A 115,343-nucleotide genomic window follows, 5' to 3' on the forward strand; every position below is an offset into this window, starting at 1 on the left:
TGCTAAGTCCATTGGAGTGAGTCCTCAATAAACTCGGTGGATAATATCCTCAAAGGCTGGTTCCTCCATATGAATATCTTCGACCTCGCCCCATGTGCTCAGCTCACGAAGAATGTCCATAGCATTCAATTCTTCTCTGTTAATTTCGACGGTGACATCGTGATCATTGGTTTCAACGATATTTATGGGGTGCGTCGACGATACTGGAACATGAAATTCGCCAGTAAAGGCTACAGTGATTAAAGTAGGGAGACCAATCTTCTTTCTTAGATGTTGGATTGTTCCATCATAAGTTAATTCACCGTGATTAATGACCATGACCCGCTCACATAGTTGCTCAATATCGTCCATATCATGGGTAGTGAGTAGGACGGTCTTACCAAATTCTTTATTAAGCGTCTTCAGGAAACCTCTAATGTTTCGCTTTGCAGAGATATCTAGACCAATGGTAGGTTCATCCAGGAATAGGATGTCTGGGTCATGAATCATAGCTGCGGCAATATCAGCTCGCATGCGTTGACCCAGTGATAGCTTGCGAACGGGTGTCGCCCAGAACTCTTCTAGATCTAGCAATTCTGCTAATGTACCTAATCTCTTCATTTTGTCCTTGGGGTCTACTTTGTACATGTGTGCTAGGATGTCATAGGAGTCCTTTACTGGTAGATCCCACCAAAGCTGGCTACGTTGTCCGAAGACGACACCTAACCGTTGAACTACAGAGCGACGATCACGATGGGGATTCACACCATGAATACGAACTTCTCCAGATGTTGGATGGAGAATGCCAGTTAGCATCTTAATGGTTGTCGATTTACCAGCACCATTAGGACCGATATAACCTATGAAATCTCCTTGATCAATAGTGAAGTTAATGCTACGTACCGCTTCTCTTATATGATATTGTTTGGAGAACAGTGTCCTGAGCCCTGAGAAACGACCTTCTTGCACAACAGGGGTGTGGAAGCTTTTACTTATATTCTTAACTTGTATAATAGGTGATTTAGTAGACATGATATCCTCCTTCTCCGTTAACTTCCCGTACTTTGATATTTCGTCAATCCGAACGTCCAGAATCGTAAAGCGGCAATTAAGCAAATCATAGCAATGCCTGCCACTCCGAAGAGAATCCAGCCTCCTAGTTCACCTCGCAGAATAAATAGTGAAGGTACATAGTTAACGAAGCCCACAGGAATCACGACAAGTAGCATAGATTTCAGCCAACTCGGATAGATGGTAAGCGGATACCTCGCCGCGGTATGCGAAGCATCTTCTGTGAGTGTTTGTAGCTCAGAGATACGTGTAAGCCAGAAACCGATCGTTGCCGTAGCCAGACCAATTGAGAACAGAATGACAGCACCTGTACTAATAATGAAAAGCGTAAGTGGAATGGCTACCCAAGTAATCTGACCAGCATGAATAAGACCAATCATTGACCAGCATAGAATAGCTCCTCCTTGCAGAAGCTCACCAAGCATTAGTCGGAAGTTTTGCGACATGAGTGCTAGTAATATAGGGATGGGTCTAGTGAGAAGCTGGTCTAGATCACCACTAACTAAATAATTCTCAAGGTGATGTACATCGTTAGCGAAAGTGCGATAAATGGTTTTGGAAAGTGTCATGACGCCAAATAGGTAGCCAACTTCATACAATGACCAGCCTTTAACGGCACCAAATTTATTAAGCACGATGGCGATCATCAAAAATTCAGCGATTTGAATGAGAGCGGCTAGGAAGGACGATAGTAGAAAATTAAATTTATATTGCATCCGGCTTTTCAAGCTGGTCCAGATAAGAATCGTATACATTCTAAATAAGAAATGGTCATTCATCCGCCCTGTACCTCCACTTTGGTGCGCAAGATGCTAGTGACAATGAGACACAAAAAGGTTAGGAATATGCACCAGAATAACGAACCAAGCAGGAGAGATCCATCTTCGAAACCAAGATAAATACGAGTTGGAACATATAACAGGAAGGGATAAGGTGATAGCCAACTAATGGTTTGCAGCCAAGACGGCAACCATTCGAGTGGAATGAAAAAGCCAGCAAGCAACGTGATCATGGCATGATTTGTCCAATGTAGCCAATTGGATTCGGTCGTCCACAGTGCAGTTACACCGATGAGATAGTTCATACAGATAGCTAGATAGGCAGCACTAATCAAACCTAAGATACAATAAAGAATGGAAGACCAGTGATTGGGGACTCGAAGTGAGAATACGAGAAGGTAAATGGCGTAGATAGGGATAGATTTGTACAAAAATTGATAGGTAATTTGTCCCCATTCCTTGCTCATAAGATGTGGGAATAGATGAACGGGTCGCATAAGATCAAGTGAGATCTGACCGGTTCGTACAGATTGGGGGATGCCTAGTCCGTTAGTCATAAATCCCGAAATCCAGAGCGCAGCTTGTGTAAATGCAATGTAGCTGACCATACCTTGAATTCCGTATTCTCCGAGGGAGCGGCCCTCGCCGATGCCGATCCAGATGGAGGCATACATGTAGCCGAACAGTGCGCTCGCAATATTATGCAGCATATGAGCGCCACGATATTGCAAATTACGGTTGTAAGCTTTTGAAGCCAAAGTTAAATAAAGCATGAAGCACCTCCGATAAGTGTGTGGACGAGTAGATTCGTCGACTTCAGTCAAGGTGAAAATGAGAGAAGGGCAATATCATACCAATATATGTATCTTGTGGCAAGATAAATTTTTATGAATGATAGTCATACTTAATTGGATTCCATTTCCTGTGAACTTTCTTAAAGATATAATATAATCCACAAAGCATGCTAGGGTTATAGGAATATAGTGAATGGGAAGGGGTTATTCAATTGAAGAGAGTATTAGGTTTAATAGTCTTGATTTTGTTGTTTTGCAGTGTAGGTATTCCACACGCGAGTGCTGCTTCTCGTACATTCAAGCTAGATAAGAATACGGTAGCTTCGCTAAAAGCAGGGAAGATACCTGGCTTTGATATTCAGTTAGGGATGAAAAAGTCTCAAGTAGTGAAATTACTGGGTAGTCCGAAACGGTCGTACAATTGGACTGGGGGGCAATTCTGGATATTCAACAAGCTTCCGTATGCAGGACTTTGTTTCAATGTTCCGGGCTCTCCCGCTGGCCAACTATATGGAGTATCCATTGGTAGAGAAGGGTTCCCGAACAAGACATTTGCTAAAGTAAAAGCGCAGTTAGGAAAGCCCAGCTATATCGGCGAGGATGATGCTGAGGGTGGCTATGTTATGATGTATGAATATGGTGAGGTAACTATTTACTTCACCGCAGATACGTTATCAGGAACTATAACAGGAATCGATGTAATCAACAAATCGCTAATAGAATAACAACTACTTTACTTTGGAATTTATTTTGAAAAGAAGCTTGCTAAAGTCAGATTTAGACTTGAGCAAGCTTCTGCATTTGTAGTCAGAAAAACTCAACGAATTCATTGACTGGCTTACGGTAGCCGCGTGGTCTTATTTTTCGCTTGTTGTCTTTTCCAATCGTGATCATCATAACGGGAACCAGATGGTCTGGCAGATTCAAGGTGGTCTTGATCGCTTCTGGATCGAAGCCAATCATTGGACAAGTATCCCAGCCTTTATCTTGGGCAATCAGCATGAACTGCATCGCAGACAGGGACGCATTACGGATAGCTTCATCGCGTTGAAAAGCATCATTTCCTATGTAGGCACTGTTAATAGATTCGATTTGTTGATCGAATTGCTCCTGCGACATTGCACCTAGCATCTTAAGTCCTCCGTATATTTCTGGTGCTTGCAGATAAGCATGCTTATCCCCCAGTACTATAATGACTGCTGAGGCTGAGTGGATTTTATATTGGCCGTAGGCACCCTTACGAATCTCTTCTTTTAAATTCTCGTCGGCGATAACTTTATAGTGTGTATGTTGAAGATTATAAGCCGATGGTGCCAGGCGAGCGTAAGAGAACATTTCCTCCAGCTCATTCTGAGGGATCTTGATACCCTCCACAAAATTCATAGCTGATCTGCGAGATTGAACTAAATCTATAAAAGTAGTCATGATTTAAGCCTCCATATCTTATTGTAATAATTGTATTGCTAATATTAATAAATCAACTTACTAATTTATACTAGTTAACTTAAAGTAACATATATTGATACTGGTCGTCAATGATGAAATGTATTATAGGCAATAAAATTTCCTCAGTCAGAACACGATATGGGATACAGAGCGTGACGAAAGTTGTGAAATCATGTAAAATGGGCTACAAATATATCTAAGCTATTTACTTAAAGAATAGGGAGAGAAGTCGCTATGGAGCAACAACAATCACCGTTGGTTAAGCAATTAGGAATGGATAAGCATGTGGAAGGCGGATGGTACAAAGAAGTATGGAAAGCATCTTATAAAATTCCTAAAGAAGTATTAGGACCTGAATACTCCGGTGCTAGAGCTGCAGCAAGCTCAACGTACTTCTTATTACACCCAGGTGAAGTGTCAGAATGGCATGTCGTGTTGTCAGATGAACTATGGCTGTATCATTCTGGAGGTCCTGTGGAACTCACATTAGGTGGAAGTGAAAAGAATCCCGAAGAGGGCGAGAAAATTATTATTGGGATGGACATTGAGAATGGACAACAGCCACAAGCACTTGTACCCGCTAAAGTGTGGCAAACGGCAAAAGCCCTGACCGATGAACCTGCATTTGTAACTTGTATTGTAGCTCCAGCTTTTCATTTCGATGATTTCACACTTATTGAGAAATAGATCGGCTAAGAGATAAATAGTATAGATAAAGAGGAATCTTCCAAATTTATGGGAGGTTCTTTTTTTTTTTTGTATTTAATGTATTTAAGAGACTGGTATGGAGTATCTTCACTACAAGAAACGTGAAACCCTGCGAAACGAAGAAGGGTATGTCCTTTCCGTACGCCAAATGACAGGGCCAGAGAGTGTGTTTGGACAACTAAAGAACAACCGGGGATTTCGGCGTTTTCTATCTTTGAGATAGTTATTTATTTTTACATAAAGTGTCAACAGAATGCAAAATTAACATAATTATTACAAAAAATTTACATTAAATAATTGACTAAAAAATTAAATATGTTATGTTATGGATAATGATCTTTAATATGGATTTATTAATAATAATAATTAAATAACACTAATAATACCATTTTAGGAGGGCGTTATAGTGTGACTGATCATCTTCGCTTTACCACTAAATAACATCAATCGCTAACACTTCCAACTCTTTTATGTTCATTCAATTGGACAATTTCGTAGAAATTAATTAGAGAAATGAGGTCTGCAGATGACAAAAATATCCTTTTTGTTCCCAGGACAAGGTTCTCAATATGTAGGTATGGGGAAAAAATTGTGGGATCAATTCAATACGGCAAAACTATTATTTGAAGAAGCAAATGATACGTTAGGTTGTGATCTTACTAAACTATGCTTCGAGGGCAGTCATTTACAACTCATGCAGACTATGAACACACAACCAGCTATTTTGACTGTAAGTGTCATCTCTTTTGAAATTGGTAGACAAGAACTTGGATGGGAACCTTTTCTTATGGCAGGGCACAGCCTTGGTGAATACTCTGCTCTTGTATGTGGAGGTGTTATGTCGTTTCAGGACGGGCTCCGAATAGTAAGGAAAAGAGGAATGCTTATGCAGGATGCGGCTTCCTCGGGTCTAGGAGCTATGGCAGCAGTAATGAATGTTTCTAGAGAGCAGTTGGAGCAATGGTGCAGCGAGATTTCTACAGAAACCAAGCAGGTTGTGGTCGCATGCTGTAATTCATTGCGACAGCATGTTGTGGCAGGCCATCAAGAGGCCATCAGCGAAATTAGTGACAGGTTGAAAGTGATCCCTAGTGCTAGTGTTAAATATTTGAATGTCAGCGCCCCTTTCCACAGCCCAATGATGAGCTTAGCGGCAGACAAATTGGTAGATGAATTGAATCAATACGAGCTAAAAAACTGGCAGTGGCCCATTATTTCAAATGTGACTGCTCTTCCGTATGAGAGCCAAGAGCTGGTTAAACTTCTACATCGTCAAATGACACATCCGGTTCGTTGGTTAGAGACGATGGAATATATGTATCGGAATGGAGTCAGCCAGACGGTAGAAATCGGGCCCAGGCAGGTACTGAGTCAACTGATGAAAGAAAGCTTTCCCACAATACGGACCCATCATTTTGAGAGCCCGGATGAGTTAGAGAATTTACGCGCAACGTTCGATACAGTGCAATATGGTCGTACAGCGATCAGCGCCCGTATTCAGGAAGCTTTAACCGCAACTTTAATTGCCCGGAACCGCAATAAGGATACTGAACAATATATGAAGGGTGTTATAGAGCCTATCAATCATGTCAAAAAGATCATTGACCAAATTAATAATGATAGAGATATCAACATGACCAAAACGATGGATCAAGTAAGGGAACTTCTACAATTTATATGTATTAGCAAGCAACTATCTACGGATGAACAGTTAAAAATCGTAAAAAAACTACCATAAGTGCTTTAAGGGTAATGTGTGAATGAATCGATAATACATTGTTTGGGGAGGAAGAACATGTTTACGAAGCAATTTACAACACTAATCGACGTTATTGAAGAAAGAGGGAAATCGGAAAATAGAGGAATCACCTTTATTGAAAGTGATGATCATGAAGACCGTCTCACATATAAAGAACTGTATGAACAAGCGTTAGCCTTTCTCGGTAATCTTCAAGCATCAGGAGTAAGTCAGGGGCAGGAAGTTGTGTTTCAAATAGAGAATAACCGTTACTTTATCATTGCTTTTTGGGGTTGTATCTTAGGTGGAATAATACCCGTTCCGGTCAGCATTGGAAATAATGATGAACACAAGAGCAAGGTATTTAAAATTTGGGATGTGTTAGCTCGTCCCTATATGGTGACAGAATCTAAAATACTGGATGATTTACATAAATATACAATAAAGAGTGGTCAGAACGATCTATACGACTTGATTCGAGACAAGGTTACGCTAATTGACGATAGTGATCTATTTTTACAACAGCATCCGGCACAAGTGTACACCGCCAAATCGGAAGAAATTGCATTTATCCAATTTTCTTCAGGTTCAACGGGTGATCCGAAGGGGGTCATGCTTACACATAAGAATCTTATTTATAACACTAGTGGGATACTTAATATCTCGAAAGTTACCGCAGAGGATTCATATTTACAATGGATGCCCCTAACTCATGATATGGGGTTAATTTGCAACCATATTTCACCTGTCGTAGCTGAGTTGGAACAGTATATTATGTCGACTTCTCTATTTATTCGACAGCCATTACTGTGGATTAAGAAAGCAAGTGAACATCAAGTCACTGTTATATCATCCCCAAATTTTGGGTATAAATACTTCTTACAATTTTTCAAACCAGAAAAGGTAGTAGATTGGGATTTATCGCGAATTCGTGTCATATATAACGGGGCCGAGCCAATATCAACAGAGTTATGCAATACTTTTTTAGACACACTCGATGCCTATAAATTGAAACGCACTTCTATGTGTACTGTATATGGTTTAGCTGAGGCTTCTGTCGGAGTTTCTTTTCCTAACGTTGAAGATGAGTTTGTGACGATTTACGTGGATCGTGAACAATTGGGCATCGGGAAACAGGTTGTCGAGGTAGACGCGCATTCTGCTAAGAGCTTGTCCTTTGTAGAGGTTGGTTATCCAATTGATTACTGTCAGTTTCGGATTTGTGATGAGAAGAATAACGAAGTGGAAGATAATATCGTTGGTCATATACATATTAAAGGGAATAACGTGACTCAAGGGTATTATAGAAATCCCGAAGCGACTCGAAATCTATTAACTTCTGACGGTTGGGTGAGGACGGGAGATTTAGGATTTCTTCGTAACGCTCAGTTGGTAATAACCGGTCGTGAGAAGGATGTTATTTTTGTTAATGGACAGAACATATACCCCCATGACATAGAGCGGATCGCAGAGGAAGTCGATGGAGTAGAACTCGGAAGAACAGCCGCATGTGGGGTTTATAATTCGAAACTGAAGAAAGAAGAAATTGTTTTATTTATCGTTTCAAAGAAGAAGCTGGAGAAACTGATCCCAACTGTTGCGGAGTTAAAGAAACTTCTAAATCAAAGGGGCGGATGGGAAATTGCTGACGTAATTCCGATTAAGCGTATGCCCAAAACGACTAGCGGAAAAGTACAGCGGTATAAGCTCGGCCAGCAGTATGAAGACGGGGAGTTTGCAGATATTTCACAGCAATTAAGAAACTTTGCACTTGCTACTGAAGTGGAGAAGGACGATCTGAGTAAAATAGAGCTCACCCATAGTGAACTTGAGCGGGAAATACAAGTTATTTTTCGTGAAGTGCTGGAAAGAAATTCGGTCAGCATTCAGGGCAGTTATTTTGATATGGGGGCAAACTCTCTACAACTGGTTCAAATAGCAGATCGGATAGAACAGAAATTTTGTGTAAAATTAAAAGTTACTGATTTGTTTGCCTATCCATCAATTATCGAATTATCCAAGTACCTCAAATCTGAATCAGGCGAGAGGATCAAGAGTGATTCTAACCAGAATGAAGATACAAGAAGGCAAAGAGATATCGCCATTATCGGAATTTCACTTAATTTACCGGGTGCTTCAGATCTCCAAACATATTGGAGCAATCTAGCAGAAGGCCGCGATCATATTGAAGCTTATAGTGCTAGCAGACGAGAAGATGCTAAAGATTATTTATCAGTTATAGGTTGGGATAAACAGGAATCAGAATTCAGAGTAGGTGGTTATTTAGAAGAAATCGATACGTTTGATTATGCTTTCTTCAAATTAACACCTAATGAAGCAAAATTCATGGATCCGAATCAACGATTATTTACGCAGCAAGCTTGGCATACGCTTGAAGATGCGGGATACGCAGGGGACAAATTGCGCGGTCGAAGTGTAGGTGTCTATGCTGGATTTTCAAAAGTTGGGTATGATTATGAACGACTTATTTCCAAATATGATCCTGAACGGATCTCTAATTATATCGTAGGTAATTTACCGTCAGTTTTAGCTAGTAGAATTGCTTATTTTCTTGATTTAAAAGGTCCAGCAGTGACCATAGATACGGCCTGTTCTTCCTCATTAGTTGCAGTTCATATGGCATGCCAAGGAATTCGGAACGGTGAATGTGAAATGGCTATTGCCGGTGGAGTTAGGGCATCACTATTGCCCATTTCATTAGGATTAGATATGGAATCTCAAGATGGGCGGACTCGAGCGTTTGATGCTGATTCTGATGGGACAGGGGTAAGTGAAGGGGTAGCATCTGTGCTATTAAAGCCGTTAAGCCAAGCGCTGCAGGACGGGGACCATGTGTACGCAGTCATTAAAGGGAGTGCAATAAACCAGGATGGTACGACGATCGGGATTACAGCTCCGAATCCAACGGCGCAGACGGAAGTAATCCAAGCGGCATGGAAAGATGCGGGCATTCATCCGGACACACTTACTTTTATAGAAGCCCATGGTACTGGAACGAAGTTGGGTGATCCTGTCGAATTCTCTGCTTTGGAAAAAGCTTTTATCAGCTATACAGATAAAAAACAGTACTGCGCGCTTGGTTCCGTAAAGGCGAACATTGGACACACATTTGAGGCGTCTGGGATCGCCGGTCTGATCAAATCGGTTCTCATGCTTAAACATCGACAGAATCCGCCGTTAGTTCACTTTCGCCAACCCAATAAAAATATAAATATTGAACAGTCACCTTTTTATATCAATACAGAACTAGCAACTTTTGATGTGTCACAGCAACCGTTACGCTGCGGAGTCAGTTCTTTCGGTTTTAGCGGGACGAACTGTCATATCGTCATGGAAGAATATGTAGATAAAAAAGTGGATGAACAGGCAAAAGACATTGTCCAACCCTATATATTTACTCTATCAGCAAAAAACGAAAGCTCGCTTAATGAGCTAATCTATCGGTATAAGAGCTATGTATCCGCATCTTCGGGAGACTCTATTGCGGACATTTGTTACACGGTTTCTACAGGCCGTGCTCATTTAGAACATCGACTTGCTTTCGTGTGCACGACGCGAGAAGAATTGATCCATAAACTTGACGCCCTGATTTCAGATGGAGACCAACCCGGAATATACAAGGGAGTTTATAGAGTTGTTACAGAATCTGAGTATTTACGAAAGCAGGGCGAAATAACAGAAAATGAAATAAATGAAATTAGCGAAGAAATGACAGAGGAACTGGTCGCGATTTCATCGGCTTCTATAGCAGATTGGGATCGATTAAACCGAATATGTGAAAGGTATGTTCAAGGGGCCAGAGTGAATTGGGAACATTTATACTCCACTCATCCTGCTAGGAAAATCCCATTGCCTTTATATCCCTTTGATCGTAAACGTTGCTGGATAGAGATTGAACGCATCGATAAACAAGAGGTGGAGCCGAGATTCATGCAATCAAATACGGCTGAGTTGCTGATGACGACAACTGAAGTATCTGACCACTCGTCTGAGGTACAAGAAACCATTAAACAAATGGTAAGCCAAGCTTCAGGATTAAATGTAGAAGAGATTGATGAATATGCTCATTTCTTGGAAATGGGTCTTGACTCCATTATGCTCGTCCAAATCCGTAAGGAAATAAATCAAATCTTTCATGTAGATATAGCTATTGAACGTTTTTTCGATTCTATAACCAATGTGGACAGTTTGACACAATTTGTAACCCAAAATGCCAATTTACACCCAATCAGATCCAAGAGACAAGACGATCCAATACAAAAAGATACTGTGTTGAATGGTTTGGAAGAGCAACGGTTACAATCGGCAGCGACTGCTTCAGCAGAAATTGAAGATCGGATACAAGCGACGGTGGGCGATTCTGCGATTGAGCGTATTTTCGCACGACAGCTTGAATTAATGAATGTCCAACAGCAGAATGTATCAGATATTGTTGGACGACAACTGGAACTATTAAGCGGTCGTTCAATGAACGAAGGTATTTCTCAAATGAAGGTACAAGAGGTTCGTCCTCTAAAAGTAGTCAAAGGCGGACAGGATGAAGTGAAACCCTTTATTCCTTATCAGCCTATGATCATCGGAGAGAATGGGGACTTTACCGAACAACAGAGGAAATACTTGAACCAATTTCTTGATCAGTATATGAGCCTTACGCAGGGCTCCAAATCATATATTCAACAGACTCGTTATGTGCATGCCAATAACCGTAATGTTCCGGGGTTCCGCTCTTATTGGAAGGAGATTGTCTATCCAATCGTAGCGAAGCGTTCTTCTGGAGCAAAGATGTGGGATGTAGACGGTAACGAATATATCGATTTAACAATGGGATTCGGTGTCAACTTATTAGGTCATAATCCTGATTTTATCGTTTCGGAAATGGAGGCTCAAGCCTTCTCTTCGTTGCCGCCATTAGGTCCGATGTCTGATCTGGCCGGGGAAGTAGCAGACAGGATTAGTCGAATTACAGGTGTGGATAGGGTAGCCTTTTACAATTCAGGCACTGAGGCTGTGATGGTTGCATTACGTACAGCAAGGGCCGCTACAGGACGATCGAAAATAGTCGTATTCTCCGGTTCTTATCACGGTACTTTTGATGGGGTACTAGGAGTTGCTCATCCAGAGTCAGATGAGGGGTCAGCGCTCCCTATGGCACCGGGAATACATGCGAATTACGTCCATGATGTGTTGATGTTAAATTACAATAAGCCAGAATCATTGGATATTATTCGCAAGCATGCACATGAATTGGCTGCAGTCATAGTGGAACCGGTACAGAGTCGTAGACCGGATCTGCAACCACATCAATTTTTGAAGCAGCTCCGGGAAATAACTTTACAATCTGGTACAGCTCTTATTTTTGATGAAGTGATTACTGGTTTTCGGATTGGTCTGGGTGGGGCACAAGCTTGGTTCGGAGTTCAAGCGGATCTTGTTATTTATGGGAAGGTGGTCGGTGGCGGTTTACCTATTGGTATTGTTGCTGGCAAAGAGCAATTTATGGACCCTATTGACGGTGGAACATGGACCTTTGGAGATGCTTCTTATCCATTGAAGGCAGCTCAAAAAACGTTTGTGGGGGGGACCTTCTGTACCCATCCGCTCACAATGCGTATGGCATTAAAGACAATTGATTACCTTGAATCACAAGGCTCCAAGCTATATGAAGAGCTGAATCATAATACGAACTACCTCGTGTCGGAATTGAACTCTTTTTTCAAAGAAAGAGGCGTTCCAATCCATATGGTTAATTACGGCTCACTGTTCCGGTTCGTATCCTTTGGTGACATCGAATTGTTCTTCTATCATTTAATTCATAAAGGTCTTTATGTATGGGAAGGGCGTAATTGCTTCTTGTCCACAGCACATACACAAGATGATATTGATACCATTATTCATATCGTGAAGCAGAGTGTCAGTGATTTACAACGAGGTGGATTCCTACCAGGTACTCCGCATCCGCCAGATGGTGACGATGGGAATAAAGTCGTTCGTGAGCAGGCAGTGGTATCACAGAAAGAGGATGAATCCGTTACTGCAAGCTTGTCGAATGAACAAAAACAACTGTGGATTGCTTCTGTAACAGGTGGCCCGGCTTCTGCTTCATTAAATGAGTCCGTATTGCTTAAGATGAACGGAGTACTGAATATACAAGCATTGAAGCAAGCTGTAAACACGTTGACGAGGCGGCATGAAGCACTACGAACAGTCATTGATCCTAGCGGCGAGTTCCAGGTCATTATGCCGGAAGTCGAAGTTCCGGTCATCGTGGAAGATTTCCGAGGAGAATCAGCGGATGGTAGCAAATCCAAGATAGAAAGTTGGTTGGCAATAGATGCTGCTAGAGCATTTGACCTGCATGCTGAACAACCGTTATTTCGGATAACAGTGCTACAAGTGGCTGACGCGGAGTATCTTATGGTGCTTACCTTCCACCATATTGTCGTAGACGGTTGGTCCATTGCCGTGTTCGTAGGGGAACTGGAGGTAGCTTATTCTGCTATATGCCACAATTATATACCTGAGTTGTCTGAAGCTGTACCGTTTCGTTACTACTTACAGTGGCAGGAAAAGCTACAGCATAGCGAGGAGGCCGATAAAGCAGCGACATACTGGGCAACTAAATTTAATAAATCTATTCCAGTGCTGCAGTTGCCTTCCCCTAATGGACATTTGTCTAAAAAGACATTTAATGCAAATAGGTATACCTTAAAATTAGATCGCGTTATAACGAAAGAGCTAAGAACATTAAGTATAAAAAGTAAAAATAGCTTGTTCATCACGATGCTCACAGCGTATAACCTGTTTTTGCATCGGTTGGCAGGGCAGCGGCACATTATTGTCGGCATTCCGACGGCGGGACAGTCCCAGATGGGTGAAACCCATCTGATAGGTAACTGTGTGAATTTGTTTCCGGTATATACCCAGGTCGATGGCAGTGACTCCATTACGGATTACCTTCACACTGTCAAGATGACTATGCAACAACTGGATTTATATCAAGGTTTCTCTTTGGCTAAATTAGTCGAAAGAATACCGAGTGTCCGGATGCCTGTCATTAACATTTTGTTCAATATGGATCGACCAGTACGGAAATTGAATTTCAATGGGCTGGATACGGAGATCATTCCCTATCCAGTGCAGTATTTACATTACGATCTGTTCCTGAACGTGACGGATATTAATCAGGAATTGTGGCTTGATTTCGATTACAGTACCGATCTAATTGAACCAGATGTCATGAAGATTTGGGCAGAGGCGTATCGGCAGTTACTTCTGGGTATGATTCAGGACTCATCTGTAACGGTTTCTCATTTATCGCTGTTAAATGATGATCATGAGCAGACTTTGACAGAGATTTGGAATAACAATGGGGGCAGATGTGTACTTGATCTATACAGACGTCCAGCTCCGATGGGTGTTGTAGGTGAAATGTTTATGCTTGATCTGAAGGACAACGGTTTCGTAGCAGGTTCATCCATTGAGAGGAACATTCCTTTAAACGAAAACATAACTAAGACGGGGAAACAAGCTGTTATCATGCCTTCCGGGGAAATGATAATATGCGGTGAAGTTCAGCGGATGGCGCTAATACGTGGATATCGTGTGAATCTAGCCCAACTGGAAGAAGCATTATTGAAGCTCAAGAGCTTGAAACAAGCTCAAATTGCAATCCGAACGTTAGATAGGGATAACCAGCAAGAATTGATTGCGTATGTTGCAGTACCAAAAGAGTCAGCTAATCTGGCACGGATCAAAGCGGAGCTGGCAGATACACTACCTGAATATATGATTCCTCCTCATATTGTACTGTTGGAATCGTTCCCTTTGCTTGCGGATGGGACGATTGACGATCATGCTCTTCCAGCACCAGACACCGAACATAACGAACAAGAACCGTTGAATGAGACGGAGGTTACACTTGTTCGTATGTGGTGTGAAATGCTTGGAACGGAACGAGTAGGCGTTCATCAACATTTCTTTTCGCTTGGGGGAAATTCATTGAAAGCGACGGTCATGTTGTCACGAATCTATCAGGAATTCGGACACCAAATCCCGATCGGACAATGGTTTCAATATCCTACGATTAGAGAGCTAGCAAGTTTAATTAGCGGTGGAGAGGGTAACTTGTATCAGCCGATTCCTATTCAGGAGCAACATGAAATATATGAAATATCTACAGCACAAAAGCGGATTTACGTTCTCGATCAGTTGGAGGCGGGTACTTTAGTCCACAATATTCCGGGTCAGATTGTAATGGAAGGGAAGCTAGATGCAGATCGATTAATCGCTGCACTGCAACAAATCGTTAGTAGACATCATGTGTTCAGAACGACGTTTGAAATTCTTAATGGTGAAATTGTACAACGATTAGGTGAAGAATTTATATTGAACGTACCGTTTACGGATTTGCATAATCCGTCGGATGTGGAACAGAGATTCCACAATTTTGTGAAGCCGTTTGACTTAATAGAAGCACCACTGTTCAGAGTGGAACTTCTGAAGTGCTCAGAATCCGAACATATTTTGTTTATCGATATGCATCATATCATCTCAGATGGCTATTCAATGGCGATATTCATGGAAGAACTTGTGAAACTATACGAAGGGCAATCGATGCCTGAATTAAGAATTCAGTATTCCGACTTTTCCGTCTGGCAACATCAAATTCTCAATGAACAACGGATAAGTGAGCAAGGAACGTATTGGCTCAAGCAATTTGAAGGCGAAATTTCAGTCTTAAATTTACCAACGGATTATCCAAGACCGACTAAGTTGAGTATGGAAGGGAAGAGGCTAACCGTGCGCTTGGATGAACGGTTGACGAAACGGCTTCACCAATTGGCACAACAGACCGATACTTCCTTATTCATGGTAATGCTGTCTGCATATAACATTTTGCTGCACAAATATACGGGTCAGAATGATCTGATTGTGGGTTCGCCCGTATCTGGACGTAATCATCCGGACATTGAATCATTGATTGGCGTGTTTATTAATACGGTCGGAATCCGTAGTTGTTCATTAAACGACAAGGTGTATCGCGAATATCTTGAAGAAGTGAAGTACAATAGCATCGCTGCATTCGAAAATCAGGATTATCCGTTCGAATTACTTGTGGACCAACTGAATATACGGAGAGATATCAGCCGAAATCCATTGTTTGATACGATGTTCATTCTGCAAAATATGGATATTCAATTATCATCCAGAGTAGATGTTACATTCAGACCGATTGAAAGGAATCTGGGCGTGTCACCATACGATCTGACCTTAAGCGCTGAGGACTGGAACGATCAATGTATTACGCTCCATCTGGACTACAGTACAAAGTTATTTAAGGAAGAAAAAATCGAACGGATGCTAACCCATTACGTGAATATTGTGAATAGTGTAGTAGATAACGTAGATGTGCACATTTCACAGATTCATATGTTAACTGAAGAAGAACAACAACAGTTGCTATTTGATTTCAACGATACAGAACTTCTGTATGACAAACACCAGACGATCCATCAATTGTTTCAACTTCAAGTTGAACGTACACCAGATGAAATTGCTATTGAAAGCGGCAGTAAGCAATACTCCTACAATGACTTAGATGTAAGATCCAACCAATTGGCAGCAGCTCTTCGTGAGCAAGGGGTATTGCCGGGAACCGTTGTGGGTGTAATGGTTAAGAGATCAATCGATATGATTGTCGCTTTGTTAGGCGTATTGAAAGCTGGGGGCGCCTATTTACCAATTGATCCTGATTATCCAGTGAATCGGATCGAATACATGTTGACAGATAGTGCTGCACAAATTTTACTTACGCAATCAGATTTGATTGATCAAGTTGAATGTAATGCGAGAAAAATATGTATTCATGATGACAACTTATACACGAAAGAGATCGATAACACGCGATTTCAAATGAACAACGCCGACCATATTGCATATGTCATTTATACGTCTGGCTCAACAGGTAATCCCAAAGGGGTGATGATTACCCATCAAGCAGTGCACAATTTTATCAATGCGATGTGTAAAATAATTGATTTTACGCCTGGAAAAACAATACTAGGGCTGACGACGATCTCTTTCGATATTTTTGTTCTTGAAACTTGGGTGCCGTTGACGAAGGGATTAAAAGTAGTCATTGCAGATGAAATAGAACAGATGGACCCCAAAGCACTACATCAGCTCATTACTAATCACAACGTGGAGATGTTACAAATTACGCCATCTCGTTTGAAAATGCTAATGGCGGACGATCCGGTAATGACTTTTCTCGAAAAAGTAACCGACATTATGGTCGGTGGAGAGCCTCTACCTATTCATTTAATGAAAAGGTTAAAAAGTTATGCACACTTACGGATTTACAATATGTATGGCCCGACGGAGACCACGGTATGGTCTTGTGTGAGCGATTTAACATTTAAAAATAATGTAGACATCGGTCATCCTATTGCGAATACGCAAATTTACATTGTTGACACAGATAATCAACTCGTACCGATCGGTGTACCGGGAGAGTTGTGTATTGCGGGAGACGGTTTAGCTGCAGGTTATTGGAAACGAGAAGATTTAACGGAACAGAAATTCGTCGATAATCCACATGTTCAAGGGTACAAAATGTATCGCACAGGGGATATGGCGAAATGGAGAGAAGATGGCTCCGTTGAGTATTTAGGAAGAACAGACCTTCAGGTTAAAATCCGCGGATATCGGATCGAGTTAGAAGAAATTGAAAAAATGATGATTAAGCAATTATCGGTTCAAGAAGCAGTTGTGGTAGCCAAAGAGGATGAAGATGGCAACAGTTATTTATGTGCATACTTTGTGCCAGAGGGAGAGACGGAGCTGGGTCAAATAAGGGACAACCTGTTACAGGTGTTACCAGAATATATGGTACCTTCTTACTTTATTCCGCTTGAGCAGATGCCGTTAACACCGAATGGGAAAATTGATAAAAAGGTGTTGCCGAATCCGGAAATAAGCTATTCCAGTATTACTGTATATGTGCCACCACGCGATGCAATAGAAGAACAATTAGTAACCATATGGCAGGAGGAATTAGCTCTTGATCAGGTCGGAATAAACGACAACTTTTTTGAACGAGGAGGGCACTCCTTAAAAGCGACAATAATGAGAGTAAGGATGAATAAGGAATTTGGAGTTGATATACCATTGAGGGGGATCTTTCAATATCCTACGATCAAGGGAATATCCGAACTGCTTCAGCGCATGGATCAAAAGATACACATAGAAATTCCGGTTGTAGAGAAACGGGAGTATTATGGTGTGTCAGCAGCTCAAAAACGATTGTTCATATTGGATCAAATGAATGCTACTAATACATCGTATAACATGACAGCGGCCTTTGAAATACAGGGAGAATTGAATATTGGTAAATTGGAAAACACCTTCAATACAATGATGCAACGGCATGATGCATTCCGAACATCATTTAAGATTGTAGACGGTGAGCCGGTACAAATCATTCACTCTGATATCGAGTTTAAGCTCGAGGACTACGGAAAAGTAAAGAGCACTGAACTGAAACGCCTTACAGAACAATTTATTACTCCATTTGATTTAAGTGTAGCTCCGTTATTTCGGGCAAGTTTGGCTCAACTAAATGAACAGCATTATGTGTTGTTTATCGACATGCATCATATTATTTCAGATGGTACATCTGTAGGTTTGTTCATTGATGAGTTTAACGCCCTGTATAGCGGTAGTGAACTTCCTGAACTATCGATTCAATACAAGGACTATGCGGCATGGCATAATGAACGATTTGTTCAAGGCGTTTACGAAGAACAGAAACAATATTGGATGGGTAAATTTGCAGGGGAGCTTCCAGTGTTAAACATGCCAACTGATTTCCAGAGACCTCAACGGCATAGTTTCGATGGGGGTAAGGTTGAGTTCATCATTCCAAGTGGACTTTCGTCCAAGTTAAAGAAGTTAGCAGGAGAGACAGAAACAACACTGTATATGATTTTACTAGCTGGATATAGCATCTTATTATCCAAGTATTCAGGACAAGAGGATGTCATTGTAGGTTCCGCCGTAGCTGGAAGAGATCATACTGATCTACAGCAAATGATGGGGATATTCGTAAACACGCTTGCGATGAGAAGTAAGCCAGAAGGTGGAAAGAGCTTCCGTTCCTATTTAGAGGAAGTAAAAGAAACGTGCATGAACGCTTATGAGCATCAGCAGTATCCATTTGAGAATTTGGTAGAGGCACTTGCGATTCCGAGAGATTTAAGTCGCAGTCCACTATTTGACGTTATGTTAACAATGCAAAATGCGAGTGTGGAATCATTCCAAATGGAAGGATTAACGGTCAATCCGTATCCATTAGAGCAACAATCGACAAAATTTGATATATCACTACTTGCAGAAGTACTCGCAGATGAGATTCGCCTGGAATTTGTATACTGTTCTAACCTATTTACAAGCGAAACCATGCAACGGTTTGCTCAGCACTTTGTCAATGTACTCCATGTTGTATCAGAACAGAGCGAGCTTACCTTGGCAGATATCTCACTTCTATCTAATGAGGAGAAGGTTCAATACCTCGCTTTAAATGATAGTACAGACGCTAGAAGGCAACCGAAATTCAGTACAGTGGTCGAATGGTTTGAAGATCAAGTCAAACGTTCGCCTGATCGAATCGCTCTCGTATATGGGGAAGAAAGATGGACCTTCTCTGAACTGAATTCTAAGGCTAATCAGCTTGCGAGAATGATGATTGAGAATGGTTTCATGGAAGGTTGCGGTATTGCTGGAATCGTTATGGAGAACCGTCCGGAGACGATTGCGGCCTTGTTGGCTACGTTAAAAACGGGCGGAGCTTATCTACCTATAGATCCGGAGTTCCCAATTGAACGGGTCGAATATATGCTCAACAATAGTGGCTCCCGATACTTATTAACGTATGAACAACATTTAGATCAGGTGGGGTCAACGATTCAGGTATATTTGCTAGATCGTTTAAAAGCATATGAAGGACATGGCCATAACTTAAATATTCAAGTGAAAGAACATGATCTTGCCTATGTGATTTACACGTCAGGAACGACAGGTATACCTAAGGGTGTCATGCTCGAACACCAGAATGTTGTTAATTACATTCACTGGTTTACCTCGACATACGAGATTAATAGTAGCGATAAGACGATACTTCTCTCATCTGCCAGTTTTGATCTTTGTTATACCGCTTTATATCCTGCACTTGTCAGTGGTTGTGAATTGCATATGCTCGACCGACATGATTATGTAGATCCTGAATGTGTGCTGAATTATATTTCATCTTGTGAAATTACCTTTCTTAAGGCTACACCCTCCTTATTCCATATTATGGTGAACCATGAGCGATTTAAGACGAGAGATCTATTGGATTCATTGAAACTTATCGTTCTTGGAGGGGAAAAGATCAAGGTTCAGGATATCGAGCAATATTATGAACAATATCCACACACAATGTTTGTGAACCATTATGGACCAACCGAAGCGACAATCGGGTGTGTTGCTCATTCAATAGATTTGGTTGGATTCAAAGCATTTCACCAGCAGCCTGTAATCGGGAAACCGATATTTAATACACGAGCTTACATTGTTGATGCCTACGGCAACCCGCTACCAGATGGTGTTCCAGGAGAGCTTGTTATCGCTGGAAATGGACTTGCGCGGGGGTATATAAATCAAAGTGAACTTACAAAACAAAAATTTGTCCAATTCCCGTTTAAATCTGGAGAGAGGGTATATAAAACAGGAGATCGGGTCAAGAAATTACCGAATGGGGACATTGAGTTTATTGGAAGAATAGATCAACAAGTCAAAATCAGAGGTTACCGAGTAGAGCCGGCTGAGATAGAAGCACATGTAAAGACGTATTCAAATGTTCAGGAATCCGTACTGATGGTCAAAGAAAGCGATGGTACAAAGTACTTGTGTGCTTATATTGTCACGCAGCATGCTCTAAGCGCCGCTGAGGTCCGGAATTATTTGGCGACACGGTTACCCCATTATATGCTACCTGCGGCTTTCGTTTTCCTTGGTCAAATGCCTTTGAACGAGAACGGGAAAGTAGATTATAAAGCGTTGCCGGAGCCCCTTACAAACATTGAGTCTTCAGAATCATACTCAGCCCCTGTCAACGATATCGAGGAAGCGTTGGTGCAAGTATGGGAGGATACATTAGGTGTTAAGGGAATTGGGACAGATCATCATTTCTTCGAATATGGTGGGGATTCAATCAAAGCATTGCAAATCTCTTCTCGGTTAATGGCGTATGGTCTGAAGATGGAAATGAGAGACTTATTTAAATACCCTAGAATTAGAGAGTTAAGTAGGTATGTCCAACCATCCACCAGCGAAATAAGTCAAGAATTGGTGACAGGTAAAGTGGAGTTAACTCCAATTCAATATCGGTTGTTTGAGCAAAAGTGGGAGCATGTAGGCCATTACAATCATTCCCTCATGTTGTATAAACCCGAAGGTTTTGAGGCGGAGCTGTTAACACAATCATTTGCCCATATGGTTGAGCATCATGATGCTCTGAGGATGAGCTTTAGCAAAGGAGATAACAGTGTAGTACAGTTCAACCAAGGGCTAGAAGGACACACGTTTTTTAAATTAGAAGTCATTGATTTTACAGGGAAAGACGATTATCGAGCTGATATTGAGCAACAATCGGCAAGGCTACAAGCTGGATTGAATATCGAGCAAGGTCCACTTATCCAATTAGTTTTGTATCGTACAGATATCGGTGATTATTTGCTTATTATTATTCACCATCTTGTGATAGACGGTGTATCTTGGCGGTTTATTCTGGAAGACTTCACGATGATCTATAAGCAATTACTTGAACAGAAAACGATTAAACTTCCTGCGAAGACGAATTCCTTCAGTGATTGGTCAAAGCGTCTTGCGAAGTATTCAGTAAGTAAAGCGTTGCTGAATGAAACAAAGTATTGGAGTCAAGTAGAGCAGACAAATACGGTAGAATTGCCTGTCGATCACATCATCGAATGGAATAAAGCTTGCGATCATGCCATTGTGAAAATGACATTGGATACTGACATAACTCAAAAGTTATTAACAGATGTGCATCATGCTTATAGTACGGAAATAAATGATATTTTGTTAGCAGCCTTGAGCCGGACGCTTCAAGAATGGGTCGGTTCTGACCCTGTGCTTATTCAGATGGAAGGACATGGACGAGAAGCAGTGATTAAAGAGATCGATGTGTCGAGAACAGTTGGTTGGTTCACATCTGTATTCCCATTCGTACTTGGAACAGAAGGAGTAAATGAATTCTCAGAGATCATTAAGACGACCAAGGATAATTTGCGGCGTATACCTGGCAAAGGACTTGGTTATGATATTTTACAATATTTAACTGTAAATGATTCATCAGTAAACCTTCCATTACAATTCCAACTTAAACCGGAAATCGTATTTAACTATTTAGGACAGTTTGACAAGGCAAGCGCTCAGAGCGACTTGTTTGAACTTTCAGATTTGTCCACTGGACCGGAGATAGGAGGGCAGATCGAGAAAGTTCAGAAGTTGGAGTTAAACGGGATGGTGCTTGGAGGTAAGTTGACAATGGATTTGGTTTATAACCAATACCAGTATGATGCGGACACGATACAAAGGTTGGCAAACCGGTATAAAGACCATCTAATCGAAATCATCCATCACTGTTGCCACAAACAAGAAAAGGAAATGACACCTACAGATTACCAATACAATAAGCTGTCACAAAAACAGCTAGATACTATCTCTAAAAGACTAAAAGGGAAGCGGTAGGTACGGCTAGATATTGGAATGGACCGGATTGTTATTAATCCGGTTCGTATAGTAGATGGGGAGTGAATAACAAGTGTCCAATCCTGAAATAGAAAAAATATATCCACTAACGCCAACACAAGAAGGGATCCTGTTCCATTCCCTAATGGAACCCAATTCTGAAGCGTACTCTGAGTATGTTTCATTTACAATAAAAGGGGATATTCAACCGCAGATAATGGTGCAGAGTTTTATCAAATTGATCGAGCGTTATGACGTCTTAAGAACGGTGTTCATCTATACAGATGTGGATCAGCCGCTACAGATTGTCTTGGAAAATAGTGAACCACATATACACTTTAAGGATATATCTGCTCATAGTGATGAGGAGCAGAAACGTTTGATTGAGGATTATAAAATTCAGGATCAGGAGAAAGGCTTCGATCTGGAGACAGGGCCATTAATCAGAATGGCTATGTTCAAAGTCAATGAACAAATCTATAAAGTGATCTGGAGATTTCATCATATTATTATGGATGGCTGGTGTCTTGGTATTCTAGCACGAGATTTATTTCATATTTATGATTCCTTGGCGGGAGGGATTCGGCTACAACTGGGCTCTCTTTATCCATACAGCGACTATATTCAATGGTTAAGCGAACAGGATCAAGAAGAAGCTCTACAATATTGGAGGAATTATTTAGAGGATTACGAGCTGCGGGCAGTTATCCCATCCTCCAAAGGTGCGATACTTGAAGCAGGATTTGATCACCAAAAATATCATTTTAACTGGGATGCTGAGACGACCAGTAGACTTCAAAAATTTGCTGTAGACAATCAGGTTACGTTAAGTACGTTGTTTCATGCGATTTGGGGTATTCTGTTACAACAATATAATCATAGCGAAGATGTTGTCTTTGGTTCGGTAGTATCGGGAAGACCTCCTGAATTACCAGGGATTGAGAACATGGTCGGTTTATTTATTAATACGATCCCGTTACGAGTTAAATACGATACAAGTTCTACCTTCAAGGGTTTATTGAATGAAGTACATGATTCAATTCTAGATGCGAACAAATATAACTATGTCTCGTTGGCAGATATTCAGTCGGGAACTGTACTTAAGAATAATCTTATTAACCATATTATCGTGTTTGAGAATTATCCGTTGGATAAGGTAGTTGATGGCGATGAAGAACATCTTATTTCAATGATAGATAGTGAAATGATAGAACACACAAATTATGATTTGGACGTCACTGTATTTCCAGAGCGTGAGCTTGAAGTGTTGTTTACGTATAACGGATTTGTTTATGATGAGGATTTCCTTCGAAACGTAGAAGGCCACTTGAAACAAATTGTAACGATAGTATTAGAGGATGTAAATGTTAGAGTACAGGACATTGAAATGATCACCGTAGAAGAGAAACAAAGGATATTATCTAATTTTAATCAGACAGATACGGCCTACCGGTTCGACAAGCCTGTACATCAGCTGTTTGAAGAGCAAGCACGTAAATATCCACAAAAAATTGCGCTCATCTATAAAGAGGAGCAAATTACCTACGAACAGTTAAACAGCAATGCGAATCGGCTTGCGAGAATATTTATGGAACGCGGACTGCAGCATGGTGATTTTGCAGCGGTAATGCTGGAACGCTCCCCGCTCATGGTCGAGAGTATTTTGGCAGTATGGAAAGTTGGTGCGGCTTATATACCGGTGGATGTCCTTTACCCAGAAGAAAGGAAAGCAGGTATCATAGCCGATTCGAATGCTAAGATCGTAATCTCTATATCAGAATATGTAGAAGAAGGACTGTGTGCACGGTATCCGAATAGGTTCGTAGATGTAGGCAACCTCATATATTCATCAGATGAAGCTTTATCTACTGATGTTAGCCACCCGGTAGCAATTAACGACCTGGCATATACACTATTTACCTCTGGATCAACTGGCAAACCTAAAGGTGTAATGATCGAACATCTCGGCATGTTAAATCATATATGGGCCGAAGCAGATGATCTAGCATTGTCAGAGAATATCGTGTTTGCACAAACGGCGAATCATTGTTTTGATATTTCAGTATGGCAGTTTTTCGGCGCCTTAGTGCTTGGTGGAACAACAGTCATTTATTCAGATGATCTTATACTTGCACCTGAGCAGTTCTTAAATCAAGTTATTGATGATCAGGTGACATTGCTTGAAGTTGTGCCTTCATATTTAACGGTCTTGTTAGATTTAATGGAGGAGAAGTCTATTCAATTCCATCGTTTGCAGCATTTGATGATTACCGGGGAAGCAGCTACCCCTGCACTTGTAAAACGTTGGTTTACTCGTTGTCCAGATATTAAGATGGTGAATGCTTATGGACCGGCGGAGGCTTCAGATGATATTTGTCAATATGTTATGGATCAGGTACCAGCATATATAGAACATATCCCAGTTGGGAAGCCTTTGCCTAATATTCGTATGTATATCGTGAATGCTCAAATGCATTTGTGTCCGATTGGAGTGACCGGTGAAATTTGTGTGGCTGGAATTGCGGTTGGAAGAGGTTACCTTAATGATCCAGAGCGAACGGAAAAGGTCTTTATGGATGATCCATTTGCATTACAGTCGGGTGTTAGATTGTACAAAACAGGAGATTTGGGAAGATGGCTACCGGAGGGTAACATCGAATTTATAGGGCGCAAAGATCATCAGGTTAAAATTAGAGGTTTTCGAATTGAACTGGGTGAGATCGAGCATCGGTTAACAGAGTACGATCAAGTTCGAGAGGCTGTAGTTATCGTTAAAGAAGAGAACGGGACTGGAAAATATCTATGTGCTTATTACACGGCAAATATAGACATCAAACCTTCCGATATCAAAGCTAATTTATATACTTGTATGCCAGAATATATGATTCCGCAAGTCTTGGTACAGTTAAAGAACATGCCGCTTAATGCAAATGGGAAGATCAACCGCAGTCAATTACCTGAGCTTGTTCACGAGCGATCGGATACACCCTTTATACCCGCCAGCAATGAGATAGAAAAGATGCTGGTTACCATTTGGAGAGAGGTTTTAGGAGTGGAGAAGGTGAGTACTAAGGCTAACTTTTTTGAATTAGGTGGTCACTCTCTGAAAGCAACTGTTATTGTTTCTAAAATAAATGGGGAGCTCAGCGTGGATGTGAAAGTGAAGGATGTTTTTCAATTTCCGACCATTGTTGAGTTGGCACATCGAATTCAAGGATTAAGCGAATATACGACAACAAAGATTTCACCAGTTGAGATAAAAGACTATTACCCGGTCAGCCCCGCACAAAGAAGAATGTTTGTTTTACACACGTTGGAAGAGTTGGGATCAACAGCTTATAATATGCCGTTTGCATATCGTGTTCAAGGTTATTTGGATGCTGAGTACTTTAGACATGTAGTTACTAAGTTTATCGAACGTCATGAAGGATTTAGGACATCTTTTCAAGTGATTGATGGGGAGATTGTACAGGTCATTCATCCAGAAGTGGAATGTAAGCTAGAGATTGTGGATTTGCGAGACGCTTCTAACGATGAAATAAATCTAAGGGTATCATCTTTTATTCAACCATTCGATTTAGAGGTAGCTCCATTATTACGGTTTCAACTGCTTCATACCGGACAACAAGAGCATATTCTTCTCATTGACATGCATCATATTATTTCGGATGGATTGTCAGGAGCTATTATGCTGCGTGAGTTAGAACAGCTATATAAAGGTGAATTACTGACACCACTCGAGATTCAGTATAAGGATTTCGCAGTCTGGTTGAACGAACGGCTTGCCAGCGAAGAGATGAAAGAACATGAGACATATTGGTTAGAACACTTTAGCGGTGATTTGCCTGTACTGAACATCCCGCTGGATTATAGAAGGCCGCCCTTGCAGAGCTTTAACGGTCATACATTACATTTCACGATAAATCCCGAACTTTCAAGAGCTATCAAGGCACTTGTCAGTGAGTCAAGCTTTACTCTGTATTCGGTGTTGCTCGCTGCCTATAACGTAATGTTAATGAAATATTCGGGACAAGAGGACATCGTTGTAGGCTCACCGATAGCAGGCAGAAATCATCAAGATGTACAACAGATGCTGGGCATGTTTATTAATACTGTGGCACTTCGCAACTTTCCGGATCGTAATAAGACGTTTCGTCATTTTGTCCAAGAGGTTACGGAGCATACGCTATCGGCTATTGACCATCAGGATTTACCGTTTGAGCGATTAGTGGAAATGCTTGATGTTGCCAGAGATACAAGTCGCAATCCACTGTTTGACACCATGTTCAATTTGACAGATACGGAGGAACAGGAAATTCATATTGGTGGAATGCTTCTGACACCATACGAGCTTAAGAATAATATTGCTAAATTTGATCTTATGCTTGATGTGTACACAGATATTTCGGAGATCCACTTCGATCTGCAGTATAATACTGACTTATTTACGATATATACAGCAGAGAAATTCGGACGTCATTTAATAGAAATTCTGAATAAAGCCACTGCTAATCCGGATCTTCTGTTAGTGGAGCTGGATATGCTGACGTCTAATGAACATAAGGAAATGATCGATTTATGTACAGGAAGAGGGGCCGATTATGACTTTAGCCGAACTGTGCATGAACGGTTTGAACAGTTCGCAGTGGAACAGCCAGGTCGAGTTGCAGTGCTGTATGGTGGCAAAGAGATTACATATGCGGATCTGAATGCACAGGCGAATCGAATGGGTCATTATCTCCGTAGACGGTTAGGTAATTTCCAACCAGATACGGTTGTATCCGTTATGCTTGAGCGTTCTCCTACCTTTATTCAAAGTGTGCTCGGCGTGTGGAAGGCAGGCGGAGCTTACGTTCCTATCGATATTGAGTATGGTGTAAAGCGCAAAGCAGGCATATTAGAAGATTCTGGCGCTCAAGTGCTAATTACCCGTTCTGAATATTTGAAGGATGGATTGGATGCTTTATACGGTGGACTCATTGTATGTCTTGATCAGATTGAATCTGAATTATTGGAAGAAAATGATGACAATGTAGGCGTTAAGTCTGATGTAAATAGTCTAGCGTATATTTTATTTACCTCTGGATCGACAGGCAGGCCCAAAGGTGTAATGATCGAACATCTCGGCATGCTGAATCATATTTTGGCGGAAGCAGATGAACTAGGGTTGAATGGCGATCTCGTATTTGCCCAAAATGCAAATATTTGTTTTGATATTTCAGTCTGGCAATGTTTCGCCGCACTCGCACTAGGTGGTACAACAACGATTTATCCAAATGAACTTGTAATGGAAGTGGAGCGATTTATAGAGCGGGTGATAGAGGATAAAGTTACTCTCTTAGAAGTCGTTCCGTCCTATCTAGCGGTTATGTTAGATTCTATGGAAAAAACAAAGATACAGTTACGTTCTTTGCGTTATCTAATGATTACGGGAGAGACGATAAAGACGGATTTGGCTCAGAGATGGTTGGAGTTACACCCTGACATTAAATTAATTAATGCCTATGGTCCAGCGGAGGCTTCTGACGATATAAGCCAATACGTCATCGACAGCATACCAATGGGGATGGAGAACATTCCAATCGGTAAGCCTATTGCCAATGTAACCCTCTATGTGACAGATGAACAGATGAAATTATGCCCAGTTGGGGTGTTCGGGGAAATCTGTGTATCTGGCATCGGGGTAGGTAGAGGATATATTAATGATTCGGAAAGAACGTCTCAGGCGTTCATAAACAATCCTTTTGTAAAGGATGAAGGCAGAAATATTCGTCTCTATAGAACTGGAGATTTGGGACGCTGGCTCCCTGATGGGAATTTGGAGTTTATCGGGCGCAAAGACTTTCAGGTCAAAATTAGAGGATTTCGCATCGAGCTAGAGGAGATTGAAGTTAGTATTTCACAATATCCGAATATAAAGCAAACTGTGGTACTGGCACGCGAAGATGAGAAGGGGAGTAAATATCTGTGTGCCTATGTGGTAATGGAATCATCTGATACCGCTCTTGAAGATGTCTATCTTCGGGCACTCAAGGATCATCTGGAGAGTACGCTTCCCAACTATATGGTGCCTGCTTATTTCGTTACACTAGATCAAATGCCTCTATTAATTAGCGGTAAGATCGATAGAGCTGCTCTACCTGCCCCCAATCAAAGCACAGTTTGGAAAGCAGACTATACGGCGCCGCGAAATGAAGTGGAACAAGTACTAGCAGTGATTTGGGAAGAGGTTCTAGGAGTTACACAGATCGGAATCGACCATAATTTCTTTGGACTTGGAGGAGATTCGATCAGGGCGATTCAGATTTCCTCTAAATTGAGTAGTAGTGGTTACACGTTGAGAATGAAAGATCTGTTTCAAAATCCCGAGATCAGAAAATTGTCTAAATATGTTCAGTTAAATAACCGCGAAATAGATCAGAGTCCAGTAGAAGGGAATGTTGAACTTACGCCAATTCAACAATGGTTTTTCGAATGTGACTTCTCACCCGTTAATCACTGGAACCAAGCTGTTGTTTTATTCAAAAAGGATGGTTTTGAGGTAGATCTATTGTCAGAAGTATTGACAGAAGTGATCAGGCATCACGATGCATTAAGAATGGTTTATACGCGAGAAGAGGGGAAATGGACCCAGTATAATGAAGGACTTAACGATAGGGCAGAGCGTTCATGGTTTGATTTGTTCGTAACAACAGTACCAGACGGGGACGAAGGACGGATAGAAATATCCCGAGACATCGACCGGCTTCACGGAAGCATAGATTTAGCACAGGGACCCTTGGTCAAATTGGGTTTGTTCAAGAATAGTGCTGGAGACCATTTGGCGATCATTATTCACCATCTCGTGATGGATGGTATTTCTTGGCGCATTTTGTTTGAGGACTTAACGATGGCCTACAATCAGGCAGCGAATGGTGAATTGGTTCGACTACCAGCCAAAACGGATTCATTCCAAACTTGGGCAAAAGGGTTAAGGGAATATGCGAACAGTAAAGTTATGAGAAAGGAAATCGAATATTGGAACAAAGTAGAGTGCTTAGAAGTAAAGGCGCTACCTAAGTCGAGTAGCCCTTCAGATTCGATTAAAGTGGTAGATAATCTGATATACAGCTTCCAATTGTCGAAGATTGAAACGGAAAATTTGTTGGGAAAAGTACATGGAGCATATAGTACCGAAATCAATGATATTCTGCTCACTGCCTTGGGGAGAGCTGTACGGCAGTGGACAGGTGAGGAGAAAGTTTTAGTATGTCTTGAGGGACACGGCAGAGAAGAAATTATAAAAAATATAAATATTAGTAGAACGGTGGGCTGGTTTACTTCTGTGTATCCGGTTGTGTTAGATATGCTAAATTCACAGGATGTATCCTACCACATCAAGTCGGTCAAGGAAAATATAAGACGGATCCCCAACAAAGGAATCGGTTATGGGCTGTTAAGGTATCTCACAACGGAAGAGAATCGTGAGGATATAAAGTTTAACCTAGAACCGGAGATTAAATTCAACTATTTGGGGCAATTCGATACGGATGTGAACACGGACGTATTTAGCATTTCTGATGTTCCATATGGACAAACGGTAAGTCCAGATGCAGACAGAGAAATTGCATTAAATATCGGGGGACTAGTGGAAGAAGGCGGATTGATGATGTTTATCGAGTACAGCCTTCAGGAATATACGGAAGTAGAAATAACTAAGTTTGGGGATTATTTCAAAAAACAACTGACTGAAGTGATCAAGCATTGTATAGAGAAAGATGTGAAAGAGGTAACACCTTCCGATGTAGGTGCAGATGTGTCCATTGAGGAGTTAGAAGCCATTATGTCGTTTTATAACCATTAAATTATGTTCAGGGAGAGATGGTCATGAACAAAAAACTATCTATTGCGGGGGTATATAACCTAACCCCAATGCAAGAGGGGATGTTGTTTCATTCCTATTTAAATACGGATTCCCCTGCTTACTTTGAACAATTTTCTTGTACAGTCTCGGGGATACTGGATGTTCAATTGTTGGAGGACAGCTTTAATGTTCTAATCCAAAAATACGATGTGTTAAGGATGAATTTTCTCCACGAAAATATGAAAAATCCAAAGCAAATTGTGTTCAAAGAACGGAAGATGTCCATCTTTTATGAAGATATATCTCATATGAATACGTCAGATCAAGATCGATATATTAGAAATTCTATTGAAGCAGATCAGCAGAAGGGATTTGACTTGGCCAAGGACATGTTACTTCGGGCCACTGTGTTGTATGTAGATCAATATAAGTATAAGTTGATTTGGAGCTATCATCACATCATTTTAGATGGCTGGTGTTTAAAAACCATTGTGCAAGAACTGTTTGATGTGTACAAAACTTTAAGTCTGGACTTGCCTCTTGAACTCGACGATGCACCTCCCTTTGCGAATTATATTCAATGGTTAGACCAGCAGGATCGAGAAGAGGCACAGACCTACTGGTCCGATTATTTGCGGGACTATGATTCAGAGATTGAACTGCCGTCTCTTGGTAATCGGCGAAATGGAGTTGGCAAGGAACGAGACCCAGCAACGTTACAACGTGAGGGGAATCAACAAGAGGATCGAAACTATACGATACATGAGGAAACAGTTTTCAAGTTGGAACAGCTTGCTAAATCCCATCAAGTAACACTCAACACCGTATTACAGTCCGCATGGGCATTGTTAATGGGACGATACAATCGAACAGAAGACGTTGTCTTTGGTTCAGTCACATCGGGTCGACCGGCTGATGTGGAAGGAATAGAACAAATGATAGGATTATTTATTAACACAGTCCCGTCGAGAATTACATTTCACGGACAACAATCGTTTGCTTCATTAATTCAACAAGTTCAACAAACCTCCTTAGAAACGCAAAACTACGATTTTTACCCACTTGCAGAAATACAGTCCTTATCTTCTAAGAAACAAAAATTGATCAATCATATTTATGCTTTTCAGAATTATCCTGTCAGTGCTGAAGTGCTAGATAAATCCGATGAACCCTTTCATATTAGTGATCTTGAGGATTTTGAACAGACTCATTATGATTTCAACCTTATCATGATGCCAAACGATGGTTTGAAAGTAAAATTCAAATATAATGCTGCCCTATATGATCATGCTATGATGGACCGCTTGTTTCAACACTACGAGCAAGTGTTAAACACGGTCAGCCAAAATGCAGAAGTGCTGATTCGAGATATTTCTATTGTCACAATCGAAGAACATAATCAAATACTTCATGAATTTAACGATACCCAATCTGAGTATCCGAATGATCAGACGATCCTTCAATTGTTCGAAACACAGGTTGAGGGAAATTCTCAACAGATCGCAATCGTATATAAGGATATTAGGGTCACCTATAAGGAATTAAATGATAAGGCAGATCATCTTGCAGCTAGATTAAGACAAAGAGGCGTGAAGCCAGATCAGGTTGTTGGGATCATAGGCGACCGTTCATTGGACACTGTTGTTGGCATGCTTGGGATATTGAAGTCAGGTGGCGCTTATTTACCAATTGACCCGGAATACCCTACAGACCGAATAGACTATATGTTACTCGACAGCAAGGCGCAATGGGTAGTTACTCCAAAGTGTTATGCGGACCGTACGGTGAACGGGGTTGAGATGATCGTTATTGATGCTGATGAGCAAGCTGGAGAAGTCCATTCCTTTTCTCAACAGCCTTATCCGAAGCTAACCTCATCTAACTTGGCCTACGTAATGTATACTTCAGGTTCGACGGGCCGACCTAAAGGGGTTATGGTCGAACATCAAAATGTGGTGCGGCTGGTCAAAAACACTAATTATGTACCTTTTAATAAAGGGGATCGTATTTTACAAACAGGAGCTCCTGTGTTTGACGCCTGTACTTTCGAAATATGGGGTGCGTTGCTGAACGGTTTAGAGTTGTACATTATCGATAAGCAATCGATACTGGATCCACAAAAGTTGGGGGAAGCGTTACGTGAATATAATATAACCACAATGTGGTTAACATCACCACTGTTTAACCAATTGGCTCAGGAACAACCACAACTGTTTCATTCACTCCGTTATTTAATCGTAGGGGGTGATGCTCTTTCTCCTAAACATATTCACCGGGTGAAAGAACAGTGTGAAAGAACGACGATCATAAATGGTTACGGCCCGACAGAAAATACAACATTCTCGTGTTGCTTTACTATTAATACGATTGATGAGATGAGTATTCCGATCGGTGGACCGATTGCTCATTCCACGGCTTATGTGGTCGATTTATATGGACAATTAAGTCCAATCGGTGTTCCCGGTGAGCTGTGGGTAGGTGGTGACGGTGTTGCTCGAGGTTATATTAATAATGAAGAAATGACTTCGGATAAGTTCATCGATAGCCCATTTGTTACAGGAGAACGTATTTACCGCACAGGAGATGCCGTAAGTTGGCTTCCAGAAGGAATGATTGAATTTGTCGGTAGACTAGATAATCAAGTGAAAATTCGAGGATTTCGGATTGAAATTGGGGAAATTGAAGGCCGTATCCAATTGCATGAATCCGTTAAAGAGGCAGTAGTAGTGGTGTGGGATAAGGGCGATGGACATAACGTTTTATGTGCATATGTGGTATGTGATGGTGAAGTGTCCACATCAGAGATAAGACAATATGTAAAGGGATATCTTCCGGAATATATGATTCCTTCATATTGGATATTTCTTGATCAACTACCCCTTACTGCGAACGGTAAGGTTCACCGCCAGGCACTACCTGAACCTGAAGAAAATATCATGTATGAAGGAACATATATAGAGCCTCGTAATGATATAGAGAAAAGATTAGCTGATATCTGGAGTGAGATTCTGAAGGTGCACACCGTTGGCGTATATGATCATTTCTTTGAATTAGGAGGTCATTCTTTAAATGCTTTAAGGTTAGTCAATGAAATCAAAAAACAGTTCCAAATGGAGTTGCCGTTGGCTGACATATTTGAAAACCCTGTATTAGCAGAGATGGCAGTACGAATCAGCGGAGCTGAGGAAGTATGTTATACGGCGATAGAACCAGCCGAGATGGCTGAATTTCATCCTGTCTCCTCGGCGCAAAAACGGTTATTTATCCTAAATGGAATGGCAGGCACGGACACCGTTTATAATATGCCCTTTGTTATGCAGATAGAGGGTAAGCTCGATATCAATCGTTTAGAACAGGCATTCAAAACGTTAATTTCACGTCACGAGTCATTACGTACTTCCTTTGCTTTTCTCAAAGGAAATCCTGTTCAACAGGTACATGAGAGCGTATCTTTTGCAATAGATCATTTAGAAATCAATAATGAACTGGAAATAGAAGACATTGTTGAGAAATTTGTTATTCCATTTGATTTGGGATCAGCTCCTTTACTTCGTGTTGGATTAGCCAAGCGACAGGAAGAACAATATCTATTAATTGTTGATATCCATCATATCGTAGCTGACGGTTCTTCCATCGGAGTTATTGTGAAAGAATTCAGTGCTCTATACAACGATAATAGTGTGGCTAGTCTAGAGGCCATACGAATCCACTATAAAGATTATGCGGTCTGGCAGAACAAACAGGTTGGTCTCGGTGCTTTGGAACAACAGGAGAACTATTGGCTTGATCAATTCGTGGATGACCCTCCAGTCTTGAATATGCTGACTGACTATCCGAGACCACAAGTTCAAAGTTTCGAAGGGGCTGTTGCATCCGTAGAAATCGACGGAGAACTGTCGTCTAGGTTAAAGCAGCTAGCAAGTGTAACGGGAACAACGTTGTATATGGTAATGCTTGCCGCTTACAGTGTCCTGTTATCTAAATATACATCCCAAGAGGATATCGTTATTGGCTCTCCAACAGCGGGTAGATCTCATGCGGATGTAAATCATATGATCGGTATGTTTATCAATACGTTGGCTGTACGTGTAAGGCCGGAAACTGAACAAACATTCTCTGTTTTTCTAGAAGGAATGAAGCAAACGACACTGAAGGCTTTTGAAAATCAAGAGTATCAATATGAAGATCTTATAGAAAAACTCGGATTAAGACGGGATATGAGCCGCAACCCACTGTTCGATACTATGTTTACGTTACAAAATATAGATATTCAGGAGGTCGCCTTAAACGAACTAACCACCCAATCCTATTCATGGGAGGGTCATGTGTCTAAATTTGATTTGACATTGACAGTGGTAGAACAAGAACAAGGATTGTTGATTGATGCAGAATATGCGACCAAATTATTTAAACCCAGCACGATAGCGAGGTTGCTAGAGCATTACACAAATATTTTACGAGCTATCGTAGCTAACAGAGAACTAAAACTCTCTGAAATTGAGTTGCTGTCACCAATGGAACGGCATCAATTGCTTGTTGACTTTAATGGCACTCCTACGGAATACTCGCGCAATCGTACGGTACATGAATTGTTCGAGGAACAGGTGGAGAGAAGACCTAACAACATCGCAGTTGTATACAAAGATCAGCAAATAACTTACAAAGAATTGAACGTACAAGCGAATCGACTCTCTCTAGCGTTACGTGCTAAAGGTGTCAAGCCGGGGAGTATTACGGCCATTATGGTCGAGCATTCAGTTGAAATGATTGTCAGTGTGTTAGCTGTATTGAAGGCTGGGGGAGCTTACCTTCCAATTGATCATGAATATCCAAGCGACCGCATTACTTATATCATTGAGGATAGCCAAGCGAGTTTATTGCTAACCAGAAGTAGCTTGATCCAGACATGGGATTCGAATGTTCAAGTGATCGACTTGGAAGAAATGATAAATGAATCACAGTCATTTCCGCCGATGTCATCGATAGTCTCATCCTCTGATCTGGCCTATATTATCTATACTTCTGGTTCAACCGGTAAGCCAAAAGGAGTCATGATCGAGCATCATTCCTTAAGTAATATGACGCAATGGTTTCAGACGTATTATAAACTAACAGATTCAGATAAATGTACGAAGTATGCTGGATTCGGTTTTGATGCCTCGGTATGGGAAATTTTCCCGACTCTGTTATCAGGTAGTGAACTGCACATTATTTCAGAAGAAATTCGATATGATGTACAACAGTTAGCAGAGTACTACAATAGAACGGGAATTTCCGTTAGCTTCCTGCCCACTGCTGTTTGTGAGCAGTTTATCCAACTAGATAACCACTCACTTCGCATGTTGATCACTGGAGGAGATAAGCTCAGAGTATATAAGGACACGCCTTATGAGCTCGTTAATAATTATGGTCCAACGGAGAACACGGTTGTTACTTCAGCATTTAAAGTGAATGAAAAGTACGACAACATTCCCATCGGTAAGCCGATCGACAACGTAAGAGTCTATATTTTGGATCATAATAAGAGGCTTCTTCCTATCGGAGCTCCTGGAGAACTATGTATTGCAGGGGATAGTTTAGCCAGAGGATATGTTAATCATCCTGACCTGACAGCGGACAAATTTATGGAGGATCCTTTTTATCCTGGAGAAAGAATGTACAGAACTGGCGATCTGGCGAGATGGCTACCCGAAGGGGATTTGGAATATCTAGGCCGTATAGATGAACAAGTGAAAATCCGTGGTTTCCGAATCGAATTGGGAGAAGTTGAAAGTGCGATTCTAAAGCAAGCAGAGATCACGGAGGCTATTGTTGTAGCAGTAGATAACCAGCATCAAGAGAAGGAACTGTGTGCGTATATCGTTTCGGCTTGTGAACTTAAGGTGAGAGAACTGAGAGGGCATTTAGCTCGGGAATTGCCTGAATATATGATCCCTACTCAATATATATTTATAGAGGAACTACCCCTGACAGCGAATGGAAAAGTGAATCGTCATGTGTTACCACAACCGGATTTTACATCCGCATCGTCAGACAATGATGTCGCGCCTCGCAATGAAACCGAAAAGAAGCTTGCGGGTATTTGGACGGATGTTCTCAAGGTCTCACCTATTGGGGCGAATAGTCATTTCTTTGAGCTTGGAGGGCATTCATTAAAAGCGGCCACGTTGACAGCGAGTATCAATGAAGCCTTCCACGTAGAGCTTCCATTAAGCGGAGTATTTCATAATCCGATACTTGAACAGATGGCTGTGTGCATTGATACTTTAGAACGAAGCGTCTACACAAGAATTGAACACGCACCGCAAAGAGATCATTATCCGGTATCGTCTGCACAAAAACGGTTGTTGATCCTAAACGAGTTAGAAGGAGCAGGTACAGCCTACAATATGCCATTTGTTATGCAATTGACCGGCAGGCTGGATCGTAAGCAACTACAGCATACGTTCGATGTTCTTATTCACAGACACGCTGCTTTTAGAACTTCGTTCCAGCTTAAAGACGGGGAACTGATACAAATTGTGCATAAGGATGCTCCGTTTACCATTCATGAGATGGAGATTAGCGATGAGAAGGGCGTCATTGCCGATACCGTTAAGCAATTTGTCACACCGTTTGATTTGAGAAAAGCCCCGTTAATTCGGGTGGGATTGGCAATATTGAACAAGGACAAGCATATATTGATGATCGATATGCATCACATTATTTCTGATGGGGCATCGATCCGTCTTTTGGTAGATGAACTGGGTCTTCTATACAGTGGTGGTAAGCTAAGCGAAAATGTACCACAGATTGAATATAAAGATTATGCAGTCTGGCAGAGTAAGGTGCTTCAAAGCGAACAGTTTAGGAGTCAGGAGCAATATTGGTTGGAGCGTCTCAAGGGTGAATTGCCAGTATTAACACTTCCTACCGATTATCCAAGGCCACAGATGCAGAGCTTCGAGGGAGATAGTATTTCTGTCACAATCGATAGGGACTTAAGCTTAAGAATAATAGAATTAGCTACTGAAACAGGGTCTACATTGTATATGTTTTTACTTGCGGCATATAACGTTTTGCTATCTAAATACGCAAATCAAGAAGATATTATTGTCGGAACACCGTCAGCCGGAAAATCTCAAAAAGAATTAGGAAATGTTATAGGCATTTTCGTGAATACACTTGCGATTCGCAGTCATCCAGAAGGAAATAAGCGCTTCAAAGACTTTCTAGAAGAAGTAAAAGAACATACGATACAAGCGTTTGAGAATCAACAGGTTCAATATGAGGATCTCATCGAAAAATTGGATATTCAACGCGATGTAAGTCGGAATCCACTGTTTGACACAATGTTTGCGGTAGACAATATCGGGGTGGAAGAGATTCAGTTAGACGGTCTGCATATGGAATTGTATCCGTTTGATAACAAATCCTCCAAATTTGATTTAATGGTTACAGCTACAGAAGATAAGTTGGATATCCGTTTGGATGTTGAATATGGGGTTAAGCTTTTCAAGAAAAGTACGATAGAACGATTCATTGCTCACTACATTCATATTTTACGAGCTGTGACAGATAACATGCAGATGAAACTATCCAGTATTGGTCTGTTGCTGGAGGAAGAACGTCGTCAGATTGTCGTTGACTTCAATGGTACAACAACAAACTATCCTCACCAGACTATACATGAACTGTTTGAGGAGCAAGCTTCTTATAATGCAGATCGGATCGCGCTTGTATGTAATGATACGGAGCTGACTTACCGTGAGCTAAATGCTAAAGCGAACCAGCTTGCCCGAATATTACGGAACAAAGGAATTGGCCCTGACCGAATTGTTGCAATTATAGGTGACCGTACTTTAGAGATGATAATCGGGATGCTTGCTATTCTGAAAGCCGGAGGGGCGTACCTTCCGATTGATCCGGATTATCCAATGGATAGGGTCGAATATTTCCTTAGGAACAGTGGAGCTGAAATTATGCTTGCCCGGAGTTGTTATACAGACAGGGGTATCGATGGAGTAGAAGTCATCGTTCTAGAATATGACCGACTAGATGACAAGAATGCCCCTAATCTTCATCACGATACCAAACCCAACCATCTCGCTTACGTGATGTATACGTCCGGTTCTACAGGTCTACCCAAGGGTGTAATGATCGAGCATCTTGGCGTTGCACGGCTGGTGAAAAACACGAACTATGTACACTTTAGTGAAGAGGATCGGGTATTACAGACGGCTGCTCCAGTATTTGATGTCAGTATTTTTGATATTTGGGGAGCGCTTCTGAATGGAGCGCGGTTATATTTAGTCGATAAATTTACTTTGTTGGACCCGATACGAGTGGAATCGGTAATACAACAAAATAACATTACGACTTTATGGTTAACATCACCACTATTTACCCAGTTCGCTCAACAAAAGCCGGATATGTTTCGCACTGTACGTTACTTAATCGTAGGCGGGGATGTATTGTCACCTAAACATATTCAACTTGTGAGAGATCACTGCGAACAATTAACAATCGTGAATGGATATGGACCAACGGAGAATACTTCATTCTCTTGCTGTTTTATCATTGAAGAAACATTTGAGAAGAGTGTGCCCATTGGACAGCCAATTAGCAATTCAACTGCATATATCGTAGATAAAAATGGTAATTTGAATCCAATTGGTGTTCCTGGGGAACTTTGGGTCGGAGGAGATGGTGTTGCACGCGGGTATATAAACAATGAAGAGTTGACCAGACAGAAATTTATGCCGAACCCATTTATAGAAGGTGACCGAGTCTATCGGACAGGGGATGCGGCGAAATGGCTTCCAGACGGTACGATTGAGTATATTGGAAGAATGGACAATCAGGTTAAAATTAGAGGTTTTCGAGTTGAAATTGGGGAAATCGAAAACTACCTTCTCAGTCATCCAGCCGTCAAGGAGGTAGTGATTCTCGTCAAGCATAACGAAGAAACCAACAAATTCCTTTGCGCTTATGTGGTGGCAGAAGGTGAATTAACAGTTCATTCTGTTAAAGAATATTTGAATCAGCAATTGCCTGATTATATGATTCCGTCCGCATTTGTATTTATGGAACAACTCCCATTGAATGTGAATGGGAAGGTGGACCGCAAAGCGCTACCTGAGCCGGAATATAGTGGAAGCAAGTTAGAATATACAGCGCCAAGAAACGAGATAGAGAGTGAAATCGTACAGATTTGGTCTAAGATTCTTGGGATCGAGCGCGTTAGCATATATGACAACTTTTTTGAACTCGGCGGGCATTCATTAAAAGCAATTCAAATGGTATCGAAGCTGATGGAATTCGGATGGGATGTGAGTATTAACCAAGTATTTGCACATCAAACACCTGCCGAATTAGCGGTTTATGTGAATAAATCGATGGTTCTTCATAAACATCAGATTACCGATATCCAGATAGCAGAACAGTGGCTCAGCGAGAATATACAACGGACATGCAGATGGATGACTTATTTGGTTGAGGACGATGAATACTCAGTCCTCCACATTTCTGGTCTTGATGAGGCGCTGAGGTCAGAAATTGAACTTCTGATTACAGAACAGCTTGATCATACTATTCAACCGCATTACATCATTGACTTTGATGAACTTCCTGTAGGGTATTTAGAGCAGAAAATAAGTCGACAGGCGTTTAACGCAATTCTTAATTTACAGCAGGGACAATCTTCACATTGGGTGGACAGCATACTTGCACCCATTGAGCGAATGCAGGCGTTGTATACGGACGAAATAATAAGCGGTCAAGTGGTAAAAGAATATGACATTTCACCGTCCCAAATGTATCACTTTAAACATAGGGATGTTTCAGGAACGATGGTGAAATGGCATAAGGCAATTCATCCAGAACGGTTACGACAGACGCTACAACACATTGTATCTAATGAAGAAGTGATGCGAAGTGTACTGGTTCAAGGGAAGGGAGATGAGGATTGTTACTGGCAGCTTTATGAGCAGCCGGAACATTTGAATTTACCCATGATTGATATTTCTCACTTTGATCCTAATACACAAATGGATATCCTGAGATTATTAATGGACAAGTTCTTCATTAAACCCTATTTGGATTCTGATTCAATCATGTACCGTGTGCTACTTATCAAGCAGAATGTGAAAGAATATTTGTTGTTGCTCCCATTCTCTCATACGATCTTTGATTACATGAGTAATGAGATTCTGCGTAATCAAGTGAATGAACATTATGAGACCCTGAATCAAGGAATGGTTATTGAGAACAAACGAGGTGTAACTTTTACAGACTTTATTGCTCAAATTTGCAGAGGTCCAGAACGCATATCAGCTACTAAATTCAATGAAGTCTATGATATTCACAGTTTTGGTACTTCTTCGAGACAGATTGCCACAAGAATGCAACGTCACAGCAACGATACGTTGATGACTATTATTAACCATGACATCAAGATAGACATTCAATCGGATCAGCTTGATGCTGAGGATAAGTGGAAGACAGCGATGGGTATTTTTGTGAGATTTTTCAGCACTTACTTTGACATGGAGCAGATACCGATGTGGATGACCCACTTTGGGAGACAGTATGCTGATGAATCATATTTTGATATCGTCGGTGAATGTATTGATTACATTCCGCTCTTGCTTAATAGTGAAAAGGATATCGATATTCAGTGTGAAATGATAACACAAAAAATACAGTTAGCATCTGATCATAACATCCATTTTGCTAATCTGTTGTACAACGAATCGGTAGAGCCAGCATTTTTAGATGCTAGAAATGCACTTCTCAATGCTTTTGAGGAGATGCCTATCAATTTCAATTATTTAGGCGAGCTTAGTGAAGAAGCGGATTTAGATTATTTGGATGCAGAAGGTGTGAATTGTGACGATCCGAATCGGATTCTCTACATGACCTGGCACAAGGGCAACAATATTCATATTACGATGGTGCTCCCTTGCGAGGAAGACAAGGATTCCATTCGCGATTTGCTGGATGAGGTAGCACAAAAACAAATACATGGTTATACTTCTGGACAATTGAAAGGTGTAAACATATGAGGGATTCAAGAAACATTGCTATTTTCAGTTTAAGTCGGTTAATCTCCGAGCTTGGAACGTCTGTTTTTCGCTTTGCGCTGAGTCTTTATATTTTAGATTTAACAGGTTCAGCAAGTATGTTTGCTCTTGTGTTAAGTTTTACTTACATTCCAGGTATATTTGTTAATATTTTTGCAGGAGTGTTTGTTGATCGGAGCAATAAAAAACGAATTATGGTGATTACAGATTTACTTAGCGGTATTTCTATCTTGCTGTTGATGTTCATGTTTCAATTCTTTCATGACAGCATTATGTTATTTATCGTGTATGCGATGGTGCTTAGCACACTTCAAGCTTTTTTTATGCTAGCGGTAAATGCGTCTGTTCCCAATATAGTTGCTACGGAAAAGGTAGCTGCCGTGAACTCCAGCAATCAGGGTATAGGTGCTCTGATCAGTATATTGGGTCCAGTAATTGGAGCTGTAGCATACAGTAAATTTGGTCTGGAGAAAATCTTTTTGCTGGATGGAGTATCATTTATTCTTTCAGGTTTTCTTAATATGCTATTGATATTTACAGTTAGAAAGGATCATACGGTAGAGCAGAAACGTTATTTGGACAGTTTGAAGGATGTCTACCACTACATTAAACAACGTGCTGCCATTAAGTATCTGTTGACAATCTTCGTAATTATTAACTTTATCATTGGACCTGCTTTATCTCTCATATTACCTTTTATTGTCTATCAGGCACTGAAAATGTCGCCAGAGCAGTTGTCATATATTGAAGCAGCATTAGCAACAGGTGTTATAGTTGGGGCTTTGCTCGTATCGGTCCCCAAAATCAATCGGTTTGTAACAAATAAAATTTTCATTCTTATTCAGCTTCAAGCGCTAATGATTATTTTGTGGATGTTTCCGAAATGGCCGATCATTGATACTAATGTACACATTGTACTTATGGTCGGATATATGATCGTATTAGCGTTTACAGGTGTATTCAATACAATGGGAAATATCCCAATGCTCTCTTATGTACAAATTTATATCCCTGAGCATATGAGAGCTAGTATTTTGGGTGTGGTAAGTACGGTCACCACCATTGCAGTACCCGTCGGTATGTGGGTATACGGTGCTACATTGGAAGTGTTTGACTGGTCATATATCACCGTGATTTCTGGTGTAGGTCTTCTTATTGTTGGTATTATCGCTCATCGTAACCGTGAACTTAGAGAGTTTTTCAGCCAGACTATCGAACCAGAAACGATTAGAACGCCGGGAGTACGCGAAGTTGATATCTAGGTATGGCCACAATGAAAAACGAAAACTAAGATTGACGAGGAGGATGAAGAGAAGATGAAGACGTTCGAAATGCTAGAGTCCAATGTTAGGTCTTATTGCAGAAGTTTTCCAGTCGTTTTCGATAAAGCGAAGGGTGATCAAATGTTCACAGAAACAGGTGAATCTTATATCGATTTTTTTGCGGGAGCCGGTGCACTTAATTACGGTCATAACAACGAATTTATGAAATCTAAAATTATGGAATATGTCGCATCAGACCGGATTATGCATGGATTGGATATGTATACCAAAGCGAAGGAAGAATTTATAGTTTCTTTTTCGGAACACATTTTAGAACCCCAATCATTGAACTATAAGCTACAATTTTGTGGTCCGACGGGGACAAATGCTGTGGAGGCAGCATTAAAGCTTGCACGGAAGGTGAAGAATAGAACGGGCGTCTTTGCTTTTATGGGCGGCTTTCATGGAATGTCACTAGGTAGCTTGTCGGTCACCAGTAGCAAATCGATGCGTGAAAGTGCGGGGATGCCGCTAAGTAATGTTACCTTTATTCCTTACGGTCAGTCATTTGAAGGATTGGATACCATCAGATATATGGAACAGATCTTTTGTGATACGCATTCCGGGATCGAAAAACCAGCGGCGATTATATTGGAAACTGTTCAAGCGGAGGGCGGTGTAAATGTAGCTGAGATTGAATGGTTGCAAAAACTGCGGCATTTATGTGACGACTATGATATTTTGTTGATCGTTGATGATATCCAAGTAGGCTGCGGTAGAACGGGACCTTTCTTCTCGTTTGAACGAGCGGGTATCATTCCTGATATCGTTATTTTGTCCAAATCGATTAGTGGATATGGGTTACCTATGTCCTTACTTCTTATAAAACCAGAATTGGATATATGGGCTCCAGGAGAGCACAATGGGACATTCAGAGGGAATCAGCTTGCCTTTGTTGCGGCCAAAGCTGCTTTAGAGCTGAGAATGACAGAGAGACTTGAGAATCAAGTGAGTGAAAAGGAGGCTTTTCTGAAACATTATTTGAAAAATGAAATTGAATCAATAGAACGTGGCATTCAAATTCGTGGTATTGGCATGATCTGGGGCATTGATGTATCTCATCTGGGTGAAGCTGTAGCCCGTGATATTACATCTATCTGTTTTAAAAATGGGCTCATTATTGAAAGAGCAGGTCGCAATGATACGGTGATCAAAATTATGCCTCCCCTGACGATAGATATGGGGAATTTAAAGAAGGGTTGCGATATTATTAAAGAAAGCTTCAGTAAGGTTTGCAATACATTTAGCGTTCTATAACAATGAACGGTTTCAGAAGACACTAAACAACCTTAGTCCGGTTAAGAACCGAACCAAGGCTGTTTAGTGATGTTTTTATATATATGTTTACTTGACAAGGGAGTTCAGCTGTAATGATTGTAACATGAAAAATAATATAATGACATGTACCTTGCAATAAACAGTAGTGGATGTTAATATATGTATATAAAGGTATTGAGTATTACACAGTACTGAGTAAAGTGATGGTGAAGAATATTGAATATTCAATTTAAGAAAGGTGTGTTGAAGCTTTGTGTTCTCGTCTTGACGGCTAACAAAGATCGTTATGGATATGAACTAGTGGAACAGATTTCACAGAGATTTGAAATAGCGGAAGGCACGATTTATCCGTTGCTAAGAAGGCTTGCCTCTGAAGGTTTATTTTCTACCTATTTATTTGAATCGATGGAAGGACCCCCGCGGAAGTACTACAAGATTACGGATCAAGGAAGGAAAGTAATGAATGAGCTTGTAACTGAATGGGGAAAGTTTGCTGGAGGAGTACAAGAGATGGTTCAGGGAGGTTTGGATGAGTAAAGAGATGTATTTAACCGAGTTGTTTCAATATCTAAAGCCACTTCCACCAGATGAACGAGAAGAAATTATGGCAGATTATGGCGAGCACTTTGAACAGGCAGAATTAAAGGGACGTTCAGAGAAAGAGATAATCAGCAGGCTAGGAAATCCGAGACTGGTCGCTCGTGAGGTGCTTGCTCAGACTGAAATTCAGAAGGCAGGAAGATCACCTTCGCTTCCTACCGTAACTAAGGCAGTTATGGCGACAGTTAGTTTAGGTTTGTTCAACTTGATCATTGTTTTGCTGCCGTTTGTTGCCTCGCTATTATTGTTTGCTGGAGTGTATGGGTTCGCATTCTTTTTGATAATATCACCAATCCTGTTGTTTATTCAGCACCAGTTGGTCTCTATCTTCATCAACGACTTCTTTCTCATGCTGGGCTTTGTAGGCTTAGGACTGTTGTTATTGATCGGAGCTATGAAATGCACTGGTGTATATTATAAACTTGTTATTCATTACTTGCAGCATAACCTGAGAGTCATAGGAAGGATATGATCTAAATTGATTAAAAATCCACGAAATATATTGAGGGTTGCCATTGTTTTAATTATCGTTGCTATCATTGGTAATATTGCGATGTATATGATGGGGAATTCCCCTTTTAATGTAGGGGAGCTTGCAATAACTAAGAACATCCAAGCGGATCAAGTAACGGATCTAAATATTGTTGCAGAGACAGGATCTGTGAAAGTAATCCCAGTTAAGGGGAATGAGATCCAAGCGACACTAGAGGTAAAGGCGACAAAAAAATCAATAAAAGATTACCATTTAAATGTTAAGGAAGACCATGGTCGTGTCCAAGTTGAGATTATACAGAACAGTAGAATGCGCCTTTTTGATCTCTATACGGATCTGCAGCTTACTGTAGGCATACCCGCTGTGAAGATGAAACAGCTTCAGATAGATACGGATACAGGGAACATTAATGTATACTCGGTTAATGTTAGTGAATATCGGCTTGCTAGTGATACTGGTCGTATTGAAGTTAATGTAATTGAGGGTTTGTTTGACATAAAATCAGACACCGGGAATGTTGCTATAGCTCTTGAGAAAATTAACTACGACATCATCGCTACAACGGACACAGGGAATATTAATATACAGACGGCCCAAGCGCCTGAAGCGCTTCGTACCAAACTAGAGACAGACTCAGGGAAAATAAATGTTACATTGCCTCATTACAAAGATGGTTATATCGGTGACGGCGGCCCATTGATTAATCTTGTCTCTGATACAGGTAATTTACACATTGGAAATAAATAATTAATTACAATCCACTTTAACCCCACGAATCTAGATGAATGAGACGGTTTGCTGCTATGCTTTACCGGTCATCTCGACATCATGCTTAATACACCTCAGTGAATAGTTACTTTTTACCCAACCCAAGATCATAACAATATAAATTACTAATATATGCTGTTTAACTCCGTTATTATTTGCTTCATAGGCATGGGGGAGAAGCGTAAGGACTTCTTCAACGAAATTAATGTAAAAATTTTAAAATAATAAAATAAAATGTAATTTGATAGGGGATATATGTATGATAACGGCTAATATCAAAAAGACAGTAATGATCGAAGCAGTTGACTTGTGTAAGTGCTATTCCACTGGATTGGAACAATTTCATGCAGCAAAAAATGTTAATCTTAAACTGTATGAAGGTGATTTCACTGTCATTATGGGCAGTTCAGGATCGGGTAAATCAACGCTTTTATACTTGCTAAGTGGTCTAGATAGTCTGACTTCTGGAAAAGTGTATTTCAAAGGGCAACGGATCGACGAATATTCAGAAAAAGAGATAACTGATTTTCGGTCCAACAAAATTGGTTATGTATATCAGTCCATAAATCTAATTCCAGATTTTACTCTGTTCGAAAATGTTGCATTTCCAGGATATGTGGCTGGACGTAGTAAAAGCGAAATGGATGAGCGGGCGACTATGTTGTTGAAAATGATGGACATTGAAGTACAGAGTGATCGCTTGCCATCTCAAGTATCTGGTGGGCAACAGCAGCGAGCAGCCATTGCTCGTGCGCTGAGTAACTCGCCTGAAGTTATTTTTGCCGATGAGCCAACAGGGGCGCTCAGTCAAGAGCAAGGGACGATAATATTAGATATTTTGACAGAGATTAATCAGAATTCTCAATCGATCGTTATGGTGACACATGATATCAAAGCAGCTTGTAGAGCAGATCGATTGATTCTTGTAAAAGATGGGAATATCGATGATATATTGGAGCTTGGGAAATATACACCGAAAGAAATGAAAGCAAGGGAAAACCAAATTTTCTCATTCATTTCAGGGAAGGGGCGGTAACGAATGTTTCCTGTATGGATGTTATGTTGGTCGAACCTGAAAAATAAAAAGGTACAGAACGGCTTTATGGCTATAATCATCATGCTCTCTGCACTGCTCCTATCTACTGCCGTGTTAGTGGTTAACAATACTAATCGCGTGTATGAGGATATGCATACAAAGGTTAATGGTGCTCATCAGATCTTAAGGTTTGAGAATGGCATTCACGATCCATACCGGGTTAATCAGTGGTGGGCAGAGCAAGAAGGAGTTACTACTTCAGAAGTGATGCGATACCGCTATCTGTCCAGTATGGTTCATGATGGAGAGGAAATTCCCAATGTAGATTTGTTTATGATGGATACACCGAATGCACCATTCTCTGTCGACAAGCTTTTGTTTGTGCAAGGGGGGGAGAGACAAACGCCCGAACCTGGAACAGCCTGGATTCCGACATCGCTTGCTTATTCCAACAATATTCAGGTTGGAGATCGGATTGAATTTAAAACAGATAAAGAAACAATCCAATTGCAGGTCGCTGCAGTAGTTGTGGACATCTCCTATTGTTCACCGTTTGCAACAAGCGGGAGAATTTGGATGAATGATCAGGATTTTAATAACCATTTGTCAACATTACAGGGTAATGACATGTATATGACCGAAATGCGTTTTGATGATTATAGTCAGAACAGAACTTACTGGGAAAATTTCGAGAAATTTTTAGGTACTCCCTATTTGGAATCTGTGAAAGACTTTGAAAGTATATCATCCTACTATATGATAGCTAATCAAGTTATTAGTTTTATTATGGTTTTTCTAGCTGTTGTCATGATATCAATTGCATTGTACACACTCGGATTTACTATTTCTGATGCGATCTTATCCAGTTACAAAACGATAGGTATCATCAAGTCAGTGGGATTATCCTCTCGCAAAATTATATCTGCATATGTCACGCAATATACGTTGATCGCCTTTGTGTCGGTTGTTCCAGGGATTTTGCTTAGTTATTTTTTCTCCAACAAAATTGTTAGTAGCTCTATGGCTTATCTGAACACAAGTTCGTCGAATATGAATATTCAATTTTCGGGTATTGAGATATGGGTTGGTCTTGGGGTGGTCACCATTATTTTTCTATCCGCACTGCTTTTCTCATATAAAGCCCGTGGTGTAGAGCCTGCGCAAGCCATTCGTTATGGAATGTCAGAAAAAGAAAGCTCAAAGATGTCAAGCCGTATGAATACAGGGAAAAAGAAACTGTTGCAACTTGGTCGTCTTCCGATTGAATTCATCATCGGGCTAAGGGGAGTGAGAAAGAATATTCGTGGCTCTTTACTGATCATCCTCATTACGGCCTTGTCTACATCTGTCCTAGTATTTGGATTTATGTTCGTATATAGCATTTCTTCTATCCACCAAACGATTGCAAAATGGGGATATGATTCGGCAGATCTATCCGTGAGGATCGATAACCCTGCCAAACTTACCTATGAACAATTACATGGAGAAGTATTGTCAGACAAAAGGGTAAAGAACTTTAGCCTATACGGGGATGCCAATGCAGTATTACCGATTAGCAAGGAACTTGCAGCAGATATGGAACAAGATTCCATGGGAATCTTGCTCACGGTAGCTGATGGGAATTATGACGAAATAGGCTATGAAAATGTAAAAGGACATAATCCGATCAAAGACGATGAAATTACGATCGGTGTGAATGTAGCCAAGAAACTTCAGATAGATGTAGGTGATCCGCTGGACATTTACATTGAAGGAGAAAAGTATACACTCACCGTTACGGGAATTTATCAGGCGATAGCGAATATGTCCAACACGGGTCGAATAACAGCTGATGCGGTCAGAAAGGCCAATCCCAACTATGGATCTGCTATGAATACGATCTTCATCAATCTTGAAGATGGCGTTTCTATCAATCAATTTGTAAACGAATTGCACAATAAATACGGGAATGCACTCTGGACAGCAAGTCAAGCTACTTTGGTAGATGAAGTATTCTCTCAGGCAGTCACAATTTTAATATTACCGATGTCGGTGATGGCATTACTGTTTATTGTTGTAACGTTTATTATTATCTACAGTATATGTCGCATTAATATGAAAAAAGAAAGTCGAACGTATGGCATATATAAATCGATAGGTATGACTTCTAAACAGATTCGTCTGTCGATCGGAGCAGAAATATTGGTCGTATCTAGTATTGGGGCCATAGTTGGAATTCCATTCGGATTGCTAGGTCTCCCGCCATTACTAAATGTTATTTTGGCGGATTACGGAATTGTTAAAGTACCGTTAATTATGAATGGGGGAGGAATTATAGCGATGATTCTCTTAAGTATTCTAGTAGCATGCCTGGGTTCTTGGTTTGCATCCAGAGTTGTGCAAACAGCATCTCCACGTATCCTGACGGTAGAATGATTTGAGATCATCTGTCAACTCAAAATGAATGAAAGTGGATATTTGAAAACAAGGGGTTGTCCCAAAAACCATTAAAAGTGGCTAGGGATAACCTCTTTAAATTGTTAAATAATTCAATATTATTTCTGATTTATCAAGTATTTCCATGGTAAAATATATATTATTGACAGAGCGAGGAGTGATCGCGGCAATGGAATTATATTTTAAAGATAATTTTTTTAATGCAGGCATCTCAGATCTTATGAACGAGGCTGGTGAACCGGTTGGAAGCATCGATTTAAAAAGTGCTATCGGTTCTTCACTTGATGTGTATGATTCTACAGGTGCAAAAGTGTGTGGAGGGAAATTTCGATTTTTGTCTAATAAATGGGGAATAATTGATAATAAGGACGAACTTATGGGTGTGCTGAGAGCTAGAATGAGCTTCTTTTCTAAAAAATATGAGTATGATGCAGGTAATAGGGGAACGTACGAAATTACTTCACCGGCTTTTTCTAAGGAATATAATATTCAAAGTGCCAATGGAGAGACAGTGGTTACATTCGCTAGAGTAAACGGTTGGCTTCAACCTGGAGCATATGGTCTGCATAATAAATCATCAGAGTTGAATCATTATGAACTGGTTGCAGTGGTTATGGGAGTACATGAAATTCAGAAGAGATCGAGGTCCAATTCAAGCGCAGGTTAGTAAATAAAAGAAATAAAAGGAATCACTGCTGTCATGAGCGGGATTCCTTTTATATTTATTATACATTTGTGTTCGCTTCTGTTTAAGGGTAGGTGTAACTTTAACGGTGGGCTTAACACCATGCCATGAGCCCCTGAGTAACTCTGGATTAACTTTACCTTGTTGTGCAAGTTTTTGTCTTGCCTTTTTAGCCTTACTTATAGACATGTTTTTGTTCCTCCTATATTTAGCTTAATGATATGGATACTTTCTTATTATACGCTTTTATCTACGATTATGTTTCAATTCATCGATAGGATCTATTTTTCACTTAAACGGAGAAGGAAATCAACGATTTCATTAAGAACTATCATAATGATTATCGAAATCTAGTAAACTTCCTATTGGGTCGGCTGTGGCTTTCTTTATGAAGTGATGAGCCAGCGAAAGCCACACGACCTTATTGGAATTCTTATTGGTCTAACCTTTAGGCAGGAAGCATAGACTCTACCTCATCTATAGCTTCAGCTTCCGTTGCTCTAAATTGAATGTTGTATAATTCGGCGTACAGTCCATTCATCTCTAACAGAACTTCGTGAGAACCCTCCTCGACGATAGTACCTTGATCTAATACGATAATTCTAGAAGCTTCCCGCACCGTGGATAATCTGTGCGCGATGACCAACGTTGTGCGATCCTTCATAAGTAAATCAAGGGATTGCTGAACAATCCGTTCGGATTCGTTATCCAAAGCGGAGGTAGCCTCATCCAAAAGAAGAAGTGGAGCGTTACGAAGGAAGGCTCTCGCAATGGCTATACGTTGTCTTTGTCCACCGGATAAGGTCGATCCATGTTCACCTAATAACGTGTCGAAGCCTGCAGGCATCTTTGAAATAAACTCTTCTGCGCCTGCTAGTCGGGCTGCTTCTTGAATATCTTCATCGGTCGCATCGCTTGCGCTGAAGGCGATGTTGTCCCTTATGGTTCCCGAGAATAGATAAGGGTTCTGAGGTACATACGTAATCATTGCGCGTGTTTCTTCGAGTTGATCTTGAACAGATTTCCCGTAAATGGAGATGGTACCAATATCCGGTTCATACAGCCCACAGCATAATCGAGCAAGTGTCGTCTTTCCTGAACCGCTAGGTCCCACAACAGCGATGGTCTCCCCAGGGGAGATATTCACATGAATTCCAGCAAAGAGTGATGATTCACTCCCATCAATCGAAGGGTGTCTGTAATGGACATTCTGTAAGGACAACGCGGCGATTCCGTCAGAAGCCAAGGGGAATGAGGTAGGTTGTGGTGAAGAATTCTCTGCCCCTTCTTCTGGCATTTCGAGAATAGCGAATACACGATCAGCTGCACCTAAAGCCTCTTGTACCCCGCCCCATGTCTGAGACATCTGCACAAATGGCCACTGCACGCGTCCCATCAAGAGGATAAATGCTAGTACTTCACCAGTCGACGTTCCTCCTCTAATAGCAGACAAAGCAATTAAAGCAGCACATGCAACCATGACCAGATTATTGATAAATGCTGATGATTGCCACAATAGTCCGTTTAGAAGAGTCCTCTTTTGCTGCAATTGGTTCAACTTCTCGCGTTCAAGCACATATCGTTTTAGAAGAGTTTCTTCTAGGGCGAACGCCCGCACGACTTTCATTCCCTGTAATGTTTCTTGTAACAGACCACGAAGCTCTGCCTCTCTCTTATAAATCTCAGTGGATAATTTACGTAGCTTTCGATCAAAGAAACGGCCAGAAAGAAATACAATGGGTCCAGAACCAAGGGCTAGAAGTGCGATCCACACGTCCATTTGGGCCAGATATAGAAACGAAACAAAACAGAGAAGAAGATTGTACCCAAGATCGTATACAATGCTATCTACCATACCGATCGCCATACCTGCATCCTTATTATTGCGTGAGGTGAGATCTCCCGAATGCATCGATTGGATTTGGCGGAAAGGAATCTGTTGACTTTTATCGAAAATTTTGGCACGAAAATCCCAAGACATACGACTCTGCACAACGAATCGGAAGTAATGTTGTACTATGATACAACAGATAATAACGACACAGGCCGTTGCACAAATGACCGTCACACGCATAAGAGAGTCCATACTCGAACTATTGATCGTATCAATGAATACCTGCTGAACGACTGCAAAACCGATGTCCATAGCGAGTCTGGCAGACAGAAGGAGGATGGCAACAATAAATCCGATACGGTAGGGAACGGAATAAGACATCAATCTACGTAGAATGTACCCCAATTTATGATCGGCGGAATTTTTCACTTTCATGCTTCGACCTCCATATCCTCAACAGAGACATTCTTTTTCTTGAAACTTGTCTCAACCATGGTTCTATACTTACCTTCTGAAGCCATCAACTCGTGGTGTGTGCCTGCTTCAACAACAGACCCCGCTTCCATATAATAAATTCGATCTGCATCTCGAATGGTGGATAATCTGTGGGCGATAACTACGGTAGTTCGACCATACATGAGTTCTTTGAGTGCTTGTTGGATAATCTCTTCATTATGGCTGTCAAGTGCTGCTGTGGGTTCATCGAGAAGCAACAGCTTCGGCTGCCGTACAAATGCTCTAGCAATGGATAAGCGTTGCCGTTCTCCTCCGGACAATGTAAGTCCTCGTTCACCGATGACAGTCTCGTATTGTAAAGGAGTTGTCATGATGAATTCGTGAATACCTGCGCTTTGTGCGGCTTGAATAATGTCATCATATATGGCATCTGGTTTTCCCCATGCGATATTCTCATATAGCGTACCGGAGAAAAGATACGATTCTTGAGAAACGTAAGCGATGTTATTACGCCAGACACGAGGATGGATGCCGCTTAACGGTATATCGCCGCAGCTTATGCTACCTTCAAGGGGTTCATAAACGGCAAGAAGTAAATTAAGGAGGGTGCTTTTGCCACTACCACTAGGTCCTGCAAATGCCGTCACCTTCCCAGGTTCGATCGTAAGTGAGACGTCAGTCAACACTTGATCATCACCATAGCGGAATCCGACTCGCTCGAATGTGATAGAGTGTAAACCACTAACAACGTGATTGGTGGCTACAGACATCTCTTTGTGATCGTTATAAAGATCAGATTCATAGTCTATTCCCTCTTCTTTCAGATCGAGGACTTCAAACACACGTTTACCTTGTGCCAAGGAAGCTTGCATTTCAGTCCATAGGTTGGCAAGGCGAGATACGGGGTTCGTGATTTGCTCGAAACAGTAGAGGAATGCTGCGATAGCTCCTACATCAAGTTGACCATCAATGACGAGGTAACCACCATAGGAGAGTACGTACAGCAAACCACCAAGTATAACGGCTAGGGGCATGTTATACCCCACCGCTTCTATGCGAGAGATAGGTAAATGAATTTTAAAATATTGCTTCACTCGTTGTGCAAATTGATCACGAAGCTTGGGAGCAAGTGAGAAGGCTCGCACGACCTCAGCACCTTGTACGGTGTCTTGAATGAAAACTTGTTGTGCTGATTCTACTTGTTGTCTTTGCTCATGCATGGAGCGCAGACGAGAAGTGAAAGGTATCATGACTAGAGGTACTAAGGAGCAAATGATCAGAGTCCCCAAGGTTAATACATATTGGAGGGACAATAGGTACGTAAGGAGGAAGGTGAGTTGCATCAGATTGGTCAGCAACTCGATTGTTTTTTGATTGATACCTTGTTGGGCAACAACAGCAGAATCATTAATACGACTTATAAGATCGGCAGAATGATAACGGTCTAGATCCTTCATATGTACTTTTAATAACTTAGAGAGCATAGAGGCTTGGAGTGTAGCAGTCGACTTAAATTCAAGTAACCCTGATAAATAAGTTCTGAGGAAGTTTGCGCAAGCATCCACGATAACGACCACGGCACCAAATATGAGACTTGACACCAATAATGGCATATCCTGATTTGTAGCGGCATTGATGATACGACGTAAAGACTCGGCCAAGGCCACAGTCGCAAGCGAGACGACCGCGGCCAGGAGACACAATATAATATACCGACCCAAGTAAGGTTTACCTAGCCTGATTAATCGTTTCAACGTGCTAGAAGTAGCTGGTATGGCTGGGTTAGTTACAACCTCTTCTTTCATTGCTCCGCTCAAGTTACATCCTCCCAATGATCAATTAGATTCACTTCTATTTACGGGGCTAATTAGTAATCTTCGTCCAGCATGACTCTAGTTGTTAAAGCTAGCAATTCCCGCAGTTTATCCACATCCAGATGGTAATACAGTCGATGGTCTTCCCTTTTCAGTTCAATTAGATTTAAGAAGAATAAGAAGTTGGCATGATAATTGACTGCGGCTGGCGTTATGCCGAGTTTTGTTGCTATTTCCTTTCCATAGTGAGGACGTTTTCGTAGAAGCATTAAGAAGTCTAAGCGTCTTTTATCTGAGAATGCCTTTAAGAACAGTTCTGTCTTCTCTCGATCGGCAGCAGGGCCGAATACGCGATCGTTATGTATACCGAAAATAACCCATCCAATCCAAGAGGTTCCGGTATTAAAGGTTAGGTGGTGGTTACCTATTTGTGAAATGAAACTGATATGGAAGGTTGTGGGTATGTCATAGATAGCTGGATCGATTTTGTTGATACCACGAATGAATCGCTCGGGATTGGTATGAAAAAGTTCTTTGTAGACTAGTGAAGCTTGTTCAGACTCTTTCCTAAATTGATCTCTCCAGAGAACAAAGGCATCATGGTAGAACTGGCGAATGAGTTGCATATACCGTAATTTCGTCTCTTCTGGATGGGCAAGACATTCGAGTAGTGGTTCATGTGCTTCCACAACCTCCGGTTGAGGTTTCGTTTTTTTTACGATCTCAGACAGCAAACGCAGGTCCTTTTTGACGTCCTCCCAATCCATGTCTTGTAGAAGCTCATCCATTTTATCGTAATACACACCGAACACCATTTGTGCTACTACCTTTTCTGCAGGAGTCTGCTCTAGACTCGTAATCCATTCTTCTGCAGACTGCGGTTCCACCGAGGAACCGATCGATTCATAGAAAGCGAAATCAAGTCCTTTATGTAAAAAGTGATATTGGAAAAAAAACTGAAGCTCCCGAAGCGTATGAGGTGACAATCGTGCCTGTGTCTCTTCATGAAAGGACAAAGCAAGTGGGTCCATCTCAAGTTTGTAATCCTCTGCTAGTGCGAGCATTTGCCCTTCACAAGCGATCATCCCCATGGAAACAATCATTTCTATAGCCTCGTTGTAGGCAAAACGGATATTTTTATTTAATAAGTCCTTCATGTTGTCCTCCTTGTAGTATTTTTTTATATTCATTAAATATTAAATGGAATAAACCAACATTTAATTATGACTTAATGTTAAAGTAAACCATAATCTACTTTTTGTAAATATAAAAATTATGATGAAGGGTAGAAAGGGCTAACTATAGTTTCAAATGAGTTCTTTGTGTTAACAGAAAAAAACGTGAAATTTTTGGGGGTTTGCAAGGGTAAATTTGGACAGTTTCAATTTCAGAGACTAATAGATCAATTAACAAAAATTAAAAATTGACGGCTTGTTAAAAGCGTTATAGTATAAATGAAAACGGTTTCACGAATTGGAATATGTTTCTGTTTTAGAATGATCTACAAGAGTGCTGACTATTATGAATGTAGTGGATTATCAATTGAAATTTTAAAAGGAGGGATATTAATTTCTGCGCAATCGTTTGCATTTATTGAATCTCAATATGGAGGAGTGTTGCTCAAGTGAAGTCTGCTTATAGAAGGAAGAAAATGTTATCGATCTTTATGACTCTTGTTCTTATTATTTCGAGTATCGGGTTATATCCCTTACAAGTAGGTGCATCTGACAATGATCCAACGTATTCAGTGGACAAAAAACAATTAAGTCTTGCTAAAGATACGGAAGTCACATTTAAGTACAATGCCATTGACAATAGTGTGATTGCTGACTATGTTCAGCCCGTAGATAATGTTAATGCTGTGCCAGCGGGGCACCTTCGAATCCATTACAACAGAACTGACGGAAACTATGTTGATGTTGGATTATGGTTGTGGGGAGATGTTGCAAAAGAATCAGGGGGGTGGCCATCAGGAGCAACTCCTTTCCCGGTTGGACAGGTAGACAGTTATGGCGCTTTTGTGGATGTTCAGCTCAAAGACGCAGCGCAGAAGGTCGGCGCCATTGTTGTAAATCGTAAAGACGGGACCAAAGATGGTGGAGACAAGCAAATGAAGATGACGACGCCTGAGAGTAATGAAGTGTGGATCAAAGAAGGTTCAGATCAAGTAACTACGTATGAACCAATTAATATTCCGGCAAACACGGTTCGTGTACATTATCAAAGAACGGATAATAACTATAGCTCCTATGGGATTTGGAACTGGGAGGATGTAGCAACACCTACGGACGATTGGCCATCAGGTGCGACCCCTTTCCCGGCTGACCAAGTAGATAAATATGGGGCCTATGTTGATATCCCCCTCAAAGAAAATGCGAAGAAAATGAGCTTCTTTGTTGTGAATCGCACCTTAGGTGATGCAGATAAAGAGGTTAACAGAAATTTTAATCTTTTAGATAAATACAATCAGTTGTGGATTAAACAAGGAGACAATAACGTATACGTTTCTCCTTTCGGGGAAGTGTCTACCAGTCTTTTGTCCGCAGAAATATTAACAGAAAGTAAAATTGTTTTAGGTTTTACGATGACCGAAGGTCTGGAAGCAGAAGCATTAAAAAGTGAGCTAACCATTACAGACAAAAACGGTGATGCCGTAACGATCAATAGTGTTAAAATAACCAGTCCAACAGCGATTGAAGTGACTACAACACCGTTTCTAGTGGAGAATGCCCCGTTAAGTGTCACCTATTCGGGAAGGAGCGTATCCGCTCTCACAGGCTGGAGAATGATCGACGAAATGTACAACTACGAGGGTGATGACCTCGGAGCAACTTATAAGGCCGGGAATGTAACGTTCAAACTTTGGGCACCTAAGGCAAGCTCTGTTATTGCGAAGGTATATGACAAAGTCGATTCTACGAAGCTCATTGGCAGCGTTAACTTAACAAAAGAAGACAAGGGTGTATGGTCTGCTGTGGTTGCCCCGGGGGAGCTGGAAGGTGCCAGTGTTACAGACCTTAAAGGTTATTTCTATCAGTATGAAGTAACGAATAACGGTGAAACCAAACAAGTGCTTGATCCTTACGCCAAATCGATGGCTGCATTTACAGTCGATACTAAAGGTGACGTTGGCTCTGATGGAGACGATGTAGGAAAAGCAGCTATCGTGGACTTGAGCGGAACGAATCCCACGGGTTTTGACTTTGCTAATATTAACGGATATGAAAAAAGAGAAGATGCAATCATATGGGAGATCCATGTTAGAGATTTCACATCGGATCCATCTATTAAAGACGACTTGAACAATGCAACATGGGGATCCTATGATGCCTTCAAAAGTAAGCTGGGCTATATCAAATCTCTTGGTGTTACTCATGTTCAATTGCTTCCTGTAATGGCCTGGTATTTTGGGGATGAAACGAAAATGAACGAAAGAGAACTTGAATATTCAGCTCAAGACAATGAATACAACTGGGGATACGACCCACATAACTATTTCACGCCGGATGGTGCTTACTCTGAAAATCCAGCAGATCCGGAGCTCAGAATCAAAGAATTAAAGGCTATGATTGATGCCATTCATGATGCCGGCATGGGGGTAGTCTTGGATGTTGTATATACACATATGGCTAAAACAGGTTTATTGAATGATATCGTTCCTAACTACTATGCATTTCAAGATGCAAATGGGAATTTCATAGGAGGTTTTGGAAACAATCTAGCTACAAACCATAAGATGGCTGAGAAATTAATGGTAGACTCCGTTAAATACTGGTTTGACGAATACAAAATTGATGGAATGCGCTGGGACATGATGGGAGATGCAACCTATGATTCTGTTCAGAAGGCTTATGATGCAGCAGCTATAATCAATCCTAACGCTTTATTCATAGGTGAAGGTTGGAGAACCTTTGGTGGAGCCGCGGCTGATCCTTCGTTAGCAGGTAAAGGGGCAGATCAGGACTGGATGGATAAAACAGACAGTGTGGGCGTGTTCTCCGATGAGATAAGAAATGAATTAAAATCCGGATTTGGTAATGAAGGAGAGCCGAGATTTATTACGGGTGGCGCGCGCGACATCAACGTGATCCTCAATAATATCAAAGCGCAGCCAAGCAATACGGCTGATGATGACCCGGGTGACATGGTCCAGTATATCGAAGCCCATGACAACCTGCCGTTATATGATATTATTGCTCAGTCGATTAAGAAAGATCCTTCCATAGCAGCAAATGATCTGGAGATCCATAAGCGGATACGACTTGGAAATCTGTTAATGCTGACTTCCCAAGGGACCGCCTTTCTCCATGCAGGACAGGAATATGGCCGAACCAAGCAGTGGAAAGCAGCAGGAAAGCCGGAACAGAAATATCATGAATCAGCAGATGAGACAGGTGATGTGTTTGGATATTTCGTACATGACTCCTATGACTCTTCCGATGCAATTAACAAGTTTGATTGGGAGAAAGCAACGAACGAAATGCAATATCCTGTAAACAATACAACCAGAGAATATACAGCAGGGTTGATAGCATTAAGAAAATCGACGGATGCGTTTAGACTAGGTGATAAGTCGCTAGTAGACTCTAATATCACTTTGATCTCAGCGCCAGAGGTTCAATCGAGCGATCTCATTATCGGTTACAAGAACAAAGCAACAGATGGAACCGGTCATTATTATGTATTTGTGAATGCTGACAGCACGGAGAGAACCATGACGTTTGATGAAGATTTAACAACAGGTAAGGTTCTAGTAGATAACGATGAAGCAGGGCTCAATGAGGTTTCTGCGAAATCTGGATTTGTACTTACGGCGGATTCTATTATTCTTGACCCTTTAACTGCAGTTATTATTAAACAAAATACTGCAGCAGCAATTGTTAGATCGTTAGAACCCGACAAAACCAACTACGCTCTAGAAGTAGGTAAAAGTCATCAAACAGCCTTAAATGCGAAATACGATGATGGCAGCCAGAGAACGGTAACGAATCAAGCTACGTACGTTTCAAGTGACATGCAAGTGGCTACCGTGACGGCAAAAGGCTTAGTAAAGGCAGTCGCTAAAGGTACTGCAACGATTAAAGTCACTTATGGCGGCAAGACAACAAATATAACGGTTACCGTTACGACGGAACCAGTTAACGACAAGCGTTACGTCCAATTCAATTACATCCGCCCAGATAAGGATTACAAAGATTGGAATCTTTGGGTATGGAACACGGGTGTGAAGAATGACCAGATTGATTTTGAAAAGGTAGAGAACGGTGTGGCGTCTGTGATGATGATTGAAATTGGACCTCAAGCGACGGGCGTCGGATTTGTTCTTCGTAAAGGTACAGATTGGAACACTGCTAAACAGGATTTTCCGGATGATCGCCTCATTTCGGTGACACCTGGAGATACGTTTACCAAAGTTAAAGTGACGAGTATGGTTAAAGAACTTGATATTTTACCAAGCATTAGGGGACCTGTTCTGAAGGATGGTAACATGACGTTTATGTACAGAGACGATGTTCTTTTCCAAAGCGGTCAAATGCCTACAATCACAGGTGTGAAAGTTAAAGTCAACGGGATGGAACAACTGATGATTTACGATCCAGCTAAGGAATGGTTCAGTTATACGTTGACTAACGTGAAGAGTGGAACTTATGAGTACACTTTCTTGGTGACGAAGGATGGAAACACGACCGAAGTGACGGATCCACACAATACAATCAACGGAAAATCGGTTGTCGAATACTTCATACCTGTGGTGACGATCAAATCGAACGTTAATCCCTCGTCGATCACATCTAACGAAAATGCGGTACTGACACTGAATGTTTCATCAGATCAATCGACGACTTACAAGGAAGCTTATATGAATCTTACGGCATTGGGCGGACCTTCGAAAGTGAAGATCGACACGGATCTTATGGAACAGACTCTTGCAGTGAAGGATTCGATTGCTACTGGATTGAAGAACATTCCAGTGGTGATTTCAGAGGTCTTATCGACAAGTTAGATTACATGCAGCAGTTGGGCATAAATACATTGTGGATTACACCGATTGTTGACAACATCGATTTCAACAAAGGTCTTGATTTCAACAGTAAACAGTATGGTTATCATGGTTATTGGGCCAAGGATTTCACGAAGATCGATGAGCATCTTGGCGATCTAGAAACGTTCAAAGAGTTAATCGATAAGGCCCATGATAAAGGCATTAAAATTATGGTAGACGTTGTTTTAAATCACACGGGATATGGTCTTAAACCAGGGGACACTAGCCCTGACATCACGCAGGAAGACAAGGACCGTTTCGCCAATATGCTGAGAACAGACGGGATCTCCGCAGATGAAGATCCGATAAAGGGGGAATTAGCCCAACTTCCTGATTTCATCACAGAGGATGTTGACGTTCGAGAACAACTGATGGATTGGCAGGCGGGTTGGCTGGAACGTGCTACAACAAATCGCGGGGATACGATTGATTATTTCCGTGTAGACACCGTAAAACATGTTGAAGACACGACATGGAAAGCATTCAAGAATAGATTGACTGCCATTGACCCGGATTTCAAAATGATCGGCGAATACTATGGTGCAACTGTAGATAGTGAAGGAGGTATGCTCCAAAGCGGTCAAATGGATAGTCTTCTTGACTTCAGTTTCAATGAGAATGCAAGAGATTTCGTGAATGGAAATATTGCATCAGTTGAAGCTTATCTGGCTGACCGTGAAGCGAAGATGGATAACACAAGAACGATGGGACAGTTCCTGAGCAGCCATGATGAGAATGGGTTCCTGTCCGATTACGTAGCAGGAGATAAAGGGAAACTAAAAATCGCAGCAGCGCTACAAATAACTTCCAAAGGACAGCCAGTCATTTACTACGGAGAAGAATTAGGGCGTTCTGGAAAAAATGCAGGCGACATGAGTAAGGGAGAATTCAGCGAAAACCGTGCGGATATGCCGTGGGATCAGTTAGAAACGGAAAAGCCACTGCATGATCATTATCAGAAGTTGCTGAATATCCGAGCTAAGTATTCCAAAGTGTTCTCTAAAGGAATACGGACATCACTTGCTGCATCGAATGAAGAAGGATATCTGGCATTCAACAAAAATTATGAAAATAAGGATATCGTCACAGTCATTAATACGACAATAGCGGCTAAAAACATTACGATGAGTGTACCTTTTGTGGCGGGAAGCCAATTGAAGGATGAGTATAGTGGAGCAGTCTACAACGTAACGAACAATCAAAAAGTAAGCTTTAGTCTTCCAGGTATGAATGAAGGTGGAACCGTCATTCTTGCAGTTACTCCACCCGTTGATGAGGGGAATGGTAACGGAAATGGAACGGGTGGCAGTAGTGTCACTGACAGCGGTAACAGCAATCATGCTATCCAAAAGATCGTTAATGAAGAATCTCTGAAAAGTGGTAGGGAGATCATATCCATTAACCTCGGAGAAAAGGAGAATGGTGTTCTGCTTCCGTTGAGAACAGCGGAGCTTGTGGGATCGAAGTCGATTGAAATCAATAAAGGCGATTTCACGATTGTGTTTCCTTCTTCGTTACTGAAAGCTATTCAGCAATCGATTCCGGCTGGGCAGACTGAAGGCGCGCTCATCTCCTTTAAGATGGATGAAGTGCAACAATCTATAGCAGAATCTCTTCTTGGGAAATCAGATAGCTCGACAACGAAGTTGAAGTTGGCGAGTAAGATGTTCAATTTCAGTCTGTCAGTACAAACGAAGGATGGAAAAGAAGTGAAGATAGACCGTTTCCTAACACCTATTACTTTAGTCTTCAACGTTGACCCTGCGGCGGATAAAATGCTTCTTGGTGTGTATTTTGTTGGGGACGATGGGAAATTGGAATACGTTGATGGTTACTGGGACAACGGCAAGCTTAAAGCGGACGTTTATCGTTTCAGCAAGTATGCAGTATTAGAATACAACAAATCATTTACTGATTTGGAAGGTCACTGGGCGCAAGCTGCTGTGAAGGAGCTCGCGGCCAAACATGTGGTAGAAGGCACGACCGATAGTACATTTAGTCCCGAGCAACGGTTGACCCGTGCTCAGTTCGCAACGATGCTCGTTCGCGCTTTGAACCTAAAGGATGCAAGTACTGGTACTGTATCCTTTAAAGACGTCGATCGTAGCGCTTGGTATGCTTCCGCAGTTTCCGCTGCCCACCATAACGGCTTGGTGAATGGCAAGAATAAGTTCACATTTGCACCTCAAGAAACCATCACACGCGAAGAAATGGCTGCGATGATCGTACGTGCCTATAAGTTAAGAAACGCAGCATCAGCGGTACCGATGGGTTCGAGACCTGTGTTCATCGACGAACAGCAGATTAGCTCATGGGCTGTTGAAGAAATTCAAGCAGTCAGATCACTTGGATTGATGAATGGACAAAGCAAGAATAGATTCGTTCCTAAAGCGGACGCGAACCGTGCGGAAAGTGCGCAAGCCATAGTGAACTTATGCAACAAAATGTAGTAAAACAAGGCCAAGAACCTCCCATGTTTCATTCAAGTGGGGGAGGTTCTAATGGCTGAATTTCAGAGTATTTAGTAAGCTTGGCCTCAACATGTTACAATAGCATATAAAGGAGTGATCACATGGCAATAGAAATTCATGTTCAGGAAACACCGAATCCGAATTCAATCAAGATCAATACAAATCAGACCATATTTGAAGGTACTGGGAGTACATCATTGAAAAGTGGCGATTCAACAGATCATCCCTTGGCGAGTGCTCTACTCAGTATAGAAGGTATTGACAATATATTTGGGATTAGAGATTTCGTAACGGTGAGCAAGGATCCGGATGCACAGTGGGACGATATTCTACCCAAAGTAGAAGAGGCTTTTAAAGTAGTGTATGGCTGATTGATGCACAGATGAGTCAAACTGAAAAGTTTTAGAAGTAGATAGAAAAAAGTTCATTAGAACAATGGTGACCCGTTAGATCTACGTAAACGTGTAGAAGACGGGTCTTTTCCAATGCTTATTTAGATATAAATTCAGACTAACCAGATTACAGGGGCTTATCTGTTGTAGCATAGGAAATTTGATGTTGGATGACGAACAAATGTACTAGAGATTTGGATGATTTGAAGCTCGCATGAGAGAGGCAGGTTAATCTATTGGATAGACCTTTAGAAATACGGAATAGCAATCAATGAGTTTTCAGCGCAGGAAGTGAAGTTTGCCTTCACACATGTAATGCTCCAAATGCATTCGAGTGAGAACAATCGACTCCGTCATCTTTTCTACAACGGAGAATTGGAAATCAAAGGAGTACCCCGGGCGATGAGGTATTATAGCGTAAGGCGCAAATGAGTAGGGGAGAAGACATCGAATTCAGCAGGTGTATGCTAATTTACATAAACTCTCAATCAGAATATATTGATGTAACCGCAACTGACATTGCTTATTATCAGCGGTAGAGCCGTATGTGATAGCAACGAAGAAGAAATAGGATAAAAGACATAACCTGACAGTTGAGCTGTAAAGTTTATCTGTCTTTTTTGTCTATATCTGCTCTATTTTGTTGAATATGATTGAATATTAGGAGGATATTGGAATTGGAAGGCGAATATATAACTTTGAAAATAAGAAAAGATGTGCTGAGAATATAATTTGGTCTAATGAGTGTCTCCTATAATGGTGAATTTCTAGATCAAAATAACTTCCTTCAAATCAATTCTCTTATGACCTAATAACTATGAATTATTTGGAGGTGTTTAGTTGCTATCGGGACGACAGTTAACGGTTTTAAGCAAAATAGAACAGGCTTTTGATAATGACAATACGATTGTTCATTTACATGGGCCAGCCGGGGGTGGGAAAACGACCCTAGTAAAAGAATATGTCCAATTTGTAATTTCGAAATTTGAAGATTGGTCGGTTTATTACATAGAGGGCAAGAAAAATCCTGTGGAAGCTTATGCGACTATTACGCTTGCTGAAGGAATAAATCGGCCAAAACATGAATTATCCGGCTTTAACCTCAATTTTGGGTTTAAAATTGCAGAACTTTTCAATTTAGGTATCGCAGGAGTTTTTCAAAAAAAACCTGAATTCGATCCCAAGGTGAACTTTGTGATTGGAGAGTTGAGAAAAAAGACAACTTCCAATATTTTAATTGTAGCAGACAGCTTCCAATATTGGGATACGGCCTCTCAAAGTTTTTTGATGACACTTAAGAATTACCAGAAGAAACTGCTTGGTAATAAAAGCGTGAAAATATTACTGGTCACAGATGATGATACAAAACAACTGTCTGAGTATATTGATCTCAAGACACTGTATTTCGAAGGCATGGAATTAACATTCTCTCTTCCGGGAAAATCAGAATTGCGCGAATTACTTTATTTATTAGGATATAAGGATTTGAAAATAAGTGAAGAAGAATTAGATATCATCATGTCTATTACAGGTGGTCATCTGGAAATTATCAAACTTTTTATTGAGGGATATTTTTATTCGAAACAGGGGAAACTATCAACCGATTCAAGTTTAATAGATGTCTTGAAAATGCTTGAGTATAGATTGGACAGGTTTGGTGAAAATAAAAAAATTCTCTCTAATGTTTTGCAGGCCTCATCTATTATCAGTGGAGATTTTAAAGCGGAGCAAATAAAATATCTTCTCGGAGAAAGCACTGATATCGATGCTTTACTTAAAGAATCTTGTGAAGGCACCATACTTAAAGAGAGTAACCACTTCATCTTTTCAAATGTTTTTATTCAACAATTATTCTATGAAAAATTAAAAATGAGCGGTAATAACTTCAAATTCAAAATAGAATATGCGAAATATTTAAAGGAACAAGAGCCTGAAAATTATGTGGGTAGAGCCTACTATTTATCTTCTGGAGATCATAATAATGAGTTTAGCTTTGAGATTATAGAATTATTTACGTTAGCTTATTGTCGAAATATTGAAAGCTCTACTGAAGATGCCGAATCTAAAAGGATCGAAATATTGATCAAAGAAAAAGTAGATAGTTGTATGCATATTCATGGAGTAAGGACACAATATAATAATTTTTTACATTTGAAAAATGCGTATGGGTTATATTTTCAAGAGAAATATGACGAAGCTAACAAAGAGTTAGATCAAGCGTCCTTAACTGGACCGATGCTTTTGATGTCAGAAATAAAACGGATGCGACTAGTGATTGCTTTAATGCTAAATATGAATACTAAGAATGTCAGACGCTTAGCCGGAGAACTTCACGACATTTTGCTTGAACTAAAGTGGCATGAAAAAGAACAATGGTGTAAGATCGCATTCACATTGTTTTCAACTTATTCCAACAAACTTGATGATTTTCATCAGAGTGAAAACATTGTTAACGAGTTACTTGCCTTCATTAATATGAATTATAAAAATAAACTATTTGAATATATGAGCAAGATCATTTCCCGTAAAGCTAGTGTTTTTAAAAACGCAGCAGTATCCAGACATTATACGGCTGATAGTGTTGTCTTTTTTGAAGACAGAAAGGATTATTTACAGTATTACTTGGCGCTCTGCAATCATTCTGGAAATTTGCTTGTAGTTGGAGAGTATGATAATTCGATATCCGGATTGCAGAAGTGTCTAGAGTTAGTAGCAGAACATCCCATTCTTCAATTTCCATCTCAAGATAAGGTTTTTAACAATTTGATTCTTGCAACTTTCTTGAAAAAATATAGGGAAACACAAGTTTTTGATGAGAAATCGATATCGTATGCGATAGCTGAATTCGAAAAAGAAATTTCTGATGTTTCCTGTGAGAGTAATGCTATCCTCTACATAAACTTGATCAATCTATATGTCATAAAAGGAGATTATGACTCAAGTCACGATATGCTTGACAATCATTTAAATAAAATTTTAAAGGGTAATGAAGATAGCTTCTATCGTTATCATATTTCAAACATAAATCTATCAATGAGTATTCTGCAGCAGTCGTGGAAAGAAGCTGCGAAATACCTAAACCAAATAGAAGATAATTTCCCAAACTTTCACAAAAAAAATGAAGATTTAATTCAAAAGCGTAATTATGCTTTAAGTTTATTAGTTAATAATAAAATTTGTATGAGACCTGATCAACTGGATAAATGGGTCTATGAACACTCCAATCCTCTGGATGATGCTGGAGGTTTCTACTGTCGTCTATTTTTATTTTCGGATTTGCAATTTACATCTATTTAAACTCGGAATGTTTATATACTAGACTAATAATTGTGGAATATATGTCTTCATAGGCGAGTTGAAGTCTGCTGAATGAATATGCAAATGAACTATGGCTTGTCGTATATGGTGAGGTTGCGATGTCTATTAAATAGGGAATCCCATTATAGTCAATTCTGAAATCTATTCTGCCGTAGTTAGTCAGATTGGTCAATTGGGCCACTTGAATTGCAATATTTTTAACATGCTTAGTTGTACTGACCCGTAGCTCATCAGATAATGAATAAAACTCGTATTGGTCATGGAAAGAATGTTCGTATGTCAGGATATCGGATTTTAATTTGTTGTTTCCATCTATTGAGATGCCTACCGGTTCCATGGCATGGATATCATCATCAGATACAAACAAGGGAACCTCACATTCGTAACCCTCAATAAATTGTTGTAATAGAATAGGTCTATTTGTTGGTGAATAAAGACCCTCAAGTATTAATAGCGTGTTCTCATCAAAAATAAAAATTGAATTCATATCAAGACCAATACTCGCTGATTCATGCATGGGTTTAATGACTACTTTTGTCCCAAAAGTTGGTTTTTCTTGATTAATCCATCTATTATTTCCCGAAAATACCCAAGTTTTTGGTGTGTTGATCTTATGTGCTTCCAGATATTTTGTATACATGTATTTGGCCCGACAGAAAGAGGTGATTAAAGCATTAGATCCTGTATAGGGAATCGCCATCAAATCACAAAAGGATGGAATCAAAGACTTTTTTCCTACATGCTTTCCATTTCGTGATAGATTATAGACCAATTTGTTGTTTTTATAGTAAGATTCTTCAAGTATTTTTGCTATGAAATTAATTTCATTAAAAAAGGAATTGACATAGAAACCTGCTGCCTGGATACCATTATATATCTCCGAGTATTCCTGATCCGAGAAAAATTCGTTATAATCGGAGAATTCCATTTTTTGACCATTGATCATTCTCGTTTGTGAGCGAGAATTGGTTAACAGAGCAATTTGATATTTATTTTGTATTTCGGGAACTTGCAGCTTTAATTGTTCAACAAGAATTCTGATATCATCCATAAATAACACCTCCAAATAATTCATAGTTATTAGGAGGTCTCCAGCCGGTTACGGGGATTAAATTGGGAAAGGACATCTCGTTTTCTTTTTACGGAAACTTCTGTGTAGATTTCTGTAGTACTTACGCTGGAATGACCCAATATTTCCTGGACGGAGCGAAGATCGGCCCCGTTCTCAAGAAGCTGTGTTGCAAAAGAATGACGCAAATAGTGGGGAGTGGCCTTTTCATTAATATTAGCGAGTTTCCTGTATTTGGTAAAAATATCTTCAATCCCATATATGGATAAGGCTTGGCCATACTTGTTCAGAAATAAAGTATCGATCTTTGGCTCAAAAAGCTCTCTAACCTCGATCCAGTTATTAAGTTTATTGACAACCTCAGTGCTGGATAAATATAGTAACCTCTCTTTACGCCCCTTTCCAAAAATAACAACAACTTTGTTCTTTAGATCGATATCCTGTAGATGAATTTGTGCGAGCTCTCCAATTCGTATTCCAGTTGAGAATAATAAATCAATGATGGCATCGTTCCGAATCGATAAGCGAGTGTGAAATGGAGTGGTCAGTTTGTTCCGATCCATTTGAGGCGAATGAAGCAATCGCTCTATTTCTTCTATTGTCAGTGTTTTTGGAATTCTCTTTGTTGTTTTAAATTTCTTTCCGAAATTATGAAGAGGGGATTGCTCAATCCAATTCTTTTGAACCAAAAATAAAAAAAAGGCCTTGATTGATATGTATTTTCTTTTAATTGTAGAATCTTTAAGTGGGCTGGAACCATTGAAGCTATGGAAATAGTGGTGAAGGCTGTCACTGGTTATAGTTTCAATATTGTTCTCTGTTAGCCAGTTGTGAAGCCTGCTCAAGTCAGAGAGATAAGCTTTAATAGATTTGGAGGACAAGTTTTTCTCAATAATTAAAAAAGAAACATATTTCTCAAGATACTCATGTAGTTGCGAAGCGGGAAATGCCAATGATATTCCTCCTGAAGTATAAATTTATTTTTGGAACAGTTGTTAAAATTATATCAGGGTTTATCGAAAGAATGTAAAATCATCAATCTATTTAAGATGAAAAAACATGGGGTAGCTTTTAATGTTATTTAGAGAGGGAAATTGGACAGATATCTATAAATGTTCATAATTTAATGATGGACACTATCATGATCACCTGTTAAAATAGTAACTGATAATGATTATCAATATCTCATAATTACATAAGAGTGAAATAAGTGCTCTAAGCCATAATGATTGTTAGCTGCTTAATAACCGAGAGGAAGTGAACAGTGTGATTGTAACAGAAGCCTTAGACATAGCTTATGACCAACATTTGATTGTGAATCAACTGCATTTAGACATTCCTACTGGAAAAATTACGGCTCTAGTAGGTGCGAACGGTTCGGGTAAGTCCACGATACTTAAAACGATTGCTAGACTGATGAAGCCTAAGAGCGGTGTTGTGTATTTGGATGGTAGATCTATTCACGAGCAAAAAACACAAGATGTAGCTAAACAATTAGCTATTCTTCCCCAGAATCCAACGGCACCAGAAGGGCTTACTGTTCAAGAGTTGGTTCAGTACGGACGTTTTCCACATCGGAAAGGAATGGGTTCTTCTCTAAGTACGAAGGATAGAGAAGTTATTGCTTGGGCCATTGAAATGACTGGAGTGAGTGAGTTCTCTGATCGACCTGTAGATCAATTATCGGGTGGGCAGCGTCAGCGTGCGTGGATTGCAATGGCGCTTGCACAAGAAACGAATATTTTATTCCTAGATGAACCTACGACTTTCTTAGATATGGCACATCAGCTTGAAGTATTGAGTTTACTACAAAAACTGAACGAAGAGCAGAAGAGAACAATTGTGATGGTTGTTCATGACCTGAACCATGCAAGCCGGTATGCTCAGCATATTGTTGCTATTAAGAAAGGGACTGTTATTAAGACGGGAACTCCGCTTGAGGTCATGAGACCAGAAGTTCTGGAAGATGTCTATGGTGTCAAAAGTGATATCATTTATGATCCACGAACAGGTCAGCCATTGTGCTTACCTTATGGGTTAATCTAATTTTAGATGAAATAAGAAATGACAGGAAATACCCTAGATTAAGCTATTAAAGATGGTTACTGTATGCGTCAGGAGCTATCTTTTTTATCGTTTATCGGTAAATGATCGTGCAAACAGAACAAAAAACCAGTCAAATACTGGTCAAGACCCCATTTAGTAGACAATTGAAAAAACACCTAAGCAGTAAACTGGTGTCGGTACTGAACCGGCGTCAGTTTTTTTAATTTTCGCTGCGGACGGCTTTCGTTATAAAACTGGATAAATCGTTCAATTCTTCTTTGTGCCTCATCCACATTTCGGATATTATAAGGATAGAGTCCTTCCGTTTTGAGATGCGAGAAGAAACTCTCCATTGAGGCATTGTCATAACAATTGCCTCGACGAGACATGCTGATTTGGGCGCCAACCTTTGGCAGCATGTCGTGGTAATCGTAGGACGTGTACTGGAATCCCTGGTCGCTATGCACGACTAATCCAGACACGTCCTTTATCTTTTTAAAGGCTTTCGAAAAGGTCTGTAGAACGAGCTGGTTATCGTTGCGCTTGCTCATTTGGTAGGCTACAATCTCGTTATTGAATAGGTCTTTAATCGCTGAGAGATACAGCCAAGTATCTCCTACACGGTACTGGGTCACATCGGTTACCCACTTTTGATTGGGATGTTCTGCATGGAAATCGCGCTTCAATACATTTTGAGAGACCCGCCCACCTACCTACCGAAGAGATATAATTGCAACGATGTTTACGACGAATCTGCGAACGAATCCCAATAATCTGCATAAGCCTGTATACCTTCTTATGATTCATCCATACACCGTGATCTTGCAGTAAAAATAGTTGGATTTGCCGGTAACCATAAATTCTGTCATAGCGCTTGTAGACTTGTCTAATCAATACTTTGTCCTCTGCATTCTGATCTTGGACCTGGCGTTTAGCATATGCGTAATATCCACTTCTGGAGACGCTAAACAACTTACAGAGTCCAGTAATACTGTACTGCTCTGCTGCTTCCCTTATGATGTTGTATTTCTGAGTGATTCCTCCTGTTTCCAGATTTCCAAACACTTTTTAGCATCTCGTTCTCCCGTTTCAGCTGATGAACATATCGATCCTGATCTATATATTCCTTACGACGTCCCCGCTGATCCAGCAGACCGAACTCTCCTTGCTCCCGATATTTCCTCATCCAACATTTAACCCGGTCTTTATCCTGAATCTCCAGATGTTCCGTAATCTTTCGGTACGTCCACTTTTCCTCTGTATGCAAGCGAACTGCCTCTAATTTTGTCTCTTCTGAATACGTTTTTAACTTTTGCCCTTTGATTGCCATAAAAATACACCCCTTAAATTTCATCGGCATACCCAGGGGGTTTTTCCAATGTCTATTTTAAGGGGTGCACTTCACCTACGCTAGCTGTAGAGAAGGGGTCTTTTTTTATTATTTGTTTTACTTCTAGAATTTTGAGTTGTTTTTGAGAGGAGTACCGCAAGATGTCCTCCACTCATTTTTGTATTAACTTGGTTAAAACAAAAATGACCCATATGAAGGCACATTCTTCAAAGTGTGCTTCTTATGGGTCTTAGTTCAGGAACATCCGCGATCTTCATCACGCTTTGTATATATTCCTTAGCCTGTGAAGTTACCTGCTCCTGCAATCCCACTAAAGTTTCTTGCCTGCATGTTATTATATTGATCTGTGGTAGCTGCGTTTGTGAAAATCTCGGCTGTATATTGGATTTGTCCTGATGCAACGGCTACTGCTGGTGGGAAATCAACTGCAGAAAAACCAAAAGCTTCATTTTCTCTACTGATAGCAACGCCAAAATTTGTTGTGAAAATAATTGTCCCGTCTCTGCGAACACGAATCGTGTTGGTATTAAATAGCGGGTTATTTTCCGTTTTTACATATCCCGTTAAGACCACACGGACGTTACTCTGATTTTCTGGTAAAACTCCAGCGGTTTGGATTCCGATATCTCCGAAAACATGGGGAGTAGCTGCTAAAGGGATTATAACAGGAGTTGTATCAGAACTAGCTTGGTTGGATATTCTTAAATCTACAAATTGGATTGTCATAATATATTCACCTCCTTGGACTTATAATATGATAGGAAGTGTTGGATATCTTGGACTACTATCAAAATCAACAGTTAGCTATACAAGAAAGGTGATTTTTTTAATAGATTTAATCAGCTTGAAATAGTTATTATGAAAAATTAAGAGATAGCGGAAAAGTGAAAGAGGGGTTCAATCTAACGAGTTCTGTTAGTTCATAATTTAATGATGAACACTATCGAGATCACCTGTTAAAATAGTAAATGATAATGATTATCAATATCTCATAATTACATAAGAGTGAAATAAGTGCTCTAAACCATAATGATTGTTAGCTGCTTAATAACCGAGAGGAAGTGAACAGTGTGATTGTAACAGAAGCCTTAGACATAGCTTATGACCAACATTTGATTGTGAATCAACTGCATTTAGACATTCCTACTGGAAAAATTACGGCTCTAGTAGGTGCGAACGGTTCGGGTAAGTCCACGATAATATTTTATTCTTAGATGAACCTACGACTTTCTTAGATATGGCACATCAGCTTGAAGTATTGAGTTTACTACAAAAACTGAACGAAGAGCAGAAGAGAACAATTGTGATGGTTGTTCATGACCTGAACCATGCTAGCCGGTATGCTCAGCATATTGTTGCTATTAAGAAAGGGACTGTTATTAAGACGGGAACTCCGCTTGAGGTCATGAGACCAGAAGTTCTGGAAGATCTCTATGGTGTCAAAAGTGATATCATTTATGATCCACGAACAGGTCAGCCACTGTGCTTACCTTATGGGTTAATCTAATTTTAGATGAAATAAGAAATGACAGGAAATACCCAAGACTAAGATATTAAAGATGGTTTCTGTATGCGTCATGCGTCAGGAGCTATTTTTTTATCACTTATCGGTAAATGATCGTGCAAACAGAACAAAAAACCAGTCAAACACTTTGTTTACGTGTTTTGACTGGTTTTTGTTTAAGCTGTGCCTTTTCTCCGCACCATTTGGTTTAATACTTCTGATAATACTAGGCCGACTGCAACTGATCCAGAAATGAGAAAGGCCTGAGCAGCCAATTGCACGGCAGTATTGTAATCATTCTCTACAAATCTACGCGTAGCATCATAAGCTAGACCACCTGGTACCAAGGGAATGATACCTGATACGCTGAAAATAATGACAGGCATTTTATATAGCTTCGCAAATAGCTGGCTGATCACGCCTACGATGACGGTTGCTGCTAGCGTTGAGAATACACTGTCTACGTTGTTTAGAATTAGAGTGTAATAGACTAGCCAGCTAAGCATGCCCACAAGACCGCATTGAATGAGAGATTTTTTGGGTGCATTAAAAAGTATGCTGAAGGCTGCGGAAGCAATGAAACTAGTGACTAGCTGTTCAATCATGACGGGAACCTCTTTCAATTAAAAAATAGTGAGAACAACGGCAATTCCTGTTCCAATGGCGAAAGCCGTTAGAAATGCTTCTGCTCCTCGCGATAATCCTGAGACGAGATGACCTGCCATTAAATCTCTGACTGCATTGGTAATCAGGAGTCCCGGAACAAGTGGCATGACGGAACCTATAATAATTTTATCGAGTGCTTGACCGAAGCCTATGTTAACCAAGAGGAGTGAGAGAACCCCAATTAGGAATGAACTCATTAATTCAGCGAAAAATTTAACCTTTACTAAGCGATGTAAATAAATTAAAGTCGAATAACCCAATCCCCCACAAAGAATAGCTGGACCAAAGTCGCGCCACCCGCCTTGGAACATGATTGCAAAGCAACCGCTTGCTATCGAAGCTGCTATAATCTGAACCCATATTGGAAAGGCATGAGTCTCAACATCAACTTGCATGAGCATTTCGTGTGCTGTTTGGACTGAAATTTGACCGGAGGTTAGTTGTCTTGAAATACCGTTAGCCGTCACTACTTTTTGGAGGTCTGTTGTACGTTCAACTATGCGTATTAATCTAGCTGATTCAGTACCATCTGCTTGAAAAACAATACCTGTTGGAGTCACATAGCTATGTGAGTGTGGAAGTCCGAGGGAAGATGCTATGCGATTCATTGTATCTTCGACACGATACGTCTCTGCTCCACTCTGGAGCATAATTTTTCCTACAAGCAGGCAGACATTAATAATGTCGTGGGTTGTATGATCTGATTTGATTTCCAAGTCCAATCTTCTCCTTAGGATGCTATCTTACCATCTAACGTGTATTATTATTCCAATACATTCACGGACATTATAGCATGAAAGAAGAGAAATTATTACTGTTCATATATTGTACTGATTTGTAATGATCTGTAATGAAATTGAAATCTAATTCTCATCGTATTTTAATGAACCAAGCTTATAATATAACTTAACCCCTATAATAATATAAACTTTAGACCCGTAGCTCGTTGCTGCGGGTCTCTTTCTGTGTAATTAGGCATAAATCTGGGGGAAATCTTCTCATGTTGGATATATAGGCTTTACATTTATTCAGTCATAGTGTACTATTTAACTAGTACAGAGATACATTAAGTTTAGAAGGAGGTTACTACATTGTGAGCATTGAATTCGATAACAATTTACCGATCTACTTACAGATTATGAATCATATCAAAAGACAGATCGTAACAGGAATACTTCAGGCTGGGGATAAAATTCTCTCAGTTCGTGAACTAGCTGCCGAATTACAAATTAATCCGAATACTGTTCAGAGAACGTTCCAAGAGCTCGAACGAGAAGGAATTGTCGAGACTAGGCGCGGGTTGGGGAGATTCGTGACAAGTGAGGAGTCCAAAATTATGATCATTAAGAGGGAAATGGCAGGAGATCTGTTGAATCACTTCATTATTGGAATGCAGGAGCTTGGATTTGAGGATAACGATATTGTAACTATCGTAGCTGATGCGGTTAAGAAGAATGACGAGAGTCAAGATAAGGAGGGCGTGAATCGTGGATAGTCTATTGCGACTAAATGGTGTAAACAAAACTTATGGATCTAAACATGCATTAAAGAATGTAACACTTGAGATAGGGCCAGGGAAGATCGTAGGTCTACTCGGAAGTAACGGGAGCGGCAAGAGTACGCTGATGAAGATTGCTGCGGGTCTAGTTCAGCCCACTTCTGGAGTTGCATCAATAGTAGATCTGCCCTTAGGACAGAGAAGTAAGGGAGTGGTCTCCTTTATGCCAGATCGTCCTTTGACAGAGCCTTGGATGAAAGTACGAGATGCCCTTACTTTTTATAAAGATTTCTATGAAGATTTCGATATAGTAAAGGCACGTGAAATGCTTCAATTCATGAAACTGAACGAGGGAGACCGTGTAGGTATATTATCTAAAGGAATGAGTGAAAGGCTACAATTAACACTGGCTTTGTCACGTGATGCTAGACTTTATTTACTTGACGAGCCGATTGGGGGAGTTGACCCCGTCGCTCGTGGTAAAATTTTGGATGCGATTGTACAATACTACAATGAGAATAGTAGCTTGGTCATCTCCACTCACCTCGTCCGTGATATTGAACGAATCTTTGATGAGGTCATCTTCATACGTAATGGAGAAGTGGTTATGCAAGAAGAAGTAGAGAATTTGCGGATTAAATATGGAAAAAGTGTAGATGACATGTTTAAAGAGGTGTATGCAGAATGATGAAACTATTGAAATATGATTTGAAGCGTAATACAAATATGCTCATTGGAATTGCTGCTATTTTATTGATCGTGCAGTTATCGATTATGTTATTCATCGGTATTAATGAGGTTCGGCTAGTCCTTAGTATCATGGCTTATTTTACAGCTGGAATCATTGTTTTTGTAACGATGATTAAGACATATACCTACAATATTAAAGCATATCAACGCAGATTATTACCTGTGCATACGTTCCATACGGTTGTGTCACCCATATTTTTGGGTATGAGCTGCTTGTTGGTTTTAATGATTGGGGCAGGGACACAAGGATATATCTATTCTTCAAAGATTCCACAATTAGCTAATCTATGGGAAATGGTCAAGATGAGCTGGACGGATACTAGTATCGTTCTACTTAGTGGGTTGTGGTCAATTATCTATCTAGTCATTATGATCTTCTTAGCCATTACGATCGCATACAGCATCCGAATGAAAGGAAGCTTTTGGTTTGGAATTGTAGCTTTCTTACTCGTATGGAATGGATTATCTTGGATAGAGTCTCTTATATTCAACAATCAAGATACGGAATCATTCCAAGTTTATTCATTACAAATTGATGTTACTCAGAATCATATATTCACAGGAACCATGATATTCGAGATGATCTGTGCTGTTATATTCTTGTATATTATTGTGAAATTGCTAGATAGAAGAGTAGAAGTATAAAGACAATAAAATGGATGTCCAGGGTCCTACTAAGGCTCTTGGCATCCTTATTTGTTGTTTTTTTGATTAACCAACTCAACCTAGAGATTTACAATGGTTAGGCGTACAATGGTATTTGTGACGCGAAAGGACGTGATGGAGATTGAACTACTCGTGGAAGCGTAACTTAATTGTGCTGTGGATTGGGGTTTTCTTTTGTAGTACGGCGTACTCCATTTCAATACCATTCTTACCTATTTTTCTAAGTACCGATCTTGGGGTAGAGAGTAATATTGAGATTTGGTCAGGATTTGCTTTCGGTATTACTTTTCTGGCGAGTGCTCTGATCTCGCCTTATTGGGGCTCGCTTGCAGATAAGTATGGGCGGAAACCGATGCTTATTCGTTCGGGATTTAGTCTTGCAGCTCTTTATTTTGTGAATTATTTTGTGACGGATCCCTACTGGTTCTTAGTGGTTAGAGTTCTTCAGGGGTTGCTTGCTGGATTCGTTCCAGCTGCGATTGCCATGGTGGCTACGAATACGCCAGAGGATAAGACAGGTTATGCGCTAGGGATTATGTCTACATCTGGAGCAACAGGAAGTATTATCGGGCCCCTTATTGGTGGGGTAGTCAGTCACTATTATGGGAATCGAAATGCATTTCTTTTCTCAAGTGTAATTGTGCTATTCTCAGCTTTAATAGCTACTTTTTTTGCAAAAGAACATAATTTCGATCGCAAGGCGGTCCGTTCCCATGTTCGTGATGATCTGAAGATGGCCGCTGCAAATCCTACCTTCATGACCCTGATGGGACTGGTATTCATCACGACATTCTCCATAATGATTCTGGAGCCATTGATTACGGTATATGTTATGGATATGGGCATATCCAAAGATAGTGCATCACTTAGCTCGGGGATTGTATTCTCAGCTGTTGGGATTGCAACGATTATTATGGCACCACAATGGGGTAAAGTGGGTAGGAAAATTGGTTATGTTAAGGTATTATTCATTGGCCTGATCGGTGGAGGTATCGGGAATATTTTGCAGTTTTTTGTAAGTGGTTATATCGAATTCGGGATGTTGAGGTTCGTATATGGCTTGTTCTTTGCAGCTGTATATCCCACAATCAATGCCTTGATTGTGCAAGTAACAGATTCTAACTTTCGGGGAAGAGCTTTTGGTCTGAACCAATCTGCCTCACAGATGGCCACTATGGCTGGACCTATTATTGGGGGACTGCTTGGTACTTGGATGCCTATAAAATGGATATTTATTATTAATGGAGCAGCGCTAATAGGATCAGCATTGCTTGTCCGAGCAAGAATGACGAATCGAATTGTTGTGTATCCCGATCAGGACCATGCTTAGTGGGATAGAGTATAGAGGATAGATATGCCTTAAGCCTCAGATCGAAGACGATGTCTTTGATCTGAGGTTTTTTATCATGTCATTAATGAATTCTTTAAAACCACATTTCACAAGAGACTATAAATAGGACGAATAAAAATGTCGATTGTGATTAAACTACCATTGAATCCATACAATTCCAACAAGGGGTGACATCATTGGAAGCAGGACAACTATTACTGGAAGAGATTAAGGATAACTTGCGTGGAAGTATGGATGTCATTTATCAGCCGTTCATAGTGGATGGAGCTTCATTTGTATTAATTTATATCAATTCTATCGTCAAGAAACATGAATTGCTGGAATATGTTATCACCCCGTTACTACAGGATTCAGAAGTTCAATCAGAGCAGACCGTGATCGAGCGAATAGATAATGGGACATTTTTTTCTTTGGTTTTTAATAGGTCAATTGAAGTGAAGGTAATTACGAATGCTATCGTGTCAGGGCACGCTGTACTATACTGCTCAGGATTATCTTATTTCTGCTTGTTTTCTATCGAGGACTTTCAGACAAGGTCGATCTCGGAATCGACGAATGAAATTGTGGTCATTGGGCCACAAGAAGCATTTAATGAAAATATTAATGTGAATTTATCCATGTTACGTCACAAAATTAAACATCCTGACCTAAAAACAATGCGATTCACCATTGGGCGATATACCAAAACTACGGTTTATTTAACTTATATTGAGGGCATTTGTAAACAGGAGGTACTAGATGCAGTCTGTACGAAGCTTGCAGGCATATCCATTGATGCCACTCTGGGGACAGAATATTTAGTGGAAATGATGGAGGACTCTCCATTTTCACCGTTTCCGCAATGTCAGAATAGTGAGAGACCGGATACATTAGCAGCTGCACTACTTGAAGGCAGAATTGGAATTATGCAAGATGGAACGCCATTTTCTCTCATTGTACCCGTGACCTTTTTCTCCATGCTTCAATCTGCTGAAGATTACTATCAACGATTCTATTCGGCATCATGGATTCGGTTGATTCGACTTCTTTTTACTGTAGTTTCTTTTTTACTACCTTCTGTATATGTTGCTGTAACTACTTTTCATCCGGAGATTATTCCAACAGACTTATTGATTACCATTGCGGCAGCTCGTGAGAATATTCCCTTTCCTGCTTTGATGGAGGGATTGATGATGGAATTAAGCTTTGAGGCGCTAAGGGAAGCTGGAATTCGTATTCCTAAGCCCTTAGGCCAGACGGTATCTATTATTGGAGCTCTTGTGATCGGACAGGCTGCTGTACAAGCTGGAATTATCTCAGCTCCGATGGTTATTGTTGTATCTATCACGGGGATAGCTTCATTTATTATCCCTCATTTCGAACTGGGTCTCACATTTCGATTACTTCGTTTTCCCGTGTTGATTCTTGGGGGGACACTTGGATTATTTGGCATTGTTTTAGCATTATATGTGATCTATTGGCATATGGTCGGTCTCCGCTCTTTTGGTACGCCTTTCATGCAGCCGATTGCTCCTATTGTGTTCAAGGATATGAAAGATGTACTGGTTCGAGCCCCATGGTTCTGGATGAAGGAGAGACCTCAAGCTTATGTAGATGATAACAAAAAGAGGATGCGGTCCAAATGAGGAAGATGTGGCGTCAGGTTTCTATATGGATAGTGTTTACTTCGAGCATCGGATTCTTAACCGGTTGTTGGTCTACGGTAGAAATTAATGAACGTGCATTTGTAACGGGGTTATATATTGATAAATCGAAAATCCCAGGAGAGGTGGAGGTAACAGTTGGCACTCCTCTCTCTAACCGTCTGGTTTCGGGTCAAGTATCTGGAGGAGGGAGTGGAGGGAGTGGAGGAAGTGCAGGCTATCCTTATGCATTTATTACTAAATCAGCCAAGACGATTCCTGACGCATTAGAGGCCATCCAAGTTGATATAACACGGCAGCTTTCCTGGGGGCATTCACGTGTCATAGTAGTCGGACAGGAATATGCGAAAGAGGGGATTACTGATTTAATGAATTGGGTTTCAAGAGAGCCGTTGTTTCATCTGAGCAACTATCTCTTGGTTTCTTCGACTAAAGCTAAGGAGGTTACAAAATTAACGCCTGTATTCGAAGAGTCTCCTTCAGAGGTATTACGACATTTTGCTAATCAGCACACCATGCTGGCAACGCAGATTATGGATGTTCAGATGGCTAATAGATCTCATCAAGATGTTCTCACTCCGTATCTCATCTCGAGTCAAATGGAAATGGTTAGCGAAAAAGGGGAAATCAGTGATTGGGTTGGGGTGAAGGGTGGTGCCATCCTAAGAAATATGAAAATGGTGGGCTCGTTAAATATAGAGGAATCACAAGCGCTAGGATGGGTACTTGGCGATCTAGATCATTTAATCTTCTCTATAAAGGATAAGGGAGCAAGTATAAGTTTATCCAATTTGGAGAGCACAATTATTCCTGAGGTTATATCGGATGAACTTGTATTTCATTTCAAATTGAAAGCAAAAGGAGAAATCGTCGCTATGCATCCAGAGATGCGGAACATTGAAGCCTTGAAGCTGATCAAGCAGGCAGCAAACGTTGAGATTAATGAAAGATTCGAGAGCGGGTTGAGTACAACTAAATTGAAGGGCGCTGATGTGCTTCAGCTCGGTTATCAATTGGAATGGAACCATCCCAAGCTCTGGGACAAATATAAGGATCATTGGAGAGATTATGTTCGTAACGAGCTCCGATATACAATCGATACAGATATCAATATTCAGTATTATGGTACTGAGGCGATAGACCATACTCCGTAAAGGAAAAGAGAGATGCAGTCATGCTATTAATCATCATATTAATTGGAATTTTTTGGTATGAGTGGAGGTGGAGAAAAAGTAAGCAAAAGCGAGAAGTAATGGTATTGTGGAGCATTATGATTCTGTTATCAGTTTGGAATATGATGGCTTACTTTAAGGAAGAATGGCCAAGTCCAATTACAATCATTATGTTCCTTTTTGGTTGGGTGAACAATGTACTCAAATGACTTGGGGGTGAAATGTTGAAGATCACGACGGGGCAACTGTCACGATTTGCTTTTGTATACATAATTTCAGAACCGTTTGCGTTCTTTATAGGCCATCTGTTAAAAATGAGTGCTTACCAAGGCTGGATGTCGCTTATTGGTGGTTATTTGCTTAGTTTGATCTTATTATACTTTACCGTCAAATTGGGTAGTATTGAACCGGGGGTATCCTGGACTGAATTCGGAACCAAAATCATGGGGAAATGGCTTCATTCATGTGTGCTGATTCTTGTTGTTTTATTATGTATCTACCTGATTTCGATTGATATTGAGAATTTTTCTATATTTTTTGGGACTATGTATATGGGGAAAACGCCTATTCAGGTTATCATTATTCTGACGACTATATGTATTGCGCTAACGGCTAGATCAGGGGTAACTACTATTGTTTATATGGCGGAAGGGATATTCCTCCTTATTGTTGGTAGTTCTTTAATTACTGTTCCAAGCATGTTCGGTGGGTCTCATTACGATATGCTGACTACACTCCGGACTCATCATGATCTTAAAAAGGCAGCGGTAGATTCTTTATCTACACTTTCGTGGTTCTCGGAATGGTTTCTACTAATATTTCTTGCTCCGCAAGCTATCTTCGGACGTAAAACGCTTCGAAGTTTAATGATATATGGGTTCTTGGTCATCGTGATGGTCATGACATTTTGGTTACTGTGTCTTTTGAATTTCGGCCCTTACTTAGGAGGGGATTTGCGATATCCAGTGTTAGAGGTGATACGTCTTGCTCGTTATGGTGGTTTTCTAGATAACTTAGATCCATTTCTAATAGCATTTTGGTCTACCACCATGTTTATACGAAGTTCGTTCTTGTTATATGTGGCGTCGATTTGCTTGGCTCGGGTTGCCAAATTGCAAGATTATCGCTCAACAAGCTTCATTCTTGGAATTACTGCGGCTACTTTTGCCATTCAATATTCGTATAAAACAGACGTATATGAGAAGGCGACTTACTCTTATGAGCTGTCTGTTTTTCTCGTACTGGTGGAATGTATTCCTATACTATATGTATTCATTTACCGGATACGATTTGGAAAAATTAAAAAACCAGAAACTTAAATTAGCCTATCCGATAGAAAGGTTTATCCGCTAAATTAGCACATCGTATAAATTTATCCTGTTTCATACACCCATCTTTCGTTTATGCCTTGTTAAGTAGATTATTCTTTTAGAAGATGAAGCTTCGGTATCGAGGATATACGAACAACGGGAGGAACGAGAAGTGGTGAAGAAGAAACTCCGGTGGGGTATCATAGGCTGTGCGAGTATTGCAGAGCAATGTGTCATGCCAGCAATTCAACAATCATCTACAGGTATTATTGCGGCGGTAGCCAGTCGAGATTTAAAGAAAAGTAAAGCCATGGCCAAGCAATTTGTAGTGCCTACAGCATACGGTAGTTATGAGGCGTTGCTACAGGACAGTGATATAGACGCTGTATATATTCCTCTTCCTAATCACCTGCATAGGGAGTGGACTATTCGTGCCCTTGAGGCAGGGAAACATGTGTTGTGTGAGAAGCCAATGGCGATGAATACTCACGAAGCGGAGGAGATGGTGGATGCAAGTAAGAGAGCAGGCGTTCAGCTTGCTGAAGCTTTAATGTATCGTTATCATCCGGTGCTCGAACACGTTCGACGATTAATTAAGGCTGGAAGGATAGGTGAAATTCGTGCTTTACGTGGTGCCTTCACATTGAACAATTCAGATGATAAAGATAACATTCGTTATCGTTCAGACTGGGGAGGCGGTTCATTATATGATGTGGGTTGTTATCCCCTTAGTGCAGCTCGTTTCTTCACGGGACTTGAGCCAGAAGCCGTAATGGTGAATGCATTCTTCTCCGAGGAACACGATGGAGTGGATATGATGGCTTCAGGACTTGTTGAATTTGCGGGAGGATTATCACTTACCTTTGATTGCGGATTGTGGGCAGAGGAACGAAGATGCATTGAAATTGTAGGGACACGTGGAAGGTTTGAAATTCCTCATGTCTTCTCAGGCAAGGAACAGTCTGGCTATTATTTATATTCAGGGCGTCAGCTTAGACAATATAGTGAGAAAGAAACCAATGCATACGTCCACCAAGTGGAGAGCTTTGCTCGTAGTGTGTTTGGAGAGATACCGCAGCGTTTTCTACCTGAAGATACTATTAATAATACAAGGTTACTTGAAGCTTGCTTACGCTCAGCTAAGCAGCGCAGAAGAATTGTACTAGCAGGGCCCGATAGGGAAATATAATGTTGAGTCTTTCTATAATAAACAAAGAGGATATCCCTCGGCCCATTTAAATGGTGTTGGGATATCCTCTTAAGAACGTAAACTAATAACGAGAATTCTGGTTCATGAATCGATCTGTCTTACCTATAAGATCTGCTAGTCGAAGTGAGTCCACCTAGAGTCTCTGCTCCTACACGATTCATGGAATCTAGGTTCGGATTCACTGCACGTGTGGACATGTTCATCCAGTCTCCTGCTTTTATGGTAGCATCGGGTTGAATATTCCCTTGTTCATCAGGTATTAATATGCCATGTTTTAGGTTCTCTACAAGTGATTTCTCAGAAGGGTGATTCTGTATATCTTTGGCTTGATTAGAAGTTGTGCTAACCGGTCCATAATAAGTGGTACGCCATTTCCCGCTTTGTGCATCTAGCCAAACGTTGCCTAGTGTCGATTCGCTCCATTGTGGTGCATACACCAGCTTAATACTCTCTGGGATTTCAGCGTTTCCAGACCAAAAACCTCCAAAATTACTATACTTCAATTGAAGCTTCAAGTTGGAGAGGTATAACTTACGGGCTTCTTCCTTGCTAATCGTTGGGTTACTATTCTGAGGAAGTGTAGTTAGGTCTGCAATGTCTCCAACATAGAAGGTAAGTACGCTACCATCTGCACTTAAAATGACCTGAGCTTGTTGAAGTGTTTTTTGAGTCCTCAGAATGGGTATAGACGTATTTATACACCAAGGCACGCTAGGAGAATAGATTATGTAATAATGGGTTATGACTTAAGGAGATACAAGTTTCGAATTAAGGACTAATAAAGGGGAAATAACACATGAAGATAAAGCTAACTCCAGAACAACGAATCACACTACATGGGTTTAACAATCTTACTAAATCGCTAAGCTTCAATATGTATGATATTTGCTATACCAAAACAAAAGAAGAACGTGAAGCCTATATAGAGTATATTGATGAACAGTATAACTCGGATCGATTAACGACCATCCTACAGACGGTAACCGATATTATAGGTGCGCACGTATTAAATACTGCTAAACAGGACTATGTGCCACAAGGAGCAAGCGTAACCATCTTGGTATCAGAGGGACCGGTGGTAGAAGTCCCGACTGAATCATTTGATGAATCTCCAGGACCGCTTCCAAGTACGGTTGTTATGCAGTTAGATAAGAGTCATATCACGGTTCACACGTATCCTGAGTACCATCCCGATGAGGGAATTAGTACTTTCAGAGCGGATATCGATGTCTCGACATGCGGGGAAATTTCGCCACTCAAAGCGCTTAATTACTTAATTCATTCCTTTGATACAGATATTATGACGATTGATTATCGAGTTCGGGGCTTCACGAGAGACATAAGTGGTCACAAACTGTTTATTGATCATGATATTAATTCTATTCAGAATTATATTCCTGAGGAAGTTCAGGGATTATATGACATGATCGATGTGAATGTGTATCAGGAAAATATTTTTCATACTAAATGTAAACTTAAAGAATTCGACTTAGATAACTATTTATTCGGGTATACGAAAGAAACATTAAGTGCTCAAGAGCAGGAGAAGATCACAGAAAGAATCGTTGAAGAGATGGACGAAATTTATTATGGCAAAAATATGAGCCGTGGTTATAATAAAGGAAATTAAATGTGACGATCACATGGAGAGGTGTAACGACTTCTTTTTAGAATCGTACGGGAATTGTCCGCTTGTTGCTGAATATTTCAGATAATAACCTTCTACACCGATAACACTATAAGCGAAGGGAGTATCCGCGCTTCCTTGCTTAAGTGGAGTATATTTTAGAAATTGATGGCGCTGAAAGGCGTCTTTCTTTGCAAGGATAATCATTATAAATATCATATAAAGTAAATTTAACTAAAATGAAAGAGGGGAGGAGAGATCATTATACAGGCTATCCCTGATCATTTAGATTATGGACTTTCCGTTGTATTTGTTGGCTTTAATCCTAGTCTTCGTTCAGGGGAACTCGGACACCATTATGCTAATCCACGTAATCATTTTTGGAGAATTCTACATAAGGCAGAAATAACACCTCGGGTATATGATGCTTTCGAAGATGATGATCTGCTTAAGTTAGGGTATGGTTTTACGAATATCGTCGAGCGGCCTACACGTGGAATAGATGATATTACTCGTGAGGAATATGATAAGGGAAGGGAAATTCTTCGTGCTAAATTGAAAGAGTATCGTCCGGATATTGCTTGTTTTGTAGGCAAAGGTGTCTACACACAATATAGTCAGAGGTCCAAGGTGAAATGGGGATTTCAAGAAGAATCAGTGGTGGATGGTATCCATGAATTCGTGGCACCTTCATCTAGCGGACTTGTTCGCATGCCAATGGATGATATTGTTGAGATCTATCGTCAATTGAACGCTTTTATATTACGTTAGCTTCAATATGCTAAGAAATTATCTGCTACTACCAATTTGTTGAGTGTGATGCAAGAGAATATGAATTCTATCGCAGAGGGCGTAGGGAAAAGTGGCTTCTCTCAAAAGGAATCGGGTATTACCGTCGTTGATTCGAAACGGAGGTATGAACTCAAAAGCACGTTGTTGAAATCATATTCTTACTGTTCTTATAAATCTAATGTGCAAATAAAAAAATGCAGCTCACCTACAATGTAGGATAAGCTGCATTTTTTTTTATAATACTACCTACATAGAATGAACTAAAGACGAACCCTCATATTCATGATCTTTACTAGGATCTATAGAGTTTGGAGAGTGTAAACTTTAGTTCAATCTATATATTTAACTGTACCAGCCCCACGTGAAGATGAACAATGATCCAAAGATGGTGACCAAACCTACAAACAATGCATAGGCGATATTCAGATAAAGTTCTTTTTTGGTGCTTGCCATTTCACTAATGTGCATGAACACAAACAGCTGTAAGGAAGCCTGAATGATGGCGGTCACTGTCAAAATTCCCACTTTGGAGGCAAAGGGAATATCAAGTAAGGCAGTTAATGCAATGGCTGAAAGGATGAGGGAAGAGAGATAGCCCATTACATGGCGAATTGGAAATAGCTGTTTCATCATGTCACATCAGTCCTTTCAGATAAACGAAGCTAAAGATAAAGATCCATACAACGTCTAGGAAATGCCAGTAAAGAGAGAATATAAAGGACTTATTGGCTGTAGCCAATGTGAAGCCTTGTCTCTTGACTTGAATTAAGATCGAAACTCCCCATAATAGACCAAAGGCTACGTGAGCACCGTGAGTTCCTAATAATACGAACAAGCTGGATACGAAGGCACTTGTTGATAATGTCGCTCCTTCATGTACATAAGTGAAGAATTCCGAGATTTCAATTCCAAGGAAGCCAAGACCCATTAGTAAAGTAAGAGCGAAAAAGATCATCATGGGTTTCTTCAAACCAAGTCGCATACTATGAATCGCAAGACCGATGGTGAAACTACTTGTAAGTAGCAAGAAAGTTTCGACCAGAACACCAGATAGTTCGAATAATTCAGCTCCGTTTGGACCACTTGCATAACGATTCACTAAAACGAAATAAACGGTGAATAGGGTAGAGAAGAGAGCAATTTCTGCTCCTAAAAAGATCCAAAATCCAAAGATTTTGTTACTGTTTTCTTCTGATCCATATTCAAGCGGTTTAGTGGCATCTATTTTCATAGCGTTTCACCCCGCAATTTCTTTTCTGTTTCAATAATTTCTTCCACGGATACGGTAATTCCATGATCTCTATCGAAGGACATCGTAGCTAAGACGATTAGAATTCCAATACCTGAGATAATAGCTGGAGTAAACCAACTAAATACCAATGAGAATCCAAAGACGAAGAAGACAGCAGAAAGAATAATAGGCTTCCCACTATTACTTGGTAAGTGGATCGGTTCAATCTCACCTTCAAAGATCGGAAGGTTCTCATGCTTAGCAGACCATAATGAATCTCTACCTTTGATATTTGGAGTGATAGCGAAATTGTATGCAGGAATTGGGCTACTTGTTGCCCATTCCAGTGTACGCGCATCCCATGGATCTCCATTGGTTTCACGTGGGCTATAACGGATACTCCAATAAACATTATATACAAGAATAACGAATCCGAAGGCAAGGCCTAATGCACCCGCAAATGATAGTAAGTTGAGTGGACCAAAGCCTGTTTCTGCCGAATAAGTGTACATCCGTCGAGTCATTCCTTGTAACCCTAAGAAGAACAATGGGAAGAATGTTACGTTAAACGAAATAGCAATCCACCAGAATGCGTGTTTCCCAAGACGTTCATTAAGCTTGAAGCCGAACACTTTAGGGAACCAGTAATGGAAGCCCGCAATAACGGCAAAGACTGTACCTGGAATTAGAACGTAGTGGAAATGGGCTACTAAGAACATTGTATTATGATATTGATAATCGGCACTGGCCATAGCCAACATGACACCCGTAACACCACCGATTGTAAAGATGGGAATAAAGGCCAGTGAGTAAAGCATCGGAGTCGTGAAAGTAATCTTTCCCTTTCGCATGGTAAACAGCCAGTTAAAGATCTTGACTCCCGTAGGAACGGATATCGCCATGGTTGTAATGGAGAAGAATCCGTTGACCATGGCCCCTTGACCCATCGTATAGAAGTGATGCGCCCATACTAAGAAGGACAAGAGTGAGATGACGACCATACTAACGACCATGGATGTATAACCATACAAGTTCTTCTTCGAGAATGTCGAGATAATTTCACTATATATCCCGAATGCAGGAAGGACAACGATATATACTTCAGGATGACCCCATACCCAGAATAGGTTGGCCCATAACATATCCATCCCACCATTGGACATCGTGAAGAATTGAGACCCGAAGATTCGGTCAAACATCATTAGTGCAAGCGCAACAGTAAGTACTGGGAAAGCGAATGCAATAATAACACTTGTGATCAGAGATGACCATGTGAACATCGGCATGCGCATAAGCTTCATACCCGGTGCACGCATTTTAAGAATAGTCACAATGAAGTTAATCCCTGTTAATAATGTACCAATACCAGAGATCTGTAGAGCGAGAGAGTAATAGTTATTCCCGACCGTTGGGCTAAACTCTAGACTCGCAAGCGGGAAGTAAGCGGACCAACCAGCGTCTGGTGATCCTCCGATAACAAATGACAGATTTAACAACATGGCTCCTGCGAAGAATAGCCAGAAGCTAATGGCATTCAATCGAGGGAATGCTACGTCTCTTGCACCAATCTGGAGCGGTACAACGACGTTCATAATTCCAATAATAAATGGCATAGCCATAAAAAGAATCATAATCAGACCATGAGTTGTAAAGATCTCATTGTAATGTTGTGAATCCAGAAATTTATTCTCTGGAGTGGCGGTCTGTAACCGCATCATGATGGCATCGACTCCACCACGGAACAACATGATCAGAGCGGAAAGAATGTACATGACCCCGATACGTTTGTGGTCTACGGTGGTTAGCCATTCACGCCACAGGTAGCCCCATTTCTTAAAGTAGGTCAACCCGACGATAATCGCAATAGTAGCAAGAACGATACTAGCCATGGCGCCGTAAATCATCGGTTCACCGGTAACGAAAAATTCGTCCCATTTCATTAGGATTTGACTCCTTTCAGTATGTGTAAATAACATTTTAATTCGGCGTAGGAGTAAAGATCCTAATGCCCTTCGTGACTTGTATGTTCTGTATGTTCAATATCATTGCTACTGTCCTCGGCTGGAGATTGAGGTAACGGTTCATTGGGATCTACATTTGGCACACCATCAAACTCGGTTTGTTCAGGACTTGTTGGAGGAGCTGGATGTTCTTCCTTGTTCTCCTGATGATCCATATTTCCGTTCTCCATATCTGAGTGATTCATATGATCGGAATGATCTCCTGGAGCTGGACTAAATGAGAGATGGGTACTTGAGAATGTTTTGCGTCCTACATAAGCGGTAGATAGTAAACCTTTAAATTCCTCTTCATCTAGTGTAACGGCAGTTGTCTTAACTTCCTCTACCCATTTGTCATACTCGGTAGGACTCATGGCAAGTGTTTCAAATTCCATGTGTGCAGTACCCTCACCACTGAAGTTCGAATTCCTTCCTAAATAAGAGCCCTGTTCATCAGCAACTAAATTTAACTTATTAATCATGTCACTCATCCCATATTTCTGTCCTGCTAATTGAGGGATCCAAAGGCTTGTGATCGGACCGAATGAGTATATTCGCAATTCAATTGGACGATGGGTTGGGATGTTTAAATAATTTACTGTTTCAATCCCTTCCTCTGGATAGCTGAAATGCCATTTCCAGTTGGACGAAGCTGCATAGATTACTAATGGTTCTTGATCCTGATAACCTTCAGGAACCTTCTCCACTGCCATTGTTGACTGCACTGTTACTACGGAAAGAACAGTTACAATGATAATGGGAATAGTGATCCACAGAGCTTCTAGCCATTTGTTCCCTTCCTCATGTGGAGGCATGTAATTATCATCCGATTTGCTGGAGCGGTATTTCACCAGAAAGACCACAAATAGAACATAGACAACAGCTAATACTACAAGCATCATAAGAATGGAATAGATGATCGTATCGGACAAAGTTCTGGCAGCGGGTCCCTTAGGATCCAACACCGCAATTGAACTACATCCTGATAAGAGCAAGACAAGGCTCATGAATAGTACAAGTAATGATCCTCTTTTTTTCATGATGAACTCCTTCCTTCTTTTATAAAGTTATCTTTCATTTATTAGGCATACGTTTAAATTCCCCATCCTTATATTAGAAAGTACTTCGACACTTTGCAAAACCCAATTGAAAGACTATTTGACAATTAATGGTATAATAATGTCTATTTTCGTAATAAACTGTGTACAATATGTTACGGCTGTGGGTGCGTGTGATAGAAATCACTGATATATCAATGTTTACAAGGAGTTCAACGTTTGTTCATATGTTGATGATAATTACTTAGATTGTCACAATTGCGACCGTATTTATTGTGAGAAATGACCTTTCAAATATGTTTTATTAGATTATTATGGATGTAATGAGTCAGAAATATTTATGTAAGCGTTATGCAGTAATTGGGAAGTAACAGTATTGTAACATTTTCTAGGGGAATTCAATGTTTGTGTATAGCGCGAAAAGAGGTTGAACAGAAAATCATTTCTGTTCAACCTCTTTGTTTTAAATGGCACATAACTACCCGATATTAAAAAGTTTTGGCTAGGGTGATTAAACCTGTAATAGTAATAACGTTGAATAGCGTGGAGATAAGCACGGTTTGAGCTGCAAAATCAGGCTCGTTGTCATATTCCTCAGCTAGAATGGACGTGTTAACTCCTGTAGGCATTCCAGAAGCAATCAATAGGGCTTGAGCAGGAATACCCTTAATACCTAATGCAAATACGAGAATGCAACCAATCGCTGGTCCAATCAGAAGACGGAGAAATACGCTGATATATACGTCAATTCGATAAAGTTGTAAAGGGTATTTCACAATTTGCGCGCCCAGCGTCAATAATGCAATGGCAACCATAGCTTGTTGCGCATAAGTTAATGGCTGTGATACGAAAATAGGTAAAGGGACCTTTAAAGCATGTAATAGTAAACCAAGAGCTAAAGCGTAAGGTACAGGCATTTTTAGAAAACCAATAACTACACTTCGATAATTTCCCTTGAGCTTCACACCTTGAATGGAAATAACACCATACGTGAAGGTGAGTAGACTTTGTAATGACATTCAGAGTGATACATACTCATGAATACAGCAGCTGGTGTAATACAATAAAAATTTATTTTGGCGAGTGTGTATAGATCAAGTTTAAACACTCGTTGTATCCAAGATCCAATTCCAATAAGTACGAATACGGGTAATACGACTTCAAGTATGATGTCTACGATCATTGTATTCAACTTCCTTTAAGTGTAGATTTTCTTACTTCTATGCGATAGAATCAGATACATTGTATATTTCTTGTAACAAGGCAAGAAGTTCATCGTATCTAGGAGGAAAATTATAGTGGGAAGCTATACCATCCATGTCGATCACATCAATAAAGTAATAAATTGTAAAGTGGCGGGTTCATTCTCAGCAGAGGATGGAACCGCTTCTATTGAAGCATACCAAAGAACGATTTCTTCTTTTACTGTTTCTGAATATGATATTGATATTGATTGCACGAAATTGAGAGTCACTAAGCCCTCTTTACTTCCAATGCTTGAGGGATTTTTCTTGATGTACAAAGCAGACGGATTCAAAAGAATTATATTCCGTGTCTCTAACAATAGGATCGTGAAGATGCAGTTGAACCGTATCGCGCTAAAGGCAGAACTGACCAATCTTGAAATTATTGAAGAAGAGTTAAAGTAACTAAGCTACTTATCAGGTGCTGAATAATGAATAACCACATGAGATATTAACTCATGTGGTTTCTTTTTATTTGATGAATAGGATTATAAATTTAGTTTGCTAATTTCAGATTTCAATAGGTTCGCAGACTGCTTGAATAAGGATTGCTCTTCATCATTAAGAGGAAGATTCAGGATTTCCCGAACGCCACTGCGATCTACAATGCTGGGCACGCCAAGGTATACATCCGATACTCCGTTAGTATCTTGTAGTAAGGTAGATACACTAAGGACAGCACTCTCATCGAGCAGAATAGCGGCTACAATTCGGTCAAGAGCCAAAGCAATAGCATAGGAAGTGGAGCCTTTGGCGTTAATGATTTCACTAGCTGCATTCTTAGTGTCAGCGAATATTTCATTTCTCATGGCTTCGTCGAAATCAAGGCTAGTCCCTGCAATGTTCGCTAAGCTCCATACCGGTAATTCAGAATCACCGTGTTCTCCAATGATATGAGCGTGAATGCTTCGTGGGTCAATTTCTTTGTGAGAACCAATAAGATAACGGAATCTTGCGCTGTCTAGAAGCGTTCCTGAACCGATAACCCTATGAGAGTCCCATCCGCTAACCTTCCATGTTACATAAGATAATATATCCACCGGATTGGTAGCGATAAGCAGAATACCATCTTGGTTATATTTTGTGATGTTCTGGATAATATCTTGGAATATCCCTACATTTCGTTTGAGTAGATCAATACGGGTTTCTCCAGGCTTCTGAGAAGCGCCTGCTGTAACAATGATGATATCGGCGCCTGCACAATCTTCATAATCGCCCGCCCATATCTTTACTCCTCCTACGAAGGGGAGACCATGGTTCATGTCGAGTGCTTCTCCCAGAGATTTTTTGTGATTAACATCAATCAGTACTAGTTCTGTTACGCGATGTCTCAAGAGTAATGTGTACGCAGTCGTTGTGCCGACGGCTCCTGCTCCGATAATGACGACTCGGTTAGGTTTATAAGTTGAATTTGTCATCATGAGTCCACTCCTTTGTCTTTGTTTAACTAGAACTTACGGCTGGCACCGCCACCACCAGAAGATCCACCCCCGCCACCGCGGAAGCCACCTCCAGATCCTCCGCCATATCCACCACCGCCACCGCCGCCACGACCACGGCCGTTTCCTATCATAGACAGTAGTGTCATGCTGATGGCACCCTTGAATAAAGTGAAATCCAACACTAAGAAAATAACAATAATAATAATCCATATGAAAGAGCCTTTATCATTGCTAGCTTCCTGTACCTCAGGTAGTTGGATAGATTGTGGAGACAGGCTATCTTGAACATTGTATTCAATCGACACTTCATTATACAAAGACTTATAGGTCTCCACAATCGCTTGATCCGGTTTATTTTCTTGAATATAAGGGATGGTTATACTATCGATGAATCTTCCGACCTTACCGTCAGGAAGAGCACCCTCAAGTCCATAACCTACTTCAATTCGCACCTCACGTTGCTCCAGAGAAAGGAGTAGAAGTACACCATTGTTCAGTTTCTGATCACCGAGTTTGTATTGTCGAAATGCCTTGTTAGCATATTCCTCAATCGTTAAATCGCCTAAAGTGGGTATGGTTAGTACCGCAATCTGTGCTTTAGTACGGTCTTCTAGTGCTCGGCCCAATCTTCTAAGCTCATTCTCCTGTTCCTGTGAGAGTAGATTCTCGAAGTCCTGCACATAGATATCTCCTGAAGGAGCCGGAACTTCTGTTGCTGACCAAGCCACAGTTGATGTCAGTATACTGAAGAGTATGGCCATTACCGTTGAACATAATGTTAATTTTCTTAGAAGATTGAAAGATAATCCACGGACCACTTTATTCACAGGCCGTTTACTAATCCGTCTCATGTACTTGTACCCAAGACACCCACATATTTAGCTTCCTGTTTAATATGAAATGAGGTATCGTCGTTGCCAAAGTCCACTTCTGGATTAGTTCTAGATTCCGGGGTTGTTGTGAAATATCCTTTTTGATCAAATCCAAGTAATCCTGCTAGGAGGTTGCTCGGAAACCGCTTGATGGATCTATTGTAATCGGCCACCGCATCATTATAATCACGTCTTGAAACGGCAATCCGATTCTCTGTGCCAGCAAGTTCATCCATCAACTGGGTAAATTGTGCATTGGATTTCAAGTCGGGGTAGTTCTCTACAACAACGAGAAGTCGGCTTAGGGCACCTTGAAGTTGTTCATCCGCGACAGCCTTTTCATCTGGGTTTCTAGCACCGCCTAGAGCAGCGCGAGCATCTGTTACCTGTTTGATAACATCTTTTTCCTGTTGAGCGAATCCTTTAACTGTATTCACAAGATTGGGGATAAGATCGAATCTACGCTGTAAATCGACTTCGATTTTACCCCATTGCTGATCTACCGTTTCCTCTGCGCCGACAAATTTATTGTAGCTGCTTACCAGCATGATGATGAGAATAACGATAATGGCACCTACAACTACGATAGGAATGAGACACCCTTTTCCTTTTGGCATATTTATATTCCTCCTTCTTATACGTTTATTACGCTTGTACGTAACTCTTGAATCGTGGTTTCTAATTTTATCATCGCTTCTTCGATAATTTCACGTGAACATGCCACATTCATACGCATAAAACCCTCTCCATGCTCTCCGAAAAAAGCTCCATTATTTAAAGCGATCTTGGCCTTATTCAGCATAAGAGCAACCAGTTCCTCTGAAGATATTCCGAGTGCCCTAAAGTCGATCCATAATAAGTAGGTAGCCTCCGGCATCGTTACCTTAAGCTCCGGTATATGCTTCTCTATATAGCTTATTACATATTTCATATTCTCCTGAATATATAATAGACAGGCATCAAGCCATTCCTCTCCTTCAAGATATGCAGCTTGTGTTGCGGCTAAGCCGAAGGGATTGATGGAGCCTAACGCATACTTCTGCATCGCTTGCTCAAAGATACTTCGTAGCTCCGGATTAGGTATAATTATATTAGAAGTGTTCAGTCCAGCAATATTAAACGTTTTGCTCGGTGATGTGCAGATTATTGAATATTGCTCTGTCTCCTTAGAGAGAAGTGCGTAGGGTGTATGTGAGCCCTTGTCGAAAAGTAGATCAGCATGAATCTCATCGGACACGACAAGGATACGATGACGGGCACAAATAGCCGCTAATCGACGGAGTTCAACTTGTGACCAGACTCGTCCGTTGGGATTATGGGGACTGCACAGAATCAGTAGCTTAACATCCTTATCGATGAGCTTCTCTAATCCTTCGTAATCCATGACATATTTACCATCCTCTAAGAGTAGAGGATTCTGAATAAGTTGTCTTCCATGAGATTCAACGACACTATAGAATGGTGGATATACGGGTGTCTGTATAATCACTTTATCATTAGGTTCAGTAAAGGCTTGTACAATGATGCTCAGTGCTGGAACAACGCCTGGACTAAACACAATCCATTCCTTGTTAATATCCCACTGATGACGTTTTTTCATCCAATTTACAATAGCTTGGTAGTACGATTCAGTCTGCATCGTATAGCCTAACACGCCGTGTTCTATAATTTGTTGTAGTGCACGGAGTACAGCAGGAGGTGCAACGAAATCCATATCAGCAACCCACATCGGGAGTGCATCTGTTACTCCAAAAACTTTTTCTATACCATCCCATTTCTCTGAAGCAGTATTCTGACGATTAATTTTACGATTGAAATCCATGATTGATCCCCCTAGATGAAATACGTGTCATTATGATAAGTAAGGTATTATTATAACATCGAATGAAGGAATAGATTCACACAATCCTGAAAGAATGGTGATTCACTATATGCTCAAATCCTTAGCAGCCATTACATCGTATCGTCAAGGTGATTTAAGTATTGTGAAACAGGAGCCTTGGTTACAGATCATAACTTCTGCAGAAGAAGTGATTGTTAACATCGAAAGAATTGACTCCATCAAGGAGCTCACGATAGGGAATCCTGTACTTGATTATGTAGAGAAGACACTTAGAATATTAGATGATCTGGTACTTTCCTTCTGGGTTAAGGAGATTCTAGAAGAAGTATTAATCTGGTCTGAAGTGGCTAAGGGAGGTACGGTTAAAGAAAGAATAGCTTGGCAAAAAGAAGGCGTGAATTTGTTCGTACATAATATAGGTTCAGCTGAGTTATTCAGTAGATATGGAAATGCTGAAGTAAGCGATAGAATGAATGTGATCCATTCGTTAATTGCAACCCATGGATTGATCGGGCAGTATTTGCGTGGTGAAGTTATGTTTGCGGAGAACAGCCCTTTAACAGAGCTGGTTACTCAAGGTATGTTATCGCCACAAGAACTAACAGACGTGTTAATACCCCTAAATGAATGTGTGATTGGTGCGGTTTCACCTGAGTTGTGGCTTAGCATTCAGCCTGAAATTGAACACAGCATTCAGCAAATTGTATTTGGGGATATCTCCGACACTTTAGCTGTGAAGGACCGAATTCGCAAATTGAGAACAGCTACAATCCAACGCGGAGAATCATTCGAAATCGAGCTTAAGAAGATAGAGCAGACAATCCAAGTGGATATAGAATTGGCACTCCTTGAACACTATACATTGTGGTTTGTCGAAGCGGCATTACAAGATTTCACATTGGAAGAATTTATTAAGGTGTTCATGTTAGTCCTTCATAGTGAGAATATACAGAACATTAGACATATCAGCTTCGAGCCACTGATGAACACGATGTATTATGATTATAAAGGTGCTAAGAAAATGAATGTTTATAAAAAACGGATTATTGAGAAGTATTTGCAGGAGTTCTCATGGCAACTTATCCGTAGTGGAGTAACCATAAATAATCAACATCTTAAGCACACCACGTTGTACAAAAGAGATCTCCCCGACACACTCTTCTTTACCTTTGAGTTCTCGGCGGCGGCAGAAAAATTAATTGAATTCTGTATTGAGGCAGAGAAATCACCTCTTTATGAGAAAGCGGTATTACTGTTATTTGATCTATTTGATTTACGTCGAGATGCTTATGATCGGTTCAATAATGAGGAAGAATATTTGTCTGATATGAACCAGACCGCAGACTATAAGAAAGTGATGCTTCAACATATTGTAGGGCGGAAAATATTGGATATTGGTCCTGGTGGTGGGATCATGTTGGATCTTATTGAACAGGAACTCCCGAATGTGAAACCTATCGGAATAGATATATCTTCGAATGTCATCGAAGCTCTGGAAAGGAAGAAACAACTTGAAGGACATACATGGGAAGTAATGAAGGGGGATGCACTTGCCTTACAAGAGTATGTCGAGAAGGGAACGATCGATACTGTCATTTTCTCATCTATTTTGCATGAGCTTTATTCTTATATTCCTTACAATGGACATAAATTTAACCATGATACAATCGCAGCCGCGTTAACAAGTGCCTATGCGGTACTCTCACCAGGCGGACGAATCATTATCCGTGATGGAATTATGACCGAACCTATGGATCAAAGACGAAGAATTGTTTTTTATGAACCCGATGGTGTGGACTGGCTACGTCGTTATGCTAAGGATTTCGCTGGAAGAGAGATTGAGTTCGAGGTATTGAGTGGTAATGAAGTAATCATGCTAGTGAATGATGCTATGGAATTTCTGTACACTTATACTTGGGGAGAAGAAGCTTATGTTCATGAAGTCCAAGAACAATTCGGATATTTTACACCATCACAATTCCATGCGTTCATCATAGAAACACTGGGAGAAGAGGCTAGCATTCTTGTCAGTCAGCATATTCTCCAAGCGGGGTATACAGAGGAGCTTAGTCAACGAATAAAGATCATGGATGAACAAGGGAATGAGATAGATTTGCCCGACAGTACTTGCTTGTTGGTTATAGCTAAGCCGGAGTGAAATAGGGCTAACAGGTAGAAAGATAAGATTAGGTTGTCATGATGTTAGAGTCAACGACGTATACGAAATATTCCTTCGATTTTGTTAAGCGGGAAGAGGATTCTAGAAGGGTCCTTCCCCTTAGCCTGTACTTCAATGAAATCAAGACCGATTTGTACTAGTTTCATTTGATTAAAAGCATTGCCTGAGGGAAATGTGGTTCGTAAACCAATAAGGATGCTATTTCGAGGTGGAGGAATATCGAACACTCGAACCGAATTCAGACTTGAGGGTACGAATAACTCTTGCTGTACTTGAATAAAGTTTTTCTTGAAAACTTTTTGCAAACGACCAGGCTCCAATCCTAAGCGAGCGGCATTAATTTCAACAAGATGACCTGTGAGTTGTGCTAGGCGTTGTTGAAGAGATATTTTTTTGTGAAGTGGACGTATTATCAATGATGATCCCTCCAAAGTGTTTACGCTATAGTATGAGAGGAGCCTACACTCACGTGAAAGATAAATCGCCCAAAAGTATCACTCCAATCACAAGTAATCTATCGACAAGTACTAGATCTTGGACTATGGATGGTCCTAGTATTCAGATTGATCCATTATTTCCATATTATCTAAATCGCTCTGCCGAAAGTGTGGCTGATGAAATATGGCTATCAGGCTATCGTATCGTACATTATTTTGTTGTAAATGAGAGTCGAGTGTCGGGAGAGCTAATCGATGCTCTGCATCAACGAGGGATAGCTGTGTGGGCTCTTGTTCTTGGGAATGGTACGTTCGATGTAAGTCATCTTCCTCCTAATTATCCAGAATGGCGAATGGAACTACTACAAGATCCGAAGGATGGATTTGAACGATTATCTTTTTTCTCACCAGAGTATGTATTGTGGAAGAAAGAAGCTGTAGCGAAGCTAGTTACGGATTATCCCTTCGATGGTATTGAAATTGCGGAATCCTATTTTCCTGAGTGGGATGGAATACGTAGTGGTGTATATGGAGACATCGGACCGTTGGCAGAAGAAGCATTTCAAAGACAGTGTGGGCTATCTTTGCCAGACTTTCGGAATAAGCAAGCAGCAAATTATTATACAAAAGTGCAGGAAGTATATGAGAGTTGGGTATCTTTGCGAGTAGAGGCAGTAAATGATTTCATAGCAGAAGTTATCGATGGTGTGGGCGGAGTGCGAGAGATTCGTCCGGATATTAAGGTGGCTACTTGGTCGCTTGCGGTGAACGACCCTGAAGTAGGGATGAAGCTACGAGAATGGCAAGGAATGGATGCGTTATCTATGATTGAGCTTGTGAAGCCAGATATGCATATGATTCAGACACATTGGCCTGATTGGATGCAACGGAATCTACCTGCAGATTACTCAAAGTATTATGAGTGCATTACATTACCCATCCGGAAAGCCTTTCCTGAATTACCGCTAGGAATACAGACAGATATCGGTTCTAGGGCATCTATGGTTCGTAATCAGCGCTGGTTGAATCAGTTCCAGAATACTGTGTATGATCTAGGTTATGATACATGGACCGCTTATGAATACCATTTAGGTGGTTATATGGCAGAGGAGCCACCTATGCCATTGGTTGCGAAGCTTATGGTAAACCAACTGATTATTTCATATAGTAAAAGAATAGATCCTCAATCTGTTACATCAATCCTCATCTATTGTACTTCCCAACAATCGTCATCCAGAGAAAAATCATTTCCAACCCTTACCCTCCATATAGACCCGATCCATGATCCCTCCATTAAGGTAGACGGTAATCGTATGCTAATTCATTCCAATCAGTGGCCAAAGCATCCCTTTGAGGTAGAGATCACGGGCGTGAAAGATACACCTACACTATGGTATTCTAAAGGAAAGAGAGCCAATCATGTTCCTGCGGGTATTAGAATAAAGGTGGAGTAATCTTGCTTTTCACGAAAGGAGTCTGTTGTAATGCAGTGGATCGCTATGTTGACGATGCTTATTGATCATATTGGGGTTATCTTTTTTCCTGATGATATGACCTTGAGAATGATTGGTAGGATTGCTTTTCCCATCTATGCATATGCGTTGGTACAAGGTCATTTACATACATCGAACCGGATGCAATATGTTTCCCGATTGTTTTATATCGCCCTATTATCCCAAATTCCATATCAATTAGCACTTAATCCTAAGGGTCTTAATGTAGTCGTGACATTATTTATGGCCGCAGGTGTTCTAAATATTCTGGATAGATGTTCATCGAAAGTGTTGTCAGGGGGAATAATCCTACTATCCTGTATCGTCATGGATATCCTCCCATTTGATTATGGGGCATATGGGTTGTTATTAGTTGTATTATTTAGATATCTATCTGGTTATACGTTAGTCGCGGGGCATTTTGTATTAAACTTTATTTATTTATTCTACTTAGGCTGGCTTTTGCAAATTCTCAGTATTTTACCAACCATGATTTTCGTATATGGTCCTCAGCTTTGGAGTAAGTTAGAATCCTTAAGAGTTCGTAAATGGGTGTGGCGTTCCTTCTATCCACTTCACTTAATTATATTAGCTATAGTGAAATTGCTGTAATTTTAATCTGATTCACAGGAAATTTTCATCTTACATTAATATAGTCTTACTATAATAAACGTATCCCCTTTAGATATATAGTTTTGAATAGACCTGAGTCCGCTGCTCAGGTCTATTCTTTTGTAAAAAAATAGAAAAAACAAACGTTCACCCGTGATCCCATTAGGACGGATTCCCTTTATCCTTGGTATGTTATAATAATCAGAATAGCTAGTTTTGTTGTATGCTGAAATTATGGAGTTGATAAACCTGGAGATCAAGGATCAATACAGACGTACTTTAAGGGACTTACGGATTTCCGTGACCGACCGCTGTAATTTTCGTTGTAGATATTGTATGCCAGAAGAAATATTCGATAAGGATTATGCCTTTTTATCTAAAGATCGTATTCTAACTGTAGATGAGATCGTACGGTTAGCTCATATATTTACGAATCTTGGTGTGCAGAAGCTCCGTATTACGGGGGGCGAACCATTATTACGTAAAGATTTACCTGAAATTATTGAACGGGTAGCTCAGATTCCCAAAATTGAGGATATTGCGCTTACAACGAATGGCAGTTTATTGGCTAAGCAAGCACAAGTATTGAAGAATGCCGGTTTATTGCGGGTAGCCATAAGCTTAGATGCATTAGATGATGACACCTTTATGCAAATGAATGGGGGGCGTTCGCATGTGCAACCCGTTCTAGAGGGTATTGAAGCAGCTGCAGAAGTGGGTCTGGAAGTGAAAGTGAACATGGTCGTACAAAAGGGAAAGAATGATGATGCAATCTTACCGATGGTTGAGTATTTTCGCTCTAAGGGTCATATTCTTCGTTTAATCGAATATATGGACGTCGGAAACACCAATGGCTGGAACTGGAATCAAGTGGTGAGTAAGAAGGAACTATTAGAAACCATTTATACAGCATGGCCATTGAAACCTATAGAGCCTAATTATCTAGGGGAGGTAGCCTCTCGATATCAGTTTTTAGATGGAAAAGGCGAGATTGGAATTATTTCATCCGTCAGTGAGGCATTCTGTTCTTCTTGTACCAGAGCTAGATTGTCAGCAGACGGTTCATTATATACTTGTTTATTTGCAAGTAAAGGATATGATCTACGCACGCTCATTCGTTCAAATGCTACAGATGAAGAAATGGTTACACACCTGATTAACATATGGCATAATCGACATGATCGGTATTCGCTGGATAGAGGAAAGGACGGTCACGATGGCGAGAAAGTTGAAATGTCTCACATCGGTGGATAGTCTATACTATCATCATCCCATAAATACCAAGAGGTGTCCCTTTGAAGGAAATGTGACCCGTAAGATAAACACTTAAATTTTTCAAATGGCACTGACACCCAAAAATGTACATAGTAGATCTAGCGTATTCAAATCCAACCCTCTTAAAACCATGTATATTCATGTCAGCTAGTTTACATAAAAACCCATTATCGAGACAATTTTAACTGTAAAAAAAACTAGCTGCTATGGATAGCAGCTAGCTTCTAATTATTGTTTAATTACGGTTTATAAAAGGTAGTCGGGTTATAGAATTTACTAGCGTTCGCACCTACTGAAAAGTTAAGATCTGTTGGTGCGATAATTAAAGGGGGGAATTGTAAAATATGATTATTTTTAAGAGATTAATGTATATTTTTTCTATATTGGTCATTCTTGTAGTGATGCTTTTTGGGTTTGTCGAATTTAAAAAACACTCTCTCAAAGTGAAAGTGCAAGATTATTTAGTAACAAAAGGTTACAAAAATGAAGAGATTCAATCTATCACCACATATTTCTCGAAACTTCCACCTTTTAGCGCGAAAGTTATTTTTAGTGACGAACCGGAAATTATCTACTATTACATGAATGATAAGGGGATAAGACAATATGGCACCCCAACAGGTCAGACTAATTCTACAGTTAAGTTCAAGCACAAAGAAACAGATTATTGATTAGTACTTATATTTCAGCACTAGAATCGCGATAGTGTAAGGCTCTGTCTGAGCGTTATATTGCTACTTTTATAAGATTAGTTAGTTCGAGAATATTTGATAGACTAGGAAAGTAATATTCCAAGAAAGCCCGCTAACTATAAGTGAATTTTGACCCTATATGTGGAATTTTTTAAAAAAACTACAATCTAAGCTGTTAGAAGATGACTTCTGTATTCATCGAGGGCACTGAAAAAGTCCATATAGAGCCCTTCCACGAAAAATCGCGAAAGGGTTCTATTTTTTGATCTTATGTAGATTCTTCAGTTGGATAAAAATAACCCCGAAAGGCCTATAGAATAACCAACTTATGAATCGAAGTAAACCAAGCGTACATTCTCCATCTATAATTACAGATCCATTGTTACTTAAGCCCATATAACATTGTTAAAAAAACAAGTCTACTTTATCTGGATTGTTCCAGAGACCCCCCTTTTTTATCAAGGATAATTTCAACGTCTGATAATCCTAGTTCAAAAGTGTTTGATTAAGATCAAGGGCATTTCCTTCCCCTTCAACATATGTAAGATGTTCCATGTCATTTTCAAAATCATACGGAACTCCAATAATGTCCAAACAATAAATATGGACATAATAATTAGAAATTAAGATCGCGGTAGTTGTCACGATTTTATAGAACGCATGTAGTTAATTAGTTTGTATCTTATTAGCTTCATTAACCTCGTCAACTCACGTCTTTTTCGGGATTGAGCCATACCTGTATGAATTATCATTGCTCACTCGAGGCCTGCTTCTGGACGGTGTAATGTAATACTAAGACTGTATAAGGTTTCTAGTAAGGTTGCACCTTTCGCTGGGCCTGATAACCAGGTAATATTCCACATCCAAACTTGATTCGGTTCTGTGGCAAAGTGACTTGTAAGTGGCTTAGATGCTGACTTCATACTATGTCCGCGATGATACTGTTGCTCATGCTTATGAATAACTCGATAAAAGGTAGACTCCGAGGCGAGGACAAAAGTGTCCTTTCTTACGGGTAATTTATGTATTGATCAGATAATACAGCCGCTTCGGTATTCAAGTTAGTAGCACTAAACTCCAACTTTTTATGCATGAGATGAATATTTATTGAAAAAAATATAAAAGTTGTAATCTATTAGAAGGTGCATTGTATAAATATATAGAATATATACATGAATACCACTAAATATTATTATCTTGAGGTGCTGCATCTATGAAGTTTGTACCCAAATTGATGGTCATTGTAATCGCGTTGATATCATGCTCATTAGCGCTCACCTTGGTTATAGGTCAAACCTCTGGTGGTAATTTGCAGAAGAGTACAAAGACGATCACAGAATGGCAGTTCAAATGGGGATCAGAAGCTGTATTGAATATAAATAATAGAGCGTTAGATCTGGATGAGGATTGGTTCACGTATAGACAGAGCGAGCCATTACCCAGTAAACCTAGTAATACGAATATAGCATGGATCAAAGTATCTATCCCTGTAATGAAGTGGAGTAATCCTGCTATTCTAATAAGTCGAATTTACGGCAAACATATCGTAATGAGTATAGATAATAAGCTGATATATGAATCGAATCGAAATTATAGCTATGATGCGCATAAGATTGTAGTACCCCTGAATCCAAGCGATACTGGTAAATTACTGTATATAGGAATAGAGGCAGAGAAGGCAAAGATAGGAATCCATAGCAGCATAATCTTAGGGGACTATACTGAGTTGTTCTCGAAATTTGTGAAGCAGGATATTATTGATGTGATTATTGGGAGTGCCTTTATTTTTATAGCCGTTGTTATGCTGATCTGTACCATCTTTATTACAAGAAACTTTGTATCCAGCTGGGTTTCTTTATGCGTGATTATTCTATCAACGGGAATTCTAGTCTTGACTTATTCTTCATACTTGTATGATCTTTATGGTAATTATGGAAAAACGTATACATTTTTATTTGATTGTGCTTTATTAATTATTTTACCTACTGTAACTTATTTCTTTGAAAAAATACAAGGGAATGGCTATCATGCCATTATTTCTAGATACAGAAAATTTCAAATTGCCTATTCTATTCTTTGTTTTGTATGTATGATCGTAACCGTCGTTGCTCTAGATAAGTATCATGAGCTTAACTACTTCATATCTGTCACTCTATTAGGATATACGATGATCATTCAATGTCTAATGTTATTAGTGACTTTAATTATTTATGCAGTCAAAGGGAATAAGGATGTATATATTTTCTCGATTGGTATTGGATTATTTACTGGAACATCATTACTAGATCTAATCATATTCTATATTAAATCAGGTAACTACGAGTTTATTTTATGGAAATGGGGGATTGTGGGCTCAATTACTATTCTTATCATTATCATAGGAAGGAAATTTGCTGATAGTCACGAGCAAATTGTGAAGTACTCCAAGGAGCAGGAGTTATTTAATATTGAACTACAACGTTCTGAGAAGATGGAGATTATTAGTGAGTTGGCAGCTTCAGTTGCACATGAAGTTAGAAATCCGCTTCAAGTAAGCCGTGGATTTATACAACTTCTAATTGAAGAGAATGAACAGCAGCAACAGCCATACTTATTAATGGCGCTAGAGGAATTGGATAGAGCCTCTAGTATTATTACGGATTTCCTAACCTTTGCAGAGCCTGAATTTGATCAGGTAACACGATTGAATATCAGTAAAGAGCTTAGGCATATTGAGGAAATCCTTTTACCTTTAACTAATTTGCAGAACGGAATTATAACCATCGATGTACCACACGATCTCTACGTAGCAGGTAATTCTTCGAAATTCAAGCAAGCATTCATCAATATGATGAAGAACAGCATTGAAGCCTTGAATGACAACGGTGATATTAGAGTATGGGCGTATGAAGCAGAGGCTGAAGTGGTTATTCATATAAGAGATAACGGTGAAGGTATGGACCCGATGGTGATATCTCGATTAGGAGAGCCTTATTTCTCCAATAAGACGAAGGGGACTGGACTTGGATTGATGGTAAGCTATCGGATTGTTGAAGTGATGAATGGGAGTATAACCTTTACAAGTGAAAAAGGAGTAGGAACGGAGGTTATAATCAAATTTCCATCTATCCTATAATAAACAAGGAGAGATGGAAATTTGAAGACCTCTTAATCCTACCCCTTAAGTCACGATTATGCTATAAAGTACATTAGATTACCACTTGGCTCTTCGTTGACTATGATTAAGATTTATTTCAGATGGATTTGAAGGAATAACCAAGTAAAGTTCGTCAGAAGATTCCTCGACAGCTTTAAGTTTAATGTGTTCAGGGATAATTACTCCAAGTACTTCTTTAATTGCGGCTTTAGGATCTGCCAAAAGAAGCTCCTTAAAACTTGGGTCCTCCCATGCCTTATTAATAATTTGTGTTTGAAGGAGAGCCTGTGTTGTCAATAGAATCACCCTTTCGAATTTTGTTAATATTACCATAAAAGTATAGCATGGACATAATTATAAATCTATTACTTTCTAGTGTTTTCTAGCAACCAGTAATGTAGACCGCCTTGCTGTTGCAATATTCTCGATTCTTCAATTTCTTGAGCATCTTGTGATAGATCATTCACTAGCATTTCATGAAAAGAGAGCAGATGCGTAAGCTGGATATCCCGGCTTAGAAGATACTGATGATTAGCAGTGGCAATGTCTACATAGTTTTTCATAATACTTCGAACATAGATTGAAGTTTTGACTGAATCTACAGTTAGTATTTGGTGTGGGTAGTGCTCTTTCTTAATCATGGACAATAAGCTGTTATAGTTACCATCTGCAAGATCTTCTTGCCAATCGACCCAGTCATCGGACATTTGCAATGTAATTAGGACACGTTCAACGAGATCGGATACGGTAGGAATAAGATCATTTTGACCAGACAATAGAAGAATACCCGTGCTAGATAGTTTGAGAGGAGCTGACTTTTTGGCAATCATACTTGGATCTGACTGGAAGTAATCTTTATGGTTCTCATTAGTAAGACCGTCTGACCACTCTCTTATGTATTGGTTAAAGTAAGTCCAGAATGGTGAATCTGAAGCGAAGTAGGATCTATAGATGTCAAGGAAGTGCAAGTAGAATAAATTGCTTAGGATTAGTTGTGATCTGTCGCTATTCGAAGGTTCATCCATGAGATCGTCCTGAATGAAAAAGTATAGCATTGCGAATACGTTGCCTAAGGAAAGCTTTCGGTAATCTTCATTGGAGAGAGTTGAAGTCTCCTTCATCCAAAAAGGTAAAAGATAGCAAATATAATTTTTGGTGCTATCCTCAGAATGGATATTAAACTTGTTTAAGTAGGACAGTCCCTTATGATCAAGGGAAGGCGGAAATTGTGAAATGATTTCTTGAGCTTCTACAAAAACTTGGGATATTTCATTATCAAATTCTTTTAACCATTCCATAGCATCACCTGAATTATTAAAATTTCATTCCCATGATAGTAAATGAAATTATGTCATTGATATATTATCATAGTTTTACAAAATAACCCATTGTATTTCTGAAGTATATAATATTTGGAATAAAAATTTTGGTATTCCATATTTTTTTGAAGGGAAGCTTGGAACTTTGTCGAATGATAGTTAACATTATGTTTATTTCTAACGCTTGAGGTGCTAGTATGAAGTTCGTTTCAAAATGGTTTTTATACATAATCGTTATACTGTCGATATTATCGTCGTTAGTAATAACGTCTAAAGATACTAATGCAGAGGCAGCAACTAAGAGTATTACCCAGTGGCAATTCATGTGGGCGAATTCAAGCAATACGGGGTCTGAGATCACAGCCAACCCTTCTTCGACTGAATGGACTTGGTTGGAGGTTGATCAGGCTCTACCAATGGGTAGAGAGGAAAGTGATGCAGCATGGATTAAATTTCGATTACCGAAGTCAGATTTATCATATCCAGCTCTTTTAATTAAACCAATTCATGCTCAGAGACTATCTGTATATATGAATACAACTCTAATCTATGAAGTTAGTCGAGATTATGGATATGATTTTAATAAGATTTTGTTGCCGATTCATCATCAAGATGCTGGTAAAGACATTTATATACACGTACAAACGGAGACAAATAGAATAGGTCTGTTAGATGAACCGAGAATAGGTGATTACCAAACCATGCTAAATGTATTTGTGAGAGAAGATTTAATTGATGTTATTTTGGGTAGCTCAGTTATTTTTATAGCATTAGTTATGCTGATTTGTACTTTTTTTCTGAAAAAAGTACAAATGCCTAATTGGTTATCTCTTAGTATTGTTTTGATATCGATAGGGACGTTGATCTTGACGTATTCTCCATTCCTATACACTTACTATGGAGAATATGGAAAGTTGTATATCTCCTTGTTCGATATATCTTTATACGTTTGTTCCCCAGGACTTACATATATATTTGAGACGATGATTGGGAGAGGCTATCACTCTATCATTCGGAAATATAGGAAATTTCAAGTCATATATTCATTGTTAGGCGTAACGTTTATGTTTGTTAATTTAATACTTGATAATGCTTTATTTCGTGAGTATTATGTGTTTTCTGTTACGATCTTAGGAATTCTTATCATTATACAAGGGATTTTACTTGTGACGAGTGCAGTATATTATTCAGCAAAAGGAAATAAGGATGCGATCATTATCTCCATCGGTTTTGCTGTGTTCTCCTTGTGTGGACTATTTGAAATGATATGGTTCTATATTCAAGACGGTGATTATGATTTATTTCTATGGAAATGGGGCGTAATGGGATTTGTTATTTCTTTAATCGTTCTGCTCGGCCGGAAGTTCGCTCTGAATCATCAGCGGGTTGTGGAGTACTCTAAGGAATTGGCATTGTTCAACAATGAGCTGCAACGATCGGAGAAGATGGACATCATTAGTGAGCTTGCAGCATCTGTTGCTCATGAGGTGAGAAATCCATTGCAGGTGACAAGAGGGTTCTTACAGCTACTGGAGGAGAAATCCAATGGGAAGGAAAAAGGTTATCTTAAGCTAGCGCTTGAAGAATTAGAAAGAGCTTCGAATATTATTACGGACTTCCTAACCTTTGCTAAACCAGAAATTGAGCATGTTTCCATACTAGACGTTGCACATGAGTTCAAGCATATCGAAGGGATCCTTATACCTTTAGCTAATTTACAGGGAGGAAGTATTCATACCAGCATCCCTTCGAAATTAATAATCAAAGGTAACTCATCCAAGTTCAAGCAAGCTTTTATTAATATGATTAAGAATAGTATTGAAGCTCTTGGAGATCGTGGTTTCATCCATATTTGGGCTTATCAAGAAAAGGATCAGATTGTCATCCATATTCAGGATAACGGTGTAGGGATGGGAGAAGCAGAGATAATAAGACTAGGGGAGCCCTATTATTCTAATAAAACGAAAGGAACAGGGCTCGGTCTTATGGTCACCTATCGTATTGTAGAAGCCATGAAGGGTAAAATTAAGTTTAAGAGCGAAAAAGGAAGTGGTACGGAAGCGATCATTACATTTCCTGTGGCTGCGGAAGAAGATATAGCAAGTGAGGAATAATAAAAAAGGAATTGAGCAGATGATAATATGCTCAATTCCTTTTTTAGATTGATTATTTCTCGTTAGAATAAGATTCCGAATAACTGATGATCTTATGCGTTCACAATGGACCTACATTATAGAGTTCCGATTGTCCAATTATATATGACAATTATTCTGAAGATCTATCATAACAATATATAATTAAATACTTCGTATGAGTTCTGATATTGCATTTTAACTACAACTATCTTATGATATTTATGAAAATAATTTTCTTTGTAATTATCTAATATAATAAAATTATTTTCATGAGTAGGAGGTTTGTTCGTGGCTCCCATACTGCAAGCATTAATTAAGGAAAGAGAGAAGCTTTCGCTTCTAGAACAACGGCTAGTAGATTATATTTTAGAATTTCCAAGCAATGTAGTTCGTACGAGCATTAAAGAATTAGCAGAGCTATGTGGGGTGAGTCCCGCTACAGTAACAAGATTCTGCAAGAATTTTCATTTTAAAGGTTATCCTGATTTTAAATTGAAACTTGCAAGTGAGATCGCACATCTTGATGGAGAGGCCAATTCTCTTTACACCTCTTATCAGGATATTGTGGCAGGTAATTCACTATCTATCATTATTGAAGCGATGCAGTCCAACCATTTAACTTCGATCCGCGATACGACGTCATTATTGGATTTGGGACGTTTAGAACAAGTTGTGGATTGGTTATGTCAGGCACCAAGGATTGATTTATATGGGATGGCAACCTCCTCCATTGTAGCGCAGGATTTCTATCAAAAGTTAATTCGGATAGGCAAGAATTGTACAGCATTTGCAGATGCACATATGCAGATTACATCTGCATCCACGTTGAAGCCGACTGATGTAGCACTCGCTATTTCTTATTCCGGCGAAACACCGGAAACGATCGATGCTTTGAACTGTGCTAAATCAAGTGGAGCTTTCACAATCTCGATAACATCGTACGGAAAGAGCACGTTGGCCTCTGTCGCGGACATTGCCTTATTCTCTTCTTCTTTAGAAAAGGGTATGCGCAGGGGAGATATGGCTTCACGTATTGCCCAGTTACATATTATTGATATTCTGTTTATGGGAATGACCAGTAAAGGCTTTGATTTTTTTGTTCCTAATCTAGAGCGATCTTATCTTAATGTTCAAAAATATCGTAAAAACTAAGGAGGAAAAATATTAATGAATATCTACACGTTTCAACATGAAGAAGATTTCGTCGAGACAGGTGCCAATCTGATTGCAAGCTTGCTTCTTACTAATCCTAAGGCTGTATTGGGACTTGCTACAGGAAGTTCACCTATAGGTATTTACAAGCGATTAATTGATATGTACCGCAAAGGGTTTATTAGTTTCTCTAGAGCTTCTTCTTATAATTTGGATGAGTATGTTGGGCTTCCAGCTGGGCATTCCGAAAGCTACAGAACTTTTATGGATACTCAGTTGTTTGATCACATTGATTTACCTCTAGCTCATAGCCATATTCCTAACAGTAACGCTCAAGATTTACAAGAAGAATGTAGAAGATACGACCGTATGCTAGAAGACCACGGCCCTGTTGATTTACAATTGCTGGGCCTCGGTCACAACGGACATATTGGATTTAACGAACCTGATACTAGCTTAGTAGGGGGAACGCATGTCGTGGAACTGCAGGAAAAGACACGTACGGCGAATGCAAGATTTTTCCCTAGCTTAGACGATGTACCGAGACAAGCCATTACGATGGGTGTAGGAAGTATTTTGAAAGCCAAACAGATTGTATTATTAGTACGTGGAGAAGAGAAGGCGGAGATCGCCAAGCGTGCGCTCCAAGGTCCAATCACGACAGATTGTCCAGCTTCTCTGCTTCAATGTCATCCTAATGTCGTTGTGCTGCTAGACCAAGAAGCAGGGAGACTATTAACATGAGTAATGATGCCGTACCACAACTGATTTATGGCAAGTTGTTAACACCTCATGGTTTCATTGATCATGGCGTTCTGGCTCTAGAAGGAGAGAATATTGTATACGCAGGTGAAGCACAATGGCTTCCATCTCGCTATATGGATGGGGCAGTGAAGGTTGAAGCGGTAGACCAATATATTATTCCTGGTTTCATTGATGTTCACGTCCACGGTGGATATGGACAGGACTTTATGGATGCTGGGCAAGAAGAACTAGATACGATTACTAAGTTCCATTGTTCTCAGGGTACAACGACGATGTTAGCGACGACAATGACGGCTCCTAAGCAAGCTATTGATAAGGTATTAGAAGAGGTAAATACGTATCAGAAACGTGGAATGCCTTATGCTCAACTCAGTGGTGTACATCTAGAAGGTCCTTTCGTTAACCCTAAATGGTGTGGTGCTCAGAATCCCGAACATATGATTCCTGCCAATCTTTCTTGGCTTAATGAATGGGAATCAAAGTATCCTGGACTGATTAAACAAGTAACGTTAGCTCCAGAAGGCGAGGGAGCGCTTGAGGCAATACTTTGGCTAAGAAAACACAATATTACAGCTGCACTAGGGCATACGGACGCTACCTATGATGAGGTTAAGGCAGCTGTAGAGATGGGGCTAAATCAGTGCGTGCATTGCTTTAATGCAATGACGCCATTGCATCACCGTAATCCAGGGGCGGTAGGGGCGATACTAAGTGATGAACGCATTAGAGCAGAAATTATTGCAGATGGTGTTCATGTTCATCCTGCGGTCGTAACGATTCTTGCTCGCCTTAAGCAGAATAATAATCTAATACTGATTACCGATGCTATGTCAGCCACGGGTCTATGTGATGGTGAATATATGTTAGGTGATCTCCCTGTAATTGTTCATGAAGGTATAGCTACTTTAAGAGATAATGAGGGTGCTTTGGCAGGAAGTACTCTGACGATGATTAAGGGATATCGTTATTTAATTCATAACGTGGGCCTTACTCTTGAAGAGGCTTCTCAAGTAGCTAGCTTAAATCCAGCTATCTCTCTTGGCATAGCACAGCGTACCGGAACTTTGGAAGTTGGCAAGCAGGGAGACGTCCTGTTGCTAGATAAAGATTTGGAGCTCCAAGGTGTATGGGTAAAGGGGAAAAAGATTTCTTAAAATATAATAAAGTTAAGTTTTAACGATACTTTCTTATATTTCTACGAGAAGGGGCTGTCCCAAAAGTAGATTACTCTTATTGATGAGACAACCACTTTTTCTAAAAAAAGAACTGATGTCAGAGAAAGCAGGTCAAGGTAGTTATCCTTGGTCTGCTTTTGGTATTTTTGTTCCATTGCATATATAGTCCTTTTCCAAAAGGGGTTCAATTTGACCTGTAGAATCATTTATCTTGCTGAAATATTTAACCTATGGTGTAGGGGAATAATCATCGAAGTTACTTTTTTCATGTTTACCCCCACTTTTTTTGTTCTTAAATACATATTTCTAGGTGATAATACCTAATTGTAATAATGCTAAATTATACATAAATATCCAAAATGAACAATCATCCTGTTTTTCGCGCTTTCTTCTAGTCTAAAATGATCACTAATATGAGATGTTCTCCGTTCTATATGTTTATCTTTAGATCTTACGCCCCCTATTTTAAAATATTATAGCTATCAATTTACCCTCGCCATGAATCTACCAAAAGAGATACAAGCTTACAGACATAAGTAGAAGCACACATTACTACGTAAAATAGTTCTATCTTCACCCCCAAATTATGACTTTATTCTACAATATTCGTAAAAGTTACTTCCAGCCTATACTCCATTCTCTAATATATGGGTAATATGGTTGTATACTCTACACACTATCAAGCAAGTAATCCCAAATTTGGAAGAGTTGGCATCTTGGAATTGATCATCAAGTATTGTTTTACCAAAAAATGAATGAATAAGGAGAAAAAAAGAATGACAACACAACGTTTTAATCTTCACCTGTCTTCCAAGGTAACAGCACTCATGGTAGGTTTTTCAGTTATCTTATTAGGTTTCGCATTTTCACTAGTATTCGCTCAAAATGCTTCGGCTCACGGTTATATCGAGTCACCAGCGAGCCGTGCTTATATGTGTAAGCAAGGCGAGAACACGAACTGTGGTTCTGTTCAGTATGAACCGCAAAGTATTGAATCCATCGGTAACTTCCCGACAACAGGTCCCGCAGATGGACAAATAACGGGCGGTGGCATCTTTAAAGAACTTTATGAACAAAAATCGGATCGTTGGAAAAAAGTAACCCTTCAAACAGGCCTTAATACATTTACATGGAAATTAACTGCTCCTCATGCGACAGACAACTGGAAATATTACATAACAAAAGCAAATTGGGATCCAAATAAACCGATTGGTCGCGATGATATTGAGCTTCTCTGCTCATTTGACGACAAAGGAGCAAAACCAAATCCTTCGACATCGCATCAATGTAATATCCCCGCCGATCGTACAGGGTATCAGCTTATCCTTGGCGTATGGGATATTGCAGATACTCCAATGGCTTTCTATCAAGTTATCGATGCAAATATTGTGAGCAATGGTACAGTGCAAGGACCGACAGTGCCTGCAAATGTTAGCTCGACTAACAAAACAGCAACAAGCGTAACGCTAACATGGACAGCTTCTACAGCTCCAACAGGAATTGCAAAATATGAGGTATACCGTAACAGCAATCTCGTTGGAACTTCGGTAACAAATTCCTATGTAGATCAAGAATTAACAGCTAACACAGCTTATGTGTATACTGTGAGATCCGTTGACGTAGCAGGTGGGAAATCACAAACTTCTCCAGCCGTAACCATTACAACATCCGCGGATAATGGCGGTAACAATGGCAATACGAACCCAGAATGGATCTCAACAAAAGCTTATGTTGGTGGAGAGAAAGTACAATATAACGGCACTTCCTATGAAGCTAAATGGTGGACACAAAATGAAATCCCTGGTAAAGCGCAAGTATGGAAGTTAATCAGTGATGCAGGTCAAGGACCTACAGTACCAACAGGCGTTCATTCGATGAAAACGACATACACAAGCGTTTCACTCATGTGGACAGCTTCTACAGCTCCAACAGGAATTACACAGTATGAAATCTATTCTAATCATATTTTGGTTGGAACGTCGACAACAACAGCCTATGAAGCAATTGGGCTTTCAGCCAACACATCTTATGTGTTTACTGTAAAAGCTATTGATGGCGCTGGAAATAAATCACAAGCTTCATCCGCTTTTACTGTGAAGACCTCAACTGATGGTGGAACAGGCGGAAACGAAGGAAATAATTATCCGAAGTGGGATGCAACAAAAGCTTATGTTGGTGGAGAGAAAGTACAATATAACGGCGCTTCCTATGAAGCTAAATGGTGGACACAAAATGAAATCCCTGATAAAGCACAAGTATGGAAGTTAATCAGTGATGCAGGTCAAGGACCTACAGTACCAACAGGCGTTCATTCGATGAAAACGACATCCACAAGCGTTTCACTCATGTGGACAGCTTCTACAGCTCCAACGGGAATTACACAGTATGAAATCTATTCTAATCATATTTTGGTTGGAACGTCGACAACAACAGCCTATGAAGCAATTGGGCTTTCAGCCAACACATCTTATGTGTTTACTGTAAAAGCTATTGATGGCGCTGGAAATAAATCACAAGCTTCATCCGCTTTTACTGTGAAGACCTCAACTGATGGTGGAACAGGCGGAAACGAAGGGAATAATTATCCGAAGTGGGATGCAAAAAAAGCTTATGTTGGTGGAGAGAAAGTACAATATAACGGCACTTCCTATGAAGCTAAATGGTGGACACAAAATGAAATCCCTGATAATGCACAAGTATGGAAACAAATCTAATTTACCCGATAAAAGAAAAGACCCTAGATTAAGCTGCTAATAGATGGTTCCTGTATTCATCAGGAATCATCTTTTTTACTGCCCATTGATAACGATCAGTGTTGTAATATATTGCCATCCAACCGTTCAATCAGCTAATCTAAGGTTCGATCTACAATTTTTATTTCTAACGATGTGGATTTATAGGTTTATTTGAATCACTTAACTTCGGTGTACGTATAGGTAGAGGTGATTAAACTTAAGGAGTTGGAGATGGATGGCTTACATTGAGACGCAAGAACAGTTACAGGAACAGCTACGACAAATTGTGAAGTGGGAAAAGACGCAGAAAAAGGTATGGATTTGGGAGAAAATAGGTCGTATACCGTTTATGCTTTTGGACAAGCTCACACCCAATGTAGTGCGTGAGAAGTTGGGAACCGCACTTAATGAAATAGGAGGCTTTATTCAGACGGGTGGGCAGTATTTAGTCCAAGAGAAGTCCATGTTGAAGCGTCTGCATAAGGCTTCACAGCTAGGAGATGCTCAAGCCCTTCAACCAGCTTCTATAGTTGAGGATAAACTATTCACTCTGGAGCAGGTTAGACAGCTTCCCTTAACGATTATGGATGAGGTAGCAGATGAGTTGATTGCTAGTAGAGTAAAGCTCGCAGCTGCACAAGGAGCAACAACGGGAATCGGGGGAATATTCACGGTAGCGATCGATATTCCTGTCGTTCTGGGAATGTCTCTTAAAGTGCTACAAGAGCTTGCACTTTGTTATGGATATGACCCTAATAAGAAGCAGGAGCGCATATTTATTGTGAAATGCCTGCAGTTTTCACAAGCAGATGTAGTGGGAAGGAAAGCTATTCTAGAGGAACTTACTGCTCATTTCGACAACAACAACCGCGAAGATCAAGTCTTCTCTCAATTGCAAGGATGGCGTGAGGTTGTCCAGACTTATATAGATAGCTTTGGATGGAAGAAGTTGTTTCAGCTTGTCCCGATTGCTGGAATATTGTTCGGGTCTATTAGTAATAAGGGAATGATGGAGGGGGTCGGCGAAGCGGGTAAAATGCTCTACAGGAAGCGGAGAATTGTACAGCGATTAGAAGAAATGAAAGAGGAGGACACAAATACACCGCTTGGATAACATGATGCCTCATGATCCAAACGGTGTGCATTTATTTATACGTAAAGGTTCAATCCTGTGATGACCACTGTTTTAACTTGGAATCTGACGGAAGCAGATATGTCAGAATTCCTAGTAGGGGTAGAAAACTACACATTTGCATAACAGATGTGATTCCGATGGAGTCCATCCAGTTACCCAGAATAAGTGAACCTAAACCACCCATTCCGAAGGCCAGACCTGTAATAAGTCCTGATACAGTACCTATTTTGCCAGGAATAAGCATCTGTGCATATACGACTGTTACAGAGAAGCTAGAGAATATAACAAGGCCGATGAAAGCGAGTAGAACGCCTGTCCAGAACAGATTAGCATATGGAAGAAGTAGGGCTAATGGAGCTGCACAAATCATCGATGCGAATATCATATTTCTTTTGCCGAATCGGTCCGAGAGTGGCCCGCCTAAGAAGGTACCCACAGCGCCAGCAGCCAGAAACATAAAAATATAAATCTGTGAATCATGAACTGAAAGATGGAATACTTCCATTAAATAAAATGAATAATAGTTACTTACGGATGAAGCATACCACGAACGAACAAAC

Annotated in this window: 73 protein-coding genes and 5 pseudogenes (2 of these 78 only partly in view); 46 read left to right on the forward strand and 32 right to left on the reverse strand. The window is 40.2% G+C overall.

Annotated features, from left to right (window positions below; all coding sequences use genetic code 11):
* A pseudogene (locus UB51_RS01200) lies at nt 1-31 on the forward strand (SulP family inorganic anion transporter) (it extends 1,738 nt beyond the left edge of the window).
* Here the strand turns inward: UB51_RS01200 and UB51_RS01205 are convergent.
* From UB51_RS01205 to UB51_RS01215, 3 genes are read right to left on the reverse strand one after another with little or no spacing between them, the layout of a single operon-like run.
* Nucleotides 25-993: an ABC transporter ATP-binding protein gene (locus UB51_RS01205; protein ID WP_044879814.1), complete on the reverse strand. Its 969-nt coding sequence runs from the start codon at nt 991-993 to the stop codon at nt 25-27. The pseudogene UB51_RS01200 and the gene UB51_RS01205 overlap by 7 nt on opposite strands.
* Before the next feature lie 35 nt (nt 994-1,028).
* On the reverse strand, nt 1,029-1,829 hold the full coding sequence (locus UB51_RS01210) for an ABC transporter permease (RefSeq protein ID WP_044875719.1): 801 nt from the start codon (nt 1,827-1,829) through the stop codon (nt 1,029-1,031).
* The gene (locus tag UB51_RS01215) at nt 1,826-2,602 is read right to left on the reverse strand and encodes an ABC transporter permease (protein WP_044875720.1); all 777 of its coding nucleotides are present in this window, start codon (nt 2,600-2,602) and stop codon (nt 1,826-1,828) included. The genes UB51_RS01210 and UB51_RS01215 overlap by 4 nt, the downstream gene beginning before the upstream one ends.
* A gap of 233 nt (nt 2,603-2,835) precedes the next feature.
* Here UB51_RS01215 and UB51_RS01220 point away from each other — a divergent pair, with 233 nt between their 5' ends.
* Nucleotides 2,836-3,348 (forward strand): hypothetical protein, encoded by a 513-nt coding sequence (locus UB51_RS01220; RefSeq protein ID WP_052675719.1) that lies wholly within the window; start codon nt 2,836-2,838, stop codon nt 3,346-3,348.
* Nucleotides 3,349-3,430: 82 nt separating this feature from the next.
* Here the strand turns inward: UB51_RS01220 and UB51_RS01225 are convergent, their stop codons facing one another.
* On the reverse strand, nt 3,431-4,048 hold the full coding sequence (locus tag UB51_RS01225) for a nitroreductase family protein (protein WP_044875722.1): 618 nt from the start codon (nt 4,046-4,048) through the stop codon (nt 3,431-3,433).
* 255 nt (nt 4,049-4,303) lie between these two features.
* On the opposite strand from UB51_RS01225, the gene UB51_RS01230 reads away from it, so the two are divergent.
* From UB51_RS01230 to UB51_RS01290, 13 genes are all read left to right on the forward strand, one after another.
* Complete coding sequence (locus UB51_RS01230; protein WP_044875723.1) at nt 4,304-4,756, forward strand: cupin domain-containing protein; 453 nt, start codon at nt 4,304-4,306, stop codon at nt 4,754-4,756.
* 547 nt (nt 4,757-5,303) lie between these two features.
* Nucleotides 5,304-6,515, forward strand: a complete 1,212-nt coding sequence (fabD, locus tag UB51_RS01235) for an ACP S-malonyltransferase (RefSeq protein ID WP_044875724.1) — start codon at nt 5,304-5,306, stop codon at nt 6,513-6,515.
* A 57-nt stretch (nt 6,516-6,572) separates the two neighbouring features.
* Nucleotides 6,573-22,346, forward strand: a complete 15,774-nt coding sequence (locus tag UB51_RS01240; RefSeq protein WP_044875725.1) for a non-ribosomal peptide synthetase — start codon at nt 6,573-6,575, stop codon at nt 22,344-22,346.
* 73 nt (nt 22,347-22,419) lie between these two features.
* On the forward strand, nt 22,420-30,189 hold the full coding sequence (locus UB51_RS01245) for a non-ribosomal peptide synthetase (protein ID WP_044875726.1): 7,770 nt from the start codon (nt 22,420-22,422) through the stop codon (nt 30,187-30,189).
* 23 nt (nt 30,190-30,212) lie between these two features.
* Nucleotides 30,213-41,234 (forward strand): non-ribosomal peptide synthetase, encoded by an 11,022-nt coding sequence (locus UB51_RS01250; protein WP_052675720.1) that lies wholly within the window; start codon nt 30,213-30,215, stop codon nt 41,232-41,234.
* Nucleotides 41,231-42,514, forward strand: coding sequence for an MFS transporter (locus tag UB51_RS01255; RefSeq protein WP_044875727.1), 1,284 nt, complete (start codon nt 41,231-41,233; stop codon nt 42,512-42,514). Before UB51_RS01250 ends, UB51_RS01255 begins: the two co-directional genes overlap by 4 nt.
* A gap of 54 nt (nt 42,515-42,568) precedes the next feature.
* Entirely contained in the window at nt 42,569-43,831 is a 1,263-nt protein-coding gene (gene ectB / locus UB51_RS01260) for a diaminobutyrate--2-oxoglutarate transaminase (protein WP_044875728.1), read from the forward strand.
* Between the two features lie 237 nt (nt 43,832-44,068).
* Complete coding sequence (locus UB51_RS01265) at nt 44,069-44,389, forward strand: PadR family transcriptional regulator (protein ID WP_044875729.1); 321 nt, start codon at nt 44,069-44,071, stop codon at nt 44,387-44,389.
* A complete protein-coding gene (locus tag UB51_RS01270; RefSeq protein WP_044875730.1) occupies nt 44,382-44,924 on the forward strand; it encodes a DUF1700 domain-containing protein in 543 nt (180 codons plus the stop codon). The genes UB51_RS01265 and UB51_RS01270 overlap by 8 nt, the downstream gene beginning before the upstream one ends.
* Nucleotides 44,925-44,930: 6 nt before the next feature.
* On the forward strand, nt 44,931-45,692 hold the full coding sequence (locus tag UB51_RS01275; RefSeq protein WP_044875731.1) for a DUF4097 family beta strand repeat-containing protein: 762 nt from the start codon (nt 44,931-44,933) through the stop codon (nt 45,690-45,692).
* Nucleotides 45,693-45,972: 280 nt separating this feature from the next.
* Nucleotides 45,973-46,749 carry an ABC transporter ATP-binding protein gene (locus tag UB51_RS01280; protein ID WP_044875732.1) on the forward strand — a complete coding sequence of 259 codons (777 nt, stop codon included), beginning with the start codon at nt 45,973-45,975 and terminating at the stop codon, nt 46,747-46,749.
* 3 nt (nt 46,750-46,752) lie between these two features.
* Nucleotides 46,753-49,164, forward strand: a complete 2,412-nt coding sequence (locus UB51_RS01285; RefSeq protein ID WP_044875733.1) for an ABC transporter permease — start codon at nt 46,753-46,755, stop codon at nt 49,162-49,164.
* 190 nt (nt 49,165-49,354) lie between these two features.
* Complete coding sequence (locus tag UB51_RS01290; protein WP_044875734.1) at nt 49,355-49,852, forward strand: LURP-one-related family protein; 498 nt, start codon at nt 49,355-49,357, stop codon at nt 49,850-49,852.
* Here UB51_RS01290 and UB51_RS01295 read toward each other — a convergent pair.
* The 4 genes from UB51_RS01295 to UB51_RS01310 all read right to left on the reverse strand — a co-directional run bounded on the left by UB51_RS01295 (nt 49,838) and on the right by UB51_RS01310 (nt 55,131).
* Complete coding sequence (locus tag UB51_RS01295; RefSeq protein ID WP_044875735.1) at nt 49,838-50,059, reverse strand: hypothetical protein; 222 nt, start codon at nt 50,057-50,059, stop codon at nt 49,838-49,840. The two genes, UB51_RS01290 and UB51_RS01295, sit on opposite strands and share 15 nt — an antisense overlap.
* Nucleotides 50,060-50,318: 259 nt before the next feature.
* The gene (locus UB51_RS01300) at nt 50,319-52,139 is read right to left on the reverse strand and encodes an ABC transporter ATP-binding protein (protein WP_052675721.1); all 1,821 of its coding nucleotides are present in this window, start codon (nt 52,137-52,139) and stop codon (nt 50,319-50,321) included.
* Nucleotides 52,136-53,977, reverse strand: a complete 1,842-nt coding sequence (locus tag UB51_RS26130; protein ID WP_052675722.1) for an ABC transporter ATP-binding protein — start codon at nt 53,975-53,977, stop codon at nt 52,136-52,138. The genes UB51_RS01300 and UB51_RS26130 overlap by 4 nt, the downstream gene beginning before the upstream one ends.
* Before the next feature lie 50 nt (nt 53,978-54,027).
* Nucleotides 54,028-55,131 (reverse strand): winged helix-turn-helix domain-containing protein, encoded by a 1,104-nt coding sequence (locus UB51_RS01310; protein ID WP_044875736.1) that lies wholly within the window; start codon nt 55,129-55,131, stop codon nt 54,028-54,030.
* A gap of 467 nt (nt 55,132-55,598) precedes the next feature.
* Between UB51_RS01310 and UB51_RS01315 the strand changes: the two genes are divergently transcribed.
* The 4 genes from UB51_RS01315 to UB51_RS01330 all read left to right on the forward strand — a co-directional run bounded on the left by UB51_RS01315 (nt 55,599) and on the right by UB51_RS01330 (nt 66,177).
* Nucleotides 55,599-59,978, forward strand: coding sequence for a pullulanase (locus tag UB51_RS01315; RefSeq protein WP_234405522.1), 4,380 nt, complete (start codon nt 55,599-55,601; stop codon nt 59,976-59,978).
* A 5-nt stretch (nt 59,979-59,983) separates the two neighbouring features.
* Entirely contained in the window at nt 59,984-62,467 is a 2,484-nt protein-coding gene (locus UB51_RS26135; RefSeq protein ID WP_052675723.1) for an alpha-amylase family glycosyl hydrolase, read from the forward strand.
* A gap of 122 nt (nt 62,468-62,589) precedes the next feature.
* Nucleotides 62,590-62,859, forward strand: coding sequence for a NifU N-terminal domain-containing protein (locus UB51_RS01325; RefSeq protein WP_044875737.1), 270 nt, complete (start codon nt 62,590-62,592; stop codon nt 62,857-62,859).
* Nucleotides 62,860-63,720: 861 nt separating this feature from the next.
* Nucleotides 63,721-66,177, forward strand: a complete 2,457-nt coding sequence (locus UB51_RS01330) for a P-loop NTPase family protein (RefSeq protein ID WP_044875738.1) — start codon at nt 63,721-63,723, stop codon at nt 66,175-66,177.
* Here the strand turns inward: UB51_RS01330 and UB51_RS26140 are convergent.
* Nucleotides 66,170-67,249, reverse strand: coding sequence for a D-alanine--D-alanine ligase family protein (locus UB51_RS26140; RefSeq protein WP_052675724.1), 1,080 nt, complete (start codon nt 67,247-67,249; stop codon nt 66,170-66,172). The genes UB51_RS01330 and UB51_RS26140 overlap by 8 nt on opposite strands.
* 29 nt (nt 67,250-67,278) lie before the next feature.
* On the reverse strand, nt 67,279-68,220 hold the full coding sequence (locus tag UB51_RS01340) for a tyrosine-type recombinase/integrase (RefSeq protein ID WP_044875739.1): 942 nt from the start codon (nt 68,218-68,220) through the stop codon (nt 67,279-67,281).
* A gap of 304 nt (nt 68,221-68,524) precedes the next feature.
* Here UB51_RS01340 and UB51_RS01345 point away from each other — a divergent pair, with 304 nt between their 5' ends.
* Nucleotides 68,525-69,313 carry an ABC transporter ATP-binding protein gene (locus tag UB51_RS01345; protein ID WP_082062981.1) on the forward strand — a complete coding sequence of 263 codons (789 nt, stop codon included), beginning with the start codon at nt 68,525-68,527 and terminating at the stop codon, nt 69,311-69,313.
* 176 nt (nt 69,314-69,489) lie between these two features.
* On the opposite strand, the pseudogene UB51_RS01350 reads toward UB51_RS01345, so the two are convergent.
* The 4 genes and pseudogenes from UB51_RS01350 to UB51_RS01360 all read right to left on the reverse strand — a co-directional run.
* Nucleotides 69,490-70,005, reverse strand: a pseudogene (locus UB51_RS01350) (IS3 family transposase); the annotation flags it as partial.
* A complete protein-coding gene (locus UB51_RS29525; RefSeq protein ID WP_144406930.1) occupies nt 69,899-70,378 on the reverse strand; it encodes an IS3 family transposase in 480 nt (159 codons plus the stop codon). The pseudogene UB51_RS01350 and the gene UB51_RS29525, both read right to left, overlap by 107 nt.
* Nucleotides 70,287-70,643: a helix-turn-helix domain-containing protein gene (locus UB51_RS01355; RefSeq protein ID WP_234405523.1), complete on the reverse strand. Its 357-nt coding sequence runs from the start codon at nt 70,641-70,643 to the stop codon at nt 70,287-70,289. The genes UB51_RS29525 and UB51_RS01355 overlap by 92 nt, the downstream gene beginning before the upstream one ends.
* A gap of 297 nt (nt 70,644-70,940) precedes the next feature.
* Nucleotides 70,941-71,390, reverse strand: coding sequence for a hypothetical protein (locus tag UB51_RS01360; RefSeq protein WP_044875741.1), 450 nt, complete (start codon nt 71,388-71,390; stop codon nt 70,941-70,943).
* A gap of 392 nt (nt 71,391-71,782) precedes the next feature.
* Between UB51_RS01360 and UB51_RS29530 the strand changes: the two genes are divergently transcribed.
* The gene (locus UB51_RS29530; protein WP_445322362.1) at nt 71,783-71,878 is read left to right on the forward strand and encodes an ATP-binding cassette domain-containing protein; all 96 of its coding nucleotides are present in this window, start codon (nt 71,783-71,785) and stop codon (nt 71,876-71,878) included.
* Nucleotides 71,863-72,171: pseudogene (fecE, locus tag UB51_RS26765) on the forward strand (Fe(3+) dicitrate ABC transporter ATP-binding protein FecE); the annotation flags it as partial. The gene UB51_RS29530 and the pseudogene fecE, both read left to right, overlap by 16 nt.
* A 173-nt stretch (nt 72,172-72,344) precedes the next feature.
* On the opposite strand, the gene UB51_RS01370 reads toward fecE, so the two are convergent.
* Together UB51_RS01370 and UB51_RS01375 are read right to left on the reverse strand one after the other, a co-directional pair.
* Nucleotides 72,345-72,773: a threonine/serine exporter family protein gene (locus UB51_RS01370; protein ID WP_044875742.1), complete on the reverse strand. Its 429-nt coding sequence runs from the start codon at nt 72,771-72,773 to the stop codon at nt 72,345-72,347.
* A gap of 18 nt (nt 72,774-72,791) precedes the next feature.
* Nucleotides 72,792-73,550, reverse strand: coding sequence for a threonine/serine exporter family protein (locus UB51_RS01375; RefSeq protein WP_082062982.1), 759 nt, complete (start codon nt 73,548-73,550; stop codon nt 72,792-72,794).
* A gap of 377 nt (nt 73,551-73,927) precedes the next feature.
* On the opposite strand from UB51_RS01375, the gene UB51_RS01380 reads away from it, so the two are divergent.
* From UB51_RS01380 to UB51_RS01420, 9 genes are all read left to right on the forward strand, one after another.
* Nucleotides 73,928-74,329 carry a GntR family transcriptional regulator gene (locus UB51_RS01380; protein ID WP_044875743.1) on the forward strand — a complete coding sequence of 134 codons (402 nt, stop codon included), beginning with the start codon at nt 73,928-73,930 and terminating at the stop codon, nt 74,327-74,329.
* On the forward strand, nt 74,322-75,020 hold the full coding sequence (locus UB51_RS01385; protein ID WP_199924977.1) for an ABC transporter ATP-binding protein: 699 nt from the start codon (nt 74,322-74,324) through the stop codon (nt 75,018-75,020). Before UB51_RS01380 ends, UB51_RS01385 begins: the two co-directional genes overlap by 8 nt.
* Nucleotides 75,017-75,727: a hypothetical protein gene (locus tag UB51_RS01390; protein WP_044875745.1), complete on the forward strand. Its 711-nt coding sequence runs from the start codon at nt 75,017-75,019 to the stop codon at nt 75,725-75,727. The genes UB51_RS01385 and UB51_RS01390 overlap by 4 nt, the downstream gene beginning before the upstream one ends.
* A 142-nt stretch (nt 75,728-75,869) precedes the next feature.
* A complete protein-coding gene (locus UB51_RS01395; RefSeq protein WP_044875746.1) occupies nt 75,870-77,078 on the forward strand; it encodes an MFS transporter in 1,209 nt (402 codons plus the stop codon).
* Nucleotides 77,079-77,275: 197 nt separating this feature from the next.
* Entirely contained in the window at nt 77,276-78,724 is a 1,449-nt protein-coding gene (locus UB51_RS01400) for a spore germination protein (RefSeq protein ID WP_044875747.1), read from the forward strand.
* Nucleotides 78,721-79,896, forward strand: coding sequence for a Ger(x)C family spore germination protein (locus tag UB51_RS01405; protein ID WP_044875748.1), 1,176 nt, complete (start codon nt 78,721-78,723; stop codon nt 79,894-79,896). Before UB51_RS01400 ends, UB51_RS01405 begins: the two co-directional genes overlap by 4 nt.
* A gap of 20 nt (nt 79,897-79,916) precedes the next feature.
* Nucleotides 79,917-80,123, forward strand: coding sequence for a hypothetical protein (locus UB51_RS01410; RefSeq protein WP_044875749.1), 207 nt, complete (start codon nt 79,917-79,919; stop codon nt 80,121-80,123).
* 12 nt (nt 80,124-80,135) lie between these two features.
* The gene (locus UB51_RS01415; RefSeq protein ID WP_082062984.1) at nt 80,136-81,233 is read left to right on the forward strand and encodes a GerAB/ArcD/ProY family transporter; all 1,098 of its coding nucleotides are present in this window, start codon (nt 80,136-80,138) and stop codon (nt 81,231-81,233) included.
* A gap of 163 nt (nt 81,234-81,396) precedes the next feature.
* On the forward strand, nt 81,397-82,413 hold the full coding sequence (locus UB51_RS01420) for a Gfo/Idh/MocA family protein (protein WP_044875751.1): 1,017 nt from the start codon (nt 81,397-81,399) through the stop codon (nt 82,411-82,413).
* 119 nt (nt 82,414-82,532) lie between these two features.
* Here UB51_RS01420 and UB51_RS01425 read toward each other — a convergent pair whose 3' ends face one another.
* Nucleotides 82,533-83,144 carry a hypothetical protein gene (locus tag UB51_RS01425; RefSeq protein ID WP_144406931.1) on the reverse strand — a complete coding sequence of 204 codons (612 nt, stop codon included), beginning with the start codon at nt 83,142-83,144 and terminating at the stop codon, nt 82,533-82,535.
* 92 nt (nt 83,145-83,236) lie between these two features.
* Here UB51_RS01425 and speD point away from each other — a divergent pair, with 92 nt between their 5' ends.
* On the forward strand, nt 83,237-84,064 hold the full coding sequence (gene speD, locus UB51_RS01430; protein ID WP_044879821.1) for an adenosylmethionine decarboxylase: 828 nt from the start codon (nt 83,237-83,239) through the stop codon (nt 84,062-84,064).
* 261 nt (nt 84,065-84,325) lie between these two features.
* Nucleotides 84,326-84,832: a mismatch-specific DNA-glycosylase gene (locus tag UB51_RS01435; protein WP_044875753.1), complete on the forward strand. Its 507-nt coding sequence runs from the start codon at nt 84,326-84,328 to the stop codon at nt 84,830-84,832.
* 363 nt (nt 84,833-85,195) lie between these two features.
* Here UB51_RS01435 and qoxD read toward each other — a convergent pair whose 3' ends face one another.
* The 5 genes and pseudogenes from qoxD to UB51_RS01460 form a co-directional block, all read right to left on the reverse strand.
* Nucleotides 85,196-85,483: a cytochrome aa3 quinol oxidase subunit IV gene (gene qoxD, locus UB51_RS01440; RefSeq protein ID WP_044879822.1), complete on the reverse strand. Its 288-nt coding sequence runs from the start codon at nt 85,481-85,483 to the stop codon at nt 85,196-85,198.
* A gap of 4 nt (nt 85,484-85,487) precedes the next feature.
* Nucleotides 85,488-86,084 carry a cytochrome aa3 quinol oxidase subunit III gene (gene qoxC / locus UB51_RS01445; RefSeq protein WP_044875754.1) on the reverse strand — a complete coding sequence of 199 codons (597 nt, stop codon included), beginning with the start codon at nt 86,082-86,084 and terminating at the stop codon, nt 85,488-85,490.
* Nucleotides 86,081-88,024 (reverse strand): cytochrome aa3 quinol oxidase subunit I, encoded by a 1,944-nt coding sequence (gene qoxB / locus UB51_RS01450; RefSeq protein ID WP_044875755.1) that lies wholly within the window; start codon nt 88,022-88,024, stop codon nt 86,081-86,083. Before qoxB ends, qoxC begins: the two co-directional genes overlap by 4 nt.
* A gap of 62 nt (nt 88,025-88,086) precedes the next feature.
* Nucleotides 88,087-89,124, reverse strand: a complete 1,038-nt coding sequence (gene qoxA / locus UB51_RS01455) for a cytochrome aa3 quinol oxidase subunit II (protein ID WP_044875756.1) — start codon at nt 89,122-89,124, stop codon at nt 88,087-88,089.
* A 506-nt stretch (nt 89,125-89,630) separates the two neighbouring features.
* Nucleotides 89,631-90,325, reverse strand: a pseudogene (locus tag UB51_RS01460) (AEC family transporter).
* A 115-nt stretch (nt 90,326-90,440) separates the two neighbouring features.
* Between UB51_RS01460 and UB51_RS01465 the strand changes: the two are divergent.
* Complete coding sequence (locus tag UB51_RS01465; RefSeq protein WP_044875757.1) at nt 90,441-90,791, forward strand: hypothetical protein; 351 nt, start codon at nt 90,441-90,443, stop codon at nt 90,789-90,791.
* A gap of 83 nt (nt 90,792-90,874) precedes the next feature.
* Here the strand turns inward: UB51_RS01465 and UB51_RS01470 are convergent, their stop codons facing one another.
* Genes UB51_RS01470 through UB51_RS01485 form a run of 4 tightly spaced genes read right to left on the reverse strand, consistent with a single transcriptional unit; the run spans nt 90,875 to nt 94,522 of the window.
* Nucleotides 90,875-91,804: an L-lactate dehydrogenase gene (locus UB51_RS01470; RefSeq protein WP_044879823.1), complete on the reverse strand. Its 930-nt coding sequence runs from the start codon at nt 91,802-91,804 to the stop codon at nt 90,875-90,877.
* 29 nt (nt 91,805-91,833) lie between these two features.
* Nucleotides 91,834-92,679, reverse strand: coding sequence for a TPM domain-containing protein (locus UB51_RS01475; protein ID WP_082062987.1), 846 nt, complete (start codon nt 92,677-92,679; stop codon nt 91,834-91,836).
* Entirely contained in the window at nt 92,676-93,317 is a 642-nt protein-coding gene (locus UB51_RS01480) for a LemA family protein (protein WP_044875758.1), read from the reverse strand. Before UB51_RS01480 ends, UB51_RS01475 begins: the two co-directional genes overlap by 4 nt.
* A 17-nt stretch (nt 93,318-93,334) precedes the next feature.
* Nucleotides 93,335-94,522, reverse strand: a complete 1,188-nt coding sequence (locus UB51_RS01485) for a MalY/PatB family protein (protein ID WP_044875759.1) — start codon at nt 94,520-94,522, stop codon at nt 93,335-93,337.
* A gap of 109 nt (nt 94,523-94,631) precedes the next feature.
* Here UB51_RS01485 and UB51_RS01490 point away from each other — a divergent pair, with 109 nt between their 5' ends.
* On the forward strand, nt 94,632-96,701 hold the full coding sequence (locus tag UB51_RS01490) for a class I SAM-dependent methyltransferase (protein ID WP_044875760.1): 2,070 nt from the start codon (nt 94,632-94,634) through the stop codon (nt 96,699-96,701).
* Between the two features lie 50 nt (nt 96,702-96,751).
* Here the strand turns inward: UB51_RS01490 and UB51_RS01495 are convergent, their stop codons facing one another.
* Complete coding sequence (locus tag UB51_RS01495; RefSeq protein WP_044875761.1) at nt 96,752-97,138, reverse strand: hypothetical protein; 387 nt, start codon at nt 97,136-97,138, stop codon at nt 96,752-96,754.
* 53 nt (nt 97,139-97,191) lie between these two features.
* Here UB51_RS01495 and UB51_RS01500 point away from each other — a divergent pair, with 53 nt between their 5' ends.
* The 4 genes from UB51_RS01500 (at nt 97,192) to UB51_RS01515 (ending at nt 101,210) form a co-directional block, all read left to right on the forward strand.
* Entirely contained in the window at nt 97,192-98,613 is a 1,422-nt protein-coding gene (locus tag UB51_RS01500) for a hypothetical protein (RefSeq protein ID WP_044875762.1), read from the forward strand.
* A 30-nt stretch (nt 98,614-98,643) separates the two neighbouring features.
* Nucleotides 98,644-99,264 (forward strand): TraX family protein, encoded by a 621-nt coding sequence (locus UB51_RS01505; protein WP_044875763.1) that lies wholly within the window; start codon nt 98,644-98,646, stop codon nt 99,262-99,264.
* Between the two features lie 234 nt (nt 99,265-99,498).
* Entirely contained in the window at nt 99,499-100,518 is a 1,020-nt protein-coding gene (gene moaA / locus UB51_RS01510) for a GTP 3',8-cyclase MoaA (RefSeq protein ID WP_082063270.1), read from the forward strand.
* Between the two features lie 365 nt (nt 100,519-100,883).
* Nucleotides 100,884-101,210, forward strand: coding sequence for a DUF3139 domain-containing protein (locus tag UB51_RS01515; RefSeq protein WP_052675726.1), 327 nt, complete (start codon nt 100,884-100,886; stop codon nt 101,208-101,210).
* 759 nt (nt 101,211-101,969) lie between these two features.
* Here UB51_RS01515 and UB51_RS29535 read toward each other — a convergent pair.
* Nucleotides 101,970-102,223: pseudogene (locus UB51_RS29535) on the reverse strand (hypothetical protein); the annotation flags it as partial.
* A 221-nt stretch (nt 102,224-102,444) separates the two neighbouring features.
* Here UB51_RS29535 and UB51_RS01520 point away from each other — a divergent pair.
* The gene (locus UB51_RS01520; protein ID WP_044875764.1) at nt 102,445-104,346 is read left to right on the forward strand and encodes a sensor histidine kinase; all 1,902 of its coding nucleotides are present in this window, start codon (nt 102,445-102,447) and stop codon (nt 104,344-104,346) included.
* Between the two features lie 78 nt (nt 104,347-104,424).
* Here the strand turns inward: UB51_RS01520 and UB51_RS01525 are convergent, their stop codons facing one another.
* Together UB51_RS01525 and UB51_RS01530 are read right to left on the reverse strand one after the other, a co-directional pair.
* Nucleotides 104,425-104,664 carry an NHLP leader peptide family RiPP precursor gene (locus UB51_RS01525; RefSeq protein ID WP_044875765.1) on the reverse strand — a complete coding sequence of 80 codons (240 nt, stop codon included), beginning with the start codon at nt 104,662-104,664 and terminating at the stop codon, nt 104,425-104,427.
* A gap of 68 nt (nt 104,665-104,732) precedes the next feature.
* Entirely contained in the window at nt 104,733-105,665 is a 933-nt protein-coding gene (locus UB51_RS01530) for a class 1 isoprenoid biosynthesis enzyme (protein ID WP_044875766.1), read from the reverse strand.
* Nucleotides 105,666-105,883: 218 nt separating this feature from the next.
* Between UB51_RS01530 and UB51_RS01535 the strand changes: the two genes are divergently transcribed.
* The 5 genes from UB51_RS01535 (at nt 105,884) to UB51_RS26770 (ending at nt 113,627) form a co-directional block, all read left to right on the forward strand.
* Nucleotides 105,884-107,800, forward strand: a complete 1,917-nt coding sequence (locus tag UB51_RS01535; RefSeq protein WP_044875767.1) for a sensor histidine kinase — start codon at nt 105,884-105,886, stop codon at nt 107,798-107,800.
* Nucleotides 107,801-108,109: 309 nt separating this feature from the next.
* A complete protein-coding gene (locus tag UB51_RS01540) occupies nt 108,110-108,973 on the forward strand; it encodes a MurR/RpiR family transcriptional regulator (RefSeq protein WP_044875768.1) in 864 nt (287 codons plus the stop codon).
* A gap of 15 nt (nt 108,974-108,988) precedes the next feature.
* Nucleotides 108,989-109,717: a glucosamine-6-phosphate deaminase gene (gene nagB, locus UB51_RS01545; RefSeq protein ID WP_044875769.1), complete on the forward strand. Its 729-nt coding sequence runs from the start codon at nt 108,989-108,991 to the stop codon at nt 109,715-109,717.
* On the forward strand, nt 109,714-110,892 hold the full coding sequence (nagA, locus tag UB51_RS01550) for an N-acetylglucosamine-6-phosphate deacetylase (protein ID WP_044875770.1): 1,179 nt from the start codon (nt 109,714-109,716) through the stop codon (nt 110,890-110,892). Before nagB ends, nagA begins: the two co-directional genes overlap by 4 nt.
* 797 nt (nt 110,893-111,689) lie before the next feature.
* Nucleotides 111,690-113,627, forward strand: coding sequence for a lytic polysaccharide monooxygenase (locus tag UB51_RS26770; protein ID WP_082062988.1), 1,938 nt, complete (start codon nt 111,690-111,692; stop codon nt 113,625-113,627).
* Nucleotides 113,628-113,655: 28 nt separating this feature from the next.
* On the opposite strand, the gene UB51_RS29540 is transcribed toward UB51_RS26770, so the two are convergent.
* Complete coding sequence (locus UB51_RS29540) at nt 113,656-113,745, reverse strand: IS3 family transposase (RefSeq protein WP_445322363.1); 90 nt, start codon at nt 113,743-113,745, stop codon at nt 113,656-113,658.
* Between the two features lie 138 nt (nt 113,746-113,883).
* Between UB51_RS29540 and UB51_RS01565 the strand changes: the two genes are divergently transcribed.
* Nucleotides 113,884-114,762, forward strand: a complete 879-nt coding sequence (locus tag UB51_RS01565; RefSeq protein WP_044875771.1) for an EcsC family protein — start codon at nt 113,884-113,886, stop codon at nt 114,760-114,762.
* A gap of 49 nt (nt 114,763-114,811) precedes the next feature.
* On the opposite strand, the gene UB51_RS01570 is transcribed toward UB51_RS01565, so the two are convergent.
* A protein-coding gene (locus UB51_RS01570) for an MFS transporter (RefSeq protein ID WP_044875772.1) crosses the window boundary here: on the reverse strand, nt 114,812-115,343 show its 3' portion. It continues 704 nt past the right edge of the window; 532 of the gene's 1,236 nt are visible here — the last part of the coding sequence; its start codon lies off the right edge, out of view; its stop codon occupies nt 114,812-114,814.

This window comes from Paenibacillus sp. IHBB 10380 (genome assembly GCF_000949425.1).
GTDB lineage: Bacteria > Bacillota > Bacilli > Paenibacillales > Paenibacillaceae > Paenibacillus_AQ.

Bases quoted from the DNA above. Each gene is read 5' to 3' on its own strand.
- qoxD (WP_044879822.1), bottom strand. From the start codon at position 85,483: ATGAAACAGCTATTTCCAATTCGCCATGTAATGGGCTATCTCTCTTCC.
- qoxC (WP_044875754.1), bottom strand. From the start codon at position 86,084: ATGAAAATAGATGCCACTAAACCGCTTGAATATGGATCAGAAGAAAAC.
- UB51_RS01310 (WP_044875736.1), bottom strand. From the start codon at position 55,131: ATGAAGGACTTATTAAATAAAAATATCCGTTTTGCCTACAACGAGGCT.
- UB51_RS01485 (WP_044875759.1), bottom strand. From the start codon at position 94,522: ATGGATTTCAATCGTAAAATTAATCGTCAGAATACTGCTTCAGAGAAA.
- UB51_RS01295 (WP_044875735.1), bottom strand. From the start codon at position 50,059: ATGTCTATAAGTAAGGCTAAAAAGGCAAGACAAAAACTTGCACAACAA.
- UB51_RS01490 (WP_044875760.1), top strand. From the start codon at position 94,632: ATGCTCAAATCCTTAGCAGCCATTACATCGTATCGTCAAGGTGATTTA.
- UB51_RS01355 (WP_234405523.1), bottom strand. From the start codon at position 70,643: ATGGCAATCAAAGGGCAAAAGTTAAAAACGTATTCAGAAGAGACAAAA.
- UB51_RS01480 (WP_044875758.1), bottom strand. From the start codon at position 93,317: ATGCCAAAAGGAAAAGGGTGTCTCATTCCTATCGTAGTTGTAGGTGCC.
- UB51_RS26135 (WP_052675723.1), top strand. From the start codon at position 59,984: ATGCAGCAGTTGGGCATAAATACATTGTGGATTACACCGATTGTTGAC.
- UB51_RS01290 (WP_044875734.1), top strand. From the start codon at position 49,355: ATGGAATTATATTTTAAAGATAATTTTTTTAATGCAGGCATCTCAGAT.
- UB51_RS01565 (WP_044875771.1), top strand. From the start codon at position 113,884: ATGGCTTACATTGAGACGCAAGAACAGTTACAGGAACAGCTACGACAA.
- UB51_RS01415 (WP_082062984.1), top strand. From the start codon at position 80,136: ATGTTGAAGATCACGACGGGGCAACTGTCACGATTTGCTTTTGTATAC.
- UB51_RS01240 (WP_044875725.1), top strand. From the start codon at position 6,573: ATGTTTACGAAGCAATTTACAACACTAATCGACGTTATTGAAGAAAGA.
- UB51_RS01360 (WP_044875741.1), bottom strand. From the start codon at position 71,390: ATGACAATCCAATTTGTAGATTTAAGAATATCCAACCAAGCTAGTTCT.
- UB51_RS01255 (WP_044875727.1), top strand. From the start codon at position 41,231: ATGAGGGATTCAAGAAACATTGCTATTTTCAGTTTAAGTCGGTTAATC.
- nagA (WP_044875770.1), top strand. From the start codon at position 109,714: ATGAGTAATGATGCCGTACCACAACTGATTTATGGCAAGTTGTTAACA.
- UB51_RS01515 (WP_052675726.1), top strand. From the start codon at position 100,884: ATGATTATTTTTAAGAGATTAATGTATATTTTTTCTATATTGGTCATT.
- qoxB (WP_044875755.1), bottom strand. From the start codon at position 88,024: ATGAAATGGGACGAATTTTTCGTTACCGGTGAACCGATGATTTACGGC.
- UB51_RS26770 (WP_082062988.1), top strand. From the start codon at position 111,690: ATGACAACACAACGTTTTAATCTTCACCTGTCTTCCAAGGTAACAGCA.
- UB51_RS01530 (WP_044875766.1), bottom strand. From the start codon at position 105,665: ATGGAATGGTTAAAAGAATTTGATAATGAAATATCCCAAGTTTTTGTA.
- UB51_RS01475 (WP_082062987.1), bottom strand. From the start codon at position 92,679: ATGAGACGGATTAGTAAACGGCCTGTGAATAAAGTGGTCCGTGGATTA.
- UB51_RS01230 (WP_044875723.1), top strand. From the start codon at position 4,304: ATGGAGCAACAACAATCACCGTTGGTTAAGCAATTAGGAATGGATAAG.
- ectB (WP_044875728.1), top strand. From the start codon at position 42,569: ATGAAGACGTTCGAAATGCTAGAGTCCAATGTTAGGTCTTATTGCAGA.
- nagB (WP_044875769.1), top strand. From the start codon at position 108,989: ATGAATATCTACACGTTTCAACATGAAGAAGATTTCGTCGAGACAGGT.
- UB51_RS01225 (WP_044875722.1), bottom strand. From the start codon at position 4,048: ATGACTACTTTTATAGATTTAGTTCAATCTCGCAGATCAGCTATGAAT.
- UB51_RS01280 (WP_044875732.1), top strand. From the start codon at position 45,973: ATGATAACGGCTAATATCAAAAAGACAGTAATGATCGAAGCAGTTGAC.
- UB51_RS01410 (WP_044875749.1), top strand. From the start codon at position 79,917: ATGCTATTAATCATCATATTAATTGGAATTTTTTGGTATGAGTGGAGG.
- fabD (WP_044875724.1), top strand. From the start codon at position 5,304: ATGACAAAAATATCCTTTTTGTTCCCAGGACAAGGTTCTCAATATGTA.
- UB51_RS29540 (WP_445322363.1), bottom strand. From the start codon at position 113,745: ATGGCAATATATTACAACACTGATCGTTATCAATGGGCAGTAAAAAAG.
- UB51_RS01505 (WP_044875763.1), top strand. From the start codon at position 98,644: ATGCAGTGGATCGCTATGTTGACGATGCTTATTGATCATATTGGGGTT.
- UB51_RS01250 (WP_052675720.1), top strand. From the start codon at position 30,213: ATGAACAAAAAACTATCTATTGCGGGGGTATATAACCTAACCCCAATG.
- UB51_RS26140 (WP_052675724.1), bottom strand. From the start codon at position 67,249: ATGGATGATATCAGAATTCTTGTTGAACAATTAAAGCTGCAAGTTCCC.
- UB51_RS01300 (WP_052675721.1), bottom strand. From the start codon at position 52,139: ATGAAAGTGAAAAATTCCGCCGATCATAAATTGGGGTACATTCTACGT.
- UB51_RS01520 (WP_044875764.1), top strand. From the start codon at position 102,445: ATGAAGTTTGTACCCAAATTGATGGTCATTGTAATCGCGTTGATATCA.
- UB51_RS01325 (WP_044875737.1), top strand. From the start codon at position 62,590: ATGGCAATAGAAATTCATGTTCAGGAAACACCGAATCCGAATTCAATC.
- UB51_RS01370 (WP_044875742.1), bottom strand. From the start codon at position 72,773: ATGATTGAACAGCTAGTCACTAGTTTCATTGCTTCCGCAGCCTTCAGC.
- UB51_RS01215 (WP_044875720.1), bottom strand. From the start codon at position 2,602: ATGCTTTATTTAACTTTGGCTTCAAAAGCTTACAACCGTAATTTGCAA.
- UB51_RS01390 (WP_044875745.1), top strand. From the start codon at position 75,017: ATGATGAAACTATTGAAATATGATTTGAAGCGTAATACAAATATGCTC.
- UB51_RS01535 (WP_044875767.1), top strand. From the start codon at position 105,884: ATGAAGTTCGTTTCAAAATGGTTTTTATACATAATCGTTATACTGTCG.
- UB51_RS01405 (WP_044875748.1), top strand. From the start codon at position 78,721: ATGAGGAAGATGTGGCGTCAGGTTTCTATATGGATAGTGTTTACTTCG.
- UB51_RS01470 (WP_044879823.1), bottom strand. From the start codon at position 91,804: ATGACAAATTCAACTTATAAACCTAACCGAGTCGTCATTATCGGAGCA.
- UB51_RS01210 (WP_044875719.1), bottom strand. From the start codon at position 1,829: ATGAATGACCATTTCTTATTTAGAATGTATACGATTCTTATCTGGACC.
- qoxA (WP_044875756.1), bottom strand. From the start codon at position 89,124: ATGAAAAAAAGAGGATCATTACTTGTACTATTCATGAGCCTTGTCTTG.
- moaA (WP_082063270.1), top strand. From the start codon at position 99,499: ATGGAGTTGATAAACCTGGAGATCAAGGATCAATACAGACGTACTTTA.
- UB51_RS01270 (WP_044875730.1), top strand. From the start codon at position 44,382: ATGAGTAAAGAGATGTATTTAACCGAGTTGTTTCAATATCTAAAGCCA.
- UB51_RS01285 (WP_044875733.1), top strand. From the start codon at position 46,753: ATGTTTCCTGTATGGATGTTATGTTGGTCGAACCTGAAAAATAAAAAG.